Origin of the sequence: Xanthomonas sp. CFBP 7698, assembly GCF_003600855.1 — a bacterium.
Lineage (GTDB): Bacteria > Pseudomonadota > Gammaproteobacteria > Xanthomonadales > Xanthomonadaceae > Xanthomonas > Xanthomonas cannabis.
The window spans coordinates 57,672-167,681 of record NZ_PRDN01000006.1; the positions used below are offsets into that span (position 1 = coordinate 57,672).

Sequence of the window (110,010 nt, forward strand, 5' to 3'; positions counted from 1 at the left end):
CCCAGCCTTCGATCACGGTCTGCCGCGGACGCGACACACTGAGCTGGCCCGGCGGTGCGTCGCGCGTGATCACCGACCCCGCGCCGATGGTCGCATTGGCGCCGATCTCGATCGGTGCCACCAACGCGCTGTTGGAACCGACAAAGGCACCATCGCCGATGGTGGTCTGCGATTTGTTCACGCCATCGTAGTTGCAGGTGATGGTGCCGGCACCGATGTTGACCTTGCTGCCGATGACCGCATCGCCCAGATAGGTGAGGTGATTGGCCTTGCTGCCCACGCCCATTGTGACCTTCTTGGTCTCGACGAAATTGCCGATATGCACGCCATCGGCAAGCACGGTGCCGGGGCGCAGCCGTGCGAACGGGCCCACCAGCACCGCACCTTCGGTGACCACGCCTTCCAGGTCGCAGTGCGCGCGCACCTGCGTACCCGCGCCCAGGTTCACGTCGCGCAACCGGACGAACGGACCGATCACCACACCATCGCCCAGGGTCACATCGCCTTCCAGAATCACATCGATATCCAGCTGCACATCGCGGCCCACCTGCACGCTGCCGCGCTGCTCCACGCGCGCAGGGTCGGCCATGCGCACGCCCTGCAGGCATAGCGCCCGCGTCGCCCGTGTCTGCCACGCACGCTCCAGCTGGGCCAGCTGCCAGGGGTCGTTGGCGCCCTCCACATCCTGCGGGTCGGCCACGTAGACCATGTCGGCCGGCGTGAAATCGCTGGCCGCGCTGGCAAACACATCGGTCAGATAGAACTCGCCCTGCGCGTTGTCGTTGGACAGGCCACCCAGCCAACGGCGCAACGCGGTGGATTCGGCGGTGAGGATGCCGGTATTGATGGTGCGGATACGGCGCTGCTCCTCGCTGGCATCCTTCTGCTCGACGATCGCTGCCACCTTGCCTTCGGCATCGCGCAGGATGCGTCCATAACCGGTGGGGTTGGCGAGTTCGGCGACCAGCACCGCCATGCGCCCCGGCGCGTGCAGCAGCTGCAGCAGGCTCTCGCTGCGGATCAGCGGAACATCGCCGTACAGCACCAGCACCGTGGCCGCATCCGGAATCGCATCCATTGCCTGCTGCACTGCGTGGCCGGTGCCCAGTTGCTCGCGCTGCTCGGCCCATTGCAGATCCTGCTGCGCAGCGAATGCGTCCCGCACCTGGTCGCCGCCGTGCCCGTACACGATATGGATCGCCGCCGGCTGCAGCTGGCGTGCGGTGGCGATCACGTGCGCCAGCATCGGCTGGCCCGCCAGCGGCTGCAGCACCTTGGGCAGCGACGAGCGCATGCGCTTGCCCTCGCCTGCGGCCAGGATCACAACGTGCAAAGGCAGGGTCATCAACAGTTCCCGAGGCAATAGATGCGTAAATTCTAGTCGCAGCGGTGCAACACGGCGTGCCCGTCACAGAGGATCGGCAGGCAATGACACACCGTTAAGCGCGGCGACCGCTAGGATGGGCGCCCTTTCTTCCTCTTCGGTCCGCATGAGCCTGTTCCGCCAAGGCAGCCAGTTCATCCTCATTGGCGCGCTGCAGTTGGCGGTGGATTGCGGCATCTTCATCGCGGCCACCGCCGCCGGCATGCCTGCGGTGCCGGCCAATCTGCTCGGGCGCATCAGCGGTGCGGTGCTCGGCTTCTGGCTCAACGGCCGCTACACCTTTGCCCGGCAAGGCGATGCACGCCTCGGCTGGCAGCGTTTTCGACGCTTTGCGGTGATGTGGCTGGCGCTGACGCTGATCAGCACCTGGCTGCTGTCGGTCACCGTCGATCTGGTCGGCCTGCGTCAGGCCTGGCTGGCCAAACCGCTGGTCGAAGGCGGGCTGGCAATCGTGTCGTTCTTTTTGGGCCGGCACGTGGTGTATCGCTGAGGCCAGGCAAGCGATCACGGCGACCGGGCGCATCAAACGCTCCGCGCCGGCGCGACCTGTCCTGCACACTGCGCCTGCCTTCGCCTGGGGAGCGCTGGCGAACAGCCGCCATGCGACAGGCATGTCGTTCAAACCCCCGCTTTTCCCGTCGCAGACGCCCGCGCAGCGGCGCACCCTCAGGCTGACGACCGCGCACGAACCCGGCTTCGCCGTCGTTGGACGCTATTGGTACACAACCGTGTCACCCACAGGTCGCCGGACTACGCGGCCAATCGCTGACCGCGCGGTTATCCGCCTGACCGCAGATACGGTCACTCGTTCCCGCACACGCTGCAAGCGCATAGACCCACACACGCCCTGAATCGTCTGCTCGCCTGCATCGAGCCCATCGTGCCGAATTGCCGCCCGCTAGGTCTTGTTGCCCACCTGCTGGCAGAAGTCGCCCAGGCTGCGCACCAGTGCCGCGCGATGCAGTGCGTCCAGTTGCCATTGCGCGGCATAGCGCGCGGCCGCGCGCGCGGTGTCGGCCGGGCACTCGCGCGCCGCGCGTGCGGGACCTGCGGCGGCCAGTGCATCGAGCAACTCGCCCTGCAGCTGGTCCAGTCGCGCGCGCAACGCGGCCAGATCCGGCCGGGCGGTATCCGGCGCGCGGCCGCGCTCGTGCCAGCGATTCAGTAGTGCATATTGCACCGCCTTGTTGGCCTCGATCTGCGCGGCAAAAAAACGCACCGCGTCATCGGGCTCCAGCCCATGGTGGGACGCCTGATCGCGCACGCTCAGCAACACTGCGGCTTCGCGCGTCTGGTCCAGTACCGGCTTGCCGCTGTCCCACTTGCTCAACGCCACGGCATCGCCGATGGCATTGCGCGCCACGATGCGGTCCAGCAGCGGGTCCAGCGACGGCTGGCTGCGCGCCGGCCACGCGCACCCCAGCAGTGCGGCCGTCAGCATGCCGGTCATGACGTAACGACGGAAGCCATTCACCCAGTGGGTCATGTAACGATCCTCCACGACAGGTCGGCTGCGGCGATGACGCGCAGACGTCAACCAAGGCACACAAACCGTCGTAACGGCGCATCCCGCATCGCACCACGGCGCAAGCGCGCAGTGTGCCTGTTACCCACAGAACATGGCGTGCTGTCCCGCAACCGCGGCTCCAGAAACGAAAACGCCGACACGGAGGTCGGCGTTTGCAGTCCACACCTGGGTGCGGCAGTACACGGGCATCGCGTTGCCTGACCCTTGACGGGCCAGGCAAGCGCTCAGTGCTTGAGATTACGGCGCAGGCGTTCGAGCGCCTGCAACTGCACCGTCGCCTCGGCCAGCTGACGCTGCGCCTGGGCCACGTCCACCGTGTCGCCACGGTTGGCCAGCAGCCGCTCGGCTTCTTCCTTGACCTTGCGGACGGCGGCCTCGTCGATGTCCTGCGCACGCACCGCGGTGTCGACCAGCACGGTCACCACCTGCGGCTGCACTTCCAGGATGCCGCCGGAAATGGCGAAGTCCAGCTGTTCGCCACTGGCGGTGGTGACCACCACCTTGCCCGGCTTCAGGCGGGTGATCAGCGGTGCGTGCTTGGGCGCAATGCCCAGCTCGCCCAGCTCGCCGGTAGCCACGACCAGCGTCGCCTCACCGTGGAAGATCTCCTTCTCGGCGCTGACGATGTCGCAACGGATAGTGCTCATGGTGCCTCACCTTGTGAGGCGGGGAACCGGGAATTGGGAATCGGGAATTGGAAGAGCGGCTGGCTGCGCGCTTTTTCCATTCCTCTCAATTCCAATCCACCGATGACCCGCCTTTTACGATTCCCGATTCCCGATTCCCGATTCCAGCCGCGTAGCGGCTGGGATCGCATCAGGCCTTGGCGCTCATCTTGTTGGCTTTCTCGACCGCTTCTTCGATGCTGCCGACCATGTAGAACGCCTGCTCCGGCAGGTGGTCGTATTCGCCGTCGCAGATCGCCTTGAAGCCGCGGATGGTGTCCTTCAACGAGACGTACTTGCCCGGCGAGCCGGTGAACACTTCGGCCACGTGGAAGGGCTGGCTGAAGAAGCGCTCGATCTTGCGTGCGCGCGACACCGACTGCTTGTCTTCTTCGCTCAGCTCGTCCATGCCCAGGATCGCGATGATGTCCTTCAGCTCCTTGTACTTCTGCAAGGTCTGCTGGACGCGCTGGGCGGTGTCGTAATGCTCGTGACCGATCACCAGCGGGTCCATCTGGCGGCTGGTGGAATCCAGCGGATCCACCGCCGGGTAGATACCCAGCGAAGCGATGTTACGGCTCAGCGTGACCGTCGAGTCCAAGTGGGCGAAGGTGGTCGCCGGCGACGGGTCGGTCAGGTCGTCTGCGGGCACGTACACGGCCTGGATCGAGGTGATCGAACCGCTCTTGGTCGAGGTGATGCGCTCCTGCAGCACGCCCATTTCTTCGGCCAGGGTCGGCTGGTAGCCCACGGCGGACGGCATGCGGCCGAGCAGCGCGGACACTTCGGTACCGGCCAGCGTGTAGCGGTAGATGTTGTCCACGAACAGCAGCACGTCCTTGCCCTTGCCGTTCTCGTCCTTCTCGTCGCGGAAGTACTCGGCCATGGTCAGGCCGGTCAGCGCAACGCGCAGACGGTTGCCCGGCGGCTCGTTCATCTGGCCGTACACCATCGCGACCTTGTCCAGGACGTTGGAGTCCTTCATCTCGTGGTAGAAGTCGTTGCCCTCGCGGGTACGCTCGCCCACGCCGGCGAACACGGACAGACCGCTGTGCGCCTTGGCGATGTTGTTGATCAGTTCCATCATGTTGACGGTCTTGCCGACGCCGGCGCCGCCGAACAGGCCGACCTTGCCGCCCTTGGCGAACGGGCACATCAGGTCGATGACCTTGATGCCGGTTTCCAGCAATTCGGTGCTGGACGACTGGTCTTCATACGACGGTGCGCCGCGATGGATTTCCCAGTGATCCGAAGCCTGCACGTCACCGGCTTCGTCGATGGGGCGACCCAGCACGTCCATGATGCGGCCCAGCGTACCGGCACCGACCGGCACCGAAATAGCGCGTTCGGTGTTGGTGGCGACCAGGTTGCGCTTCAGGCCGTCGGTGGAGCCCAGCGCAATCGTGCGCACGACGCCGTCGCCCAGCTGCTGCTGCACTTCCAGGGTGATTTCGGTGCCGTCGACCTTGAGCGCGTGATACACCTTCGGCACTTCATTACGCGGGAATTCGACGTCGACGACCGCGCCGATGATCTGAACGATCTTGCCCTGACTCATTTGGATAACTCCACTAATGTCTGTTCGATTCTGGTGTCGGGAATGGGGAATCGAGAATGGGGAATGGGAAGATCAAGAGCACCGGCGGCCTTGCCTATTCCCGTTTCCCGATTCTCCATTCCCGGCTACACAGCGGCCGCGCCGCTGACGATTTCCGAAATTTCCTGGGTGATCGCCGCCTGGCGCGCCTTGTTGTAGACCAGTTGCAAGGTGCCGATCATCTTGTTGGCGTTGTCGCTGGCGGCCTTCATTGCCACCATGCGCGCGGCATGTTCGGAGGCCACGTTTTCCAGCACCGCCTGGTACACCAGCGACTCGATGTAACGCGTCATCACGTGCTCCAGCACGGTGGCGGCATCGGGTTCGTACAGGTAGTCCCAATCGTGCTGCGCCACCTTGTGCTCGGCGGCCGGCAGCGGCAGCAGCTGATCGAAGCTGGCCTTCTGCGTCATGGTGTTCACGAAACGGTTGTAGACCAGGTACACGCGGTCCACACGGCCCTCGATGAAGGCATCGATCATCACCTTGATCACGCCGATCAGCTGTTCCACCTGCGGGCTGTCGCCCAGGTGGGTCACGCTGCCGACCATGTTGACCTTGATGCGACGGAAGAACGCCGAGGCCTTCTGGCCGATGGTCACCACGTCGACCTCGGCGCCCTTGTCCTGCCACGGGCGCACTTCGCCCAGCATCTTGCGGAACAGGTTGTTGTTCAGACCGCCGGCCAGGCCGCGGTCGGAAGAGATCACGATGTAGCCGACCCGCTTGACCTGCTCGCGCTCGACCAGGAACGGATGCTGGAAATCGGTGCTGGCCTGCGCCAGATGCCCGATCACCTGCTTCATCGCCTGCGCATACGGACGCGAGGTCTTCATGCGGTCCTGCGCCTTGCGGATCTTGGAGGCCGAGACCATTTCGAGCGCGCGCGTCACCTTGCGGGTGTTCTGCACGCTCTTGATCTTGGTTTTGATTTCGCGTCCGCCTGCCATTGCTCGCTCGCTTCGCTCGTGGGAATCGGGATTCGGGATTCGGGAATGGCCGAAGCCTCCCACGTCCCGCACCACGACTTCCGAATACCTAATTTGGAGATTCGAAACGATGGTCGAGGATCAACAGACCTCGATCCACCGTTCTTACAAATCCCGAATGCCCAATCCCAAATCCCGGCTACTGACTTACCAGGTGCCCGTGGTCTTGAACTCTGCGATGCCCTTCTTGAACGCCGCTTCGATGTCGTTGTCCCAACCGCCGGTGCTGTTGATCTTGCTGATCAACTCGCCCTGGGTGTTGGCGAAATGCGCGTGCAGGCCTTCTTCGAACGCCAGCAGCTTGTTGACCGGCACGTCATCGAGATAACCCTCGTTGACGGCATAGATCGACAGCGCCTGGTTGGCGATGGACATCGGCGCGTACTGCTTCTGCTTCATCAGCTCGGTGACGCGCTGGCCGCGCTCGAGCTGCTTGCGGGTGGCTTCGTCCAGGTCCGAGGCGAACTGCGCGAACGCAGCCAGCTCGCGGTACTGCGCCAGCGAGATGCGGATGCCGCCGGACAGCTTCTTGATGATCTTGGTCTGGGCCGCACCACCGACGCGCGACACCGAGATACCGGCGTTGACGGCCGGGCGGATACCGGCGTTGAACAGGTCGGTTTCCAGGAAGATCTGGCCGTCGGTGATCGAGATCACGTTGGTCGGCACGAACGCGGAGACGTCGCCAGCCTGCGTTTCAATGATCGGCAGCGCGGTCAGCGAGCCGGTCTTGCCGGTCACAGCACCGTTGGTGAACTTCTCCACGTATTCCTCGGACACGCGTGCAGCGCGCTCGAGCAGGCGGGAGTGCAGATAGAACACGTCGCCCGGATAGGCTTCGCGACCCGGCGGGCGCTTGAGCAGCAGCGAGATCTGGCGGTAGGCCACGGCCTGCTTGGACAGATCGTCGTACACGATCAATGCGTCTTCGCCGCGGTCCATGAAGTACTCGCCCATGGTGCAGCCGGCGTACGGGCTGATGTACTGCATCGCGGCCGATTCGGACGCGGTCGCAGCCACCACCACGGTGTGCGCCAGCGCGCCGTTCTCTTCGAGCTTGCGCACGATGTTGGCGACGGTCGAGGCCTTCTGGCCGATCGCCACGTACACGCACTTGATGCCGGTGCCCTTCTGGTTGATCACCGCATCGATCGCCAGCGCGGTCTTGCCGGTCTGACGGTCGCCGATGACCAGCTCGCGCTGGCCACGGCCGATCGGGATCATCGCATCGACCGACTTGTAACCGGTCTGCACCGGCTGGTCGACCGACTTGCGCCAGATCACGCCGGGCGCCACGCGCTCCACCGGTGCGGTCTGGGTGGCGCCCAGCGGGCCCTTGCCGTCGATCGGCTCGCCCAGTGCGTTGACCACGCGACCCAGCAGTTCCGGACCCACCGGCACTTCCAGGATGCGGCCGGTGGTCTTGGCCACGTCGCCTTCGCGCAGGTTTTCGTAATCGCCCAGCACCACGGCGCCGACCGAATCGCGCTCCAGGTTCAACGCCAGGGCGAAGGTGTTGTTCGGCAGTTCGATCATTTCGCCCTGCATCACATCGGCCAGGCCGAAGATGCGCACGATGCCGTCGGACACGCTGGTCACGGAGCCTTCGTTGCGCGACTCCGCAGACAGCTTGACCGTCTCGATGCGGGTCTTGATCAGGTCGCTGATTTCGGAGGGGTTGAGCGTGGTTGCCATCGTTCAGTCCTAGGTGCCGGCCGCGAGGGCCATGCGTTTATGTGAATTCAGTGGGCGAGCGAGCTTTGCAGACGCGCAAGCTTGCCCTTCAGCGAGCCGTCGATGACCACGTCGCCGGTGTCGATCACCGCGCCGCCGATCAGCGACGCATCCACCGCGGTGGTGATGTCCACCTCGCGGCCGAAACGCTTCTTCAGCGCGACGGCAATCGTGTCCAGTTCGGCCGGGCTCATCTCGGTGGCCGAGGTCACGGTCGCCTTGACGACGTGTTCGGCTTCGGCACGCAGCTGTTCGTACAGCCCCGCTACTTCCGGCAGCAGCGACAGCCGCTGCGCATCGGCCAGCAGGCCGAGGAAGCGCAGATAGTCTTCGCCTGCCTGCGGTGGCGCCAGCAACGTTACCGCCTGTTCCTGGCCCAGGGCCGGGTTGAGCAGCAGCGCAGCCACGCGCGGATCGCCAGCCACCTGCGCCGAAAACGCCAGCGCATCGGACCAGGGCGCGAATGTGCCGCCCTCACGCGCGATCGCAAACGCAGCACGGCCGTAGGGACGGGCAAGTGTGAGGGCCTGACTCATCGCTTAAATCTCCGCCGCCAGCTCGTCGAGCAGCGCCTTGTGGGCGTTGGCGTCGATTTCGCGCTTGAGCAGCTTTTCTGCACCGCTGACGGCCAGCACCGAGACCTGCCTGCGCAGTTCTTCGCGGGCACGGGTGGCGGATGCGTCGATTTCGGTCTGGGCAAGATCCTTCTGACGGTTGGCTTCGGCGATTGCCTCCAGCTTGGCCGCTTCGATGATCTGGTTGGCGCGCGCATGGGCCTGATCGATGATCTCGTTGGCCTTGGTGCGTGCGTCCTTCAATGCTTCGTTGACCTTTTCCTGCGCCTGCGCCAGATCCTTCTGACTGCGATCGGCCGCAGCCAGACCTTCAGCGATCTTTTGCTGACGCTCTTCGATCGCCTGCAACAGCGGCGGCCAGATTTTGGTCGCGACGATCCAGATCAGACCGGCGAAGGCCAACGCCTGGGCAAAGATGGTAAGGGTGATATCCATGGGTCGCTCAATCGCTGTTTAGGGGTGAAAGCGCCGCCGCACGGGCGACGCTTTCCGACCTTCATCCGCGGAGGCAACCGCGCGCGGCTGCCTCCACATCCTGCTACCGCTGGATCAGCCGGCGGCCTGCGACAGACGCTCGATGAACACCTGGGCCAGCGGGTTGGCGAAGGCGAACAGCAGGCCGACAGCGACGCTGATGATGAACGCGGCGTCGATCAGGCCGGCGGTGATGAACATACGCACCTGCAGCACCGGGATCAGTTCCGGCTGGCGCGCAGCCGATTCCAGGAACTTGCCAGCCATGATGGCCAGACCGAGGCCGGCACCCAGCGCGGCCAGGCCGATCATGATGCCGACGGCGAGGACGGTGGAGCTCTGGACTTGAGCGAGGTTGGTCAGGACGGCGAGGTACATGGTGATCTCCGAACGAAAGTTTCTAAGGGTGATGGATGAAGCGGAATGAAGCAGATGAAGGGGTGACGCAAACTCAGTGACTGTCTTCAGCCAGGCTCAGATACACGATCGACAGCATCATGAAAATGAACGCCTGCAGCGGAATCACCAGCAGGTGGAACAGCATCCAGCCAAGGCCGAACGCGCCGCCAGCAACCATGCCGGCGATGCCCGCACCGCCCAGCACCCAGATCAGCAGGAAGACGATCTCGCCGCCGAACATGTTGCCGAACAGTCGCATCGCCAACGAAATCGGCTTGCTCAGCCACTCGACGATGTTCAAGAGCAGGTTGAACGGCATCATCCATTTGCCGAACGGCGCCGTGAGGAATTCCTTGGTCATGCCGCCCACGCCCTTGGAGCGCAGCGAGAACACGATCATCAGGAAGAACACGCTGATCGACATGCCCAAGGTGGCATTGACGTCGGCGGTGGGTACCGGCTTCCAGGCATGGATACCGGCCCAGCCCAGCGGAATGGCGATGAAATCGGCCGGAATCATCTTGATGAGGTTCATCAACAGGATCCAGAAGAAGATGGTGATCGCGATCGGCGTCACCAGCTTGCTGCTGCCGTGATAGGTGTCCTTGGCCTGGCGGTCGACGAACTCCAGGCAGATTTCCACGAATGCCTGCCACTTGCCCGGCACGCCGGCAGTGGCATTGCGGGTCGCCGTCCAGAATGCCAGCACCATCACCAGGCCCATCAACACGGCCATGATCAGGGTGTCGACGTGGATGGTCCAAAACGTGCCGCCACCCTCGCGAACCGGATAGATCAGGTTCTGCAAGTGATGCTGGATATAGGAGGTAGGGGTTGCTGCCTCGCCCGCCATGTGTCTGGAGCCCTTTAAGTTCGAATCAACGTCTGGCCAAGGCCAGAACCTGAAAAATCAACCCGATGGCGATACCCGCCAACAGAGCCAGAGGAGGCAGCCGCCACAGGGCAAAGCCCAGCGACAACGCCGCAAATACCAATACCCACTTCAGCACCATCGCCAGCACCAGCCGCACCATGGCGATACCGGCCGCCTGGATGCCGCCACCGAGCGCGGTACGTGCCGCCACCCAACCACCCAGCACCGTCGCAAACCCGGTCAATGCCAGACCGGCAGAGTAACGGGGACCGACCAACAGCAACCCCAGACTGGTTATAGCTACGGCGGCAAGCGGATATACCGCAGCGCGCAGCATCAACCGCCGACCCGCGTCAACGGAGTTCAGCACTACGGTTACCTTACGTGTGAATGAGTGGGAAGCGCAGTTGCGCCTCGTCGAGCCGCGAAAGTATAGCAATGGGACAAATTGCGAGACAACCGGCAAAGGTCATTCGTTGTTGCGACGCACCATGTGACGGCAGCGGCAACGGGTGGGAACTTTGCCACAAACCGACGGTCATAACCGGCGAGGCCTGCACATCCTCGTCGAAAGGTCGCGCCGCAGGCCGCGTCTGGGGGCCCCGGGAAACCGGGGCTCCTGCTTTTTACGCATTTTGTCGCACCCTGACACTTTCCCATCCGCGGTCCAATCCGCTGCGGTGCACGACCACTCGCTTCGCCAGCGCGCGAACGAGCGATGGCCCGGCGACATCAGGAGTCACTTTGCGCACTCTGCGCAGTCGAACGTACCGCAGGGTATGCACTGCCGCACACTTTGGGCCCATCGCGACCGGCAGCGTTTTCAGGTCCGAATAGCGGCGGCGCCTGTGCTTGTTGGCATTGCGGACCGTTTTGTCCGATTGCTATGCGCACCTTCACGGTCATGCGACGGGTTCTTCACTTTTGGACGACGCCGCCTTATCGAACATGCGCCGCACTGGCTCAACGGCCTGACCATTCCAAGAATTCGGAGCTCCCCATGAAACACCTTCTCGCACTGGCGATCCCGTGCGTTCTGGCCGTCGGCTATGTCGCGCCCGCACACGCCGAAGATACCGACGACCGCTTCCAGCTTCGCCTCGGTGCGATGAACGTCGACAACGACAACACCATCCGTGGCAACACGCTGGTGGCTGGCAATAACGTGTCGGTCAACGAAGACTTCAAGCTCGGCGGCAAGGAATGGGAGCCGCGCGTGGATGGCGTGTTCCGCATCAGCACCCGTCAGCGCCTGATCTTCGATTACTTCAAGTACGACAAGGACCGCCGCGAGACCCTGACCCAGGATCTGAGCGCCGGTGGCGTGACCGTGCCGACCGGCAGCTTCATCAAGGGCGAGCTGAAGTACCAGGTTGCGACCCTGGTGTACGACTACTCGGTGATCGACACCCCTGAATTCAGCCTCGGCCTGCAGATCGGTGCCGAGTACGCCAAGGTCGAAGCCAATGCGTATGCCGATCTGGGCAGCGTGTTCTCCGGCGACGTGCTGGACGAAAGCGAAGACGGCGCCGCGCCGGTGGTGGGTATCCGCTTCACCGCACGCCCAAGCGAGCATTGGCTGTTCAACGTGCAGGGCCAGTACCTCAACACCAGCTGGGGCGACTTCGGCGACTACGACGGTGACCTGAGCCGCGCCAACGCGATGGCCGAATACCGCTTCACCAAGAACTTCGGCATCTTCGCCGGCTACGACTGGTTCAAGCTCGACGTCGACCAGCGCGGCAGCGACGGCCTGATCGGCCTGAAGCAGGAGTTCAAGGGCCCGGTTGCAGGCGTGACGTTCGCGTTCTGATTCTTTCGGGCCCCCGGTACCCGGGACCCGCAAAAGCAGCCTCATACAGAACCCCGCAGCGATGCGGGGTTCTGTCGTTTTACGGATGCATGGCAAGTAACCGACGCGGCTGCAACCCATGGCAGCAGCGGACACACGCTCAGGGCGGCTTGGTCGCACCCGCGACCAACAGATGCCGGTGCGTGGTGCAGTAGCACTCGTCGTGCCAACCGTAGTGGGGATCGGTGCAGATCGCATGCTGCACCGTTGCCGGCAGCGACGCCACGTCGCTGCGCAAGTCGCGCTTCAGCGAGACGAACACCGAGCCCGGATGTGGCCAGTCGGTTCGCTGCGGCGGCTCGGCGATACGGTTACCACTGGCCAGTTCGCGCTGCAGCAGCGCCTGCAGTTCAGGACACAGATTGCCCTGCCCCATGACGACCTCCATGCGTCGACTCACCACCGCAACGACCGCACCACACGTGGCGGCACGGCCGTGCGGAACGGCGCTTACTTCTTCTTGGGGATGTACAGGTCGGTGATGGTGCCGTCGTAGACCTCGGCCGCCATGCCGACCGATTCGCTCAGGGTCGGATGCGCGTGGATGGTGTGGCCGATGTCTTCGGCTTCGGCGCCCATCTCGATGGCCAGGCCGATTTCGGCCAGCAGGTCACCGGCGTGCACGCCGACGATGGCACCACCGATCACGCGATGGGTCTCTTCGTCGAAGATCAGCTTGGTGAAGCCTTCGGTGCGGCCGATGCCGATCGCACGGCCGCTGGCGGCCCACGGGAACTTGGCCACGCCGACCTTCAGGCCCTTAGCCTTGGCTTCGGTTTCGGTGACGCCGACCCAGGCGATTTCCGGGTTGGTGTAGGCCACCGACGGAATCACCCGCGCCACCCATTCCTTCTTCTCGCCGGCAGCCACTTCGGCGGCCAGCTTGCCTTCGTGGGTGGCCTTGTGCGCCAGCATCGGGTTACCGACGATGTCGCCGATGGCGAAGATGTGCGGCACGTTGGTGCGCATCTGCCGGTCGACCGGGATGAAGCCGCGCTCGGTGATGGTGACGCCGGCCTTCTCCGCGCCGATCTTCTTGCCGTTGGGCGTACGGCCCACGGCGACCAGCACGCGATCGTAGGCGGTGGCCTGCAGACCCGGCTTTTCGCCTTCCACCGCCGCTTCGAACGACACGGTGATGCCGCTGGTGTCAGCCTTGACGTCGGTGGCCTTGGTCTTGAGATGGACTTCCACGCCCTGCTTCTTCAGGCGGTCGGCCAGCGGCTTGACCAGGTCCTTGTCGGCGCCCGGCATCAGCTGGTCCATGAACTCGACCACGGTGACCTTGCTGCCGAGCGCGCTGTACACCGTGGCCATTTCCAGGCCGATGATGCCGCCGCCGACCACCAGTAGGGTCTTGGGAATGTCGTGCAGCTCCAGCGCGTCGGTGGAGTCCATCACGCGCTTGTCGTCCCACGGGAAGTTGGGCAGCTTCACCGCCTGCGAGCCTGCCGCGATGATGCAGTGCTCGAAACGCAGCAGCTGGGTCTTGCCGTCGTCGCCGACGATCTCCAGCTCGTTGGGCGAGACGAAGCTGGCCACACCGGTGACGGTGCGTACCTTGCGCTGCTTGGCCATGCTGGCCAGGCCGCCGGTGAGCTTGCCGACCACTTTTTCCTTGTACTCGCGCAGCTTGTCCAGGGTGATCCTGGGCTGGCCGAAGTCCACGCCGAAATCGCCGGCATGGGCGACCTCGTCGATCACCGCTGCCGCATGCAGCAGCGCCTTGGACGGAATGCAGCCCACGTTGAGGCAGACGCCGCCGAGGCTGGCGTAGCGCTCGATCAGCACCGTGTCCAGGCCCAGATCGGCCGCGCGGAACGCGGCGGTATAACCACCGGGGCCGGCGCCGAGCACCACCATCTTGCATTCGATATCGGCGGGCTTGCCGCTGGCCAGTGCCGGCTTGGGCGCTGCCGGCTCGACCGGAGCGCGATGCGATGGTGTCACCGGCGGCTTGCTGCCCGGAGCGGCGGCAGGCGCTGCAGCGGCCGGGGCAGCCTTGGTGTCGGCCTTGGCAGGCGCTGCCGGCGCGGCGGCCTCGCCTTCGGTCTCGAGCAGCAGCACGACCGCACCTTCGGAAAGGTTGTCGCCCACCTTGACCTTGAGTTCCTTGACCACACCGGCGGCCGAGGACGGCACTTCCAGCGTGGCCTTGTCCGATTCCAGCGTCACCAGGCCCTGGTCCTTGGCCACGCTGTCGCCCACGGCGACCAGCACTTCGATGACGGGGACATCGCTGTAATCGCCGATGTCGGGAACCTTGATTTCAATGACCGCCATTTGCTTCTCCTGTGGCTCAACCGGCCGTGCCGGCAAGCGTCTGCTGAAGTTCATCCAGCGACGATTCGATTTGGGTCCAGCGCTTGTCGCGCTTCTTTTCCTTGCCGTCGCTGGCTTCGATCAGCAGCGCGGCCTGTTGCAGCAGCAGCTCGCCGGCACCGCAGCTCGGGCGCGTGCCGCTGTAGCGCACGCCCTCGACCTGGAACGACACCACCTCGCCCTCGGTCACCGGTGCAGTACGGCCGGTCGGCGCCAGCTGGGTGAGTGCAGCGGTCCAGTTGCTGACCAGGCGCCTGGCCAGGGCCGCCGGAATCGGGATCTCGACCGTTTCCGGGGTCTGTTCGGTACGGAACTGCACGCTGCCGCGATCGGCCTGACTGACCCAGCTGTAGACGCGCTCGTCGGCGCGGCTGTGCCGCAGGGTCCAGTCGGTGCCGTCCTTGCCCGGCACCAGCGACACGCCGCTCTCCACCCCACGTGTGGGCAGGGTCAGCAACGACAAGGCCGGCTTGCTGGCGCCATCGAGCAGCGTGGTCACCGCAGTGCCGTAGTTGCCTACTGCCGGCGGCCAGCCGCGCCCGAGCGTGCTGTCGCACTCGCGCGCCACGGCACAGGTCCACGGCACCGCGCCAAGCAGGGCGATCGTCAGCAGCGCAGGCTTCACAGCAGGACGCGACGCATGTCGGCCAGCACCTGGCTGAGGTAGGTGGTGAAGCGGGCCGCCAGCGCGCCGTCGATGACGCGGTGGTCGTAGCTCAGCGACAACGGCAGCATCAGCTTGGGCGAGAAGTCCTTGCCGTTCCAGACCGGCTGCATCGCCGACTTGGACACGCCCAGGATCGCCACTTCCGGCGCATTGATGATGGGCGTGAACGCGGTGCCGCCGATGCCGCCGAGCGAGCTGATCGAGAAGCAGCCGCCGCTCATGTCGGCCGGGCCCAGCTTGCCGTCGCGCGCCTTCTTGGCCAGCTCGCCGCTTTCCTGGGCGATCTGCAGCACGCCCTTCTTGTCGACGTCGCGGATCACCGGCACCACCAGGCCATTCGGCGTATCGGCCGCGAAGCCAATGTTGATGTACTTCTTCAGCGTGAGGTTTTCGCCGGCCGCATCCAGCGAGGCGTTGAACTCGGGGAATTTCTTCAGCGCTGCGGCACTGGCCTTGACCAGGAAGGCGAGCATGGTGAGCTTGATGCCCGCCTTCTCGTTTTCCTTGTTGAGGGCAACGCGCAGGGCTTCCAGGTCGGTGATGTCGGCCGATTCGAACTGGGTGACGTGCGGAATCATGGCCCAGTTGCGCGCCAGGTTGGCACCGGAAATCTTCTTGATGCGCGACAGCGGCTGGGTTTCGGTGTCACCGAACTTACTGAAGTCCACCTTCGGCCAGGCCAGCAGGTTCAGGCCGTTGCCACCACCGGCCGGGGCAGCGCCGGCTGCGGCAGGTGCGCCGCCGCTGAGTGCGGCCTTGACGAAGCGCTGCACGTCCTCACGGGTGATGCGGCCGCCCTTTTCACTGCCCTTGATCTGGCTCAGGTCCACGCCGAGTTCACGTGCAAACACGCGCACCACCGGGCTGGCATACGGCACCTTGGAGGGCAGCACGCTGTCGGCATCGAAGGTCACCGGCGGGCTGCTCGGGTTGCCGGCCGACTGGCCGCCCTGCGCGGCACCGGCCGGCTGCGACGGGCCGCTGGAACGGGCACCCTGCACCTGCGCGATTTCGCGCTGGGCCAGCTTGTCCGGCTCGGCAGAGACGGCGACCGGCTCGACCTTGCCCGCCGTCTCGGCGGTGTCGGTGGTGGGCTTGGCCGGGGACTGGGCCGCACCGGCGCCGCCATCGCTGGCGGCGATGATCGCCACCACATTGCCCTGCGACAGGGTGTCGCCGACCTTGACCTTGAGCTCCTTCACCACGCCCGCAGCCGAGGACGGCACTTCCATCGTGGCCTTGTCCGACTCCAGCGTGACCAGGCTCTGGTCCTTGGCAACGGTGTCGCCCACGGCGACCAGCACTTCGATCACCGGGATGTCGGTGTAGTCGCCGATGTCGGGCACGGTGGCCTCGATCAGGCCGCCTTCCGAACCGGCCGCCGGTGCAGCCGGCTCGGCCTTGGCGGCAGGTGCCGGCGCCGCAGCGGGCGCGGCCTTGGCGGGCGCGGCGGCGGGGGCCGGCTTGGCGGCGGTGCCTGCGCCGGCATCGGCCACTTCGATCAGCGCCACCAGGGCGCCCTGCGACAACGAATCGCCGACCTTGACCTTGATCTCCTTGACCACGCCGGCCACCGACGAGGGCACTTCCATCGTGGCCTTGTCCGATTCCAGCGTGACCAGGCTCTGGTCCTTGCTGACCGTATCGCCGACGGACACCAGCACCTCGATTACCGGGACGTCGCTGTAGTCACCGATATCGGGGACAAGTGCTTCCTTGATTTCGGCCATACGGGGAACTCCGGCAACAGATGGGGAAACCCCTATTGTGGCCGGCTGCGGGCCGCAGCGCCAACCATTGCCGCGGAAAAAATCGCGCGCCCGGCAGGATGCAGCGTCCGCACGCGCACCTGCACGCTTATTTCGACATGCGCCGATCCACCCGCAACAGTTGTAGTGGCTCGCCCGAGGGCAAACGATACGCCAGCGCATTGTCCAGCGCATCGAGGGCGTGGACCCGTGTGCACAGCTGCTGCGCGCGAGGCCGCAATGCACGCGCCCGCGGCTCGACCATGCGCTCGATGCGCGCTTGCAGGCCATCGAGCGAGCGCAGCTGCGCATCGTTTCCGGTCAGTGCCGACTGCACCGCCGCGGCGATCACATCGCCGATCAGCTGCGGCAGCAGCTCGGCAACCAGCGCACCGATCTCCTGGTCGATATCGATGGGCGTGAGCTGGCGCTTGCTGAAGCTTTGCGTCAAACGCAGGTCCAGCTTCTCGCGCACGCCCGCCAGCTGCCTGCGGGTTTCCTCCGGACTGCGACTGAAGCCGGCCGCCACCTCACCCAGCGCCGCGAGCGCGATATCGGCGGCGTCGCGCCCGACGTCCTGCACCAGTGGCACCACCTCGCGCGTCTGGCGCTCGAACTGGATCAGCCGAGTGCGGTCGTCAGCGCTCAGCGCAACCCAGCGGTCGTCCACGAACAATGCGCCCTGGCGCATCACCAGGCGCTGCGGCGCACCGGCGGCACGGATCAGCACGACGCTGCGCGCAGTGAGCGTGAGCTCGTAATCGCTGCTGACATTGCAGTGCAGCTCCGCCGCAGCAGCCACTGGCACTGCACCGAACGACGCCAGGGCCAGCGCGGCCAGTCCCGTCATTGCATGCCTGATCGCCATTGCGTCGCTCCCGTGTGCTGCCTGCACTGTGCCGCCCCTGCCTCCGCTGCACCTGTGCCAGAGGCTGGCGTGACTGATGGCGACCGCCGCCGTACCTGCGCGCTCTGTGTGTTGCACCGGTTGCAGACCAGCGGCGATACGCTGGCGTGTGGCTTACTTCAACGCATCACGCACGGGTTGCCATGCCTGACACAGGCGCGGCAACGACCAGGCAGCATTGGCCGGGCTGGTGGAAGGCAAGGCCAGCATCGGCACCGCGCGCGCCTGCTCCGGGAGCAGGGGGTGCACATGCCGCTGCCAGGCCTTGGCGGCAGCGGCGCCATTGCAGGCCACCAGGCGCAGTTGCGGCAACGTGGACAGCAACGTGGGCAGCGGGTTGATCACGACGCTGTCGGCAACGATGGCGGTGTCCAGGCTGCCGGGACGCACGCACTGGCCGATCACGTCCCACAGACCGAGGCCGCCGTGAAGCAGTGCCTGCATGCGCAAGGCATAGGGAAAGGCCGCATCGATGCCCAACAGGGCATGCATGACAGGCCAGAACCGATTACGCGGATGCGCGTAGTAGCAACCAGCATCCAGCGAGGCGATGCCGGGCATCGAGCCGAGCACCAGCACGCGACAATCGTTACGAACGTGCGCTGGCAAGCCCTCACATGTGCCGTTTTTCGTCACGGCATTCGCATCTGCGTGAATGTCTTTTTCTGCCTGCATCGTGCAACCACGGCCTTCTTGGGAATGTTCCTGAACAAACGAAATTTTAGCGAGCCGCAGGTGGGCGTGGATTCAGATTTTTAGGAATAGTTTTGGCGCGGCCCACTCCACGGGCCTAACAACAAGACGAGGAGATCCTCATGCGTTCCATTTCCATCCTGAGCCTGGCTGCTGTATCTGCACTTGCGATTGCACCGTCCGCGTTCGCGCAGGACACCACCTATTCCAGTGACACCTCCTCGACTTCCTCCACTGCTGAAACTGCCTCCGGCAAGCATTGGGCCGTGGTCGGTGGCGTGGCATTGCTGAACCCGAAGAACGATCCGGCTCCGGGCCTGGACGTCGATGGCGGCCCGGCACCGACGCTGAGCGCCAGCTACTACATCAACGACAACTGGGCCGTTGAACTGTGGGGCGCTGCCGACAAGTTCAACCACCGCGTCAACGCCGATGGCGTGGGCAAGGTCGGTACCGTCGAGCAGCAGCCGATCGCCATCAGCGGCCAGTACCACTTCGGCGAAGCCGACAACGTGTTCCGTCCGTTCGTGGGCGTGGGCTACTACGAGTCGAACTTCAGCAACGAGAAGATCGACGCGGCCTCGCCGAGCGGCCAGCACGTCGGCGTGGATACCGCCAAGGGCGTGATCGGCACCGTCGGTGTGGACATGAACATCAACTCCACCTGGTTCGCACGCGCCGACGCCCGCTACATGCGTTCGCGTCCGGAACTGCGCGTTGGCGGCCAGGGCACCGGCAGCGAGCTGGAACTGGATCCGTGGACCGTCGGCTTCGGCATCGGCGCGCGCTTCTAAGCACGCACCTGCCGTACGCAATGTGTCAGTTGACGAAAGACGGGCCGCAAGGCCCGTTTTTTGTGCGCGTCGCTTGCGCGTTGCGCGGTCGCGGTACCTGCCCCGCGCGTTGGCTTGGCCGGTGGCGACATCGGGGTGCCCAGGCGGCGGGTGACCGGTGCGCAGCTCGCCCATCAGCGCACGGGCGATGGCCACGGCAACGCCGCAGCAGCGTTGATCGTCGCGCAGGCAGTGGAGCGTGGCGCTGCCTTCAACGCCAGTAGACGCTGCCGCGCAGGCGCGCGGTGCGCCACCGCCACCACAACAGGGTGGCGTAGGCCAGCGCGTAGCCGAGCAGCACGCCGGCTGCGCCGAGCAGGCTGGCGTGGCTGAGCCAGCCGTCCACCGGCCACGTGGCGCCCTGCCAGGTACTGCGCCAGCCCTGCACCATCCCGGCGATCACCCGCACCACCACCAGCGCCGTCAAGCCCAGCACCAGCCACAGATTCGGCCGATAGAACAGGCCCTGCGCGGTGCGCTCGAAGCGGGTCAGGCGCAAGGCCAGCACGCCCAGCGCCAGCCCGCAGGCCCATCCGAACGCGGCATGGCTGATCGCGCCGGGCCAGAACGCGGCGGCGATCAGGGTAAATACCACGAACAGCGCGCTGGATAGCCCGGCCGAAACCAGGTTGACCATCAGCAGCCAGCCCCGTGCCTGCCGGCGTGCGGTACCGACCCTGAAGCGCTGCAGCAGCGACAACGGCAACAACACTGCGAATACCGCCAACGCAATGATCACGGCCAGTGGAATGGCAAGCAGCAGGGGCATCGAAGGCACGGCCTGGACAAAGGAGCCGACCACGCTACTACGCCTGCGTCAGGTGCGCGTGTTCGTCTGCCAGCCGATGTGTGGCTGCGCCCGCATGTGGGCAGACGCAGGCATGGTGCGTGTTGCTCAGAACGCAGGCAGTACCGCGCCCTTGTACTTCTGCTCGATGAAGGCCTTCACTTCCGGGCTGGTCAGCGCCTTGGCCAGTTTCTGCACGCGCGGGTCGTCCTTGTTGTCCGCTCGCGCCACCAGGAAGTTGACGTAGGGCGACTCCTTGCTTTCGATCGCCAGGGCATCGCGGGTCGGATTGAGCCCGGCATCCAGCGCATAGTTGGTGTTGATCAGCGCCAGGTCGACCTGATCCAGCACGCGCGGCAGCATTGCCGAATCCAGCTCGCGGAATTTGAACTGCTTGGGGTTGTCGACGATATCCCGCTGGGTCGACAGCGCATTGCTCGGGTCCTTGAGTTTGATCACGCCGGCCTTGTCGAGCAGGATCAGCGCGCGGCTGTTGTTGCTGGGGTCGTTGGGGATCACCACATCGGCACCGGTGGGCAGGTCGGCCAGCGCCTTGAAGCGGCGCGAGTACGCACCGAACGGCTCGATATGCACGCCGACCACAGTCACCAGCTGGCTCTTGCGGTCGCGGTTGTACGCGTCCAGGTAGGGCTCGGTCTGGAAATAATTGACGTCGATCTGCTTCTGCACGACCTGGTCGTTGGGCTGCACGTAATCGTTGAAGACGCGCACGTCCAGTGTCAGGCCCTGCTTGGCCAGCAGCGGTTCGACCACTTCCAGGATCTCGGCATGCGGCACCGCCGTGGCCGCCACGGTGAGGGTGTCGCCGCCACTGCTGCCGCCGGTGCCGCCGCAGGACGCCAACGCCAGCGTGGCCGCAGCCAGGAGGGAACGAAACGCGAATGTGCTCATGTAGGGATCCGTGGGAGGAGGAGTGCGGAAAGGCCGCAGACGTTAAACCTAGCAGACCGTGGCGGCGGCGGCGATGCAGCGCGCCGCGGCAACGCGCGGCGCACGACGCCATGCAGACAGTCCCGCGGATTGCCCCACCGCGGCCAGCGCGGCCATGGCCAGGGCGCACGACCAGCGTCCGCCGCCCCGCCCCTGCCTTGCGCGGCTCAGCGCCGGCTGTAGTGCGCCACCAGGCGGTCGCCCAGCATCTGCAGCAGCTGCACCAGCACCAGCAGGGCGATGACGGTGATCAGCGCCACATCTGCATGCGAGCGCATGTAGCCCTCGCGGTAGGCCACATCGCCCAGCCCGCCGGAACCGATCGCACCGCCCATGGCGGTGAAGCCGATCAGCGCGATGGTGGTGACGGTGGCGCCGGCGATCAGGCCGGGGCGCGCTTCGGGCAGCAGCACCCGCAGCACCAGCTGGCGGGTGGTGGCGCCCATCGCCTGGCTGGCTTCGATGATGCCGCGGTCCACCTCGCGCAGTGCGGTTTCCACCAGGCGCGCATAGAACGGCGCGGCACCGACCACCAGCGGCAGGATCGCGCCGCGCACGCCCAGCGAGGTGCCCATCAGCATCAGCGTGAGCGGAATCATCGCGATCATCAGGATGATGAAAGGCACCGAGCGCAGCAGGTTGATCACCAGCGCCAGCGCGCCGTACAGCACCGGACGGCGGCGCAGCTGCGGCGCGCCGCACAGGAACAGCGCCACGCCCAGCGGCAGGCCGATCAGCAGGGTCAGCGGCAGCGCGCCGGCCAGCATCAACAAGGTGTCCAGGGTCGCCTGCCCGATGTCGCCCCACTTGGCGGCATCGAGATTGCGGAAGAAACCGCCGGCAGCGGCAACGATCGGGTTCATACGCGCAGATCCTCCACATGCACGCCGGCGGCGACGAAGCCGGCGCGTGCAGCGTTCTGGTCGCCGCCGGTCAGCGCGACGACGAGCTGACCGTAGGGGGTGTCCTTGATGCGATCCACGCGCCCGGACAGGATGTTGTAGTCCACCCCGGTCTCGCGGGCGATGCGGCCCAGCACGGGTTCGTAGGTGCCGTTGCCCAGGAAGGTGAGCCGCACGATGCGCCCGCCGACCGCGGCGAAATCGCGGTGCAGTTCGGCTTCGTCCACATGTTCGGCTTCGGACACGAAGCGCCGGGTGGTGGCGTGTTTGGGGTGCAAAAAGACCTCGGTGACCGGACCGGTTTCCACCAGATGGCCCGCATCCAGCACGGCCACGCGGTCGCAGACGCGGCGGATCACGTCCATCTCGTGGGTGATCAGCACGATGGTCAGGCCCAGCTCGCGGTTGATCTGCGCCAGCAGCTGCAGCACCGAGGCGGTGGTCTGCGGGTCCAGTGCGCTGGTGGCCTCGTCGCACAGCAGGATCTGCGGCCGGGTGGCCAGCGCGCGCGCAATGCCGACGCGCTGCTTCTGTCCGCCGGACAGTTGTGCCGGATACTTGTTGGCGTGGTCCTGCAGGCCCACCCGGGCCAGCAGCTCGGCCACCCGCGCATCGATCTCCGCGCGCGGCGTGCCGGCCAGTTCCAGCGGGAAGGCCACGTTGCCGGCCACGGTGCGCGAGGACAGCAGATTGAAGTGCTGGAAGATCATGCCGATGCGCCGGCGCAGGGCGCGCAGGCCCTGGCTGTCCAGCGCGGTGACGTCTTCGTCGCCGATCAGCAGGCGGCCGCCGCTGGGTTCTTCCAGCCGGTTGATCAGCCGGATCAGGGTGGATTTGCCGGCACCGGAATGGCCGATGATGCCGAACACCTCGCCGGGGCCGATCCGCAGATCGAGCGGATGCAGCGCCACGATCTGGCGACCGTCAACGGAATAGGACTTGTGCAGGCGCTGAAACTGGATCACCGCGCGTGGCCGATTGGGGGGTCGTGAAGCCTACCAGTCAATGTTTAGGGCCGTCATTCCATTAGGTTCTAACGGTTGGGATTCGGGAGTCGGGATTTGGGATTCGCAAAGGCGACGCCCCTCGCCTTTGCGAATCCCAAGCGCCCGCTATCTCCGGCTGCCAAGCGCTAGATCTGGGACTCATCGGAGCGCGCGCGCCTTGCTTTGCCGAATCTCCAATCCCCAATCCCGTTCTCACGGCCGCTCAAGCGGCAACGGCCTGTCAGCCTTGCGTATGCGCTCCCGCCGCAACAAATACAGCCCGCTGGCGACGATGATGCCGGCGCCGGTCCAGGTCCAGCCGTCGGGCAGGGTCTGCCACAGCAGCCAGTCCCAGCCGATCACCCAGACCAGGCCGGTGTATTCCAGCGGTGCGATCATCGAGGCTTCGCCGCGCAGGAAGGCCTGGGTCAGCGCGATCTGCCCCAGCGCCCCGGCCAGGCCCATGCCGGCGATCAGCCAGCCGTGGCGCGGCTGCAGCGGTACCCAGTCGGGGATGGCCAGCAGCCCGGCGCCGATGGCCATGAACAGCAGAAACCACACCACCATCGCCTGCGGGGTGTCGGTGCGGGTCAGCAGGCTCACCGTGACCGCGGCGATGGCATAGGCGGTGGCCGCCAGCAGCACCATCAGGCCGGGCAGCGAGATCAGCCCGTCCACGCCCGGGCGCAGCACCACGATCACCCCGACCAGGCCGATGCCGATCGCCGTCCAGCGCCGCGGCCCGACGTGTTCGCCCAGCAGCGGTACCGAAAGCGCCGCCACCAGCAGCGGGGCAACGAAATACAGCGTGTAGGCGGTGGACAGCGGCATGCGCTTCAGGCCATAGACGAAGCAGCCGATCATCACCATGCCCAGCACCCCGCGCAGCAGATGCAGGCCCCAGCGCACCGGCACGATCGAGCGCGGCCCGGCCGTGGCGAACACCCACACCAGCACGAACGGCAACGAGGCCGCGCCCCGCAACAAGGTGACCTGCAATGGCGGGTAATGTGCCGAGAGCAGCTTCATTCCCGCATCCATCAGCGAGAAGCAGGCCACGGCGGCCACCATCCAGGCGATGGCGGGGAGCGGAGAACGGGTGGTGGGCATGGCCGCATTATCGCCGCCGCGCCCCATCGACCGCCACGCGCCGGTGACGGGCAGCCCGGTGCGATGCCCTAGAATGGCCGCTGTTTTCAGACAGCAGGAGCTTTGCATGCCTTCCTTCGACGTGGTGTCCGAAGTCGACAAGCACGAACTGACCAATGCGGTGGACCAGGCCAACCGTGAACTGGACACGCGTTTCGATTTCAAGGGAGTCGAGGCCAGGTTCGAGCTGGAAGACGGCAAGGTGATCAACCAGTCCGCACCCAGCGATTTCCAGGTCAAGCAGATGACCGACATCCTGCGCGCGCGGCTGCTGGCCCGCGGCATCGACGTGCGCTGCCTGGAGTTTGGCGATGTGGAAACCAACCTGGCCGGCGCGCGGCAGAAGGTCACCGTCAAGCAGGGCATCGAGCAGAAGCAGGCAAAGCAGCTGGTGGCCAAGTTGAAGGAGGCCAAGCTGAAGGTCGAAGCGCAGATCAATGGCGACAAGCTGCGCGTGACCGGCAAGAAGCGCGACGACCTGCAGGACGCCATCGCACTGCTGAAAAAGGCCGATTTCGAGCTGCCGCTGCAGTTCGACAACTTCCGCGACTGAGCGCGGCAGGCATGCCGGTGAACGCGTCGAGCCGCCAGGCCATGCCCGTGGTTGACGTCGGTCGCGTGACGGCGCACCGCCCCTGCTCGCCGCAGGCAGCGTGCGGCAACGCACGCTGCATCGGGCCGCTGGTCTAGCAGCCCGATGCGCGCACTGCTCGGCCGTCTGTTGAATCGCCTGCGCGTCGCCAGACAGACGGGCGCGGCTGTCGCGAGTGGGGGGCAGGCCGCCGCCGTCCAGGCACAGCCCCGCATCGAAGCCGGCTCCACGCTGCACGCCATGGCCAGCCTGGACCCGGTGGCGGCAGCCTCCTTTGCCGATGCCTTCGCGGTGGAGATCGAGCATGCCATCGCGCGCTGCTCGCTCGGCCAGGCCGCCACCAGCCGGCAGCAGGCGCTGGAGCAGATCCATGCGTTGAAGAACACGATCTCGCTGACCGGCTCGCAGCAACTGCTCAGGGCCTGCGACCAGCTGCGCCGCGACGTGGAGCGCGACGCCCTGAGCGACACGCTTGCGCACCGCTTCACCGCGGTGGCGACCGCCGCTGGTCTACTGGTCAGGCACTACCGGCGCACCCTTCCCCTCGACGACGCGGAACCTCATGCGTAGTACTTCCCATCGCGCTGCGCCCGGCCTGATTCCGGCGGCCAGGCAGTTGCGCAACGACAGGCTCGTGCAGCTGCTCGAGTCGTTCCTGGAATACCGGGCCTGCGTGGGCCGCGTGATCGTGCAGACCATCGTGATGCTGTGGTGCCTGGGCTGGCTGTACGGGCCGCAACCGGTGCTGGTGAAAGACGCGCACAACGTCTTTCTCACCGCGGTGCTGCTGTGGGTGGTGGCGGTGGCATGGATGGTGGTGGTGCGCAGCAAACGCATTGCGCCGGGCGAATGGATGGATGCCTTCGGCTTTGCGATGAGCCTGCTGTTCATCGGCATCCAGACCTCGCAGGCCTTCATCCTGCTGATGTCGTTGAACGCATTCCTGCCCTTCATCACCATCGCTGCCGTAGCGCGCTACGGGCAGCGCGCGATGGTCCCGGTGCTGCTGAGCACCTTCGTGCTGATGCTGCTGACCGCGCCCACCGGCTACTGGCTGTCGCGGCCGGCGTACTTTGTGTATGCGGTGGCGCTCAGCATGGTGCTGCCGTTCCTGGTGGCCCGCATCGTGATTGCGATGCAGGAAGTGGCGCTGCAGGCGCTGGCCTCGCGCGATGCGCAAAGCCGCTTCATCAGCACCATGAACCACGAACTGCGCACGCCGTTGAATGCGGTCATCAATTGCGCGCAGCTGATCGACACCCAGAGCATGCCGGCCGACCAGCGCGACCTGATGCAGGCGGTGACGGTCAACGCCACGGCGCTGCGCCATCGCGTCAACGAGGTGCTGGACGTGGCCAGCATCGACGGTGGACGGCTGCAGCTGCACAGCAAGCCAGTGAGCCTGCTGGACGTGCTGACCACGGTCAAGGCGGTGTGCGCGACCGCCGCGTCCACCAAGGGCGTGTCGCTGGGCGTGCGCCTGGAGGCTGCGCAGCCGCCGCACGTGCTGGGCGACGAGGGCCGCATCGAGCAGGTGATCAGCAACCTGGTCATCAACGCGATCAAGTTCACTCCGACCGGCGGCGCGGTCGAGCTGCTGGTAGAGGCCACCCTGGCGCACGAGCGCTGGACCATCGAGGTGACCGTCACCGATACCGGCATCGGCGTGCCCGACGACAAGAAGGCCTACATCTTCACGCCGTTCACCCAGCTCAGCACCGGCTTCAATCGCGTCGAGGGCGGTGTGGGGCTGGGCTTGTACATCGCCTTGTCGGTGTCCGATGCGATGGGCGGCAGCCTGACGGTGAGCGACAACCCCGCCGGTGGCAGCATCTTCCGCTGGATCTTCGAATTGCCTGCCACCGCCGCCGAGGGCAGCCGCACGCTGGACCTGCGCGATGCGCTGGCGCAGCACGCGCAGACGGTGCCATCGTTGCACTGCCTGGTGTTCGAGGACCTGGATACCAACCGCCTGGTGATCGGCAACCTGCTGACCCGCGCCGGGCATCGCGTGAGTTTCCATGTCGATGGCACCGATGCGGTGCAACGCATCGCACAGGCCGCACCCGACATCGTGTTTCTGGATCTGCACATGCCCGGCACCTCCGGCTGGGATGCGCTGGGGCAGGCACGCGATGCGATTGCCACGCTGCCGCCGATCATCGTGCTGACTGCCGACACGCGTACCGACTCGATGCGCGAGGCATCCGCTGCCGGCGTCGCCGGATACCTGTCCAAACCGATCAACGCGCACGAACTGCTCGCGCTGCTTGCCCGCCATGCCCACCGACCACCGCACTGAACTGAAACCGGGCAATGCGGCGCGCCGGCACTGGCGCACCGCCGCGCAGGCGCGCACGCCGCTGGCGCTGCTCTACCTGCACGGGTTTTCCGCAAGCCCGGGCGAAGCCGGCACGCTACCCGAGCAGATGGCCGATGCGCTGCAGGCCAACTGCTACGTGCACCGCTGGCCCCGGCACGGGCACAGCGCAGCGGACGCGATGCACGGGCTCACCACAGCGGCGTTGCAGGCTTCGGCGGTGGAGGCGCTTGCGCAGGCGCAACGCATGGGCGAGCGGGTGGCGATCGTGGGCTCGTCGATGGGCGGCACGCTGGGCCTGTGGCTGGCCGCACAGCATCCGGCGCACATCGCGGCCGTGGTCGCCTGGTCGCCCGGCGTGCAGCCTGCCAACCCGGGATTTCTCGACCGGCTATGCGCTGCGGAGGTGCCGGTGACCGACCCGTACCCGCGCACGGCGGCGGCACTGGCGTATTGGTCGGACACCATCCACCCGGACGGTTTTCGTGCATTGCGCGGCCTGTTCCACGCGGTGACCGCTGCGCCGCCGTGGCCGCAGGTGCGCTGCCCGGTGTTGCTTGGCTATTACCGCGCGCCCAACGGCGACGAAGATCAGATCGCCTCGGTGCCGGCAATGCTGGCCATGTTCGAGGCGTTGGGCACGCCGCCTTCGCACAAGCAGGCGATGGCATTCGATGCGGGCGCGCATGCGATCGGGTCGCCGCACAAGACGCCGCTGGCCGACCACGTCGCACAGGTGTCGGTGGAATTTCTGCGTACACAGGTCGGCGCACCTCCCGGCGATGCGAAGCATGGCGAGGCCAGCAGCGCAAGCAAACGTTGATCTTCGCGCATGCGCTGGAGCATTGCCGCCCGCAACGGCGCTTGCGTCTGCCGGGTCGTTCGCCGTGGGTGGATGCGCCGCTGCGTCCACAGCGATCGCATACACTGGCGCGCCATCACGCCGCCGCCACGATGACCACCATGCCTGCCACGACCGATCCGTTGACCGCCACGCGCACGTGGATCGAACGCGCAGTGATCGGCCTGAACCTGTGCCCGTTCGCCAAGGCGGTATACGTCAAGGAGCAGGTGCGGCTGGTGCTCAGCGATGCCAGCACGCCCGAGGCGTTGCTGGAGCAACTGGCCGAGGAGCTGGTGCTGCTGCGCGATACGCCGGCCGAGCAGATCGACACCACGCTGATCGTGCACCCGGACGTGCTCAGCGATTTCCTGGACTACAACGACTTTCTCGACAATGCCGACGCGGCGGTGGAAGCGCTGGACCTGCAAGGTGTCCTGCAGGTTGCCAGCTTCCACCCCGACTACCAGTTTGCAGGCGCTGCGCCGGACGACGTGGCCAATTACACCAACCGCTCGCCCTTCCCCACCCTGCACCTGCTGCGCGAAGACAGCGTGGAGCGTGCGGTGGCCGCGTTCCCGGATCCGGACGTCATCGTCGAGCGCAACATCCAGACGCTGGAACGGCTGGGCCACGCTGGCTGGGAACGCGTCTTGAACGGCGCCGAGCACTGAGCCTGCAACGCGCCGCGCGCGCCGGCTTGCAGCAGAGCCGAGCGCGCGCGGTGCCGTTCGGCAACTGTTGAGCGCAAGGCGGCGCGAGCGCATCGTGCGCGCCGGTGCACGCGGTGTTGCTACGACGCTGACAGCGTGCGCGCTACAGTGACGCCTTCTTTCGCACGGTGCGCATGCCATGGCCCTGACTCCCGGCGTTTCCGCATGGAACCCCTCACCCCTGCAGGACCGCGTGGTCGTGATCACCGGCGGTGCGCAAGGCATTGGGCGCGGCATTGCGCAGGCAGTGCTCGGTGCCGGCGGCACGGTGGTGATCGGCGATCTCGACGCCGAGGCCGGAAAGGCCTGCCTGCAGGAATGGGCGCTGCCGCGACGCAGCGCCTTCGTGCGCTGCGATGCCGCGCGCGAGACGCAGGCGGCGCGCTTGATCGCCACCGCGCTCAGACGCTTCGGCAGGCTCGATGGCCTGGTCAACAACGCCGGCGTCCCCGATCCGCACATCGCGCCCTTGCCGCAATTGGCATGGGACGAGTGGAACCGGCGTCTTGCGAGTCTGCACGGCGCGTTTCTGTGCAGCAAACAGGCACTGCCCGCGTTGGCCCAGGCCGAGGGCGGCGGCGCGATCGTCAACATCGCCTCTACCCGCGCCTGGCAGTCGGAACCGCATAGCGAGGCCTATGCCGCCGCCAAGGGCGGCCTGGTTGCCTTTACCCATGCGCTGGCGCTGAGCGAGGGCCCGCAGGTACGCGTCAACAGCATCAGCCCGGGCTGGATCAGTACCGATGCCTGGCGCGCACCGCAGCGCCGGCGTGCGCCCAAGCTGTCGCGACGCGACCATGCGCAGCATCCGGCCGGACGCGTGGGGACCCCGCAAGATATCGCGCAGCTGGCGGTGTACCTGCTGTCGCCGCCGCTGTCCGGATTTGTCACCGGGCAGGATTTCGTCGTCGACGGCGGCATGTCGCGCAAGATGCAGTACGTGTGAGTGCGTACCGCTGATGCGACCCTGATGCGTGTCCGCGCGCTCCCGCCATCCGGCGATCAGCCCGCCAGCTGCGCTTCCAGCAGGTGCTGCGCATCGCTTAGCGAGGGCAGGATGCGATGACCGAGCGCGCGCACGTCGGCATCGGGTTCGAGCAGGTCCGGGATCTGGATCGGCGTCATGCCGGCCGCCAGGGCGGCGCGCACGCCGGTGGGCGAGTCTTCCAGCACCAGACACCGCGCAGGGTCCACGTCCAGCGTGCGCGCGGCCAGCAGGTAGATGTCCGGCGCCGACTTGGGATGTTGCACGTCGCTGGCGGTGCACACCGCTGCGAAGCGCCACAACAGGTCCGCAGCCTCCAGCTTGCGCAAGGCCAGCGGGCGTTGGGTGGACGTGGCCACCGCACGCGGCAGCCCTTGCGCCGCCAGATACTCCAGCAGCGCGATGATGCCGGGCCGGTGCGGGATACCGCGTTCCACCGCAGCGTCATACAACGGCTGGGCGCGCGCCAGCAGGTGCTCGGCAGCGGCATCGCCGACGCGTTCGCCAAGCAGGCGGCGGCACGTCGCATCGCCCGTGCCCACCATGCGCAGCCAGAAGGCCGGCTCGATCTGCAGCCCCTGCGCATCGGCCGCCTGTGCCAGGCAGGCGGTGATGGCGCGCTCGCTGTCGAGCATCAGGCCATCCATATCGAAGATCACCGCCTGCGGACGGAACGGCGGCGGTGCGACCGCCGTCATGCAGATGCTCCACGGCCGAACAATACCTCCAGATCGCTCGCCTCCAGCGCGCGCCACTGCCCGGACGGCAGCGCGTCCAGCCCCAACCCGCCGATGCGGCTGCGATGCAGCGCCACAACGTGATTGCCGGCGGCGGCAAACATGCGCCGCACTTGGTGATAGCGGCCCTCGTGCAGGGTCAGGCGTGCCTGGCGGGGGCCGAGCACTTCCAGTTCGGCCGGCAGCAATGGCTTGGTTTCGCCTTCCAGCAGCAAGGTGCCACTGGCAAACAGCGCGGCTTCGTCGCCACGTAGGTCCCCGGCCAGCGTGATCTCGTAGACCTTGTCCAGCGCGGACTTGGGCGAAATGATCCGGTGCAGCAGCGCGCCGTCGTCGGTCATCAGCAACAGGCCGCTGGTTTCCCGGTCCAGCCGCCCCACCGGCGCCAGCACCGGCGCGCGCGAGCGGAAGCGTGGCGGCAGCAGTTCGTAGATCAGCCGGCCGGTGTCCTTGGTCGAGCAGGTGTAACCGCTGGGTTTATGCAGCAACAGGCTGAAACCCGGGGGCGGATCGAGCGGCTCGCCATCGATGCGGATGGCGTCGTGTTCCACCTGGTCGTCGGCGTACAGCACCTCGCCCTGCGCGTCGGTGACCGCGCCTTGGCGGAACAGCTGGGTCACCTGCTTGCGGCTGCCGTAGCCGAGATTGGCGATGTGCTTGACCAGCTTCATACGCGCGCTCCGCGTCCACGGGTGGCGGCGATCAGCTTGAAGCCGTCGCGCTCGGCAGCCACGCGCACCTGCCCGAAGCTGTCGTTGAGCACCTGTTCGTAGGGCAGATGGCGGTTGGCCACCAGCAACAGCTGCCCGCCCGGGCGCAGCGCCTGCGCGGCCACGGCAATGAAGCGCTGTCCGATATCCGGGCGATCGGCACGGGACGGCGTGTGGAACGGTGGATTGCTGACGATGAAGTCGTACTGCGCCTCCAGCCCGGCGGTGACATCGCGCCAGTGATAGTGCAACTGCGCCGGATGCGCGAGGTCCTGCAGGTTGCGCTGCGCCAGCTGCAGCGCACGCGCTTCGGCTTCATACACATCCAGCGCAGTGACCTTGGGGCAGCGTGCCAGCACCTCGGCCGAGAGATACCCGAACCCGGCGCCCAGATCGGCGCCATGCCCGGCCAGGGTGGCGGGCAGGTGCTCGACCAGCAACGCCGATGCCGGGTCGATGCGATCCCAGGCAAACACTCCCGGGCGGCTGACAAAACGTCCGCCCAGGATCTTGCGTGGCGCATCCAGCGCCGCCCAACGCGCCTGCAGCGCCGCATCGGTCTCGGCAGGCAGCGGCGCAGTCCAGTAGGTGCGGCAGTGATGCTTGGTCAGGCTGCCGGCCAGGCCGGTGAGCTGGCGCAGATCGGCTTCGCCCGAGCGCGCGCCCTCGTTGTTGGACTGGCAGGCGACCACGCGGCCGCCGGGCGCGGTCAGGGCCACCGCACGCGCGAACAGCGCACGCGCTTCGTCGCGCTGGCGCGGCGGCAGCACCAGCACCAGGGCATAACGGGTGATGTCGGCCTCGATCTGGCTTTCTTCGCGCACGCTCCAGCCGCTGCGCTCCAGCGCCTGGGCAAACGGACGAAAGCTCTGCTCGCAGATCAACGCCTCAGCGGTGGCATGTTCGCGCAGCGGAAAGCCGTCGCGTGCGCGCAGAAACAACACCGGGCCTTGCGGCCATGGCAGCGCGCCCTGGGCAAAAGGCAGGAACAGGGCTTGAAGCGGGGCATCGGGCGGGCCAGCCATCGGATCATCGGGTCGGGAACAGGCCTCCATTGTAAGGGACCGGTGCCGCCCGCCCGCCGCGCTCGACGCGGGGTTGCCTGCGTGTGTGCGTCGCCGCCACGCGCCTTCCAATGTGTATACGGACTATTGATGCGCACGCAACATCCGCCCGCCTAGGCTGGAATCCAAGCCCACACCGGAGAGACGCGATGCGAGCCTTGTTCGTAGGGGGAGTTGTCGACAACAGCGAAATGGATCTGGACGACACACCACCACCGATGCATTACCCCGAAAACACCGGCGCCGGCCGTCCCCGCTACCGGCTGCACCAGGTAGGTGAGCGCGAAGACGGCACCGTGGCGTATGCGGTCTACGGCGCTCCGGAAATGGCCGACGAAGAGATCAATCGCATCACCGAAGAGCGCGACTACGCACGCCGCTTCAGTGCCACGCCCGAAGCGCCACGCTAGCCCACAATGGTGCCGCACGTGCTTTCACGTTGCTCCGTGAAGAGCGCTCGAAGCGTGCAATGCCAATTGATATCGTCAGGCATGCAGGCGACTCGAACACACATTCGATAGCTTGCCGCATTCATGGGCAAGCTCAAGCAATAGACGTCGAGCAACGCATGTAGAGCCAACCAGACCGGGCAGCCGCCCGGTTTTTTTGTCAATCGATGCGTCAGCGCGTCTTCGGTGTCACACGCCAGATCACGTTGCCCACGTCATCGGCCACCAGCAGCGCACCGCTGTTGTCGGGCGCCACGCCGACCGGGCGCCCCTGGGCGTTGCCTTCGGCATCCAGAAAGCCATCCAGCACCGTGATCGGCGTCCCGCTGGGCTTGCCGTTGGCAAACGGCACGAACAGCACCTTGTAGCCACTGGGCGGGTCGCGGTTCCACGAGCCGTGCTGCCCGATGAAGGCGCCCTGGCGGAAGCGTTCCGGCAGCAGCGTGCCGCTGGCAAAGCTCAGGCCGAGCGATGCGGTATGGGGGCCCAGCGCATAGTCCGGCTTGATCGCCTTGGCCACCAGCTCGGCATTCTGCGGTTCGACCCGCTCGTCCACGTGCTGGCCGTAATAGCTGTATGGCCAGCCATAGAAGCCGCCATCGCGCACCGAGGTCAGGTAATCCGGCACCAGGTCGCTGCCGATCTCATCGCGCTCGTTCACCACCACCCACAGCGCCTTACTCTGCGGCTCCCAGGCCGTGCCCACCGGGTTGCGCAGGCCGCTGGCAAAGACGCGGCTGTTGCCTGTGGCCGGGTCGATCTCCAGGATCGCGGCGCGATTGAGCTCGGCCTCCATCCCGTTTTCGGCCACGTTGCTGTTGGAGCCCACGCCCACGTACAGCTTGCTGCCATCCGGGCTGGCCAGCAGCGACTTGGTCCAGTGATGGTTGAGCCCGCCCGGCAGATTGGCCACGAACGTGGGCTTGGCGGTGATATGCGTGTCGCCCGGCGTATACGGAAAGCTCACCAGTGCATCGGCATTGGCCACATAGAAGCGGTCACCGACCAGGGCCATGCCGAATGGCGAGAACAGCCCGCTGATGAATTGGGTGCGCACCTCGGCCACGCCGTCGCCATCGGCGTCGCGCAACAAGGTGATGCGGTTGGCGCTGGACACCACCGCACCGGCCTTCTTCATCACCGCACCCTGCACCTTCTTGCGTAGCCCGCCGCCACTCTCGGCGTTTTCAGGCTTGGGCGGTTGCGCGGTCTCGGCGACCAGCACGTCGCCGTTGGGCAGCACATACACCCAGCGCGGGTGATCGAGATCGCGCGCGAACGCATTGACCTGCAGATCGTCGGCAGCGATCGGCTTGGCCGTGGCGGCCCAGCGCTTGACCGGCGCCACCTTCACCGTGGGGATCAGGCGTTTGACCGGCTCGGGCAATTGCGGGTTCGGGCCGGTGCCCTGTTCGATGGCAAGGGTGGCGGTGTCACCACAGCCGGCCAGGACGGCGACCGCCATCAGCGATAGCGGCCAGCGAATGCGAGAGGGCAGAAAGGCTGTCATTGCAGACGATTCCTGAACGGTTGCGGCAATCGGACATCATGCCGGCAACACGCCAGAGAGAAGTAAACACATCGTCAACACGTTGCCTTCACGGCATGACTTGCGGATCGGCCCCCAGGGGCAGCGGATGCACGGCCACGATGCGATCCATCCAGATCCACTGCGGCTCCTGCGAGGCGTCCAACTGGTCCAGGCGCAGTTGCCCGTTGAGCCCTTCATTGTCGTTGTCGTCGAGATAGGTCTGGATGCTGGGGCGCACCGCAACCGTGCCGCTCAGCATGCTGCCGTCGTCCAGTTCGATCCGCACCCGCTCCTGCCCATCGAGCAAGGACACCCAATGCTCCAGCGTGGCGATCTGCACCTGTTCGGAATACACGTGTGGGGCGTACTTTGGCATTGCGATTTCTCCATCAACGGAGCTCCTCACGCTAGGCCAGGCAGCGTGAAAGACACAGCAAACGCCTCGATGTCACGGTGAGCACGCCTGCACGGCGTTGCCAGCCTGCAGGCATGCAGGTAATGGGCACCACGCGATGAGCGATCGGCGGCAGGGCGCATCGCCGATCGTGCCAGCACTTGCGAGCATGGCACTGCGCGGCGTTGCCGCCGCGCCACGCGTCATTCCACCGCTTCGCGCGCGGCGCGCACTGCGGTGACCAGTTGCGCCACGCTGTACGGCTTGGCCAGATGCTCCTGAAACCCGGATTCCAGCGCGCGCTTGCGGTCGTCATCGCGCGCCAGCGCAGTCACCGCAACCGCCGGCAGGGCATTGGCATCCAAGCCCAGGTTGTCGCGCACGGTGCGGATCAATCCGTAGCCATCCATGCCGGGCATGCCGATGTCGGTCAGCATCACATCGAAGCGCGCATGGCCGCGGTGGTCGATCAATGCCAGCGCATCGGTGGCGCTGCCGGCGGTAACCACTTCGGCGCCCTGCTCTTCGAGCAGACGGCGCAGGTAATCGAGCATGTCGGGCTGGTCTTCGACCGCCAACAGGCGCAGGCCGTTGAGCGCACGCGCCTCGACGATCTGTTCGGACATCAGGCGGCGGCGCAGTTCGCGCCGCGGGCGCTTGGCCTGGTCGGGAACATGCTCGGGCAAGCGCACGGTGAACGTGGCGCCCTTGCCACGGCCGCCGCTGGTGGCGCCGACCTGGCCGCCATGCATTTCCACCAGCTGCTGCACGATCGCCAGGCCCAGCCCCAGGCCACCATGCTGACGGGTGGTGGTGCCATCGGCCTGGCGGAAGCGGCCAAACAGGTGCGGCAGGAATTCGGCGGCGATGCCATCGCCCGAATCGCGCACCGCCACCAGCAGGTGGCCGTCGTCGCGCTCGATGGTGACATCGATCCGGCCATGGGCCGGGGTGAACTTGATGGCATTGGAGAGCAGGTTCCACAGCACCTGCTGCAGCCGTGTGGCATCGCCCAGCACCAGGCACGGCGTTGGCGGCACGTGCAGCTCCAGCACCTGGTCCTTGCCTTCGGCGGCCAGTTCCTGGGTATTCAGGGCCTCGCGCACCTGCTCGGCCAGATCCAGCGATTCGACTTCCAGCTGCACCTTGCCCAGCAGCATGCTGCTGAGGTCGAGCATGTCCGAGATCAGCCGCTTCTGCGCGCGTGCGCTGCTGGCGATCACCGACAGACCCTTGAAGTTGGGGTGGCCTTCTTCGACCCGTTGCAGCAGCAGTTCGCTCCAGCCCAGGATGGTGGTCAGCGGCGTGCGCAGTTCATGCGACAGCGTGGCCAGGAACTCGTCCTTCAGCCGCGCCATGCTCTCGGCTTCGTTGCGCGCGCTGCGCTCTGACTCCAGCAATTGCTCGCGGGCCAGTTCGATTTCGCGCTGCTCGGTCACGTCCGGGCTGCTGCCGGCCAGACCGATGAACCGACCATCGGCCGAATAGCGCGGGGTGGCGGTCATTTCGATCCAGCGCCACTGCCCGTCGTGGCGGCGCGCACGCACCAGGGCGCGCAGGCCGTGTTGTTCTTCCAGTGCGGCCGATAATTCGAACTGGAAAATCGGCAGGTCGTCCGGATGCAGCAACTCGCTCCAGGCCGACACGGTGCCGCTGGAAATGTCCAGGCCGAAGAACTCGCCGTAGGCGCTGTTGACGAAACGCACCACGCCCTGCGCATCCAGCACCCAGACCGGCATCGGCAGGCCGTCGGCCAGCGCACTGAAACGCGCCTCGCTTTCGGCCAGTTCGCGCTCCACGCGCTTGCGTTCGGTGATGTCCATGAACAACACCGCCACCCGCGCCTGCTCCGGTTGCCCCACCCGGAATGCGTCCACCGAATACCAGCGACGCAAGGCCTTGGCCTGCATCTCGAAGTGGATGCGGTTGCCGGTGCGGGCAACCTGCCCATAGCGGTCAAACCATTCCTGCTCATGCTCGGGCAGCATGTTGCGGATGGACACGTTGAGCGCGTTGGAAAGACCGGTGTAGCGCTCGAAGGCGCCATTGGTCATGCGGATCAGGTAATCGACGGCCTGATCGCCCTCGAACACCATGTCGATGACGCAGAAGCCGGCATCGATGTTGTGGAAGATCTCGTGGTACATCGCCGGATCGAGAAACGGCTCGGCAATGGCGGCGGGCAGGCCGGCGCTCGGATCGAGGCTGCTCGGATCGAGACTGGGGGGCGAAGGACGCAAATCGGGGGCCACGGGTGCTGCCAGTGCGGATGACGGACAGATGAAACCATGCCCTATGTCGTCAGCGGGTGCACGGGCGGACCCAGGCGATCACGTCTCCGTCGCATGTCGGTCACCCCCGGCGGGCATTCACCACAGGGTTGCCGCCGCCAAAGCGATGCAGGCGGTGATCAGCACGATGCCGGCAATCACGCCGCGGAACACCCATTCGCCCTCGCGGCGTAGCTGTTCGTCCATCCAGCGCTGCGCTTCCTCGCGCCAGGCCGTGGAGCGCGCATAGTCGGCATCGAGCAGCAACAGGCGCACGCGCGACAACCCAAGCGCGGCACATTCGCTGCGGCAGCGCTGACTGAAGCCGTCCTCACCGCTGGCGACCTGCGCGCCAAGCGGCAGCTCCAGTTCGAGTTCATGCCTGGACATAACGGGGACGCTCCTGGTCAAGCTCGTGTTCCAGCGCCATGCGCGCCAGCTGGGTGTAGTTGGCACGTGGCCCCTGCCCGCGACCGGTGAGCATTCCCTGGTAATCCAGGTCCTGCCAGACCCGCCCGGTCCATTCCACACAGTCTTCGGCGATCACCAGCATCAGCGAATAGCGATACTCCAGCCCGTTGGCAGCGGTGTAGGCGTAGACCGGCGGAAATTGCACCGCCACATCGACCTGGCGTGACAGCCCGGCCAGATGCTCGCGCAGGACATCGCGCGGGTCGGCACCCGGTTCCAGGCGCAGCGTGCGCGTGGCCAGATCCAGATCCACATCGCTTTGCAGCGCGACGAAGGCGGCGGCCCCGGTGGCGGGGTTGTGGCCGTGCTGTTTTGCCCAGTCGATGAACTGCAGGCGCACGTCCGCCGGCATATGCGCCGGCGCCGAAGAAACTGACTTTGTGCGGAAAGAGTGGGTGTCCATGGCGCCGATCTTCCGGGCTGTGCCGTGAAGCGTGGGCGCAGGCGCAGTGAACCCGCCGTCATGGCCGCCACGGCGCGGATTAACCGTGCGGCAATGCCGTGGCGGCCCCGGGCGCAGCGCGCGTTGCGGGCGCTCTTGCGCACCCCCACACTGCCTGCACGCCCGGTACGCGACGTACCTACCGCTTGGAGGCTTTCCATGAAACTTTCCAGTGTTTCCGGCGCCGGCCTGTTGCTGGCAGGACTGCTCGCAGCGACCGGTGTGCAGGCCCGCGTACGCAACGTCACCGACCCGCAGGCGCCGCGCGCGCTGAGCAGCGACGGCAAGGTGGATGTGCGCTGGACCGACCCGGCCGAATTTTCCGAAGTGCGCTTCAGCGGCAATCGCTGGGAGGCGCAGCGCGGTGACTGGGTGACCCAGCTGGCCACCCACTTCCAGCAGAGCGCCGCACGCCAGCTGCCCGACGGCCAGCACCTGAGCGTGACCATCACCGACATCCGCCGCGCCGGCCAGTACGAGCCGTGGCACGGCCCGCGCATGCAGGACGTCCGCGTGGTGAAGGACATCTACCCGCCGCGCTTGAGTTTTAGCTACACGCTGACCGGGGCCGATGGCCGGGTGATCGACCAGGGCGAACGCAAGCTGGTGGATTCGGCCTTCCTGATGAGCGGCCCGCGGCTGACCGACAGCGACCCGCTGCGCTTCGAGAAAGCCATGATCGACGACTGGCTGCGTAAACAGTTTCGTAGCGATCGCAGTACGGCCGGGTTGTGATGGTTTGGCGCGGATATCGCCGCCAAACCAGCTAGGCCTCGAAGGGTAACGGCGCGTGGCAACGCGCCGTTTTTGGTTATGGACGCGCGACAACAGTGACGCATCCCCAACGCGAGATTTGCGTCCTAAAGCCCGCTCTCTGCGGGACGAGAAGGCATGACTTTCGCGCCACAGGCGCGTGTGCCTTGGAGCGCCTGTGGCGCAAGCGCAGGCCGGGGGCGGAGCGAGGGTTGGGGTGAGATACGTTGCGAAGCCATCGTGGCGTTCCAACCGCACGAGGCTGCGCCCGTACCCTCATCCGCCCCTTCGGGGCACCTTCTCCCAGCGGGAGAAGGGAAGAACGCCGCAGCTACCGATCACGCCCCTCTTCCGCCGGGAGAGGGGTTGGGGTGAGGGTACGGCGCGAAGCCCACTTGCCGCTCAAACCGCATGAGGCTGCGCCCGTACCCTCATCCGCCCCTTCGGGGCACCTTCTCCCGATGGGAGAAGGGAAGAACGCCGCAGCTACCGATCACGCCCCTCTCCCGCCGGGAGAGGGGTTGGGGTGAGGGTACGGGGCAAAGCCCACTTGCCACTCCAACCGCACGAGGCTGCGCCCGTACCCTCATCCGCCCCTTCGGGGCACCTTCTCCCGATGGGAGAAGGGAAGAACGCCGCAGCTACCGATCACGCCCCTCTCCCGCCGGAGAGGGGCTGGGGTGAGGGTATGGGGCGTAGCCCACTTGCCGCTCCAACCGCACGAGGCTTCACCCGTACCCTCGTCCGCCCCTTACGGGGCACCTTCTCCCCCATGAAGGGGACACTGTCCCGGCGGAGGAAGGGAATGCATCTATGCTGAAATTTTGCCCACCGCCGCCTCACCCGCATACACCCGCGGCACGCGCTTGAGCCCGCACAGCAGCTGATACGCACTGACGTTGCATTGCGCGGCCAGCGGGCTGACCTGGGGTGCATCGCCCCACAACTGCACCAGCGCGCCGATCCCGGCCTGCGGGTGATCGGTGAGGTCCACCGTCAACATGTCCATCGAAACGCGCCCGATCAATGGGCAGACCTGGCCGTCCACCAGCACCGGGGTGCCGTTGGGCGCGAATTGTGGGTAGCCGTCGGCATAGCCCATTGCGACCACACCCACGCGTGTCGGCCGTTCGGCGACAAAGCGCGCGCCATATCCCACCGGTTCGCCAGCGGGCAGCTCGCGCACCGAGATGATGCGCGAGCGCAGCGTCATCACCGGGCGCAGTTGCGCGGTGCTGTCGGTGTCCTGCGGGAACGGGTTGGCGCCGTACAACATCAGGCCCGGGCGCGACCAGTCGTTGCGCAGCGCCGGCCAGCCGAGCAGGCCGGGCGAATTGCGGATGCTGGTTTCCGCGCGCATGCCGCCGGCGGTCAGTGCGAACGCCACGGCCTGTTCGTCGGTACGGCTGCAGTCCAGTTCGTCCGCGCGCGCCAGATGCGTCATCAACACCAGCGAAGCGATCTGCGGCAACCCGCGCAGGCGTAGCCAGGCGGCGCGGAAATCGTCCGGCGACAGGCCCAGCCGGTGCATGCCGCTGTCCATCTTCAACCAGACACGCAATGGGCGCGGGCTCTGGAACTCGGCCAGTGCGCGTACCTGCTGCGGGGTGGCCGCCACCGTCCACAGGTCGTGCTCGGCGATCAGGCGCAACTCGTCGTGTTCGAAGAAGCCTTCCAGCAGCAGGATCGGTGCGCGGATACCGGCCTGGCGCAGTTCCAGCGCTTCTTCGATGCAGGCCACTGCGAAACCGTCGGCCTCCGGCTCAAGCGCCTGCGCGCAGCGCACTGCGCCATGCCCATAGGCGTCGGCCTTGACCACCGCCAGCGCCTTGCTGCCGCCCAGGCGCTTGGCCAGGCGGTAGTTGTGGCGCAGCGCATCCAGATCGATTGACGCTTGCGCAGGACGCACTACGCGGCCTCCCGCTGCGGGCGCGCGCTGCGCGGCGACAGGTAACGGAACACGTCCAGGCCCTCGGTATCGATCTCCGGCGTGCGGCCCTGCATCAGGTCGGCCAGGTAGCGCCCGGAACCGCAGGCCATGGTCCAGCCCAGGGTGCCGTGGCCGGTGTTGAGGAACAGGTTGACGAACGGCGTGGCGCCCACCACCGGGGTGCCATCCGGGGTGGCCGGGCGCAGGCCGGTCCAGAACTCGGCCTGGGCCAGGTCGCCGCCGCCGGGGAACAGGTCGTTGACAACCATTTCCAGGGTGGCGCGACGGCGCGGATTCAACGACAGATCGAAGCCGGCCACCTCGGCCATGCCGCCGACGCGGATGCGGTCGTCGAAGCGGGTCAGCGCGATCTTGTAGCTCTCGTCCAGCACCGTGGAGGTCGGCGCGCGCTGCGCATCGACGATCGGGATGGTCAGCGAGTAGCCCTTGAGCGGGTACACCGGCAGATGCAGGCCGAGCGAGAGCAGCAGATCGGCCGAATAGCTGCCCAGCGCCAGCACGTAGCGGTCGGCGGTTTCGATGCGGCCGTCGATCTGTACGCCGGTGACCTGGCCGCCGGCGTGCTCCAGGCGCTCGATCTGCTGCCCGTAGCGGAAGGTGACACCCGCCTGCGCAGCCAGTTCGGCCAGCCGCTGGGTGAACAGGCGGCAGTCGCCGGTCTGGTCTTCGGGCAGGCGCAACGCGCCGGCCATCTGCGCGCCGCCGCCGGCCAGGCCGGGTTCGAATTGCGCGATCTGGGCCGGGCTCAGCAGCTCATACGGCACGCCGTACTGGGCCAGCACTTCGATGTCCTGGGCAGCGGCGTCCAGTTGCTGCTGCGTGCGGAACAACTGGGTGGTCCCCAGCTGGCGGCCCTCGAATTCGATACCGGTCTCGGCGCGCAATGCGTTGAGGCAATCGCGGCTGTAGTCGGACATGCGCACCATGCGCGCCTTGTTCACCGCATAGCGCTCGGCGGTGCAGTTGCGCAGCATCTGGCTCAGCCACGCCAGCTGGCGCAGATCGCGGGTGGGGCGGATCGACAGCGGCGCATGCTGCTCGAACAGCCACTTCATCGCCTTGCCGGGCACGCCGGGCGCGGCCCACGGCGAGGTGTAGCCGAACGACAGCTGGCCGGCGTTGGCGTAACTGGTCTCCAGCGCCGCCGCTGGCTGGCGGTCGACCACGGTCACGTCGCAACCGGCCTGCGCCAGGTACCACGCACTGGTCACGCCGATGACGCCGCTACCGAGAATGAGCACCCGCATGTCGTTCTCCTGAAAAGGGTATTCCCCCACAACAAGACACGAGAGGGACAGTTAGCCGCAGTATATTGCGAGGCAGGCAGTGCCATTTCTGGAATCGGCACGCCTTTGTAGTGAAACTTCCTGCCAAACCCTGCCGAGACAGACCCCATGACCACCCGCACCCGCGAGCTGGACAAGATCGACCGCAAGATCCTGCGCATCCTGCAGCAGGAGGGCCGCATTTCCTTCACCGAACTGGGCGAGCGGGTGGGCCTGTCGACCACGCCCTGCACCGAGCGTGTGCGCCGGCTGGAGCGCGACGGCGCCATCACCGGCTACTACGCACGGCTGGACCCGCACTATCTCAAAGCCAGCCTGCTGGTGTTCGTGGAGATCAGCCTGGCCTACAAATCCGGCGACATCTTCGAAGAATTCCGCCGCGCCGCGCTGAAGCTGCCCAATGTGCTGGAGTGCCACCTGGTCTCCGGCGACTTCGACTACCTGCTCAAGGCGCGCATCAGCGAAATGGCCTCCTACCGCAAGCTGCTCGGCAGCACCTTGCTGACCTTGCCGCACGTGCGCGAGTCCAAGAGCTACATCGTGATGGAGGAGGTCAAGGAGACGCTGGCGTTGCCGATTGCCGATTGAATTGGGAATTGGGAATTGGGGGTGTGCGGGCTGCAAAACAACGCCTGCTGCATGGCAGGCAATTTCAAAAGCGCCGGGGCTGGGTGGCAAGTCGGTCGCTATGGGCGGTGTCTGTGCAGTGCGAGCGCTATTGTCAGCGCACAACGCGCATGCCGTCGCCTGCCGGTACTGCGTCGTAGTAGCGGCCGGTCTTGGTATCCAGCACCCGATTTGCACCGGCCGGCTGCATGCCCTGCAGCAAGCGGCCATTGCGGTCGTAGACCATCGGCGTCGTCGGCGACACCTGGCTGCCGGCAGGCGCCACCGGTGTCTGCGCCGGACCACGGGTGGGGATGCTCGGCGCGACCGGGCGCTGCCCCAGCTGCGAGGGCACGGGAGCGGTCGAGTTAGCCGGCTGTAGCGCGCGCGGGGGCGTCACAGTGGGCTGAACCGGTGTCGGCGTGGTGATGGGCTGCAACGTGTTGGACGAACGCGTGGTGGTGGCCGACTGCGCCACCGCCGCGCCGGCCATCACCAGCAGACCGCAGAACAGCAGGCCGCGCGTTGAGGAATGGATCGCCATGACAGGCACCGTGATTGATCGGGAGTGGTTAATCGATGGGGGCGCGGCCAGGCGGCAGCAATGCACGCAACCGGCCGGGGGATGAACGCTTTCGTCAGGTCGTTGCACTGCGAAGACGCCAGTCTCCCCGCCGGGACGTTGTCCTCCTTCATGTGGGAGAAGGTAGCGCGCAGCGCCGGATGAGGTACGGGCGCAGCCTCGGGCTCTCCAGCGCATGCGTGACTTGCTCGAACACGTCAACCGGTTGAACCACCCGCGCAGCGCCCACATCACTGGGGCAGGCGTCGGCACCCCGCCGGCGAGCGCATGCGAGAGCCTCATGAGCCAGTTCGATCTGACCCCTCCCTCCCCCGCCCAGCGCGACGCCCTGATCGCCGGGCTCAGCGATGAGGAACAGCGCGTGCTGCTGCACCATGGTACCGAAGCGCCGTTTTGCGGGGTCTTTCTGGACAACAAGCTGGACGGGGTCTACACCTGCCGCCTGTGCGGGCTGCCGTTGTTCCGCTCCAGCGCCAAGTTCGACTCCGGCACCGGCTGGCCGAGCTTCTTCGCGCCCTACGACACCGCCCATGTGCGCGAGATCCGCGACACCAGCTACGGCATGATCCGCACCGAGATCGTCTGCGCGCGCTGCGACAGCCACCTGGGCCACGTGTTCCCGGACGGCCCGCCGCCGACCGGCGAACGGCACTGTCTCAACTCGGTCTCGCTGGGCTTCACCGAGGACGGCCAGGCACTGCCCAACCCGTTGCACCGCGATGGCGCTGAGGCGCAGCCGGCCTGAGGCCAGACCAAGTGCCGGTCGGCGGCGGCGCCCATGCGTGGCGCTGATCTGGCACCCACTGACGTCGCAGGGCACCATGCGCAGCGCCAGATCCTTTAAGCACTGGCCACACTATGTCCCAACCGTCGCCACGCCGGCGACGGCCCGATCCAGGCAGGAGTACGCAGATGCACACGTCCTCGACCCTGATGCTCGCCGTAGTGCTGGCCGCCGCCCTGGCCAGCTGCACCGCAGGCGATCGCTCTGCTGACACCACACCTGCAACCGCGACGGACTCACCGCCCATCGCAACCGCAGGCCCGAACGACAGCCCGCCGCCGATGGCCACCGACGCCAGCGTGACCGGCCCGCTGCCCCATGCCGGCCATCCGGGGCCGGCCACGCCGCCACCCGCGCCGACCCAGGCGCCGGATACCGTGGCCTGGCGCTGCGGCGAGCGCGCCATCACCACCCGCTTCGAGCCCGCCACCGATGCCCTGCGGCTGACCCTGGACGGCCGTGCGCTGACCCTGCTCAGTGCCCAGGCCGCCTCCGGCGCGCGGTTTGCCGACGCCCACGGCAACCAGTTCTGGGAGCATGCCGGCGAGGCGACGCTGTCGCTGGCAGGCGGCGATGCGGTCAAATGCGTGCATGAGGCCGCAACCACGATCGGCTGACGGTCCAGGCACAGCGCACGCGTTGTCGACGCCCGCGGCAACCGGTTCCGGGAGCATGCCGGCGAGGCGACGCTGCCGCTGGCAGGCGGCGATGCGGTCAAATGCGTGCATGAGGCCGCAACCGCGATCGGCTGACGGTCCAGGCACGGCGCACGGTTTGCCGACGCCCGCGGCAACCGGTTCCGGGAACATGCCGGCGAGGCAACGCTGTCGCTGGCAGGCGGCGATGCGGTCAACTGCGTGCATGAGACCGCAATGACAATCGGCTGATTGTTCAGTCACAGCGCACATCTTCACGCCGTGCGCTTCAAGAATCCGCCGCGCAAGCCGAAACCACTAGCACTCCCAGATTGCTTTCGGCTTCGCCATGCTCATCATCGTTGGCTTCATCGTCGTCATCGTCAGCGTCCTCGGCGGCTATGTGCTGTCGCACGGAAAGCTGGGTGCGTTGTGGCAGCCGTACGAGCTGATGATCATCGGCGGCGCGGCCCTGGGCGCGTTCCTGGTCAGTACGCCGGGCAAGATCGTCAAGGAAACGCTGACCGGCGTGCTGGGCGTGTTCAAGGGCCCGCAGTACAAGTCAGACGACTACAAGGACACCCTGAGCCTGATCTACGAGCTGCTGAACAAGGCCCGTCGCGACGGCTTCATGGCGCTGGAAGACCACGTCGAAAAGCCGCAGGACAGCACCATCTTCGGCAATTACCCCAAGGTGGTGGCCGACCATCACCTGCTGGACTTCATCACCGACTGCCTGCGCCTGATGATCGGCAGCAACATCGAGCCGCACGAACTGGAACCGCTGCTCGAACTGGAACTGGAAAAGCACCACCACGAGGCCCTGGCGCCGGCGCATGCGCTGAGCAAGGTGTCCGACGGCCTGCCCGGCTTCGGCATCGTGGCGGCAGTGCTCGGCATCGTGATCACCATGGGCTCGATCGGCGGGCCGATCGAAGAGATCGGCCACCACGTCGGCGCCGCGCTGGTGGGCACCTTCCTGGGCATCCTGCTGGCGTACGGCTTCGTGTCGCCGTTGTCGGCGGCGATGGAAGCGCGTGCCGAGCAGGACGGGCGCATCTACGAGGCGGTCAAGACCGCGCTGCTGGCCTGCCTGCGCGGCTACAACCCCAAGATTGCGCTGGAATTTGCGCGCAAGACCCTGCCCTCCAACGTGCGTCCGAGCTTCGGCGATTTCGAAACGCACCTGAAGACGATCAAGTAGGACCGCGGTCATGGCCGAGGGCAAATCCACCGTCGTCATCCGACGGGTCAAGAAGGTGCAGGGCGGCGGCCATCACGGCGGCGCCTGGAAAGTGGCGTTCGCCGACTTCGTAACCGCGATGATGGCCTTCTTCCTGGTGCTGTGGCTGATGGCCGCCACCACCAAGGAGCAACGCGCGGCGATCTCCGAATACTTCCGCAACCCCAGCCCGCTGTCCGGCAAGTCGCCGGCGCCCTCGCCGGGCATGAATGGCCCTGGCGGCGCCAGCACCTCGATGATCAAGCTCGGCGGCACCGCCGACATGGCCAAGGGGCAGAAGGACGAAATGGGCCGCAAGCGCGACAACGCGGCCGACACCGACGTGGACAGCCGCGCCAAGGACAAGCGGCGCCTGGAAGCGTTGATGCAGGACCTCAAAGAGGCCATCGACAAGAGCCAGGCGCTGGAGCCGTTCAAGGACCAGTTGTTGCTGGATCTCACGCCCGATGGCCTGCGCATCCAGATCGTGGACAAGCAGAACCGCCCGATGTTCGATATCGGCCGCGACCAGCTCAAGCCGTACACGGTGGACATCCTGCGCGAGCTGTCCAGCTTCATCAATCAGGTGCCCAACCACATCAGCATCACCGGTCACACCGACACCACCGCCTACAGCAGCGATGCCGGCTACACCAACTGGGAACTCAGCGCCGACCGTGCCAATGCCGCACGCCGCGCGCTGGTGGGCGGTGGCATGGCCGATGCCAAGGTGACCCGCGTGGTGGGGTTGTCGTCCTCGGTGCTGTTCGACAAGACCGACCCGCAGAACCCGATCAACCGCCGCATCAGCATCGTGGTGATGACCCAGGACGCCGAAGAAGCGGCGCTGGCCGGCGCCGGCCAGGGCGTGGCGCTGGGCAAGCCCGTCCATGACGCCGACACCCAGGTGCCCGACCTCAGCGGCGCCGCTGCCACCGGTACCGCGACGGTGGGTGCACCGGCCAGTGGCCCCACGCTGGGCGCTACGGTGCCAGCGGCTGCGGCTGCGACAGGCTCCGCGGCTGCGCCAGGCGCCGCCGGCGGCTCGCCCGCGCCCCTGCCGGGCACCGCCTCCGCACGCCCGGCGGCACCGCGCGTGTCCACCAGCGCTCAGGTCGCCTCGGCCGCCGCACTCGCCAAGGCCGCCGAAGCCGCCGTGGCAGCGCCGCGCGTGGCGGTCGAAGCGCATTGATTGCGAGGCCGGGGTTGGAGTTCCAGATGCATGCCCGGTCTGCTTGACTGACCTATCGCTGCCAGCGGTGTCGTCGAGCCGGTGATCTGCGGCTGACGTGCCTGGACGGCGGCATGCTCTGGTTGCCCGTCCACCAGACGTGCCTTGCCGAATCCATCGGCAACGCGGCGAACCCGATCTCCACGCCTGCTGCGGGGCCGGCGATGGGGAGGTCTGGCGCACGCGACGTCTTCCCTGCAGGCCAGGCTGGCGCCCTGCCACCGGCCTGGCAGGTGCGGCGCTTGCCGGACCATGGGCGCTGCTGCCCGCCTCATCCAGGCTCGCGGCGAGCGAGGATTGCCGCGGCATCACGATCGACACTGTGATCGACAGCAGGCGGGGGCCGCCTGCGCCTGGTCACCCAAAGCCGGCTGCTCATCGCATCGTGCGGCGCACGCTCTAGAATGGCCGGCCATTCCCAGCGTCGAGAACACCGTGTCCCGTAATTCCAAGGCCAAGCGCGACAAGCGCAAGAAGCAGCAACCCAAGCGCCCCTTCGCCCGTCTGGGCCAGGCACCCCAGGTCAGCAACCATGCCGTGCTGCAGGATGCCGACGGCCGCGTGGTCGCGGCGATCGGTCTGCAAGGTGGCAGCGAGTGGATGCTGTCGATCGGCGGCCAGACCATGGGCAGCGCCGACAACCCGGTGCCGATGCTGGCCATGCTCAAGCACCTGGCCAACCTGCAGGAAGCCGAAGGCAAGACCATCTCGCTGGAATATTCGACCCAGCTGCAGCAGATGATCGACGACCTGGCCGCCGACGAAGGCCAGACCGCCGAGGAATACCTGACCAAGCTGGTGTCCGAGTTCCAGAACGCCGATGCGGATGAAGACGGCGATGAAGACGCCGACGACGCCGATGCAACACCTGCGGCCGACGGCGATGACGCTGCCGAAGATGCCGCGACGGCCGAAGACGACAGCACTGCAGACGAGGCGACCAGCGACGAGGCCGCCGACGCCGTCGCGGACGATGCCGACAGCGAGAGCGCCGGCAAGAAGCCGAAGAAGTCCAAGAAGCAGGACTGACCCGGCAGATGGCCGTCTACGTCGACGATGCGGTGCACCTGTGGCGCGACCAGCGCTGGGCGCACCTGCTCGGCGATACGCTGGACGAGCTGCATGCCATGGCGGCGCGGCTGGGCATTCCCCGCCGCGCCTTCCAGAACAAACTCAGCGGCGCGCACTACGACGTGCCCGCCCCGCTGCGCGCAGAGGCGATCGCCCTGGGCGCCATTCCCATTTCCCGCCACACCGACCGCGTCCTGCTCAAGGCCTTGATCGCCAATGCGCGTGCGCAGGCGCGGGGCGAGGCGCCTTGAGGCGGGGATTTGGGATTGGTGATTCGGGATTGGCAACGTCGGCGGCCGCGGCCTGACTGGCGGCGTGCCTGCACCATGACGGCACTCCCTTGCAGGAGCGCGCCCGAGCGCGAGGCGCTGTCCCGGTAACGCCCGATCGCGCGCAAGCGCGCTCCTACGTGGTAACCGCGGGACCGCGGACAATGCATGCCCGCCAGACCCTACCTGCCCACGCGCTTGGCGTGCTTCCGCCGGCAACGCGCGCCACCGCGGCCCGACCAGACCTACATACTCAAAGACCGCTGCTGCAAATCCCCAATCCCGATCCCCTACTCCCGGCCCTCAAAATGCCTCGTTGCCCAGCCGGACTTCCACGCCCAGCAACGAGGTCAGCGCCAGCATGGCGTCGTCGTCGCGGCTGAGGGCGATCCAGCCGGCATAGGCGTCGCCGCCGGTGTTCCAGTTCCACAGCGAGTAGCCGTGTTCGCGCAGGCGGTCGAACGCCACGGCCATCAAGTCGGGCACGTCGAGATCGCGGGCGAAGTCTTCGTCGTCCAGGTCGCCGCCCCAGTCGATGCGCAGGTTCCAGCGCGCGCCGAGTTCGTCGATGGCGGCGATGAACGAGTCGGTGTCCTTCCAGTCCACATAGAATCCCGAGCGCCAGTCGATGACGTCTTTCAGCGTCCACAGCCACGCATCGTCGCCGTCGCCGTCGTCTGCATCGGCCTGCGCTTCGCGCCAGGCATCGAACTGGGCCAGCGCGGTGTCTTCGTCGCCGGGGTTGATCAACACCAGCAGATTCCAGACCCGCGCCGGATGGTCGTCGACATCGTCTTCGTCGCTTTCGGGCTGCAGGCCTTCGTCGTCTTCGTAATCGGCACTGTTGTCGGGCATGGCGGTCTCGCTGAAGGATTGCAGGCGCCAAGTGTGAGGCCTGCGGCGGCGCAAGCAAACCGAGGCCGGCCCGCCGCTGCGCCAGCAGGGCTGGTCTTCCCGGCGCAGGTCCGTATCCTGTGCGACCGAAGACGGCCATCCGGCCCGTCATAGCGCCTTCCCCATGAGCGATACCCCTCCCGATCACCTGGCCATCGACGCACGTAGTCCGTTCCACGATGCCGACGCCCTCAACCGCGGCATCGGCGTGCGCTTCAACGGTATCGAACGCGACAACGTGGAGGAATATTCGGTGAGCGAAGGCTGGATCAAGGTGCAGGTCGGCAAGGCCCGCGACCGCCGCGGCAATCCGATGACGATGAAGATCAAGGGCGAGGTGGTGGCGTATTACCTGGACACCAAGAACGACGCCGCGCCTGCTGCCGAGTAAGCGCGGCTGACTAAACGACTTCACGTTGTTCTATTGCGAAGCTGCTGAGCTGCGACTCGGCTGCAGGGCCCTTGCCCGCCCACCATCGCGGGACACGCCGTGAATCCGTCCCTGGAGGCTCTGGCGCGGCATCCATGCCGCTCAAGGTCCCGCGACGGTGAGCGNATGTACTCGCTCTTCAACAAACCACCAGCCAACTGTCTGGTGCGGTGTCCTCACCGATTGCGGGACCGTTGGCGGCATGGATGCCGCCAACGAGCCCCCATGGACGGGTTAACGGCGTGTCCCGCGAGCGGTGAGGGCACCGCGCACTCGACGTCTTTGCGTGTGCTGCAGGGCCCTTGCCCGCCCACCATCGCAGGACACGCCGTGGATCCGTCCCTGGAGGCTCTGGCGCGGCACCCATGCCGCTCACGATCCCGCGACGGTGAGCGGACAAGGACCAGTCACGTTGGTCGGTGCGCATGGCTTTTGATCAAACAGCCAGCAAGCGGTGAGGACACCGCACACGCGACCCGCTCAGGCCTTGAGCCGGTAGCCGCTGCGGAAGATCGCCGCCACCACGCCCAGGCACACCAGCAGGAACAGGAACGTCATGCCGGTGCTCACCGCGATGTGCACGTCGGCCTTGCCGTAGAAGCTCCAGCGGAACCCGCTGATCAGGTAGACCACCGGGTTGAACAGCGTGACCTTCTGCCACACCGGCGGCAGCATGTTGATCGAATAGAAACTGCCGCCCAGAAAGGTCAGTGGCGTCACCACCATCAGCGGGATGACCTGCAGCTTCTCGAAGCCGTCGGCCCAGATGCCGATGATGAAGCCGAACAGGCTGAAGGTCAGCGCGGTGAGCACCAGAAAGCCCAGCATCCACACCGGATGCGCAATCTCGTATGGGACAAACAGCCGTGCGGTGAGCAGGATCAGCAAGCCCAGCATCACCGACTTGGTGGCCGCCGCGCCCACGTAGCCGATCACGATCTCCCACCATGCCACCGGCGCGGACAGCACCTCGTAGATGGTGCCGGCCCAGCGCGGCATGTAGATGCCGAACGAGGCATTGGAGATGCTCTCATTGAGCAACGACAGCATCACCAGGCCGGGAATGATGAAGGCCCCGTAGCTGATGCCGTCGATATCCCCCATGCGCGAGCCGATGGCTGCGCCGAACACCACGAAATACAGCGAGGTCGACAATACCGGCGAGGCGATCGACTGGGTCAGCGTGCGGAATGCGCGCGCCATTTCGAAGCGATAAATCGCGGCAATCGCATGCATGTTCATGCGCGCATCTCCGGCTGACGGGCGCCATGCACGAGGGTGACGAAGATCTCTTCCAGCGAGCTCTCGCTGGAATGCAGGTCCTTGAAGTCGATGCCCTGCTCGTTGAGCCGACGCAACACTGCCCCGATGCCGGTCTGCTCGGCCTGCGTGTCGAACGTGTAGATCAGGCTGCTGCCGTCGGCCGACAACTCCAGCGGCAGATCCGCCAGCCCGGCCGGCACCGCCTGCAGCGGCGATTGCAGGCTCAGGCTGAGCTGCTTCTTGCCGAGCTTGCGCATCAGCGTGTGCTTGTCTTCCACCAGTACCAGCTCGCCGCGGTTGATCACCCCGACCCGGTCGGCCATGTCTTCGGCTTCTTCGATGTAATGGGTGGTCAGGATGACGGTGGTGCCCTGCTCGCGCAGCCGGCGCACCATCTGCCACATCTCGTGGCGCAGCTCTACGTCCACGCCGGCAGTGGGCTCGTCCAGGAACAGAATGCGCGGCTCGTGCGCCAGTGCCTTGGCGATCAGCACGCGTCGCTTCATGCCGCCGGACAATGTGGAAATCTTGCTGTTGCGCTTGTCCCACAGCGACAGCTCGCGCAGCACCGTTTCCAGGTACTGCGGGTTGGCCGGCTTGCCGAACAGCCCGCGGCTGAAACGCACCGTGGCCCACACCGTTTCGAAGGCATCGGTGGCCAGCTCCTGCGGCACCAGACCGATGCTGGCACGTGCCGCGCGGTAGTCGCGCACGATGTCGTGACCATCGGCCAGCACGGTGCCGGTGCTGGGGTTGATCAGCCCGCAGATGATGCTGATCAGCGTGGTCTTGCCGGCACCGTTGGGGCCAAGCAGCGCGAAGATCTCGCCGCGCTGGATCTGCAGATCCACCTGTTTGAGCGCCTGGAAACCGCCGGCGTAGGTCTTGCTCACTCCCTGGATGGAAACGATGGGCGTCATGGGTTGTGCACGGGGACCAGAAGCGCCACAGGGTAGGCGCTGTGCCGTGACGATGGGAGGGGGGCTGATGGGATGGTGTCTCCCGACGCGTGATTTGCCTGGTGCCTGGTGCACGCTACACACGGACAGACCGGCAGGTTGCGCGTTGCGTCGGCTCAAGGGCGGCGATGCTTACATCCTTGGGGCGCGCATGGTGTCGTAGGAGCGCACCTGGGCGCGACGGGGGCTGTCCAGAGAACGCCTCTCGCCCCCTGGTGCGCTCCTACGATGGCCGTGGACATTGCCATGGCCGCTGCGATTTCCGATTCGCGAGCCGGCGCACGCCTGGACGTGTGTCGGGACAGCCCGGTCGCGCCCGGGTGCGCTCCTACGATGGCCGTGGACATTGCCCTGGCTTTTGCGATTCCCTATTCCCGAATCCCCATTCCCGCGCGCTCACGCGCGCTTGCGCGACTCGATCAGGTCCAGGTTGCGCACCAGCCGCCGCGACAGGTCGTCGGAAATCTCGCGACGGCGCGCAAGCTTGAACAGCTCGTTGCGCTCGGCCACCAGGGCGGTGTGACGGAACTGGCGCAAGGCCTGCTCGTAGGCGCCGGCCTCTTCCGGATCGGTTTCGGCCATGTCCACGGCACCCAGCTTGCGCTGGTAACGCTGACTAACCTGGTTGGCGGCGGCGTTGTAGCGCTCGGCATGCGCGCTGTCTTCCACCAGCCGCTGGCGCAGCTTCTCCACCGCCTCCAGGGCCGCTTGCGAGGCGGCCTTGACGGCCAGGTCTTCCTTTTGCTGTTCGTCTTCTTCTTCCGGCAACTCCAGCCCGCGCAACAGTCGCGGCAATGCCACGCTGGCCACCAGCAAGGAGACCAGGATCACCGAGGCCGCCAGGAAGATCGCCAGCTGGCGGGCCGGAAACGGCGAGCCGTCTTCCAGCATCAGCGGCAGCGTCAGCACGCCGGCCAGGGTGATCGCCCCGCGCACGCCCGCCAGCGACACCGCCACCACGATTCGCCAGGGCGGGCTGACATGCGCCTCGCCCCTCCGTTGCGCCTTGAAGATGTTCCAGCGCAGCGACAGGAACACCCACACAAAGCGCAGCGCCATCAGGCTGGTGCTGATGGTGGCCACGTATACCGCCAGCCACCACGGATTGAGGTGCCCGGCCTCCTGCACGCTGCGCACCGCCCCGTCCAGGATGCCCGGCAACTGCTCGCCCAGCAGCACGAAGATGATGCCGTTGAAGGTGAACTGCACCGTGTCCCACACCGCCGAGCGCTGCAGGCGCATGTTGCCCGGCGCGTTGCCGGCCATTTCCACGTAGCTCATGGTGATGCCGGCGGCCACCGCGGCCAGGATTCCGGAGGCGTGGAAGGCTTCGGCCAGCAGGTACGCGGCGAACGGCGTGAGCAGGTTGACCAGGATCGCCGAGCCGGGCTCCTCGCCGAAATGGCGCCAGATCCAGGCCTGGATCCGGCTCAGGCCGAAGGTGGTGGCCACGCCCAGCGCCAACCCGGCCAGCGCCACCCACAGGAAGGTGAGCGAAGCGGTCGCCACCGAGAACGTGCCGGTCAACACCGCGGCCACGGCGAACTGGAAGCACACCAGGCCGGAGGCGTCGTTGAGCAGTGACTCGCCCTCCAGGATGTGCATCAGGCGCTTGGGAATCGGCACCTTGGAGGCGATCGAGGACACTGCCACCGGGTCGGTCGGCGAAATGATGGCTGCCAGCGCGAACGCCACCGCCAGCGGCATGGCCGGGATCAGCCAATGGATCAACAGGCCGGCACCGATCACCGTGAACACCACCAGGCCCAGCGCCAGCTCCAGGATCGCCGCCTTGTCGCGGAACAGGCCTTGTTTGGGAATGCGCCAGCCGTCCAGGAACAGCAGCGGCGGCAGGAACAGCAGGAAGAACAATTCCGGTTCCAGCTCGTGCCCGGCATCGAACACACCGGAGACCACCGCGCCCAGCGCGATCTGGACCAACGGCAACGGCAGCGAGAACGGCAGGATGCGGATCAGATAACCGCTGGCCGCGACCGCCAGCAACATGGCGAGGACGACATCGATCGAATGCATGTAAAACCCGGAAGAAGAAACGGCCACACGTGCGGCATCATCTTGCGACGCACAACAACGCACTGACGGGAACATACCGGTTTGCAACCGGTGATGAAACCATCAGGCGCGATCAATTCGGCCCTGCCAGCCCATCGCGCCGCCTGTCCTCGGCCACGCGATCGCAGGTGACCTGCGCAGCGCCCGGATACGAACAGTCCGCCAATGCTGCGGAGACTGCCGCATCCCGAGACGTGAGACAGGCCACGCAACACCGATACCAATCGGGCAACCGGCGGCAGCGCACCTGATGCTGCACACGCGACCAGCAGCCATCGCGTCGACAGCCAGGCGAAGCGATTCACGTTGTTCCTGACGCCGCACTCACCACGCCAAACCCCGTAATGAACATCAAGACCACGTGATGCATCCGGCCCGCAGCGGCAGGCGTATTGACCCTACGGTTGCCATCCAGGCGATCGCCAACCCAAAGGATCGATGCCTCATGAAGACGTCACTGCAGTCGCTTGCCATTGCTACCGCCATTGCCCTGACCAGCGCGATGGTTCCTGCTTACGCTGCGTCCAACCCGACGGTGGGTGGTGCGCCGATGCTGGTCACCAAGGACATCGTCGACAACGCCGCCAACTCCAAGGATCACACCACGTTGGTTGCCGCAGTGAAGGCCGCCGGCCTGGTCGAGACCTTGAAGGGTCCGGGCCCGTTTACCGTGTTTGCGCCGACCAATGCGGCGTTTTCCGCACTGCCGGCCGGTACGGTGGACACCTTGCTGAAGCCCGAGTCCAAGGCGACCTTGACCAAGGTGCTCACCTATCACGTGGTGCCGGGCAAGGTGGACGCCGCAGCGCTGATTGCCAAGATCAAGGCCGGCGGCGGCAGCGCCCCGCTGACCACGGTGCAGGGCGAGCCGCTCACCGCAAAGCTCAATGGCAAGAAGGTCACCCTCACCGACGCCAAGGGCAATACCGCCACCGTCACCATCGCCGATGTCAACCAGAGCAACGGCGTGATCCACGTGATCGACAAGGTGTTGATGCCGTAACGGCAGTTGCTGCACGCCTGCAAGTGGCTTGCGCGCGACGTCACCGGCGGAACGGAGCCACGTTCCGTCGATGGTCGACGCCGACCGTGCATGCGGCACTTTCAGGGAATTCAATCGTAATGAGCATCCGGCGGTTGTGGGTGTCCCGACAGATGCGCTCCAAACCGGAGCGCACTGGTGGTAAGCGCTGATCCCGACACCATTCGATGACGGCTCAGCAGCCACTGGCTGCACTTGAGTGACCTGTCTGGATGCGATGGCGTTGCACTCCGGCGCCATCGCGTCCGCTTCCCGCTACGACACATAGACACGAGTGAACAGCGAATCCGCACGCGTCCGGGCACCAGACGTCGGGCGGCGCCACCACACCGCGAAGCGGCGGTGCGGGACCACCGGTTCGCCAGTGGCCCCGATTGGTGTCATCGTTCTCCGACACCATGCGCGTGCAGATGCACGCGCATCTTTTATGTCCTCACCGTGCGATCTGCGGCGACCGGTGCATGCAGCAGCTGGCGCAGGTCGTCGACAAAGCCGCGGTAGCCTTCCTCGCGCGCGGCCTCCGAGCCTTGCCGCAGGACCCACGAGGGATGCACGGTGGCCAGCACCGGCGTGCCATCATCCAGCACCTGCCACTGGCCGCGCTGCTGCATCAAGCGAAAGCGGCTTCCCAACACCGCCTGTGCGGCCGTCGCCCCCAGACAGACGATATGCGCCGGCCGCAGTTGCGCGCGTTCGGCGTGCAGCCAGCCGCTGCAGGCCTGCACATGCGAACGCTCCGGGTTGCGATGCAGGCGGCGCTTGCCGCGCTGCTCGAACCGGAAGTGCTTGACCGCATTGGTCACGTAGAAGGTCGTGCGGTCCACACCCAACTCGCCCAATGCCATCGTGAACAGACGCCCGGCCGGGCCGACAAACGGACGCCCACTCAGGTCCTCTTCGTCGCCCGGCTGCTCGCCGATGACCATCACCGCTGCATCGTCCGGCCCTTCGCCGAACACGGTCTGGGTGGCCGGTTGCCACAGCTCGCAGCGCCGGCAATCGCGCGCTGCCACACGCAGCTGCGCAAGGCTTTGGGTTGCCACTTCCACGGCTGGTACGGGTGCCACCGGCACCCGCCGTCGCACCGGCTCGGGCGCGCGCTCGGCCATCTCGCGCACCCGTACGCCGGCTTCGCGGATCAGCTCCGGCAGCAGTGCCGCTTCGGGCAGGTTCTTCCAGTATTTCTGCGGCATCTCCTGCCGCATCATGGTGGGATTGAGCCGCGCCGGATTGAAGATATGCGCGTAATAGGTGCGCCACAGGGCTTCCTGCGCATCGTCGGCGGGCACCTGCGTCCGCACCGCACCCTCGCCGAACGACAATGCCTCGCCATCCCAGCGCACACTGCGATACGGCGTCAGGATCGCCCACTGCATGCCGGCAAACCGCCGCGCAAAAAACGGGGCGACGCGGTCCACGATGCAGTGATCGGGCTCGAACCAGGCAACGAAATCCTCCACCTCGCCCGGCAGGCGGCGAAACCGCACAAACGCCTTCATCTTGTGGGTATCGCGCTGCACCGCTTTCTGCCATTGCCGCAAACGATGCACATCCACGTCGGTGGCGCGCTCCAGCAGCGCCTTCTCGCCGGAGGCGATCCGCCACAGCAACCGATACAACACCGCATGCCGCTGCGGGTCACGATGGCATAGCACCGACGCCGCCAACTGCATGAAGTCCGCCGACACCCGTGGCGGTGCCACCACCACCGGCAGGTCCTGCAGCCGCTGCCCCATCAGCAACCCGCCCTGCGCCCCGCCGTTCCATGCCACGTCATCCGGCTCGACCTGCGCACACCAGCCGGCCCGCGCCAAGGCACGCCACGCCTCGAAACTCCACGGTGGATCCACCTCAGCGCTGAACATCACTCACACCCGATCATCCTGGTTCCCACGCAGCAACGCGCACTGGCCAACCAGCCTCCGACGCGGCTGTACCCGATGCCGCCAGCGCTGCTCCGCGACCGTGACTGCGCCCGCCCCTGAGATTGCTGTCCCAACCCGCCTTGACGCAGCAGCGCCCCACGCCGCCAGGTGCCGCAGCGCCTGGGGCAGAGCGTGGGATGACGGGAGCGGGAATTTGCAAGGCAGCGCCATGTTGCTGCGCCAACACACGGCCGTGCGCCGCACGTCCGGCGAGCGGCCTGCCCCTCATCCGCCCGTCGGGCACCCTCGTCCGGGGAGAAGGCGGCGCCCTGCCGACGATGAGGCATCACTCAAACAGGCTCGCCTGCCGCGGTGCAGGCGCCAGCTGCGCACGCAGGCGCACCGGGTCGTCCAGGCGTTGCCGCGGATGATGATCCAGCACACTCACAAACGGCAGCAGCTTCTTCATCGGTACCCGCAAGCGGGCAAGGTCGCCCACCCGCAACCGCGCGTGCCGCCGTGACAACAGCAGCCGCTCCACGTTGCGGGTGCCCAGCCCCGGCACCCGCAGCAACATCTCGCGCGGCGCCTGATTCAGATCCACCGGAAACCGCTCCGGGTTGCGCAATGCCCATGCCAACTTGGGGTCCACGTCCAGATCGAGCATGCCGCTGGACTGCGCGGGCGCAATTTCTTCCACGCTGAATTCGTAGAAGCGCAGCAACCAGTCGGCCTGGTAGAGCCGGTGCTCGCGCTGCAGCGGCGGTGCCTGCAAGGGCAGCTTCGACGAGGCATCGGGGATCGGGCTGAAGGCCGAGTAATACACCCGCCGCATGCGGTAATTGCCGTACAGGTTGTGGCTGGTGTCCAGGATGCTGCGGTCGTTGGCATCATCGGCACCGACGATCATCTGCGTGCTCTGCCCTGCCGGGGCAAACCGCGGCGGCTTGGCCCGGCGTACCTTTTCGGCCTTGCGTTCGAGCTGGTTTTCTTCGATGCGCCAGCGCAGCTCGCCCATGGCCGAGCGGATGCCGCCGACGCTCTTCTCCGGTGCCAGCTGGGTCAGCCCCTGCTCGGTGGGCAACTCCACGTTGATGCTCAGACGGTCCGCATAGCGGCCGGCCGCCGCCAGCAGTTCGGGCGCTGCATCGGGAATGGTCTTGAGATGGATGTAGCCGGCAAAGTGATGCTCTTCGCGCAGCTGGCGCGCCACTTCCACCAGCTGCTCCATGGTGTAGTCGGAGTTGCGGATGATGCCGCTGGAGAGGAACAGGCCCTCGATGTAATTGCGCTTGTAGAAGTCCAGCGTCAGCGTGACCACTTCTTCGGGCGTGAAACGTGCGCGGCGCACGTTGCTGGAGACGCGGTTGACGCAGTACGCGCAGTCGAACACGCAGAAGTTGGTCAGCAGGATCTTCAGCAGCGACACGCAGCGGCCGTCCGGCGTGTACGAGTGGCAGATGCCCATGCCCTCGGTGCTGCCGATCCCGCCGGTGCCGAGCGAGTTGCGCTTGTTCGCGCCACTGGAGGCGCAGGAGGCGTCGTATTTGGCGGCGTCGGCAAGGACGGCGAGCTTGTCGAGGATTTTCACGCAAGCAGCATGCGGCTGGGGCGTCTCAGCCTATGAGACTGCGCAGCAGCCGATCGTGAACGCTTCAGAGCGCAGCGCTGCCGGCGCACACGCCGGCACCGTCCTGCGGCCCGGTCAGACTGCGGTGGCCGCGGTGGCCGCGGCGCCATCGAAGCGATAGAGATCCATCGCCAGAAAGCCCGCATCGATGCCGGCATCGATGCGCTGCGCGCCGAGCTGGTCGCCCCCGGCCGCACCCATCGCGACGTAGAGCGGCAGCAGATGCTCGTCGCTGGGATGTGCGCGCGCTGCAAACGGTGCCTGGCGGCGGTAGTCCAGCAATGCCGGGATGTCGTTGTCCGCCAGTGCGCGCTCGGTCCATGCGATGAAGGGACGCACGTAGGGCGCTTCGCGCTCGGCGCTGTAGCCCTGGCCGAAGTCGTGCAGGTTATGGGTGATGCTGCCGGAGCCGATGACCAGCACGCCTTCGTCGCGCAACGGCGCCAGCGCGCGGCCCAGCGCGAACTGGTGCGCCGGCCCGAGCTCGGGCTGGATCGACACCGACACCACCGGGATGTCGGCCGCCGGGTACAGCAGGCGCAGCGGCACCCAGACGCCGTGGTCGAAACCGCGTTGCGGGTCCAGGTGCGGATGCAGCCCGGCCTGCTCCAGGCGGCGCACGACCTGTTGCGCCAATGCCGGCTCGCCCGGCGCCGGATAGTCCAGCGCATACAGCGGCGCAGGAAAACCGCCGAAGTCATGGATGGTCTGCGGCCGCGCTGCACCGCTGACCAGCGGGCGACGGCCCAGCCAATGCGCGCTGGCGACGATGATCGCGCGCGGCCGCGGCAGCTGCTGACGCAGTTCCTGCAGCCGCTGCCCCACCTGGCCCGGCTGCAACGCCGTCATGGGCGATCCGTGCGAGATGTACAACGACGGCAGGCGGCTCATGCGCAACTCCATGCGCCCAGGCTGATGCGCAGCAGGGCCGCGCCGTAGACCGCGGTGCGCGGGGGTGCAAGGGTGGTGGACATGCGGGCACTCCGTTGAGGACCGTACTAGCCTATGACCCACGGCATTCGGATAAAGGACGCGAGGTCGGATAATTTATTGCACCACAAGCAATAATCGGAGCCCGGATGGATACCCTGGATGCGATGCGCGTCTTCACCGCCGTGGCCGAACGCAGCGGCTTCAGCGCCGCGGCCGATGCACTGGACCGCTCCACCGCCAGCGTCACCCGGCAGGTGGCTGCGCTGGAACAACGCCTGGGCACCCGCCTGCTCAATCGCACCACGCGCCGGGTCAGCCTGACCAGCGCCGGCACCGCGTATTACCAGCGCTGCCTGCAATTGTTAGCCGACCTGGACGACCTGGAGGCCACCATCGGCGCGCAGGCGCTGGAGCCGGCCGGCGTGCTGCGGGTCAATGCCCCGGTGAGCTACGGGATCGAGCGCCTGGGGGCCTTGCTGCCGGGCTTTCGTGCGCGCTACCCGCAGGTGGAGCTGGACCTGTCGCTGACCGATCGCCTGGTCGATATGGTCGAGGAAGGCTTCGATGTCGCCATCCGCATCACCCGCGAGCCGGCACCGATGCTGATCGCCCGCCAGCTGGGCACGGTGCGGCTGGTGCCGTGCGCGGCGCCGGCCTACCTGGCGCGGGCGGGCACGCCGGCACACCCGGCCGATCTGGCTGGCCACGAGTGCCTGCTCTACCACTACTCGCCCACCGGCGACGCGGTGCGCTTCCACGGGCCCGATGGCGATGTGGATGTGCGCCTGCACGGTGGGCTGCGCGCCAACAATGGCCATGTGCTCAATGCGGCGGCGCTGGCCGGCCAGGGCATCGTGATGCAGCCGGACTTCCTGGCCGACGCGCATCTGGCTGCAGGCCGCCTGGTGCGCATTCTTCCGGCGTACGAACTCGGCCGGATCGGCATCTTTGCCGTCTACACCAGCCGCAGCCACCTGGCGCCGAAGGTGCGCAGCTTCATCGACTACCTGCTCGAGCACCTGGCCGCACCGGCACCCGGCTGAACGGGCCCGGCAACAGTTCGTCCCGCGCGTGGTCATTCTTCTGTCGCGGCCGGTATGCACACAATCCCCCTCCCCTCGTTGAGCAGGAGCATCCATGAGCAAGATTGCCATCGTGTATTTCAGTGGCTATGGCCACACCGTCAAGCAGGCCGAAGCCGTGCATGCGGGGGCCGCCAGTGTGGCCGAGGCCACGCTGTACCGCATCGACCAGGACGGCAACCTGCCTGACGACGCGTGGGATGCGATCAATGCCGCCGATGCCATCATCTACGGCAGCCCCACCTACATGGGCGGGCCGGCGTGGCAGTTCAAGAAATTTGCCGATGCCAGCTCCAAGCCGTGGTTTACGCAGGCGTGGAAGGACAAGATCGCCGCCGGCTTCACCAACTCGGCCTCGGTCAATGGCGACAAGGCCACCACCATCCAGTATTTCTGGACCCTGTCGCAGCAGCACGGCCAGATCTGGGTGGGCACCGGTTTGCCGCCAGCCAACACCAAGGCGCACGGGCCGCAGGACGTGAACTGGACTGGTGGCTGGGGCGGCGCGCTGGCGATCTCGCCATCGGACGCTTCGCCGGACGAAGCCCCGCGCGCAGGCGATCTGGAAACCGCGCGGCTGCTGGGCAAGCGCGTCGCCGAATTCACCAACAAGCTCAAGGGCTGAGCTGGCGTCTCACCGCACCCGCGCGCGTGCCGAACAAGGCGATGCGCGCGGGTGTGGTTGAACAGCATCGCCACGTCGCCATACGCCAACGCTGCCGCACCCACCGTCACCAGCGCCACGCAAGACGTGTGCACGGCCCGGTCGCCAGCGCATCGCATGCGCCTGCCCATCGCTGCCGCTCCGCAATCGGCGCAGGCTGGAACCATGCAGTCCACTTCGATTCGCACTGTACTCCCAGGCGTCGCGCGGCGCGCTCGTTGCCGTGCCGTGTCACACCTGCACCACCGCACACCGACCTCAGGCGTTAGCACGTGGGCCACGCCGCGCTAACGCATACCGCGCCACTCTCCCCGCCTACCCTGCTGCACGGAGCCTCCCCCACCATGCAAACCCGTACCCTCGGCCGTTCCGGCCCCACCGTTTCCGCACTCGGCCTTGGCTGCATGGGCATGAGCGCGTTCTATGGCAACCGCAGCGACGAGGCTGCCTCGATCGCGGTGATCCATCGCGCGCTCGACCGCGGCATCAGCCTGCTCGATACCGCCGACATGTATGGCCCGCATACCAATGAAGTGCTGGTCGGCAAGGCCATCGCCTCGCGCCGGCACGAGGTGTTTCTGGCCACCAAGTTCGGCATCAAGCTCGACCCCGGCGATCCGTCGGTACGTGGCATCGATGGCAGCCCGGCCTATGTGCAATCTGCCTGCGAAGCCAGCCTGCGCCGCCTGGGCGTGGAGCACATCGACCTGTACTACCAGCACCGCGTCGATCCCAACGTGCCGATCGAAGACACCGTCGGTGCCATGTCGCGGCTGGTCGAACAGGGCAAGGTGCGTTTTCTCGGGCTGTCGGAAGCGGCCGCCGCTACCATCCGGCGCGCGCATGCGGTGCATCCGATCACTGCCGTGCAGACCGAGTATTCGCTGTGGTCGCGCGAGCCGGAAGACAACGGCGTGTTCGCCACCGTGCGCGAACTCGGCATCGGGTTCGTGCCGTATTCGCCCCTGGGGCGCGGCTTCCTAACCGGGGCATTCTCCTCGCCGGACGATTTCGACGCAGACGACTACCGCCGTCACTCGCCACGCTTCCAGGGCGAAAACTTCACCCGCAACCTGCAGCTGGTGGAGCAGGTCAAGGCGATCGCGGCGGACAAGGGCGTCACGCCCGGGCAACTGGCATTGGCCTGGGTCCTGGCACAGGGCCAGGACCTGGTTCCGATTCCCGGCACCAAGCGTCTGGCGTATCTGGAGGAAAACATCGCAGCACTCGACGTAGCGCTGATGCCCGACGAACTGGCGCGCATCGATGCGATCTTCCCGCCGCAGGCCGCCGCCGGCACGCGCTACCCGGAAGCGATGATGGGCGCGGTCAACCGCTGAGCCGACGCGGCGTGATTGCGCCTGGACCGCATGGCCGTGGTACCGGGCCGTGACAGAAACCGTCGCAACCGGTTGCCGGTCGCCGCCATCCGGCCGTAACGGCGCGCTGGGCCGGCGCGTCCATCGCAGCGCGCTCGAGCATGCAGGTGTAGGTGCCTGCCATCCGTGGAAGATGGCCGCGTTCCCGGTGCGGGTGCGCGGCCGTTGCGGTCGCTTCGCCGTCGCGCCACCGGATTGACTGCGACTACTCACACCATCGCATCGCCGGCGCCTGCACACTTGGCAGTACCTCACATCACGCACGCCCATGCTGTCCTTCGTGATCCCCGCCCATGACGAGGCCGCGCTGATCGGCGACACGCTGCAGTGCCTGCACGCCTGCGCACGCGCGCTCCAGCTGGACTATGAAGTGATCGTGGTGGCCGACGCCTGCGCCGATGACACTGCCGTCATCGCACGCAGCAACGGCGCGCAGGTGCTGGAGGTCCAGCTGCGGCACATTGCGGCCACGCGCAACGCCGGCGCACAGGCGGCGCAGGGCGAGCGGCTGCTGTTCCTGGATGCCGACACCCTGATCAACCCGCAGGTGGTCGGCGCCGCACTGGCAGCGCTGGACGCCGGTGCGGTGGGCGGCGGCGCGCAAGTCCACCTGCACGGCAACCGTGTGTGGTCCGAACGCACCGCGCAAGCGGTGTTCGGCTGGTTCTTCCGCATTGCCGGCATCGCGCCGGGGTGTTTTCTGTTCTGCACACGCGCGGCCTTCGTCACGGCCGGTGGTTTCGACACGCGCTACTACGCCGGCGAAGATGTCGCGCTCAGCCGCGCGCTGGCACGCTGCGGGCGCTTTGTGATCCTGCGCCAGACCGTGCATACCTCCGACCGCAAGCTGCGCAGTTTTTCCAAACGCGAGCATCTGGGCCTGCTGCTGCGGTTTCTGTGGCGCGGACGGCGCATGTTGCAGACCCGCGATGCGCTGGGTTTCTGGTACCAACGACGGCGCTGAACCGAGCGTGTCCGCACCGGCGCGTGACGCGGCGGTGCCTGCCCTCAAATCGGGACGTGGCACCGCAGGCCACTTACACTGCGACACCTGTCCCGGTTTCGAGTCGCGCCGCATGGCCTCTTTGCATCGCCCTGTCCTGATCGCCGCCATGGCCGCTGCGGCATTGACCGCCGCAGCGTGTCACCGCGAGGGCGCGCAGCCTGCCGCCGACAGTCACGCCGAGCACGCCCCCAGCACACCCAAGCTCGGCGATTTCGGCTTCGACGCGGCCGGCATGGACCGCAGCGTCGCGCCGGGTGATGACTTCTTCGCTTATGCCAGCGGCAACTGGGTCAGGACCACGCAGATTCCCGAGGACCGCTCCAGCTTCAACAGCTTCGTCAGCATCGCCATCGAGACCGAACGCCACAGCCGCGACATCATCGAAGGCGCGGCCGCCAACGACCGCGTCACCGGTGAAGACAAGCAGATCGGCGACTACTACGCCGCCTACATGGACGAGGCCAGCATCGAGACCAAGGGCGTGCGCCCGGTACAACCGGAACTGGAGGCCATCGCGCAACTGGGCGACAAGCAGGCGCTGGCGCGCACGCTGGGCGGGCAGTTGCGCGCAGACGTGGACCTGCTCAACGCGACCAACTTCTACACCGACCGCCTGTTCGGGCTGTGGGTGTCGCAGGATCTGCACCATCCCGGCCGCTACGCGCCGTATCTGGTGCAAGGCGGCCTGGGCATGCCCGAGCGCAGCTTCTACCTGGACGGCGGGCGCATGGCGGATCTGCGCGAGGCCTACCGCGCGCACATCGTCAAGGTGCTGGAGCTGGCCGGCATCGCCGACGCGGCGGCCAGGGCCGAGCGCATCGTCGCGCTCGAAACGGCCATGGCACGCGTGCATGCCACGCCCGAACGGACCAACAACGTGCAGGCCGGCGCAAACGCCTGGAAACAGGCCGATTTTGCGCACAATGCCCCCGGCCTGGAGTGGGCACTGTTCTTCGATGCCGCCGGGCTCAAGGCGCAGCAGGACTTCATCGTCTGGCAACCGGAGGCGGTGCGCGGCTTGTCGGCCCTGGTGCAATCGGAGCCGTTGCAGACCTGGAAGGACTACCTGAGCTTCCGTGCCCTGGATCGGGCTTCGCCGTATCTGTCCAAGGCTTTTGCCGACGAGCGCTTTGCGTTTTATGGCACCACCCTGGAAGGCACGCCGCAGCAGCGCCAGCGTTGGAAGCGCGGGATCGACGCCACCAACGCCGCGTTGGGCGAGGCGGTCGGCAAGCGCTATGTGCAGAAATACGTCAGCGCCCAGACCAAGACCCGCGCCGAAGAGATGGTCAAGAACCTGGTCACCGCATTCGGCCGGCGCATCGATGCGCTGGAATGGATGACCCCGGAGACCAAACAGCACGCCAAGGCCAAGATCGCCGGGCTGACGGTGGCGGTGGGCTACCCGGACAGCTGGCGCGACTACAGCGCGCTCGAGGTGCGTCGCGACGATGCGCTGGGCAACGTGGAACGCGCCCAGCTGTTCGAGTATCGCCGCAACCTCGCCAAGCTGGGCAAGGCGGTCGACCATCGCGAGTGGTACATGCTGCCGCAGGAAGTCAACGCGTTGAACGTGCCGTTGGAGAACCGGCTGATCTTTCCTGCCGCGATCCTGCAGCCGCCGTTCTTCGACCCGGCCGCCGACGATGCGGTGAACTACGGCGCGATCGGCGCGGTGATCGGGCATGAGATCAGCCACAGCTTCGACAACATGGGTGCGCTGTTCGACGAACATGGCGAGCTGCACAACTGGTGGACGCCGCAGGACCTGAAGAAATTCGAGGCCGCCGGCAATGCGCTGGCCGCCCAGTTCAGCGCATACAAGCCGTTTGACGACCTGAGCGTCAACGGCAAGCTGACGTTGGGCGAGAACATCGCCGATGTTGCCGGCCTGGCCACCGCCTACGACGCCTATCAGCTGTCGCTGCAGGGCAAGCAGCCACAGACCATCGATGGCTTCAGCCCGGACCAGCGCTTCTTCCTCGGCTTCGCGCAGGCCTGGCGTGGCAAGTATCGCGATGCAGCGCTGCGCAACGCCGTGCTGACCGATGTACACGCGCCTGGCCGCTTCCGTGCGCAGACGGTGCGCAATGTGGACGCGTGGTATCCGGCGTTCGACGTGAAGCCGGAGGAGCAGCTGTATCTGGCACCGGAGCAGCGGGTCAGGATCTGGTAAAAGGCGGCACGGACGATGCCTGTGCTGGAGTCCTTGCTTGGACACCCGTGATGCATGGACTGCTGCTCGACCTGCGCCCTACCCTCACCCCAACCCCTCTCCCGAGGGGAGAGGGGCTTTAGCCCTCTGCTGCGGCTGCCCCGTACAGCGCCGCGTGCCGCATAGACTCGCCCCTCTCCCGCCGGGAGAGGGGTTGGGGTGAGGGTACGGTGTCGCCACACGCTGCCGCCCACGCATATCACCCAGCTTTTAAGCTAGACAACAACGCGATACATCGGTGCGCCAGTCTTGCACCGCGCGCGGGCGCCGCAACGCAGCTGCCGATGGCGCCCGAAAGCGGCACGCCCGCTCGCACGCTCCGATGAGCATTGCTCCACTCCAAACACTCCGTCCGCACCTGCTCCACCACTCTGCAGCAGGTGTGTCAGTCACTCCTGGAACACGCCACGTCGCTTGCCGCGATAGAACGCTCAGCCAACTCTGACATGCAATATCAGGCCTTGTCAGGCCACTTCAGCAACATCGCCGGGGGCAGTTGCATGCGCCTGCATGCGCGTGCCGAAAGGCCGTCGCGCAACGCAGTGCGGAACAGCGGCGCCAGACCGCGCAGCACGCGCGCGGATGCCCGCGCCTGGACGCGCTGCGTGGCGGTGCGGCCCAGCATGTCGCTGGCCCAGCCCGGCAACAGGGCGGTACCGGCACCGAGGAACACGCCGCGCGACAGGTCTGCCGCCGGCACCGGCAACTGGATGCTGGTGAGGATGTCGAGCACCTCGCGCGAGCGCGCGTCCATGCGCAGCTCGCCACGCACCGACGCAAAATACGCGTCCACCTCGGCCTCGCTGGCGGGTACGTCGCGGGCGCCCAATGCTTCGGCCACGCGGCGCGCCTCGTCGTAGTAGCGGTCGGCAATGGCGGTGGGCACGTCGCGGCAATAACGGCGGCAGCCCTGCAGGAACCCGTAGGCCTCGGTGACGTGCACCCAGGTCAGCAGCGCCGGATCGTTGGCCTCGTACGGCACGCCATCGGCGGTGTGGCCGCGGATATGCGAATGGATGCGCAGCACGCGCGCGATCAATTGCTCGGCTTCGGCCTGCGGCGCGTAGGTGGTGCCGGCAACGAAGTTGGTAGTGCGGCGCAGCCGCCCGACCAGGTCGGCACGAAAGTTGGAGTGGTCATAGACCCCGGCCAGCGCGCGCGGGTGCAGCAGCTGCAGCATCAAGGCGCATAACCCGCCCGACAGCATGCCGGGAAATTCGGAGTGCACGCGCCAGGTCACGCTGTCGGGGCCGAACAGGCCGGGGTCGCCCAGCGGCTGGTCGTATTCGATGGTGCTCTGACCACGCGGAAACGCGCCAAGCACCCAGCGGCGGATCTGTTCGGCGGCGGGGGCGGTGAGGGTACGCAGGACGGCTGACATGCCGCAATGATACGCAGGCAGTCGCAACGCCACGTCAGTGTACCCGGCACGGCATCGCGGCCTTCGACCGGTTCAGTCGCGCGCGAAACAACCCGGTACGGCCCGAAGCAGGCTCGGCGAGTGCGCCACGCAACACAGGCCACTTCGTCGCGACGATACCCGGCAATGCGGCTTGCCCACATCCGCCGCAACGCGTCATTGCCGCATCACCTGGTGTGCAGTGCAACAAGATCGGGCGAGCGAAACATGCGCGATGTAGCACCGCCGCGCCAAATTCGCCTGAATTCAGCGTTTTGTGCGCAGGTGCGCAGGATTTCGCGGCCACCGGTTCGCCTCGGGCATTGCCATGCACGGCGAAAGTGCTAGAACTAGGGCCGTCCGACATCGGCACGCCGCGCGAGTGGCATACCGGTCGCTCCAGGGCACGGCAACCGCCGTTGCAGCAAGCCGTTCGTACCAGCCATCCGTCAGGAGCTTGTCATGATCGCTTTGTTCCAGGGTTTGGGCCTGCTATTGCAGGACAATGCACTCCATCGGCGCTCCTTCGACGAGCAGGTGGCCTACTGGCGCGACAAGACCGACGCGCAGCTCGACGAAGAGCTCGATCTGCTCAAGGTGGCCAAGAAGCAATGGGTGATCGCCTCGATCATCGGCTGGCAGGCGATCTCGCTGGTGCTGCTGGGTGTGATCACGCACCAGCTGTGGCAGAACGACTACCACCTCACCTTCAGCCGCATCGTCATCATCTTTACCTCGTGGGCATCGATCCTGTTCATCATGTGGTACATCGCCGACCTGTTCGACCACAGCGCCGGTTTCGAGCGCTGGTTGCGCGCCTTCAACAGCCGCGCACGGGTGACGCCGGACGCCGACTCGGTGGAGTGCGTTGCCGACGCGCTGGACATGACCCGCCGCTACCCGGAAGTGCTGCGTTACAAGCAGGAAGTGACCTCCAAGCGCGAGCTGCGCCACGAGGACATCGTCAACATGCGCGAAATGGGCCGGCTGCGCCGCTATACGGAGCTGCTGCGCGACCTCGACCGCTTCGACGGCGCACCACGGCTGGTGGTCAATTCCTGACCAGGGCCGGCGTGGCGATGCAGCGACGCGCTGACCGATAAACGCGCTGCCTGCAGCAATGATTTCGCTGCAAACAAGAACGGCCGGTGCGCACTGCACCGGCCGTTCTTGTTGATTCCTGGGGTCACTGCCAGCCGGTTGACGGGCGCCGGCTCCTGGCAGCGCACCCGAACCTGTGACCACTCACGCCTGCGCCACCGCCTTCTCCACCGAGGGAGTGCGCCAACCGCTGCGCACGCCCCAGATGTAGAACACCGCGCCGACCGCGGCGACCACGGCCAGGTCGGTGCCGTAGCTGAGGTAGCCATGGCCACCGAAGTCGGTACTGCCAGCCCAGGACACCAGCGCGATGGTGGGCAGGTAGCAGATCATCCATGCCGCACCCTTGAGGTTGCGGCGCAGGTCCGGCCAGCCCTGCTTGGCCTGGTAATAGCAGTACACCGGCAAGGCCACGACCATCAGCAGGATGATCTCGCCGGTCAGCGGCCAGCGCGCCCAGTACAGCAGCTCGGTCGCCATCACGAACGCGACGCCGGCCAGCACCGGCAAGGCGGCGATGCGCAACGGGCGGTGCAGCTCCGGTGCGTGGCGGCGCAGCGCCATCGCACTGATCGGCCCGGTGAGGTAGGAAATGATGGTCGCCACCGAGATCACCGCGGCCAGCGTGCCCCAACCGCGGAAGAAGAACAGGAACACGAACGACACCGCCAGGTTGAAGAACATCGCCATGCGCGGCACGCCCCACACCGGGTGCAGCTTGCCCAGCACGGCCGGCATGGTGCCGTTCTTTTCCATGCCGTAGACCATGCGCGCGGTGGTGGCGGTGTAGGTGATGCCGGTGCCGCTGGGGCTCACGAAGGCATCGATGTACAGCAGCATCGCCAGCCAATGCAGGTTGACGATGATGGCCAGCTCGGCGAACGGCGAGCGGAAATCGATGCCGTGCCAGCCGGCCTTGGCCAGCAGGTCCGGCGGCACCGCGCCGATGTAGGCCACCTGCAGGATCACGTAGACCACCGTGGCCAGCGCGATCGAACCGAGCACCGCGAACGGAATGCTGCGCCCGGGATTGCGCGCTTCGCCTGCCAGGTTCACCGGGCTCTGGAAGCCGTTGAAGCTGAAGACGATGCCTGCGGTGGCCACCGCGGTGAGCACCGCGGCCAGATCGATCACGTGCGCATCGCCGTGGATGCCCACGCTGAAGTTCTCGCTGTGGAAGCCGCTGGCGATCAGCGCCACGCCGGTCGCCGCGGGCACCACCAGCTTGAACACGGTGATCAGCGTGTTGGAGCGCGCAAACAGCTTGACGCTCCAGAAATTCAGGAAGAAGTACACCAGCACCAGCACCGCCGAGATCAGCAGGCCCGGCACCGACAATTCACCGGCCCCGCCAGGCGCCTGCACGTAGAGCCCTTGCGCCCACGCCCAGGGCCAGGAGGCCATGTACTGCACCGAAGCCTCGGCTTCCACCGGGATCACCGACACGATGGCGATCCAGTTGGCCCAGCCGGCGATGAAGCCCACCAGCGAGCCATGCGAGTAATGGCTGTAGCGCACCATGCCGCCGGATTCGGGGAACATGGCGCCCAGCTCGGCATACGACAGCGCGATGGTGGTGATGATCGCCGCGCCCAGAATCCAGGCCCAGATCGCACCCGGGCCGGCCAGGCCGGCCGCGCGCCAGGCACCGAACAGCCAGCCGGAACCAATGATCGAGCCCAGCCCGGTGAGCATGAGCGCAAAGGGGCCGACGTCGCGGCGCAACGAGTGTTCGGACATGAGTAGCCTGGCAGTGAGGGCGCCGTGAACCGGCAACAAGCCGGCAATGATCGCAGAAGCGGCCGCTGATCGTCAGTGCGTATTCAGGCTTGTCTCGAAACGGCTATGCGGCCGCTTGCCCGGAACGCGGCATCGGCCCCCCGGCGGACAGCAGACGCAGGCTGCGCGCTGCGGCTCAGCCGTGGCAATCGGCGCCGGGCACGCTCGAATCCACGCAGGTGTGTGCCGCTGCCGGGATGCCACGCACTGCGCGGACCTGGCCCGGCGTCAGCGCAAAGCTGTCCAGGGTCCGGCGCACGCAGGCCGGCGCCGGCACGTTGCCGGCAACCGTGGCCGGCGGGCAGTGCTCCTCGTAGATCAGGTAGTGGCAGCGGCCACTGCTGCTGGCCAGGCAATGCACGTTGGTTTCGGTGGCGGTGACCAGGGTCTTGCTGAAGATCACCTCGCGGCCATCGCTGATGGCGCGGGTGATCGAGGTGGTGCCGTTGCGTTCGTGGCAACCGGCCAGGGCGAGCAGGCAATACACCAGGGAGGCGATCAGGCGCATGGAGGCAATCCTTTCGTATCGATGCGGGATGGGGAATGGGCGGGATTACATGCCGCGGAACAGGCTCATGAACGGCTGGCTGACGGTGAGCGTCTCGCTGCGCCCGCGCAGCGCCAGGCGACCCTTGCCGGTATCCTCGCGGATCACCGAGGCCACCGCCTTCATGTTGACGATGGTCGAGCGGTGGATCTGCTTGAACACCTGCGGGTCCAGCACGTCGAGCAACTCGCGCAATGGCGTGCGCAGGAGCGCCTCGCCGGCGGCGGTCATCACCGTGGTGTACTTGTGATCGGCCTGGAAATACGCCACCTCCTCCAGCGCGATCAGACGCGTCTCGCGGCCGCTGCTGGCGGTGAGCCAGGCCAGCGGCGGCGCGGCCGCGGGCGTGGCGGGACGCGCGGACAGGCGTTGCAGCAACGCCTCCAGCAGGCTGCTGTCCGGCTGGCCGGCGGCGGCACGTTGCTGCACGCGTTGCCAGGTCGCCTGCAGCCGCTCGCGGCTGATCGGTTTGAGCAGGTAGTCCACCGCGCCGTGTTCGAACGCATCGATGGCGTACTGGTCGTAGGCGGTGACGAACACCACCTGCGTGCGCGGGCTGACCTCGCGCATGCCACGCGCCACCTCGATGCCGGTGAGGCCGGGCATGCGGATATCCAGAAACACCACATCCGGTTGCTCGGTGGCGATGGTCTCCAGCGCGCCGGCACCGTCCTCGCATTCGCCCACCACCTGCAGCTGCGGGCACACCTCGCCCAGCAACGTCAGCAGCGACTGCCGCAGCAGCGCCTCGTCCTCGGCGATCACCGCACGCAGCGCGCTCATGCCTGCACCTGCGGGGCGGGTGCGGCTGCGGTGCCGGGCAACGGCGGCGGCGACCGCGTCGCGACCAGCTGCGCCGGCAGCGGCAAGGTGAGGGTGGCCGCCACGCCACTGGGAAAATTGGACACGATGGCAAAGCTCGCCTTGCCGGCATAGATCAGCTGCAGGCGCTCGCGCAGGTTCTTCAGGCCGATGCCGGTGCCCTGGCTGTGCGTGTTGAAGCCCTGGCCGTCGTCGGCCACGGTCAGCGTGGCGTGGTCGTCCAGGCGACGCGCCAGGATCCACACCGTGCCACCGCCGGGCTTGGGCTCCAAGCCGTGCTTGATGGCGTTTTCCACCAGCGTCTGCAGCATCATCGACGGCAACTGCAGGCCGCGTAGCTCGTACGGCACTTCCACCTGCAGGGCCAGCCGCGTGCCCATGCGGATGCGCAGGATCTCCAGGTAGGCCTGGGTGCGCTCGAGTTCTTCGCCCAAGGTGGAGATGGCGCCGTCGGCGCTGGGCAGCGAGCTGCGCAGGTACTGGATCAGGTGCCCGAGCATGATGTCGGCGCGTGGCGGGTCGGTACGTGCCAGCACCTGCGCGCTGGCTAGGGTGTTGTACAGAAAGTGCGGTTCGACCTGGGCGTGCAGCAGGTTCAGGCGCGCCACCGCCAGTTCCTTCTCCATCACCGACTGCTCGGCCGCAGCCTGTTCGTCGCGACGTTGCTCGCCGACCCGGCGCACCACCGCGCGATTGATCGCCTCGGCGTTTTCGAAATTGCTGCCCTCGTCCACCGCAAACAGGTCCACCCAGGCACCGGCGTCGGGCTCGCACAGCACGGTGACGCTGCTGGTGCCCTGCCCTGGCGCAATCGTCACCAGCACCGTGTTGTGGGTGATGGCAAAGCGCGCGAACAGATTCCAGCGCGACGGCTGGCGCCCTTCGTACGGGTCGATGCGCCGGATCTTGGCGCGGATCAGCAGGCTGCCCGGCGCGCATTCGATGTCCTGCACGCGCGGCAGGGCGCGCACCGCCTCTTCCACCACCGCAAAGCTGGCCCGCACATCCAGCGGCACTTCGATCTGGCGCCGCTGGCGGGTGGACAAGGTGTCGTGATCCAGCCGGCCGGCGATCAGCCGCACGCGCCGCACATGCGTGATCGAACTCATCAACGCCAGCGTCAGCAGCATGGTGCAGATCAGGCCGAAGAACGCCCCGGTGGAACCGAACAGCTGCGCCCACATGATGGCGGCCACCACCAAGGCGGCAGCCCAGGCAAACACGATGCGCACGATCAGGAAGACGCTGGCAGACACGGACGGGTAACTCGCAGGGCTGGGACGGGAGCGAGCATAGCCGGCACGTGCCGTCGCCAACGCCCGAGGCGACGAATGGCCACCAGCGCCGCCTCAAGTGCCGCGATCGGGCGACGAACCCCGGCGGCGTACCCGCAGGGCAGCCCGGCATGCGCAGCCGACGCGGCCGTGTGGGTCATCCGGTGCGGCCGCGCCAGCGCGCGTATCATGCCGGGCGGAGCGGCGTTGCCGCACGCTGCAGCGTGCCGCCCACACCCGATCAGATCGTAAGGAGTCGCATGGACCGCCGTCACTTCCTGCGCAGCGCCGGCGTGGCGCTTGCGGCTGCATCGACCGGTGGCTGGGCCGCGAGCCGCACGCCGGCGGCCGCAGCACTGCCCTCTGCAGCGCTGCCGATCGGCGCACCGCTGCCCTTCGCTGCCGCACCTGCACTGGTACCGATCCGCGCCTCGGTCGATCGCATCATCGCCATCGATGGCTGCACGCGCCCGTTCCGGGCGCAGGGCCCGCGCATCGAGGCCGAGCGCATCGGGCGCAAGACGGTGGTGCACAACTACGGCCACGGTGGCAGCGGCTGGTCGCTGTCGTGGGGTGCTGCCGAGCACGCAGTCCGATTGGTGCGTGCTGCCGATGCGGATGCGCGCGAGCTGGCGGTGATCGGGTGCGGCGCGATCGGGCTGACCACGGCGTTGGTGGCGCAACGCGCCGGGCTGCGCGTGCGCATCTATGCCCGCGAGCGCCTGCCGGACGTGCGCTCGTTCTATGCCACCGGCGTGTGGTCGCCGGATTCGCGCGTGTGCACCAGTGAGTACGCCACGACGGATTTCAAGACACGCTGGCAGGAGATGGCGCGGATATCCTTTCGCCGATACCAGACCTTGCTGGGCCTGCCAGGCGAGCCGATCGAATGGCGCGATGGCTACGCCTTGTCGGATGTGCCGTTCGACCAACCGATCGCCTCGGCCGAGGCGCACGAGCCGGACTATCCCGCGCTGGAACGCACGCTATTGCACAATCTGGGCGCGCGCTCGCAACCGGTCGCTGCCGGCAGCCATCCGTTTCCGGTGCCGTTCGTGCGCCGCTACAGCCAACTGACCTTCAACATCAGCGCCTATGCACGCCTGTTGCTGCAGGACTTCCTGCAGGCCGGCGGCGAGCTGGTCACGCGCAACTTCGACAGTCCGCGCCAGTTCGCCGACCTGCGCGAAAAGATCCTCATCAACGCTACCGGCTATGGCGCACGCGCCCTGCTGGGCGACGAGAGCGTGATCCCGGTGCGCGGGCAGACCGCGCGCCTGATCCCGCAACCGGAAGTGACCTACGGGTTGGTCTGGCGCGGCCACAATCTCAACATGGTGCCGCGGCGCGACGGGCTGCTGGTGCAGTCGCAAGGTGCCAACGACTTCAACAATGCCGATGCCGCACCGGACCAGGCCGCCTCCGAAGCGGCGGTACGCGAATTGGCGCGCTTGTTCGCACCGGGCTGAGCTGCACTGCGCGGCGGGCTTAGGCTTCGCCGAGCGATGCCTGCAACGCGGTGGCCAGCGCCGCATCGCCACTGACCAGCGCGTCCCAGCGCAAGGTCACGCCCTTGCGCCTGCCTTTCTCCACCAGCTTCAGGCCGTCCGGATCGATGATCAGCGTATAGGCCTGCTCGCCGATCTGCAGCTCGCGGCGTAGCGGTTTATCCAGTGGCGTCATGCGCATCTCCCGGGCATAAGGAAACACGGTTGTAGCGCATCTGCGCGTGGCATGCGCAGACATATCCTCGACAAGACGTTCATTGCCGATGTACGCCGCGCGCATAGCCTGCCCACATCCCCAACGATGAGGTGCACGCGCAATGGTGTTCGATCTCACGCTGCACGCAGGCACGGCCCTGCCGACGCACGCAGCCACGTCCGCACGACACAACGCCAGCGCACCGCGTTACGCCGGAGGTGCCGCATGAGCCTGTCACGCCCGGCCTTGCTGATCATCGACATGTTCAACCGCTTCGACTTCGACGGCGGCGAGCAGCTCGCACACCGTGCACAAGGTGCGGCCCACAGCATCCACGCACTGGCTGCGCGCTTCCGCCAGGCACAGCGGCCGGTGATCTACATCAACGACAACGTTTCAGACTGGCACGCCGACCTGCCGAGCATCATCGCCCTTGCTGCGCAGCCCGACGCGCGCGGTTGCGACATCGCACGGCTGCTGGCGCCGCAACCGCAGGACTACCGGATGCTCAAGCCCACGCATTCGGCGTTCGGGCATACGCCGCTGGCGCCCCTGTTGAAAGACCTGCAGGTCGACCAGGTGGTGATCACCGGCGTGGCACTGGACGTGTGCGTGCTGGCCACCGCCGTCGACGCCGTTGCGCGCGGCCTGTCCATCGCGGTGCCACGCGATTGCACGACGGCCGAGACCGATACGCGCGAGAGCTGCGCACGCACCGTGCTGCAGGAGGGCTTCCACGCCAGCCTCGCGCGCTCCGGCTCGATCACCCTTGGGTGACGCGCATCGCGTCACGGCCCAGGCCGGCATCGCATCGGGATCACCGTTTCCACCAATCGCGCTAACACTCGCAGGACTAGCTTAGCGATCACGCAGCAACGCTTCGAGTTGACGGCAGTCATCGTGCTCGCGCTTCTCGAACGCGCACAACAAGTCAGGCGTCACCGCCCAGCGGTGAAGTGCCGCGTTTCAACCTCTGACCAACCGAAAGGAGCCATCCATGGCGATCAAGACTGTCGAAGAGCTTTTCATCCACGAACTGTCCGATATCTACAGCGCCGAGAAGCAGCTGACCAAGTCGCTGCCGCGGCTCGCACGTGCTGCCACCGAGCCGAAGCTGAAAGAGGCCTTTGAAACCCATCTGGAAGAAACCCAGGGCCAGATCGAACGCATCGACCAGGTGGTCGAGGTGCTGGGCATCAAGCTCAAGCGCATCAAGTGCGCCGCAATGGAAGGCCTGGTGGAAGAGAGCCGCGAAGTCATCGACGAAATCGATGCCGGCCCGGTGCGCGATGCCGCGTTGATCGGCGGCGCGCAGAAGGTGGAGCATTACGAGATCGCCTCGTACGGCACCATCGCCGCGATGGCCAAGCAGCTGGGCTATGCCGATGCGCTGCCGCTGTTGCTGGCCACGCTGGAAGAAGAAAAAGCCACCGACGAGAAGCTGACCCTGCTTGCAGAACAGGGCGGCAATCAGAAGGCATCCAAGGCCAGCAAAGCGGCCTGAGTCACCGCGCAGGGCGGCCCTCCCGCCCTGCGTCTACCGCCCCGTGCGGTCATCCCGAAAGCCAAGCCCCACGTTTCTGCCCGCTCCCTGAGTGGTTGTAGTTGCCGGGCGCCAGCCATGGAGCATCTCTATGTTTATGCACAACAAGCGGTTGATGTACACCGTCCGCGTTGCCCAGCCCAATCCGGATCTGGCCACGCTGATGCTCGAACAGTTCGGCGGACCGCAAGGCGAACTCGCCGCAGCGATGCGCTATTTCACCCAGGCGCTGGGTGAAGACGATCCGGGCCGGAAGGACCTGTTGTTCGATATCGCCACCGAAGAAATCAGCCATCTGGAAATCATTGGCTCGATCATCGCCATGCTCAACAAGGGGCCGAAGGCGGTGCTGTCCGAAGGCATGGAAGAGGCCATGGAGATGCGTTCCATGACCCAGAACAGCACCAGCCACACCCAGCAGATTCTGTATGGTGGCGGCCCGGCGCTGGTCAATTCCAGCGGTGTGCCGTGGACGGCGGCGTACGTGGACAGCATCGGTTGTCCCACCGCCGACATGCGCTCCAACATCGCCGCCGAAGCACGCGCCAAGCTGGTTTACGAGCGCCTGATCAACGTCACCGACGACCCGGGCATCGTGGATGCGTTGCGCTTCCTGATGACGCGCGAAGTGGCCCACCAGAAGTCGTTCGAGAAGGCGCTGTATTCGATCGAACCCAACTTCCCGCCGGGCAAGTTGCCGGGCGACCCGCGCTTCACCGACAAGTACTACAACACTTCGCAGGGCGAAGGCGACATGGTTGGCCCGTGGAATGCGGGCGAGCAGTGGGAAGTGGTGGCCGACCGCGAACAGCAGGCAGCAGTGGACGGTGGCGATGGCTCGGCGACGGTGGCACTGGACAAGACACAGACCGCTGCGCTTGATGCGATGTCGCAGCGTCTGCTGTCGAACCCGGAACTGGATCGGGTGACCGGTGCGGACCTGGGGGCAGGCCCGGGCGCCGGCTCCACCACCGGCGACATTCAGCGCTAGACCCGATGGGTGCCACCGCGCCCATCCCGGCCCGGGCCGTTAGCGACCCGGGCTTTTTATTGGCACTTCTTCAGGAGTTGGCATGAACGACAAGACCACACTCGATACGCACGACGCGCGTCAATCGGCTTACCGCGGCAGCGGCACCGACGCGTCCGAAGATGGCCGCGGCCGCGCCGATCCCTCTGCGTCGCAGACAGGCGACATGCCGCCGCCGCGTGACGGCAAGCCGGAAGAACTCACGCAGCGTGGCCATGGCCGTGGCGGCAGTCTGGGCGAAGGCGAGCCCGACGGGCACGCCGAGCGCGATGGCAGCACGCAGCCCAACTTTGGCCAGAGCGGCACCTATGGCAAGCAGCAGCACATCGACGCACAGCAGCAGGCCCGTGAGCAAACCGACGAAGACGCGTCGCAGACATAGCTTGGCGATGCGCGGGCGCACGGACCGATTGCACGACGTCATCGCCTGAAGGACCGGGCGGATCGCTGTTGGTGATGACCGCTCGCTGTGGCAGACGTCACCGCAAGACGTTACCGCAATGAAGAAGGGGCCCGACGGGCCCCTTGTCATTGCTGCGTACTGGCATGATCACGCGCGTGCCTCCGCTGGCGGATGTGTCTCGTTCGCCCATTCCGGCCGCACGCCCGCCGCTGCCGTGCAACGCTCCAGCCGCCACGGCGCCAGATGCCGCATGGCCTCGGTGCCGCCCATCTGCAACCATGACCGCACGTCGCCAGCGATGCAGAGCGGACGATGCGTGGGCATGCTCGCCGACGAGGCCACCAACAACGAAAATCCCATCTGCAGACGACCGCCGATGTCCATCACGTTGCGCAAGCCTGCCGCATACAGCGCGCCGCCATCCGGGCTCAGCCAGGTCGCTGCGGTGGTGCCATCGGCGGACGCCGTGCAGACAAATCCGCACAACGGAATGGCGCAGCGCTGGGTCTCCCAGATGGCCAGGTCCACACCGCCCAGCCAGGCCGGCTCCTGCATATGGATCGAACGTTGTTGGCCGGGCGGACGCCGTCCGAAGGTGGCGCGCTCTTCGCGTTTGCCGCCACGATCTGCGACCAGGATGTCGGCATCGGCTCCCACACCGACCTCGACCCACGCGTTGCTCGCCACACGGGCGGACAACTGAAAAATGCGGGTAATCATGACTACTCCACTGTGCATCTAGATGACATCAGTGCTTACGCACAATGCGCGCCAAGTTTTTGACTTACGCAGACCTTGACGGTGCAGGCGTTTGCGCTTGCTTCACCCAGCACGCTGTCATCGCGACGCGCGAATGGGTCGCAAGATATGCACCGCAGCGCAGGATTTTCCGCATCGAGCACACCTGCCGCGAGCAGGTGCGCCAGATTCGCGCAGCAGAGCCTGCTCTGGCGGGCGGCAGCTGCAGGATCTGCCGTGGACATCGGCACAACCGTACGCTGCATGCCGCTCCACCGCAGCGCCGAACGCGACGGCAGCGCCTTGCTCAGCACGTGCAGCAATGACGAAGCACCAACGTTGCGCGCACGTTGCCCGCAGCGCTCGCTGGCCTCGGCTGAGCAACACGATGGCCAGGTTGCGGCATGCACGCGCGCTTGTGCGTTCGCATGCAACGACACACAACAAGGCAGGCAGCCGTTGCCCTAACGCGCACTGCATCCTGCAGGTCGCTCAGACAACCTGCGTTGCGGCACCCTCACCCGTCCACACGCAGCGAATGCTCGCCGGCTTACCCATTCACGGGATTGAGCGGCAGCTGGATCTCGCACTCCAGCCGGGTGTCGCTGAGCTCGTAGCGGGTCTGCGCGCCGTGGCTGTAGGGCAGCGCTTTTTCGATCAGGCGGCGTCCGAACCCGCCGGCCTCGTCGCGGTCGTCGTGCAGCTGCTGGTTGGCACCTTCCTCGATCCACCGCAACACCAGGCGCGCCGGGATGTCGTCGGTCGTGACCACGTCCCAGCGGATAATCAAGGTGCCGGTGTCCACTGCCAGCGCCCCGTACTTGAGCGCGTTGGTCGCCAGCTCGTGCAACGCCAACGCAAGCGTCTGCACGGTGGATTTGCGCAAGGCCACATCCGGGCCATCGACGATGATGCGATGCTGATCCGGTGCGGCACCCAGCGCATCCAGCTCCATGCGCAGCAAGGCGCCGATGGTGGTTGGCTCGTTGTCCGATTGCGACAACAGCCCCTGCACGCGCGACAACGCCGATAGCCGGTCCTCGAACTTGGCAGCGAAGTCCTGCATGTCGTGGCTGCTCTGCATGGTCTGCTTGGCCACCGATTGCACCACGGTGATCAGGTTGCGGGTGCGATGCTGCAGCTCGGTCACCAGTACGCGCTGTTGTTCCTGCAGCCGGCGCAGGTTGTCCGATTCGGTGGAGGTACCCAGCCACTCCAGGACCTGGCCGCGCTCGTCACGCACCGCTGCACTGCGCGTATGAAACCAGCGATAGCCACGCTCGGCCGCATTGAACAGGCGGTGCTCCACATCCAGCCCGCCGGTCCGTGCACTGGCGTGCCACGCGTTCATGGTGAGCTCGCGCTCGTCCGGGTGCACCGCCTGCAACCAGCCCAGCTCCAGGCTTTCGGCATCGCTCTGCCCGGTATAGCTGGACCACTGCGGGCTCGACCATGTCCAGTGGCCTCCATCGAGCGAGCGCCAGACCAGTTGCGGGATGCCTTCCATCAGGGTCCGCAGGCGCTGCTCGCTGCCGCGCAGCGCGCGCTCGGCGCGCGTCAGCGGGGTGACGTCCATGAAGGTCAGCACCGCACCGCCGATGAAGTTGTCCACGGTGCGGTACGGCAGCACGCGCACCATGTAGCGCGCGCGCGTGGACGGGTTCTCGACCTCGCGGTCGAGCACGGCCAGGGTGCGGATCACCCGTCGCACGTCGTCCTGCAATTCGTCGTAGGCCACATGCAGCTTGATATGGCTGATCGGCCGGTGGATATCGCTTTCCACCAGCGGCAGGATGTCGGTCACCGCCGGGGTGAAGTTGGTCACGCGCAGGTCGTTGTCCAGGAACACCGTGGCGATCTGGGTGCTTTCCAGCAGGTTCTTCAGGTCGCTGTTGGCATGCGCCAGCTCCTGCACGCGGTGCGCCAGCTCGCCATTGACGGTGGTGACTTCCTCGTTCACCGACTGCAGCTCTTCCTTGGAGGTTTCCAGCTCCTCGTTGGCACTCTGCAGTTCTTCGTTGAGCGATTGATATTCTTCGTTGGAGGATTTGAGCTCTTCGTTGGTGCTCTCCAGCTCCTCGATCATCGACTGCAGCCTTTCACGGGTGATGCGCAGCTCGTTCTCGAGCACCTGCACGTGACCGCTGTCGGCAGCCGCATCGCGCGGGCCGGTCAGTTCCAGCAACTCGCGCGCTTCCACCTCCTGAAACAGCACCACATAGCCGCGCGGAACTTCCGAATCGGAGGTGGGCTCCACGAAAAGATCCACCGCCCATGCCGAGGCATCTTCGTGTATCTGGATGCCCCTGATCTGCACCGGTGCCTTTTCCGCTTCGGCGCGGGTCAAGGCACTGCGCAGGTCCAGTCGCAGGTCGCGATGGATGAGGTTGACCAGGTTGAGGCTGGGCGCGCCGCCGCCGGGACGGATGAAGCGCCCGGCCTGCGAAGAGAAATGCAGCACGTCGAAATGCTCGTCGAGCACTGCATACGCCGGCGCGTAACGGTCGGCGATCCGCTCGCCGGCACGCACCAGCGCATTGCTGGAGCTGCGCTGAGGCTGCGGCGGTGCCAGTACCCGGCTGGCGGGCGCGTGCGGCAACGTCGGGAAGGTGGCATGCACACGGTTGTCGGCATCGATCTTCTGGAACACCCGAAAGCTGCGCTCCACCGGTGCGAACAGCTTGGCGTGCCGCGAGACGTTTTCCGCGTTGCCCAGGAACAGGTAGCCGCCTGGCTTGAGCGCAAAATGAAAGATCGGGATCACCCGGTTCTGCAGCTCTGCATCCAGATAGATCAGCAGGTTGCGGCAGGACACCAGATCCAGCCGCGAAAAGGGCGGGTCCTTGACGATGCTGTGCTGGGAAAACACGCACAGCTCGCGCAGCTCCTTGCGCACCACGTAGGTATCGCCTTCCTTGACGAACCAGCGCCGCAGGCGCTCCGGTGCCACTTCGCCGACGATGCTCGACGAGTAGCGCCCTACCCGCGCGGTGGCCAGTGCCCGCCCGTCGATGTCGCTGGCGAAGATCTGGATGCGCGGTGGTGCGTCCAGCGTTTCGGCATGTTCGCGCAGCAGCATCGCCAGCGAATAGGCCTCCTCGCCGGTGGAGCATCCCAGCACCCATACGCGCAGATGATCGCCCAGGTGCTTGCCCTGGAACAGGCGTGGAATCACCTGCTCTTCGAGAAACTCGAACTCGCGACGATCGCGGAAGAACTGGGTCACCCCGATCAACAGATCGTTGAACAGCAGCAGCGGTTCGTCGAAACGGTTACGCAGCACATCCAGGTAGTGCTCGAGTGCCTCGACCTGCACCACCTGCATGCGGCGCTGCACCCGCCGCAGGAAAGTCGCGCGCTTGTAGCCGTGGAAGTCGTGCCCGGTGGTGTTGCGCAGGATGCTGGCAACCTGACTCAACTGATCGTTCTCGCTGCCGTTGCGCACGCCGACCGGCAGCGCGTGCCCGAAGCTGTGGTGACGCTGCATGTGCGCGGCAATGCGCGCAGCCACCCGTGGCAACGGCAGGATGTCGTCGGTGATTGCGGCCGGGTTGCTGGCGCTGCGCAGATCCAGTTCATGCAGGGAGGGGTCGTCCACCGCCAGCGCCAGCCCGCCGCACTCCTTGATCGCTGCGGTGCCCAGGGTGCCGTCGCCTTCGGTATTGCCCATGATCAGACCGATCACGTTGCCATCCTGGTCGTGCGCCATCGACACGAAGAAGCTGTCGATCAGGCCGTGCTCGCTTTCGCCATTGAGCGGCCGCAACCGCAGGCAACCCTCTTCCAGGGTGACCACGGTGCGGTCGGGCGGCAGGTAGAAACGCCCCGGCTGCAGGCGGTCGCCATCTTCGGGTACCAGCAAGAGACTGGCCTGCACGCCAAGCAGTTCGCGCAGGCGGACCTGGTCGAGCAGTTGCCGATCGCACAGCAGCAGCATGACCGTGAGGTTGGCCGCGCCTGCAACCGCGTCCAGCAGCTCGGCAAGCCGCGCGGCATCCAGGCCGGCCGCACCCACGCCGAGAATGAACACTGGGGCGTGCCTGGAGGACTCGGGCACGGTGTCGTCGGGAAAAGCGTCGTCTTCGATCATGTCCGCGTCGTATCGTCGGCGCCGGTGATCAAGCGCAAGCCGGGATGATCGCGCACACGCGGCACTTGCAGCAAACCTCAGGTGTGCCGACTGCGTTGCACAGACCGGTCTTGGAAGCGCCTGCTTACGCACTGCGTTAACCGCCGCTACGCGCACCATGTGCTGCGCATCGGCTGATTGCGCGTCGCTCAGGAGGTCACATGCTCGACAATCCGCTCAACGGCCGTCGCATCCTGGTGGTGGAAGACGATTACCTGTTGGCCGAATCGCTCAACGACCTGCTGGTGGAAGCCGGTGTCCGCGTGGTGGGACCGGTGGGCAACGTTCCCGAAGCGCTGTCGCTGGTCGCGTCGGGCCAGGCCATCGATGGCGCGCTGCTGGACGTCAACGTGCGGGGGCAGGCGGTATTTCCGGTGGCAGACGCCTTGCTCGAGCGTGGCGTGCCCTTCTCATTCTGCTCCGGCTACGACCGCTACACCTTGCCGCCGCGCTTTGCGCATCTGTCGTACTGCATGAAGCCCTACAACCCGCGCACCATCACCACGCTATTGAGCGACCAGGCGCAAGCGGCCGAGCATCACTGACCGGCGGCATCGTTGCGGGACAGGTCGCCCGGCAGCATCTCCGCCTGGAGGCCATCGGCGCGGTGCTGCGCGCGCTCTTCTTCACCCAGCTGGTTGAGCAGCTCGGTGGCCGATTGATGTGCGTTGCGCAGCGTCTCCAGCGGTTTGGAGGCCTCGCTGCGCAAGGCATACAACGCAAAGCCCATCACATTGAGCCGGTTGCGCAACTGATGCAGCAGCTCGCGCCGCCGTCCCTGCGAAGCGTCGACCACTAGGCGTCCTTGTCGCTGAGGCGATTGTGCAGGGTGCGCACGCTGATCCCCAGCTCGCGTGCGGCCGCCTTCTTGTTGAAGCGCGTGCGTGCCAGCGCCGACTCGATCATGGCGTCCTCGGCCTGGCGCATGGTCCAGCCGGCCGGAATCAGCAACCCGTCTTCGTCGGCCTGCGGCACGGTCTGCTCCACATCCGGTGCACTGAGCAGATCGCCATCCGAGCGCAGATACAGATAGTGGATGAACGAGCGCAGCTCGCGCACGTTGCCCGGCCAGGTGTGGTATGCCAGATAGCGCAGCAGCGACTTGGTCGGCAGCTTGCGCTTGCCGTACTTGACGTTGAGCTCGTCGATCACCCGCAGCCCCAGCACGCGCGCATCGCCGCGCCGTTCGCGCAGCGGCGGCACCTGGATCGGATACTCGTTGAGGCGATAGAACAGGTCCTCTCGCAGTACCGCCTGCTCGCGCTGCACATGCTGATGCGTGGCCGCCACCACGCGCGCGTCCAGCGGGATTTCTTCGTTCCCGCCCACGCGCATGAAGCTGCGCGACTCGATCGCGCGCAGCAGGTAGACCTGCAGCCGCTTGGGCATCTCGCCGATCTCATCCAGAAACAGAGTGCCGCCGGCCGCCTGCTCGAGAAATCCGGCATGGCGGCGATCGGCGCCGGTGAAGCTGCCGCGCTCGTGGCCGAACAACTGGCTGGCCAGCAGCTCTTCCGGGATCGCGCCGCAGTTGACCGGCACGAAGCGGCCGCGGCGGCCGGACACCCGATGGATGGCACGCGCCACCAGATCCTTGCCGGTGCCGGTTTCGCCGGTCACCAGCACATTCAGATCGGTTGGCGCCACACGCACGATGTCCTTGCGCAGCATCACGATGCTGTCGCTGTTGCCGACGATGCCGAGGTTGCCCTGCTGCGCTTCGCGCAGACCGCCGAGCACCCGCTCCAGACGCTCGGGCGCGAACGGCTTGGTCAGGAACTCGCTGACGCCGAACTGGTGGGCGCGGCCCTGGGTTTCGCAGGCGTAATCGCCCGAGACCACCACGATTTGCGGGGTGTGGTCCGGGTCGAGCCGTTCGATGAGATCGAAACCGCTGCCGTCGGGCAGGCCAACGTCCACGACCAGCAGGTCGGGAAAGTTGCTGTCCAGCCAACGGCTGGCTTCGCCAAGGGTGTGGATGCCCTTGGCACGGAAGCCGCTATCGGTGGCTAACTCCACCACCTGATCGCAGAACTCCACGTCGTCGTCGATGATGGCGCAGGAAAGACGGTCCATGAGCGCTTCTGTCCGCAATGACTAATACATGTTCAGTTGAGAATTGTGACGGCGGCGCGAAAAAGCGCCTGCGCGTCACCACGAGATTGCACGTTGCGGTCACGACCATCGTGATCGTACGGCGCTCTTCCCCCAAGTCGAGCTCGCCGGAATGATGTGCCCGAAGTACGCACGGCTGCGCTGGAATTTGCCAGTGCCAAGGGTCATGGTCGGGGCCGGTCGCCGTACCGGGAATGTCGAAACGCCAAACAGTGCAAGGTTTGCAACTGCTGCAGCGCGCCGTCGGCGTCAGGTCATGATCGAGCCAGTGGATCAGCTCGCTGGCGTGTTGCAGGGCGTCGGGATGTGGGCCGTTGCCGACGCGAGTGGCCGCAGCTGCAGCCGGAACAGCCCGTTCGATGACGATGTCGGGCCCGCTGGGTTACCCACAGCCTACGCACACTGTGTGGAGAGCGCGTGCACGGCGTGCTCACGTACCTGTTCCGTGTTGACGCAGACAGTGGCGCCATTGCGTCGCAAGAGGTGTCCCATGCAGGCAGTTTCCGCACATCGCCCGGCCGATGTGCAAGACCAATTGGAGTACTGGCGCGGCGAACATCGCCGCGGACAACTCGGGTATTACCCGTTCGACGGCGTGCCCGATGCCACCGTGCGCGCAGTGTGCGCGGCCTACAACGCCCGCCCGCAGCTCAGCGAACAGGAGGCGGTCAAGGCAGTCCGCGATGCGCTGTGCCTGACCCCGGGCTCGATGAACGCTGCACTGGCAGACTGGCTGGCGCCACGCTGCCTGCGTCATCTGCGCAGCGCCTGAGGTCGCCTGCGCTGAGGTGCGGCCCTTGCACGGTCAACGGCGATTCCCTGCGTTGCAGCTGCGTCCGGTGCAGCAGGTCACGCTTTTTGCGGTCGCATGCGCGCACGCTGGCGATAGATGCCCGACGGCGCGCGCGGCGCCCCATGCAGGGGGCACCGACAAGCCTCGGTGTCATCTCGCGCCCGCCCTGACCACCACGCCGTGACCACCGTGACCACGCTCACGCGCACCCGGCACTAGGGAGACCCCCGTGGAAGCGCTGCTGCTATCCCGTATCCAGTTTGCTTTTGTCATCTCGTTTCACGTGCTGTTCCCCGCGTTCACCATCGGGCTGGCCAATCTGCTCGGGTTTCTGGAGTGGCGCTGGCTGCGCACGCACGATGCGCTCTGGAAGCGGCTGTATTTCTTCTGGCTGCGCATCTTCGCGGTGTCCTTCGGCATGGGTGTGGTCAGCGGCATCGTGATGGCCTTCCAGTTCGGGGCGAACTGGCCCGAACTCAGCCGCATCGCCGGCAGTGTGATCGGGCCGCTGCTGAGCTACGAGGTGCTGACCGCGTTCTTCCTGGAGGCCAGCTTCCTGGGCGTGATGCTGTTCGGCTGGGGACGCGTCTCGGAGAAGCTGCACTTCTTTGCCACCTGCATGGTGGCGATCGGCACGCTGGTGTCCACGTTCTGGATCCTGGCGTCCAACAGCTGGCTGCATACACCGCAAGGCTACGCGATGGTCAACGGCATCGTGCAGCCGGTGCGCTGGATGCAGATCATCTTCAACCCCTCGTTTCCGTATCGCCTGGCGCACATGGCGCTGGGCTCGTTCATCACCACCTGCTTCGTGGTGGGCGGCGTGGGAGCGTATTACCTGCGTCGGGGCCTGCATGTGGACGCCGCGGCGCGCATGTTGCGGCTGGCGGTGGCGTTTGCGGCGATCGTGTTGCCGATCCAGGTGCTGGTCGGCGACCAGCATGGCTTGAACACGCTCGAACATCAGCCGTTGAAGGTGGCGGCGATGGAAGCGCACTGGCATCGGCAGGCCGACGGCGCCGGCGTCCCGCTGGTGGTGTTTGCCGTGCCCGATGCCGAGGCAGAGCGCAACGACTACGAGGTGGCGATTCCGCGGCTGGGCAGCGTGATCCTGACCCACACGACCGATGGCGACATCACACCGTTGACCTCGGTACCGCGCGATCAGCGACCGCCGGTGGCGCCGGTGTTCTTCGCCTTCCGCATCATGGTGGGGTTGGGGATGGCGATGTTGTTGCTGGCCTGGGTGTCTGCGCTTGCCTGGTGGCGCGGGCGCTTGCATGCCAGGGCCCTGGTGCTGGCCTGGAACGTCATGCTGCCGGCTGGTTTCATCGCGCTGGTGGCCGGTTGGTTCGTCACCGAGATCGGGCGGCAACCGTGGGTGATCTATGGGCTGCTACGCACCGCCGACGCGGTGGGTGCGCAGTCCACCGCCACCGTGGCGGTGTCGTTGCTGGTGTATGTGCTGGGCTACGCCTTCGTGTTCGGGTTCGGCATCTTCTATCTGGTCAAGCTGGTGCGTGCGGGCCCGCAAGCCAGCCGCGACGGCCCGGATGTGGCCGGCGGCGAGCACACGCCGGCACGCCCGCTGTCGGCAGCAGATACCGCATTGGAACAGGAGAACACTCCATGGAACTGAGCTACTGGTTGCCGGTGGTGTGGTTTGGCGTGATCGGCTTTGGGGTGCTGATGTACGTGGTGCTGGATGGCTTCGTCCTGGGGCTGGGCATGCTGGCACCGTTCGCACGCGACGAGCAGGAGGTGGATCTGATGATGAACACCGCCGCGCCGATCTGGGATGGCAACGAAACCTGGCTGGTGCTTGGCGGGGCCGGATTGTTCGCCGCCTTTCCGGCGGCCTACGCGGTGATCCTGTCGGGGCTGTACCTGCCGGTGTTGCTGATGGTGATGGCACTGGTGTTTCGTGGCGTGGCGTTCGAGTTCCGCTTCAAGGCGCAGCGCTCGCGTCGGCTGTGGACGCTGTCCTTCATCGGCGGCTCGATCCTCACCGCCCTCGCACAGGGCATCATCCTGGGCGCGCTGGTGGAAGGCATGCCGCTGGACAACGGGCGCTACACGGCCGGGGTATTCGGCTGGTTCAGCCCGTTCACCATCCTCACCGGTGCGGCGCTGGTGTTCGGCTACGCCCTGCTCGGCAGCACCTGGCTGATCCTCAAGACCGACGGCCGCACCCACACCCTGGCACGGCAACTCACCAAGCCGCTGGTCGGGGTGGTGGTGACATTCGTGGTGCTGGTCAGCGCCTGGCTGCCGTTCCTGAGCTCGCACGTGATGGCGCGCTGGTTCGCGCATGGCAACTTCTGGTGGCTGTCACCGATTCCGGTGGTCACCGCAGCGGTGGCGCTGGCGTTGTGGCGCAGCAGCGACCGCTCACGCCATGACGCGGTGCCTTTCCTGCTCACGCTGGCCATTTTCGTGCTGGGCTTCATCGGGCTGGTGCTGGGCATGTGGCCGTATCTGGTACCACCGAGCTACACCATCTGGCAGGCGGCCGCGCCCACGTCGTCGCAGATGTTCCCCATGGTCGGGCTGATCGTGCTGCTGCCGCTGGTGCTGGGCTATACGGTGTGGTCGTACCGCGTGTTCCGCGGCAAGATCGCGGCCGATGTGGGGTATCACCACCATCACTAAATGTGGCCGCTAAGCGTCGCCGCTGAGTGCGGCCGCAGTGCATCGATCCTGGGTGCCGCAGGCATGGCGCCGGGCAATGCGCCCAAAACGCACAGTGCCCGCATCTGCGGGCACCGTGCGTGCTGCGTGCTGCGCGCTGTGCGGTGTCAGCGCTTTTCCGAGCCGTCCGGACGTTCGTAATCGTGCTCGGGGTCGGCCTTGTTCACCTCCGGGTCCTCGTCGGGCATGTCGTGCACCTTCCACTCCACGTTCTCGTTGCGCTTTTCCTGCGGCGTAAACGGCTTGCTCTGATCATCGTCAGGGCCCCACGGCTTTTTCGGTTCGCTACCCATGTTCGTCTCCTGCGCGTTCGTCGTGGCCCCAACCTAGGCAGGCGCGCATTGCATCGCGGTGAACGCCGCCGGGTGACGGCGTGAAGTGGTGCGTATCGACACCAACGGCCGCGCCTGCCTGGCGGCGCCCTGCGAGGGTCTCGTTGCGGTTACCCGCCGGTCTGGGAATGCGGTGCCTGCACCGGTTTGGATTGCGGCGAATCCTTCTGCCGCAGCCAGATGGTCAACACCACCAGCGAGAACACCGCCAGGAACTCGCTCTGCCAGTTCTGCATCGACTCGAACCAGAAGCCGGCGTCGGTGAAATGCGCGAACACGCTGATCGGCGGCAGACCTTTTTGTGCACGCTCCAGCAGCTCCAGCCGCCAGCTGCCGATCAGATGCAGCACAAAACTCATCAGAAACAGCGCGCCGAACGCAATCGCCAGCGAATGCTCGTACAACCGTCGCCACACGCCGCCTGCGCGTACCGGCCATGGCGTGGTGCCGGGTTTGATCTCGGTACGCTCCTCGTCGGGATCGAGCGGACGCGATTCGGCCGACCCCACCTGACGCAGCTTGACGGTCAGCAGCACGTACATCCCCATCTGCAGGAATTCGCTCTCCCAGTTCTCGAACAGCGCGGACATGAAGTGCGGGCTGTGCAGATAGGCCGCCAGCTGCAAGGTGGGCAGTCCCTGTTCGCGTAGTTCCGCGTTATAGGCATGCAGACCGGCGTAGATCTGGCATCCGATAAAGAACAGCGTCAATGCAAGCAGACACAACGACAGCCCGTTACGGCGAAAGAACATGGGTGACCTCCTGCAGATGCGCGCAGTATCGAGTGCTGCCGGCAAAAGCGCATGAAGGTTTGGTCAAGCACCACCAGTGCGTTGAGCGGTACGACCGATGGCGTGAATGCAGCGGCGCGTGTGTGGCTGCCAGCACACGCGCCGCTGACATCGCCTCACCCGGATGTTTACGTCTGCATGTCCACACTGGCCGTCAACCCGAGCTTCCACCGCAACCGCCAGGAGACGACCATGCCCGTACCCAACTATCCGCGCCCGCCCTTCAAGCCGCAGCCGCAGAGCTTCCCCGGCCGCACCGAACAGATGGACCCGCGTCCGGACCATGGCGAAGACAGCTATGTCGGTCACGGGCAACTCAAGGGCAAGCGTGCCCTGATTACCGGTGGCGACAGCGGCATCGGCGCGGCGGTGGCCATTGCCTACGCCCGCGAAGGTGCAGACGTGGCAATCGCGTTTCTGCCCGATGAGCAGGAAGATGCCGCCAAGATCGGCGCGCTGATCGAGAAGGCCGGCGTCAAGGCGCTACTGGTCGGTTGTGACATCAGCGACCCGAGCCAGGCGGCAGCGTTGATCGACAAGGTCAACAGCACCTTCGGCGGGCTGGACATCCTGGTCAACAACGCCGGCTACCAGAAGTATTTCGAAACCTTCGAGGACATCACGCTGGACGAATGGCGCAAGACCTTCGACACCAATGTGCATGCCGTGTTCAACCTGGTGCGCCTGTCTGCGCCGTTGATGACCGACGGTGGCTCCATCATCAACACCGCGTCGGTGCAGTCCAAGAAACCCACGCCGAACATCCTGCCCTACGCCGCCACCAAGGGGGCGCTGGCCAACCTCACCATCGGCCTGGCCGGCGTGCTGGCGGAGAAGAACATCCGCGTCAACGCGGTACTGCCGGGGCCGATCTGGACCCCATTCATTCCCTCTGGCATGGACGATGAGTCGGTGGAGAATTTCGGCTCGCAAACACCGATGGGCCGGCCCGGTCAGCCGGTGGAACTGGCATCGGCCTATGTGATGCTGGCGTCCGACACGGCCAGCTATACCTCCGGCACCTTGCTGACCATCGCCGGTGGCGCCGTCACGCTCTGACGCCTGCGCGTTGCAGAGCCCGCATCACCGATGAGGTGATGCGGGCTTTTTTGTGTCTGCAGAGATTCATTCCACCCGGTCGCGGTTGCTCGCAACGTCGTGCCAAGCACAGGGCGCGCGCGATCACGCCGGCCCTTATCGACCACACAACCGGTGTGCAGCGCCGGCTTGCGCGACCTGCACTGCATCGGCCGGTCGCGTAGCACGGGCGATCGTCAACGCACCGTGCAGATGAGGTTCCGGTCGACATCGCACTCGCGTGGCACACACCCACCGCTGCGACGGTTCTCACGCCCGGCGGCCTACCGTAGGTGGCGTTGGACCGTGATGCACACACCCCTTCCTCTTGCCCAGACCTGCCCGCCGATGTGCGTGGCACAGGTGCTCTGCACGGCTGGCGCGACATCACGCAACACGCATCGAGACATGCGAGGTGGTGCATCCGCGCCATAGGCAGGCCAGCGCATCCGCGCTCCCCACAAGGCAGACAACTATGAGAATTCTGGTCACCGGCGGCACCGGCTATATCGGCTCGCATACCTGCGTCGAACTGGCACGGCGTGGTCATGAGGTGTGCATCGTCGACAACCTCAGCAATTCGTCCGAGCGCGTGCTCGACCATCTGCAGCACCTGATGGGCTATCGGCCGGAATTCCACTGCATGGATGTGCGTGCGCCGGAGCTGGCCGAGCTGATGCGCAGCAAACGCATCGAGGCGGTGCTGCATTTTGCCGCGCTCAAGGCGGTGGGCGAATCGGTCCGCGAACCCTTGCTGTACTTCAACAACAACGTGACCGGCACGCTGGCGCTGCTGCGCGCGATGCGCACCGCCAAGGTGGCCAACCTGGTGTTCAGTTCGTCGGCGACGGTGTACGGCGACGCCAATACCAGCCCGATCGAGGAAAGCGCACCGCTGAAGGCGATCAACCCGTATGGCCGCACCAAGCTGATGATGGAAGAGATGATCGGCGACCTGAGTGCGGCCTGGCCGGAATTCAACGCCGCGCTGCTGCGCTACTTCAACCCGGTCGGCGCGCATCCCAGCGGCTACCTCGGCGAGGATCCGCGCGGGGTGCCGAACAACCTGATGCCCTACATCGCGCAGGTAGCGGTCGGTCGTCGCGACGCCTTGCAGGTCTTCGGCGACGACTACCCCACCAACGACGGCACCGGTGTACGCGACTACCTGCACGTGATGGACCTGGCCCGCGCACATGTGGATGCCATCGACTACCTGCAGCGCGAGCGCACCGGCCTGGTGGTGAACCTGGGCACCGGGCACGGCTATAGCGTGCGCGAGGTGGCGGCCGCATTCGAGCGCGCCAGTGGCCGGCGCATTCCGCTGTGCATCGCGCCGCGCCGCGAGGGCGATGTGGCGGTGTACTTCGCCAGTACCGCACTGGCCAACCGGCTGCTGGGCTGGACCGCCGAGTACGACCTGGACCGCATGTGCCGCGACACCTGGCGTTGGCAGTCGATGCATCCGCAGGGCTACGCCAACTCGCGTCTTGCGCGACAACGCACGCCGTCTGCCATGCCGTCCGCATCGCCCGGGCGCGATGCCGCGCGTGAGCTGGCGGCCCCGGCATGCCGTGCCTTGCCCGCGCCGGACACGCGCCGCCGCAGCGAGCCGTCACGCGCGCTGGTCCTTGCCGACGGCCTGTCGCGCGCATGAGGCGCAGTCACTTCTTTCCTAGCGAGGGCATTTCATGAGTTGGGCAGGTCAGTTTCAATACGCTATCGGCAAGACACGTCGTGCCGTCGCTTCCGACAGCGCACCGCAGTTCGATCCAGGCCGGCCGACGCTGTTATGTCTGTCGCACCTGCGCTGGAGTTTTGTCTACCAGCGCCCCCAGCATCTGATGTCGCGCTTTGCGCACGATGCCAACGTGCTGTTCTGGGAAGAACCCATTGCCTGCGACGAGCCCACCCCATGGCTGCAGGTACGTGGCGAGGACGGCGGCGTGCACGTGCTGGTACCGCGCCTGCCGGCCGGCTGCGAGGGCGAGGCGGCGGTACGTGTGCAACGCCAGTTGCTGGATGGCTACCTGGCCGAACTGGGCGTTGCCGATCTGTTGCTGTGGTACTACACGCCGATGAGCCTGGGCTTCAGCGCGCATCTGCAGCCGCGCATCACCGTGTACGACTGCATGGATGAGCTGTCGGCGTTCCGCGGTGCGCCACCGGAGCTGGTCGAACGCGAACGCACGCTGTTGCAACGTGCGGACGTGGTGTTTACCGGCGGCTACAGCATCTGGGAGGCCAAACGCGCACTGCATGGCAACGCGCATGCCTTTCCCAGCAGCGTGGACGTGGCGCATTTTGCCGCCGCACGCGCGCCGCAAACCGAGCCCGCCGATCAGGCCGGCATCGCACATCCGCGGCTCGGCTTTTACGGGGTGATCGACGAGCGCTTCGATGTCGCGCTGCTGCGCAGCCTGGCTGCGCAGCGCCCGCACTGGCAGCTGGTGATGATCGGCCCGGTGGTCAAGATCGACCCCTCCGAGCTGCCGCGCGCAGACAACATCCATTACCTGGGCGGCAAGACCTATGACGAACTGCCTGCGTATCTGTCCGGCTGGGACGTGGCGCTGATGCCCTTTGCGATGAACGCGTCCACGCGCTTCATCAGCCCGACCAAGACGCCCGAATACCTGGCCGGTGGCTGCCCGGTGGTGTCCACGCCCATCCACGACGTGGTACGCACCTATGGCGATACCGGCGTGGTGCGCATTGCCGACACGGCCGACGCCTTCATTGCCGCCTGCGAGGCCGCATTGCAGGACAGCGCCGACACCGAGCGCCTGTACGAGACCGCCGACCAGGTGCTGGGCGACATGTCCTGGGACCACACCTACGCATTGATGAAGGAGACACTCTCTTGGAACCAGTGATGCCTCACGGCAGCGCCACCCTCCACGGCACGCCACCGCGCACCCGGGCGCGGCGCGGCTTCGATTACCTGATCGTCGGTGCGGGCTTTGCCGGCAGCGTGCTCGCCGAACGCCTGGCCGCCGGGCTGGGCAAGCGCGTGCTGGTGGTCGACAAGCGCCCGCATATCGGCGGCAACGCCTACGATTTTCATGACGATGCCGGCGTGCTGATCCATCGCTATGGCCCGCACATCTTCCACACCAATGCACAGCGCATCGTCGATTACCTGTCCAACTTCACCCAGTGGCGCCCGTACGAACATCGCGTGCTCGCGCAGGTGGGCGAGCAACAGGTGCCGATTCCGATCAACATGACCACGCTCAACCGCCTGTATGGCCTGCAGCTCACCAGCGAGGACGAGGCGGCGGCATTTCTGGCCAGCCGCGCCGAGCCGGTGGCGGACATCCGGACCAGCGAGGATGTGGTGATCAACCAGGTGGGGCGCGAGTTGTACGAGACGTTCTTCCGTGGCTATACGCGCAAGCAGTGGGGCCTGGACCCATCGCAGCTGGACAAGTCGGTGACTGCGCGCGTGCCCACGCGCACCAATGACGACGACCGCTATTTCACCGACACCTTTCAGCAGATGCCGCTGCACGGCTATACGCGCATGTTCGAGCGCATGCTCGATCACCCCAACATCAAGGTGATGCTCAATACCGATTTCCGCGAAATCCGCGACGAGCTGGAGTACGACCAGCTGGTGTACAGCGGGCCGGTGGACGAATACTTCGACTATTGCTACGGAAAGCTGCCGTACCGCTCGCTGCGCTTCGAACACAGCACGGTGGAGCAGGAACGGTTCCAGGCGGTGGCGACAGTCAATTATCCGGCCGAGGATGTGGCCTACACCCGCATCACCGAATACAAGCATCTCACCGGCCAGCAGCATCCCAGCACCAGCCTCACCCACGAATACCCGTCGGCCGAGGGCGACCCGTATTATCCGATCCCGCGTGCCGAGAACGCCGAGCTGTACCGCCGCTACGAGCGGCTGGCAGCGGAAACGCCCGATGTCACCTTCCTGGGGCGCCTGGGCACCTACAAGTACTACAACATGGATCAGGTGGTGGGCCAGGCGCTGGCGGTGTACAAGCGCATCGAAGAACGCGAGCAGCACGCGCCGGCCGTGCTGGCGGTCTGATCGGCTCCCCTGCCCTGCAGCAGTCCCGCTGCAGGGCCGTTATCGACGCGATGCCGCCACCAGCGGTGCGCGTGCAGCAGGATGGTAGATGCACACCCCCACAGTGTTCGACAGTTTCTTCATGGCGGGGTTCGAGTGTTCGAGCCATCGCCGTCGCGACGGCCGCCGGCTGGATCTGCTGGCCGGCACCCGGCACGACCGCTGGGCGGCCAACGACTATGCCGCCGTCGGCGCGCACGGTCTGCGCACCGCACGCGACGGCCTGCGCTGGCATCTGATCGAGCAGCGTCCCGGCCACTACGACTGGTCCAGCTTCCTGCCGATGCTGCATGCCGCGCAGGCCACCGGCACCCAGGTCATCTGGGACCTGTGCCATTACGGCTGGCCGGACGATGTGGACATCTGGACCCCGCAGTTCGTCGAGCGCTTCGCGCGGTTTGCCGCAGCAGCCGCGCAATGCATCAGGAACGAAACCGATGCGGTGCCGTTCTATGCGCCGCTCAACGAGATCTCGTTCTGGGCGTGGAATGGCGGCGATCACGCGCGCATGCATCCGATGGCACGTGGGCGCGGGTTCGAGCTCAAGCACCAGCTGGTGCGCGCCACCATCGCGGCCATCGATGCGGTGCGCCGGGTCGAGCCGCGCGCGCGCTTCGTGCAGGTGGATCCGGCCATCCACGTGGCCGCCCCCAACGACCGCCCCGGCCCGCGCCGCGAAGCCGAACGCCTGCGCCTGGCGCAATTCGAGGCCTGGGACATGGTCTGCGGCCGGCAATGGCCGGGGCTGGGCGGTGCGCCGGAGTATCTGGACATCATCGGCGTCAATTACTACTCCGATAACCAGTGGTACCCCGGTGGCACGCCGATCCTGCGCAGTTCGCCGGATCACCGCGCGTTCTCGGCCATCCTGGGCGAATTCTGGCAGCGCTACCAACGCCCGATGATCGTGGCCGAAACCGGCGCCGAGGCCGACCAACGCGCCCCCTGGCTTGCGCATGTCTGCGACGAAGTGGCGCTGGCCCTGCAGCACGGCGTGGCCATGGAAGGGATCTGCCTGTATCCGGTGCTGGACTACCCGGGCTGGGACAACTACCGGCATTGCCCCACCGGCCTGCTCGGCTACGCCGATGAACACGGCCAGCGCCCCGTCGATGCCCGCCTGGCGGCGCAGCTCAGGCGCGAACACGACCGCTTCGGCCTGCGTGCACCGCAGTTCCCGCTCGCGGACATGGCCACGTGAGCACATCCACGCAGCCGGCCCTGTTGCCGGATACGCCGGCGCGCTTCCTGTGGCACTACATCTGCCAACGTCCCTGGCACTTCGGCGGCCTGCTGGTGCTGATCATCGGTGCGGCCGGTTGCGCGGTGACGGTGCAATACGGCATGAAGATGCTGGTCGATGCGATGGCCACCGAACAGCGCGAGCAAGCCGATGTGTGGCTGCCGCTGGGCTTGTTCATCGGCCTGATCGCAGTGGAAAACCTGTTCTGGCGGCTGGGCGGCTGGCTGGGCTGCCGCACCGTGGTGGCCAGCGTGGTGGATATCCGGGTAGACCTGTTCCGCCACCTCACCGGCCACCCGATGCGCTATTTCACCGAGCACTTTGCCGGCGCGCTGGGCAACCGCATCTCCGCACTTGGCGGCGCGGCCGGGCAGATTTACGGCGGGCTGGCCTGGAAGATCCTGCCGCCCATCGTGGATTTCATCGGTGCCGTCGTGTTGCTGATCACCGTGGACTGGCGCATGGCGGCCACCTTGATCGGCTTTGTTGCGTTGGTGGCGGCCATCATCACCAGCTTCGGCATCCGCGGGCGTGCCAAGCATCAGCGGTTTGCCGCGCAGGCCGCGCGGGTGGGTGGCGAGCTGGTGGATGCGGTGTCCAATGTCTGGACGATCAAGGCATTTGCCGCACGCGACCGCGAAAGCGCGCGGTTGGCCGAACAGATCGGCCACGAAGCGGTCGCGCATCGGCGCAGCTGGATGTACGTGGAAAAAGCCCGGGTGATCCACGACATCTGCCTGTCGCTGATGGCCGGCGGCATGCTGCTGTGGGCGATCAGCATGTGGCGCGGCGGCGCGGTCAGTGCCGGCGACGTGGTGCTGGTCAGCGCATTGACCTTCCGCATCCTGCACGGCTCGCGCGACCTGGCGCTGACCCTGGTGGACACCACCCAGCAGCTGGGCGCGATCGCCGACACCTTGCAGATCATCCTGCAGCCGCATGCCATCGTCGATACGGATGCGCCGCTGGCGCTGGCCGAAGGCGATGTGCGTTTCGAGCAGGTGCGCTTTGCCTATCCCGAGCGCGAGGCAGTGCTGGATGGGCTGGACCTGCATATCCCCGCCGGCCAGAAGGTGGGCATCGTCGGCCCGTCCGGTGCCGGCAAATCCACCCTGATCGCGCTGATCCAGCGTCTGGACGATGTGGAATCCGGCCGCGTGCTGATCGACGGGCAGGATATCCGCGGCGTCAGCCAGGACAGCCTGCGCGAAAAGATCGCGGTGGTGCCGCAGGAAACGGCGCTGTTCAACCGCAGCATCGGCGACAACATCCGCTATGGCCGGCCCGACGCCAGCGACGCCGAGGTCCACCAGGCCGCGCGGCATGCGTTCTGCGATGGCTTCATCCGTCAGCTGCCGGAGGGCTACGACACCCAGGTCGGCGAGCGCGGGGTGATGCTCTCCGGCGGGCAGCGCCAGCGGCTGGGCATTGCGCGCGCATTCCTGAAGGATGCGCCGATCCTGATCCTCGACGAAGCCACCTCGGCGCTGGATACCGAGTCGGAAGCGGAAATCCAGGCGGCATTGGATCACCTGATGCGCGACCGCACCGTGCTGGCAGTGGCGCACCGCCTGTCCACCGTGATCGGCTTCGACCGCATCGTGGTGCTGCAGGATGGCCGCGTGGTGGAAGACGGCGCGCCGGCGGCGCTGCGTGGGCGTGGCGGTGTGTTCGATGGCCTGTGGCAGCGGCAGGCTGCCGGCTTCGAACAACCCTTGTCCGCAGCGACCTAGTGCTCTGCGGCAACGATTGCCGCTGCTTCAGTCTGCTATTTCACTGAACATCGCACACACAACAGGCAGCCGAGGCTGCCTGTTGTGTGTGCATCGCTCCGCTCAGTGCGGTGGTCGGTAGTCGCGCAGCTTGGTGGTGACGTTGCCGATTTCCTGCACCGCTTTCTTGAGGTCGTCTTCGGACATCCCCAATTCGCGCGCCCAGTACTGCAACTCCCATTCCTCACTGATGCTGACCGTGTGCATGTCGGTGGGTTGCCGGTTTGCGTCCTGTGGTTCGCCCATGGCGATCTCCGCTATCGATCCTGCAGAAAGTCCGGGCCCGCCTCAGTGCGGCGGGGTCTGCTTGGTGCTCAGGGTCTTGGCATGTTCCAGATGCTCGGCAATGGTCTCGCGTGCACGCTGCAGTTCCTTGCCCAGGTCGCTGGAACCAGGCTCGCTGCTCAGCTGCGCATCGAGGAGCGCCAACGCCTGCTCGTGGCTGCTGATGGCGGTCTGCAGGTACTGCTTTTCGAACGCCTGGCCATGCAGCGATTCCAGCTGGTCCCGTGCTGCCTTGGAACGCACGGAGGCCGCCTGCCCCAGGCTGCCGCTGCGATCGGGTGCGAACCGGCTGAGATCGGTCAGTGCGGCACTGTGCGCTTCGTCCATCTTGCGCGCAAAGTCCAGCACTTCGCCTTCCACGCCCTTGACCACGGCCAGCTGCGCCAGCGTGCGCTCCTGCTCGTTGAAGATGGCCAGTGCGCCCAGCGCCTGCTTGCGGTCGCGCGCATCGCCCACGCTGTCGCGCAACGGGTCGCCGTGCGGCGGCGTTGCGCCGATGGCGGCCTGCCCACTCTGCCGATCCTGCTGTGCGCCTTCATTCGCCTGGCGCTGGCGGCGTTGCCACGCCTTGTAGGCCACATAGCCCACGGCACCGGCGGTCACCATCTTGAAAAGTCCCATGCATGTCTCCTTGAGTGGTCGCCATCTGGCGATTGTTGATTGTCGGTTTGCCCCACTGCAGACGGCCTCGCATGCAGAACGGCGTGGACATTTAGCGTGCGAGCGCACGGGTTATCCAGCCGTGACTTGCGCATCAACGGCGCGTGGCCGCCGGCCGCCGTGCACGCCATGCCCACGCACCGTGCTGACGCCCTTAACGCGCCTGCCCGAACACTGTTGTGCGTTGCCGCAACCCACGGCCCAACAGGAGATCGATATGCTTGCCCTCAACTATCACGGCTCACGCGATGTGCGGGTCGAAACTGTGCCGGACCCGGTGCTGGTGGAACGCGATGACCTGATCCTGCGCGTCACCGCCACCGCGATCTGCGGATCGGATCTGCATCTGTACCGCGGCAAGATTCCGGATCTGCGGCATGGCGACATCCTCGGCCACGAATTCATGGGCATTGTCGAGGACGTCGGCCCGGATGTGACCGCTGTCAAACGCGGCGACCGGGTGGTGATTCCGTTCGTGGTGGCCTGCGGGCAGTGCTTCCATTGCATGCTGCAGGAATTTTCTGCCTGCGAAACAACCAACACCGGCAAGGGCGCCGCGCTCAACCACAAGGACATGCGCCCGCCTGCGGCCTTGTTCGGTTTCAGCCATCTGTACGGCGGGCTCTCCGGCGGCCAGGCCGAATATGTGCGCGTCCCCAAGGCCAATGTCGGGCCGCTGGTGGTGCCTGATGCACTGCACGACGAGCAGGTGTTGTTCCTGTCCGACATTCTGCCCACCGGTTATCAGGCCGTGGTCGATGCCGGGGTCAAGCAAGGTTCCACGGTGGCGATCTTCGGTGCCGGCCCAGTCGGCCTGATGGCCGCGGCATGCTGCCGCATGCTCGGCGCGGAGCGCATCTTCATGGTCGACCGGCATGCCTACCGCCTGGATTTCGCGTCCAAGGCCTATGGCGTGATTCCGATCAATTTCGATGAGATCGACGACCCGGCCGATGTGATCGTCTCGCAGACCGATGGCCGCGGTGTGGATGCCAGTATCGAAGCGGTCGGCTTCGAGGCCGAGGGCAGTGCGCTGGAAACCACGCTCACCAACTTGAAGCTGGAGGGCAGCAGCGGCGTGGCGATCCGCCAGTGCATCGCCGCCACCCGGCGCTGCGGCGTGGTCAGCGTGCCGGGCGTGTACGCCGGTTTCATCCACGCCTTCATGTTCGGCGACGCATTCGACAAGGGACTGAGCTTCAAGATGGGCCAGACCCATGTGCAGAAGCACATGCCGCATCTGCTCGAACGCATCGGCAATGGCGATCTCAAGCCCAGCGCCATCATCTCCCACCGCATGCCGCTGGCCGATGCAGCGCGCGGCTATGAGGTGTTCGACAAGAAGCAGGACGATTGCCGCAAGGTGGTGTTGACGCCGTAAACCCCGGCCAGGCGGACAAACAAAGGCGCGGTCACCGACCGCGCCTTTGTTGTTTTCTCCCTTCAATTGCTGCCGTGCGATGCGGCGTAAAACTCGCCAAGCAAACATCGGCACACCTGCATGCAGAGCGATGCGCACACGCCGCCTCGCGCAAGAACGCGCAGGCGGCGTCTGTGCGCAGCCGCTCAGTCCAGCGGCTTTGCAGGCACGAACGGCGATACCGGATCGCTGGCCGGGAAGGTTTCTTCCACCGCCTCGTCCTGCAGCGCGTCCTGCTTCTTCTTGTCGCTGTGGTCCTGATCGTGGCCTGTGGCCTGATCGTGTGCGGACGGAATCTGATTGGATGGGCTCATACCTGTCTCCTGTGACGTACATCGGTACTGCCCACGCTACGGCGCCGCAACGATGGCACAGGTGAAAACCGTCTTCGCATGGGCGCGACAAAGGCAACCGTTGGCAACGCCGCCGCAGTGTGCGTTTCGGCTTCCGCGTGAAAGACGGCATGACCAGCGACAAACGGGCGGCAACGATGCATCGCCGATACCCTCGCCGGGATCGCGATGGACGCAGCAATCCCCCATGTGCGGCACGCCGGATGGGGCGATGCGTCCCCTGACGTTGCATTTTTGCCCGGCGTCCCTGCCACCGGACATGCGCGCCACCAGGCGCAGGTTCACATCCTGGCGCGCCCAAGGTGTATGGTGCCAGTGCGCCTGACGCCCGGCGCCGCCCTCATTCTCTCTGGCCTCCCCATCAAGAATCTCTGCGAACGCTGCGACGCCGTCTGTTGCCGGCTCACCGTCATGGTCGATCCATCCGACCGCATCCCCAACCACCTGACCAGCGTGACACCGGAAGGCTGGCACGTGATGGCGCGCGATGAAGAAGGGTGGTGCGTGGCGATCGATGCGGCGCGGATGTGCTGCTCGATCTACGACACGCGACCGGCCATCTGCCGGCGTTTCGTCATGTCCGGCCCGTATTGCCGCGACGTGCGTGCCACCTACGACGATCAACGCCGGCGGGGCATCCCCTTGACGCTCTACAACGCATGAGGATTCGCGATGAATAACTCCCGCCGCCAGTCGATGACCGTCAGCAATCAACCCGGCAAGCCGCGCCTGTCCGAACAGCGCCTGGCCGCCGATCTGGAAGCCTTCCAGCAGTCCGGCGGTGCGATCGAACGCCTGGGCGATACCCCGCTGCGGCGCGAAAAGACGCGCGGTGCGTCGGCGGCGACACCGGCGACACCGGTCAAATCGGCCGCTGACGCGGAATAGAACTGCGTGGAGCACGGGTGTCGTGCATCTCACTGCGCTGCACGGAATAGACCTGTGTTGGAGCACAGGCGGTGGGCATCTCGCCACGCTGCGTTGTGGCTCCAACGCTAGCGCCTGCTTGAGGACCCACTGACTCATCCTGCGAATAGGTACTGCGCCGTAGCCGGCGCACGTGTGCCGGGTCGATCAGCGGGCCTTACGCAAGCGCAGCATCTGCGCAGCCGCTGTTCACATCGCCGCCGCGCGACACAGCTGCCTGCTGCCGCCGCGTCGCCAGGTAGTGCCGCCACCGCGCATTCAATGCATCACACAGCTGTTCGGCTGCCAGCGACTCGTGTGCACTGGCCAGATTGAACTCACGGTGCCAGTGGATGCCCGATTGCCCGCCCGGCCAGGGGGCCATCCGGTAGCCTTGCGGCAGCGCAAGCCCGGGGAGGGTGGCACCGCACAGCATTTGCCCGTCATGCGGCCCGCCAACCAGATGCACGCGCACGCCTTCTCCTGCTTCATTCACAACCAAGCTCCTCAACGAGGTGCCGGACGTCCGCATCCGGCACGGGTGTTGGGGGCGCCATTGCGGGGGAGTGCAACACCTCCGTGTGCAGCCTCACACTCAGCGCATCGCCCGATGGCGCCCCGATCGGCACCACGTGATCGAACCAGACCACGCGATGCCATCGACGGCGCTACGATAAAAACGGGCGCAGCAGGCGTGCGTGAACACGGCAGAAAATTTCAGTGATGGCGTGCCCGGATCATGCGATCAAGGGGCACAACGCAGGCGGCGCGCGGCGCCAGGCGGTTACAGCAACTGCGCGTGATCGATCGCGCCCAGCCCTTGTGCCAGGGAGGCCATTTCGTTGGCCAGGTCGATCAGGTTGCCGCCGGCCTGCGCCGCGATGCCCATGATGCGTTGGTACGCATCCCAGAAGTCCGGGCCGCTGCCGTAGGCAGCATGGAACCCTTGCAGCTCCAAGACCAGCAGATCGGACACCTGCATGTCGGAGTGGTCCATTGCGTCACCTCGCTGGGAATTCCCCGGCCCGCAGCTTATACCCGTTCATTTGACAGAACCGGGTCAGCCAGACGACCGGGCGGGCGGCGCTGAATCGGTCAGGCACCGCGGCCGACGCCATCGTCGTGGCGGAAGCTCCCATGCGCCACTCCATGCGCTGCGGCTCAGGCATGCATGCGTGCCGCCCGGGTGGCACCGCGCAGCCCCTGCTCCAGACATTCCAGCAAGCGGCTCACCTTGGGCAGCAACTGCCGTGCGCGCATCCACACCAGATGCAGCGGCAGGCCATCGGTATCGCACTGCGGCAGCACCGTGACCAGACTGCCGCGCTGTAGATGGTCATCGATCAGCCAGGTCGGCAATTGTGCGATGCCCAGGCCGGCGGCCACCGCATCCACCTGCGCCTCGGCATTGCCCAGCACCACGCGTCCGTGCATCGGCCGTTGCTCCACCGGTCCTTCGCCGTGGCGTAGCAGCCAGGGGCTGCTGCTGCCATCGGCCTTGGCGTAGATCACCGCCGCGTGGTTCACCACCTCGTCGATGCGCTGCGGCGTGCCGCGCTGCGCCAGGTACTGCGGGGCCGCGCAGAACACGTAGGTTTCGTGGCCGAGATAGCGGTGGCCCAGGCTGCCGGGCCACTGCTCCGGCCCGCCGATCCGCACGGCCACGTCGATGCCCTCCTCGGCCATGTCGACGAAGCGGTCGGTAAACGACAGGCTCGGTTGCAGGCCGGGATGCTGCTGAAAGAACGGCAGCAGCACCGGCAGCACCTTGCGCCGGCCAAAGCTCACTGGCACATCCAGCCGCAACCGGCCGGTGGGCGCCTGGCCCTCGGCGCGCAGCACGTGCTCGGCCTCCTCCAGTTCGTCGAGCACCTTGACGCACACCCGATAGAACGCCGCGCCGGCATCGGTCAGTTCCAGCCGCCGGGTGGTCCGTGCGAACAGGCGCACGCCCAGGCGCGCCTCCAGCCGGGCAATCGCCTTGCCGACCGCTGAGCTGGTCAGGCTGAGGCGCTCGGCGGCGGCGGTGAAGCTGCCGGCGTCGGCAGCGCCGACGAAGACATCGATGCCCTTGACGCGTTCGGAGGGATGCATGCTGACCCATTACAGAATTGAGGTCCGTAATCTACGGAAAATACTCCCGATATACGACGTCAGTTCTTTCTTACCATGGCCAGCCCCCATTCCGGCCGATGCCATGCCTGCCCTCCATTCCCTTCCAGAGACCAGCCCCGCTGCCACCGGGCGCAGCGGTCTGGCGATCTTCATCCTGGCGTTTGCCGCATTCGTGATCGTCACCACCGAGTACCTGATCGTCGGTCTGCTGCCCGGCCTGGCGCGCGACATGGGTATCTCGATCTCCGCTGCCGGCCAGCTGGTGACGCTGTTCGCCTTCACGGTGATGCTGTCCGGCCCGCCGCTGACCGCCTGGCTGTCGCACCTGGACCGCAAGCGCCTGTTCGTGGCGATCCTGCTGGTGTTCGCGGTGTCCAACGCCGTGGCTGCGCTGGCGCCCAACATCTGGGTGCTGGCGGTCGCGCGCTTTCTCCCGGCGCTGGCATTGCCGGTGTTCTGGGGCACCGCCAGCGACACCGCCGGGCAACTGGCCGGCCCGCAACAGGCCGGGCGAGCGGTGTCGCGGGTGTATCTGGGCATTTCGGCGGCGCTGCTGTTCGGCATTCCGCTCGGCACGGTGGCGGCCAACAGCATCGGCTGGCGCGGCGCGTTCTGGAGTCTGGCGGCGCTGTCGCTGGCGATGGCCGCCGCGTTGGCGCTGTGGATGCCGACGGTGGCGCGCACTGAGCGGGTCAACCTGCGCCAGCAGGCCGGGATCTTCACCGAGCGCTTCTTCCTGGCCAATGTGGCGTTGTCGGTGGTGGTGTTCACCGCCATGTTCACCGCCTACACCTATCTGGCCGACCTGCTCGAACGCAACGTGGGCGTGCCGGCGGCAAACGTCGGCTGGTGGCTGATGGGGTTCGGTGCGGTCGGCCTGATCGGCAATTGGTTGGGTGGCCGGGTGGTGGACCGCTCACCGCTGCGCGCCACGGCGGTGTTCCTGCTGTTGCTCGCGTTGGGCATGGCGTTGTGCGTGCCGGTGGCCGGCACCGGCGTGCTGCTCTGTCTGACCCTGGCGGTCTGGGGCATTGCGTATACCGCGCTGTTTCCGATCAGCCAGGTGCGGGTGATGCAGTCGGTCGGCCATTCGCAGGCATTGGCCGGCACCACCAACGTGTCGGCTGCCAATGCCGGCATCGGCGTCGGCGCCATCATCGGTGGGCTGGCGATTCCGGCCTGGGGACTGGGCAGCATCGGCTACGTCGCCGCGGCGGTCGCCGCGCTGGGGGTGGTGCTGATTCCGTTGGTGCACCGCGCCCGGCGGTGAGTGGCGCGCCTGTGGCAAGGCTGTGCCCGGGCCATCAGGTGGCACGCGCGCCCCATGGCAGCGGGTGACGCGCTGATCGGCGCAGGTGGCGCATGTGCCCCGCCACCTGCGCGCCCGGCGACCTGGAGCTGCCCCGCAGCGCCCCCTGACAGCACTGCACGCCAGCCCCTGCTGAATGCCGCCAGCCCAGGCAGCGCGGGCCTGGGCGCGGCGGCTGTGGCGCGCGCATTCCCGTGTAAAATGCGCGGTCTTTGACCGGAACAATGGCGAAAGCTGCTCCACGGGCGCCCCTCTCGGGCCCGGCGTTCATTCGCCTGCTCGCACGCCTCAGCGATGTCCGCGTCGCCCAGTCCAACCACGCGCTGGCCGACCGGCTGAGCCAATGGATCGACTGGACGCGTGCAGTGGCCGTGTCCAAGGCGCTGGATGGCAAGCTGCCCGACACCGATGACCTGCCCGAGCCGCGCCCGCTCGATGCCGACGCCTGCGCCCGCGTGCGTGCCGGTCTGGCAACCAGCAGCGTGGCCGATCTGGATGCGCTGGTGGCACGCCTGCGCACCGAAGCACGTCCTGCCACCGAGGCGGGCGCGGCGCCGCCGGTGCCCGACTATGCCCCGTTCCGGCAGCATTACCTGGCCATGCAGCGCGCCATGCGCACCGCCACCGGCGATCTGCGCGGGCGGCTGCGCGACCTGCTGACGCTGGTCTCCAGTGAAATGGCACGGCTGGCCGAAGTGGATGCGGTGATGGAGCTGACCCTGAGCCCGCGCGAGCAGACCCTGTTGAACACCGTGCCCAGCCTGCTCGGCGCGCATTTCGAACGCCTGCGCCATGCCGCGCAGGCGCATCACCCGCCAGGCGATGACCAGGCCGCCGCGCGCGCGGTGTCCGATGGCTGGCTGGATGTTTTTCGCAAGGACATGCAGAGCGTGTTGCTCGCCGAACTGGATGTTCGTTTTCACCCGATCGAAGGCCTGCTTGCAGCGCTTCGTACCCGCTAACTGGGACGTCATGTTCAAAACTCTTGTACACGTGTGTGTGTTTCTCGTCGGCCTGTTGGCGGTTTGCTGGGTCGGGTTCGGCTATCTGGGCTCCAATCCGTTGGGCGCCTGCATCGCCGCGGTGATCGGTGCCTGCTATCTGGCCGGTGCGCTGGAGCTGTATCGCTATCGCCAGGCCAGCGCCACGCTGGACACCGCGGTGTCCGGGCTGAGCGCCGCGCCGTCGGCACTGGATGCATGGCTGGCGCAGCTGCACCCGAGCCTGCGCAATGCGGTGCGTCTGCGCATCCAGGGCGCGCGCGTGGCGTTGCCGGCGCCCGTGCTGACCCCGTACCTGGTGGGCCTGCTGGTGCTGCTGGGCATGCTCGGCACCCTGCTCGGCATGATGGCCACGCTCAAGGGCACCGGCTTTGCATTGCAGAGCGCCACCGACCTGCAGGCCATCCGCGGCTCGCTGGCCGCACCGGTGGAAGGCCTGGCGTTTGCATTCGGCACCTCCATCGCCGGCGTCGCCAGCTCGGCCATGCTGGGCCTGTTGTCGGCGCTGTGCCGGCGCGAGCGCCTGCAGGCGGTGCAGCGGCTGGACCTGAAGATCGCCGCCGAACTGCACCCGCATTCGGAAGCGCACCAGCGTGGTGAAGTGTTCAAGCTGCAGCAGCAGCAGAGCGCGCTGATGCCGGCACTGATCGACCGGATGCAAGCGCTGATGAGCAGCATCGAGCAGCACAGCATCGCGGCCGACCAACGCCTGGCCGCGCACCAGGCCGAGTTCCATGCCAGAACCGAGGCGGCGTACACGCGGCTGGCCACGTCGATGGAACAGTCGCTGCAGGCCGGCGTTGCCGACAGCGCGCGCGCGGTCGGCGCGGCATTGCAGCCGGCGATGGAAGCCACCATGGCCGGCATTGCGCGCGACACCGCCGCACTGCACGAACGCCTGACCCAGGCCGTGCAGCAGCAGCTGGACGGCATCAGCAGCGGCTTCGATCGCAGTGCGAGCAGTGCGGCCAGCCACTGGGCCAGTGCGCTTGCCGCGCAGGAACAGGCGCAGCGCGCGCTCCATACCCAGCTGCAGGACACCCTGGAGCAGGTCGCCCACCACAGCACCGCCGTGCAGGAAGGCGTGAGCACGGCCGTGCAGCAGCAGTTGCACGGGCTCAGTGCCGGCTTCCAGGACAGCGCACGCACCGCCGCCGACCAGTGGCAGGCCGCCCTGGCCGCGCAGGAGCGCGCGCAGCAGGCACTCACGGAACAAATGCAGGCACTGCTGGCGCAGGTCGATGAGCGCAGCAGCGCCGTGCAGGACAGCGTCACCCGCGCGGTGCAGCAGCAACTGAGCGCACTCGACGACGGCCTTGCACGCAGCCATGCCGCCACCGCAGCGCACTGGGCCACGGTGCTTGCCGAACAACAGCGCGCCACCCAATCGCTCAGCACCCAGCTGCAGGCCACGCTGGAACAGCTGGCCCGTCAGACCAGCGCCCTGCAGGACGGCGTGCAGCAGGCTGTGCAGCAGCAGCTGGAGGGCTTGAACAGCGGGTTCGAGACCAGCACGGCCGCGGCCGCGGCCAGCTGGACCGCTGCGGTGGCCGAGCAGCAGCGCAGCAACCACGCGCTCACGCAGGACCTGCAACATGCATTGACCGAGTTCGCCAGTACCTTCCAGGCGCGCACCGGCGCCCTGGTCGATGCGGTGGCCACGCGCATGGACCAGTCCAGCAGCGAGGCCGCCACCGCGTGGACGGACGCACTGGCACAGCAGCAGCAGGCCAGCGCTGCGCTGGCCACCCAGCACCAGGCCGCACTGGCCGCCGCCACCGCCAGCTTCGACGCACAGGCCGCATCGCTGGTGGGCACCTTGCAGCACGCGCATGGCGATCTGCAGGCCGCGCTGGAAGCGCGCGATGCGCAGCGTCTTGCCCTGTGGAGCGAGCGCTTCACCGCGATGAGCGCCACGCTCACCGCGCAATGGGAACAGACCGGCGAGCGCGTCACCCGGCAACAGCAGGCCATCTGCGACACCCTGGCCAGCACCGCCAGCGAGCTGTCCACGCAGGCGCAGGCGCAGGCCAGCGCCACCATCAGCGAGGTCTCGCGCCTGATGCAGATCGCCGCCGAAGCGCCCAAGGCCGCTGCCGACGTGGTGGCCGAGCTGCGCCAGAACCTGTCCGACAGCATGGTGCGCGACACCGCCATGCTGGAAGAACGCACCCGCCTGCTGGCCACGCTGGACACCTTGCTCGACGCGGTCAATCACGCTTCCACCGAACAACGCCAGGCCGTGGACGCGCTGGTCACCACCTCGGCAGACCTGCTGCAACGGGTGGGCACCCAGCTCACCGAGCAGATCGGCAGCGAAACCGGCAAGCTCGGCGCAGTGGCTGCGCACGTCAGCGGCAGCGCAGTGGAAGTGGCCAGCCTGGGCGAAGCCTTCGGCGTGGCAGTGCAGCTGTTCAGCGGCGCCACCGGCGAGCTCAACGAGCGCCTGCAGCACGTGGCCACCGCACTGGATGCCTCGCTCGCGCGCAGCGATGACCAGCTGGCGTACTACGTGGCGCAGGCGCGTGAGGTGGTGGACCTCAGCATGCTGTCGCAGAAGCAGATCATCGAAGAACTGCGTCAGCTCGATGGCCGCCGCAGCGATGCCGGCGCAGCGGAGCCGGCATGAGCGACGAGATCGAAAGCGACGGCGAGTCCGGCACGCCGATCTGGGCCGCCTTCGGCGACCTGATGTCGGTGCTGCTGGGCGCGTTCGTGCTGATCCTGGTCGGCGTGATCGGCGTGCAGCTGCAGCTGTCCAGCCGCCTGGACCAGGAGGTCAGGCAGCGCCAGGCCGAAGCGCAGCGCCGCAAGACGCTGGAACAGGCGCTGGCCGCGCCGCTGGCCGCCGGCCGCGTGACGCTGGTGGATGGCCGCATCGGCATTCGCGGCAACGTGCTGTTTGCGTTCAACTCCGATGAATTGCAGCCGGACGGCCGCGAGGTCCTGAAGTCGCTTGCCGCCCCGTTGGCGCAGTACCTGCGCGCCCGCGAAGAGATCCTGATGGTCAGCGGCTTCACCGACGACCGCCCGGTACTGGGCGGCAACCGCCGCTATGCCGACAACTGGGAACTGTCTGCGCAGCGCGCGCTCACCGTGACCCGGGCGCTGATCGCCGACGGTGTGCCGGCCGCCTCGGTGTTCGCCGCCGCGTTCGGCGCGCAGCAACCGGTGGATTCCAACGCCGACGAAGCGCGCCGCGCCAGGAACCGCCGCGTGGAAATCGCACCGATCGCACGCCCATCGACCGCGCGTGCGCCCTCGTCCGCAGCGCCGGCACCGGCAGCGGCCACGCGATGACCACCTCGGCGACATCCGCCTACGCGCGGCTGGCGCGCTGGCGCAATGAGGGTGCCGACCAGCTCGACCCGGTGCGCTTCCATCTGATGCAGGCATTGGCCGCACGCGCGCAGACGCAGACCGATGCGGTGCGTGTGGTGCTGGAAGACAGGCTGGATGCATTGGTCGATGCATATGCGGCCACGCTGAAGGATGCGGCGCGTCGTCGCGCCACCAGCCCTGCCGATCCAGGTGCCTTGCAACGCACTGCCCTGCGCGCAGTAACCGACCAGCTGGCAGGCCATGCCGCCTTGATGGAAGTGGACAGCAGAAAGACCGCAGCGCCCGATGCGCAGCTGTTCCCGGAACTGCCGGCGCTGGACGATTTCCGCCGTACCTGGACCACCGTGCGCACTGCCAGCCAGGTGCGGCAGTCGCTGCAGGATGCGCCCAAGGACGCCGGCCCGCTCAATTCCAGCGTGCTGGTGCACCGCTGCATCACCCTGATGCGCGAACGCTCGCCCGGCTATCTGCAGCACTTCCTCGGCTATGTGGATGCGCTGTCGTGGCTGGAACAGATGCAAAGCGGCGGCGTGCTGGCCGATGACGCCGCCGCGCCGCTGCCAGCGCCCAGGAAGCGCAGCCGCAGCGGCACCACCAAGCGGCGCAGCCCGGCGTAAGTTTGTGCGCGGTGCGGCAACCCGTGGTGGGCGATCCGCTTGTTCATCGAGCACGGCCGGGTGTTCATCCTGCGCGCACTGCGCGCCATCTTGCGCATGCAGCCTGCGGCAGGCTCCGCCAACACCGCGCTGCACAGCGCGTGCAGCGCGGCATGGCCCTACGACGCCGGCTCGGCGATGGCATCGAAGCGCGGCGCGCGCTCGAAGTCCGCGCGCGTAAACGGGCGGTCGCGGAACAGGTAACCGTAATAGAACGTGCGCAACCGCTGATGGTAGGCGCGGATGCGGTCCTGATAGGCCAGTTGTGCACGCAGGTCGGTCTGCGCCAGCCGCGTCAACGCGGCCTGCAGCGCCACCGGCGGCAGCACCATGGCGGCACGCTGGGCGAGCGCTTCGCGGCGCACCAGCCCCTGGCGGTACGCGGCCACCTGCGTGGCCACCTGCTGGTCGCCGTTTTCGTGGAAGGCGAAATACCACTTGTAGTGGAAGGCGTCGGTCAACGGCGCCGAATCGGCCCACTGCGGGTTGCGCGCGTAGAAGCGCTGCATGGTGGCCTGGCGCGGAATATCCCAGGCGTGGTTGACCGCCTCGCGCTGCAATCGTGCGATCTCTGTGCCCTGGGTGACCGGTACCGCCTCGTTGATCGCCACATGCGCCAGCGCCGGTGCCACCAGGGCCAGCAGCACCCAGCAGGTGGCCAGTGCCGTGGCATGCGCGGCAGGCCGCCAGCGCAGGCGGCCCACCACCACCGCCAGCAGTACCCAGAACAGCAGGTATGCGCAGGTCAGCGCCAGCACGGCCAGTTGCTGCAGCAGCGGGACGCCGTAGACGCCGGCGGCAATGACGAACGGCACGGCCAGGCACAGCAGTACCGCCAATGCACGCACCGTCACCCGTCGCATCCACACCCTGGCGCCGGCACCCGGCAGCGCCGCCAGCATGCGCGCACGCCCGGCCTCGCGCTCGCCGGAGCGCAGATCGAACAGCAGCGCAATCACGAACAGCGGCAGCAGGAACACCAGCACGAACGCGTAGTCGAAGCGGCCGGCCAGCGCCAGCTCCGGGTTGTAACTGTCGCCATCGTAGATCTGCGCCTCCAGCCCCAGCGCGCGCACGCGCAGGATGTACGGCGCCACATCGCGCATGCCCACCGCAGCGAATGCCAGCGGCGCGGGGCTATCCCAGGTCGGGTGAAAACTGTAGTAGGCCGCGCTGCCGGCATCGTTGCTGCGCGCGACATAGGCGGCCACCGCCGCGGT

At 66.6% G+C, this 110,010-nt stretch carries 109 protein-coding genes (2 of these 109 running past the window's edge); 49 read left to right on the plus strand and 60 right to left on the minus strand.

Translation table 11 applies throughout. The annotated features are described in order from the left end of the window. A protein-coding gene (gene glmU / locus XnspCFBP7698_RS18655) for a bifunctional UDP-N-acetylglucosamine diphosphorylase/glucosamine-1-phosphate N-acetyltransferase GlmU (RefSeq protein WP_104579459.1) crosses the window boundary here: on the minus strand, positions 1 to 1,345 show its 5' portion. The gene continues 20 nt to the left of window position 1, outside the view; only the first 1,345 of its 1,365 coding nucleotides appear in the window; the start codon lies at positions 1,343 to 1,345; its stop codon lies beyond the left edge, outside the window. Between the two features lie 145 nt (positions 1,346 to 1,490). On the opposite strand from glmU, the gene XnspCFBP7698_RS18660 reads away from it, so the two are divergent. Next, positions 1,491 to 1,874, plus strand: coding sequence for a GtrA family protein (locus XnspCFBP7698_RS18660; protein ID WP_047692945.1), 384 nt, complete (start codon positions 1,491 to 1,493; stop codon positions 1,872 to 1,874). Between the two features lie 408 nt (positions 1,875 to 2,282). On the opposite strand, the gene XnspCFBP7698_RS18665 is transcribed toward XnspCFBP7698_RS18660, so the two are convergent. The 10 genes from XnspCFBP7698_RS18665 to XnspCFBP7698_RS18710 form a co-directional block, all read right to left on the minus strand. Beyond that, positions 2,283 to 2,870, minus strand: coding sequence for a chorismate mutase (locus tag XnspCFBP7698_RS18665; RefSeq protein ID WP_104579460.1), 588 nt, complete (start codon positions 2,868 to 2,870; stop codon positions 2,283 to 2,285). 266 nt (positions 2,871 to 3,136) lie between these two features. Next, positions 3,137 to 3,559, minus strand: a complete 423-nt coding sequence (locus XnspCFBP7698_RS18670; protein WP_005992065.1) for a F0F1 ATP synthase subunit epsilon — start codon at positions 3,557 to 3,559, stop codon at positions 3,137 to 3,139. A gap of 169 nt (positions 3,560 to 3,728) precedes the next feature. Further along, positions 3,729 to 5,135 carry a F0F1 ATP synthase subunit beta gene (gene atpD, locus XnspCFBP7698_RS18675; protein WP_047693886.1) on the minus strand — a complete coding sequence of 469 codons (1,407 nt, stop codon included), beginning with the start codon at positions 5,133 to 5,135 and terminating at the stop codon, positions 3,729 to 3,731. Positions 5,136 to 5,260: 125 nt separating this feature from the next. Then, positions 5,261 to 6,124 carry a F0F1 ATP synthase subunit gamma gene (gene atpG, locus XnspCFBP7698_RS18680; protein ID WP_047693887.1) on the minus strand — a complete coding sequence of 288 codons (864 nt, stop codon included), beginning with the start codon at positions 6,122 to 6,124 and terminating at the stop codon, positions 5,261 to 5,263. A 186-nt stretch (positions 6,125 to 6,310) separates the two neighbouring features. Then, positions 6,311 to 7,858 (minus strand): F0F1 ATP synthase subunit alpha, encoded by a 1,548-nt coding sequence (gene atpA, locus XnspCFBP7698_RS18685; protein ID WP_104579461.1) that lies wholly within the window; start codon positions 7,856 to 7,858, stop codon positions 6,311 to 6,313. 47 nt (positions 7,859 to 7,905) lie between these two features. Continuing rightward, complete coding sequence (locus tag XnspCFBP7698_RS18690; RefSeq protein ID WP_039409206.1) at positions 7,906 to 8,433, minus strand: F0F1 ATP synthase subunit delta; 528 nt, start codon at positions 8,431 to 8,433, stop codon at positions 7,906 to 7,908. Between the two features lie 3 nt (positions 8,434 to 8,436). Then, positions 8,437 to 8,907: a F0F1 ATP synthase subunit B gene (locus tag XnspCFBP7698_RS18695; protein ID WP_039409208.1), complete on the minus strand. Its 471-nt coding sequence runs from the start codon at positions 8,905 to 8,907 to the stop codon at positions 8,437 to 8,439. A gap of 114 nt (positions 8,908 to 9,021) precedes the next feature. Continuing rightward, positions 9,022 to 9,324, minus strand: a complete 303-nt coding sequence (gene atpE, locus XnspCFBP7698_RS18700) for a F0F1 ATP synthase subunit C (RefSeq protein ID WP_002814105.1) — start codon at positions 9,322 to 9,324, stop codon at positions 9,022 to 9,024. A 73-nt stretch (positions 9,325 to 9,397) separates the two neighbouring features. Beyond that, positions 9,398 to 10,198, minus strand: a complete 801-nt coding sequence (atpB, locus tag XnspCFBP7698_RS18705; RefSeq protein ID WP_104579462.1) for a F0F1 ATP synthase subunit A — start codon at positions 10,196 to 10,198, stop codon at positions 9,398 to 9,400. A gap of 25 nt (positions 10,199 to 10,223) precedes the next feature. Continuing rightward, the gene (locus tag XnspCFBP7698_RS18710) at positions 10,224 to 10,589 is read right to left on the minus strand and encodes a hypothetical protein (RefSeq protein WP_074059361.1); all 366 of its coding nucleotides are present in this window, start codon (positions 10,587 to 10,589) and stop codon (positions 10,224 to 10,226) included. Between the two features lie 630 nt (positions 10,590 to 11,219). Between XnspCFBP7698_RS18710 and XnspCFBP7698_RS18715 the strand changes: the two genes are divergently transcribed. Then, a complete protein-coding gene (locus tag XnspCFBP7698_RS18715) occupies positions 11,220 to 12,032 on the plus strand; it encodes a hypothetical protein (RefSeq protein ID WP_039409218.1) in 813 nt (270 codons plus the stop codon). A gap of 139 nt (positions 12,033 to 12,171) precedes the next feature. Here the strand turns inward: XnspCFBP7698_RS18715 and XnspCFBP7698_RS18720 are convergent, their stop codons facing one another. The 6 genes from XnspCFBP7698_RS18720 to XnspCFBP7698_RS18745 form a co-directional block, all read right to left on the minus strand. Continuing rightward, positions 12,172 to 12,459 (minus strand): hypothetical protein, encoded by a 288-nt coding sequence (locus tag XnspCFBP7698_RS18720; protein ID WP_104579463.1) that lies wholly within the window; start codon positions 12,457 to 12,459, stop codon positions 12,172 to 12,174. A 62-nt stretch (positions 12,460 to 12,521) separates the two neighbouring features. Next, the gene (lpdA, locus tag XnspCFBP7698_RS18725) at positions 12,522 to 14,354 is read right to left on the minus strand and encodes a dihydrolipoyl dehydrogenase (protein WP_104579464.1); all 1,833 of its coding nucleotides are present in this window, start codon (positions 14,352 to 14,354) and stop codon (positions 12,522 to 12,524) included. A 16-nt stretch (positions 14,355 to 14,370) separates the two neighbouring features. Then, on the minus strand, positions 14,371 to 15,018 hold the full coding sequence (locus tag XnspCFBP7698_RS18730) for a hypothetical protein (protein ID WP_104579465.1): 648 nt from the start codon (positions 15,016 to 15,018) through the stop codon (positions 14,371 to 14,373). Further along, positions 15,015 to 16,790 (minus strand): dihydrolipoyllysine-residue acetyltransferase, encoded by a 1,776-nt coding sequence (locus tag XnspCFBP7698_RS18735; RefSeq protein ID WP_104579466.1) that lies wholly within the window; start codon positions 16,788 to 16,790, stop codon positions 15,015 to 15,017. The genes XnspCFBP7698_RS18730 and XnspCFBP7698_RS18735 overlap by 4 nt, the downstream gene beginning before the upstream one ends. 127 nt (positions 16,791 to 16,917) lie before the next feature. After that, positions 16,918 to 17,676, minus strand: a complete 759-nt coding sequence (locus tag XnspCFBP7698_RS18740; protein ID WP_104579467.1) for a DUF2884 family protein — start codon at positions 17,674 to 17,676, stop codon at positions 16,918 to 16,920. A 153-nt stretch (positions 17,677 to 17,829) separates the two neighbouring features. Next, positions 17,830 to 18,390, minus strand: a complete 561-nt coding sequence (locus XnspCFBP7698_RS18745) for a DNA-deoxyinosine glycosylase (protein WP_047693897.1) — start codon at positions 18,388 to 18,390, stop codon at positions 17,830 to 17,832. A 140-nt stretch (positions 18,391 to 18,530) separates the two neighbouring features. Between XnspCFBP7698_RS18745 and XnspCFBP7698_RS18750 the strand changes: the two genes are divergently transcribed. Next, entirely contained in the window at positions 18,531 to 19,202 is a 672-nt protein-coding gene (locus tag XnspCFBP7698_RS18750) for an OmpW family outer membrane protein (RefSeq protein WP_047693898.1), read from the plus strand. 250 nt (positions 19,203 to 19,452) lie between these two features. Here XnspCFBP7698_RS18750 and XnspCFBP7698_RS18755 read toward each other — a convergent pair whose 3' ends face one another. The 5 genes from XnspCFBP7698_RS18755 to XnspCFBP7698_RS18775 form a co-directional block, all read right to left on the minus strand. Further along, positions 19,453 to 20,010 (minus strand): DUF1453 domain-containing protein, encoded by a 558-nt coding sequence (locus XnspCFBP7698_RS18755; protein ID WP_104579468.1) that lies wholly within the window; start codon positions 20,008 to 20,010, stop codon positions 19,453 to 19,455. A 126-nt stretch (positions 20,011 to 20,136) separates the two neighbouring features. Further along, the gene (locus XnspCFBP7698_RS18760; RefSeq protein WP_104579469.1) at positions 20,137 to 20,940 is read right to left on the minus strand and encodes a MetQ/NlpA family ABC transporter substrate-binding protein; all 804 of its coding nucleotides are present in this window, start codon (positions 20,938 to 20,940) and stop codon (positions 20,137 to 20,139) included. A gap of 206 nt (positions 20,941 to 21,146) precedes the next feature. Then, complete coding sequence (locus XnspCFBP7698_RS18765) at positions 21,147 to 21,842, minus strand: methionine ABC transporter permease (protein ID WP_039564295.1); 696 nt, start codon at positions 21,840 to 21,842, stop codon at positions 21,147 to 21,149. After that, the gene (locus XnspCFBP7698_RS18770; RefSeq protein WP_047693900.1) at positions 21,839 to 22,846 is read right to left on the minus strand and encodes a methionine ABC transporter ATP-binding protein; all 1,008 of its coding nucleotides are present in this window, start codon (positions 22,844 to 22,846) and stop codon (positions 21,839 to 21,841) included. Before XnspCFBP7698_RS18770 ends, XnspCFBP7698_RS18765 begins: the two co-directional genes overlap by 4 nt. 234 nt (positions 22,847 to 23,080) lie before the next feature. Continuing rightward, on the minus strand, positions 23,081 to 23,977 hold the full coding sequence (locus XnspCFBP7698_RS18775; protein WP_047693918.1) for a DMT family transporter: 897 nt from the start codon (positions 23,975 to 23,977) through the stop codon (positions 23,081 to 23,083). Positions 23,978 to 24,083: 106 nt separating this feature from the next. Here XnspCFBP7698_RS18775 and XnspCFBP7698_RS18780 point away from each other — a divergent pair, with 106 nt between their 5' ends. The 6 genes from XnspCFBP7698_RS18780 to XnspCFBP7698_RS18805 all read left to right on the plus strand — a co-directional run bounded on the left by XnspCFBP7698_RS18780 (position 24,084) and on the right by XnspCFBP7698_RS18805 (position 29,428). Then, positions 24,084 to 24,569 (plus strand): YajQ family cyclic di-GMP-binding protein, encoded by a 486-nt coding sequence (locus XnspCFBP7698_RS18780; RefSeq protein WP_047693901.1) that lies wholly within the window; start codon positions 24,084 to 24,086, stop codon positions 24,567 to 24,569. 144 nt (positions 24,570 to 24,713) lie between these two features. Next, a complete protein-coding gene (locus tag XnspCFBP7698_RS18785; RefSeq protein ID WP_104579470.1) occupies positions 24,714 to 25,178 on the plus strand; it encodes a hypothetical protein in 465 nt (154 codons plus the stop codon). After that, positions 25,171 to 26,910, plus strand: a complete 1,740-nt coding sequence (locus XnspCFBP7698_RS18790) for an ATP-binding protein (protein WP_047693903.1) — start codon at positions 25,171 to 25,173, stop codon at positions 26,908 to 26,910. Before XnspCFBP7698_RS18785 ends, XnspCFBP7698_RS18790 begins: the two co-directional genes overlap by 8 nt. Next, a complete protein-coding gene (locus XnspCFBP7698_RS18795) occupies positions 26,888 to 27,751 on the plus strand; it encodes an alpha/beta fold hydrolase (protein WP_104579471.1) in 864 nt (287 codons plus the stop codon). The genes XnspCFBP7698_RS18790 and XnspCFBP7698_RS18795 overlap by 23 nt, the downstream gene beginning before the upstream one ends. Before the next feature lie 131 nt (positions 27,752 to 27,882). Next, a complete protein-coding gene (locus XnspCFBP7698_RS18800; RefSeq protein ID WP_104579723.1) occupies positions 27,883 to 28,443 on the plus strand; it encodes a DUF1415 domain-containing protein in 561 nt (186 codons plus the stop codon). Positions 28,444 to 28,621: 178 nt separating this feature from the next. Then, positions 28,622 to 29,428, plus strand: coding sequence for an SDR family oxidoreductase (locus tag XnspCFBP7698_RS18805; protein WP_104579472.1), 807 nt, complete (start codon positions 28,622 to 28,624; stop codon positions 29,426 to 29,428). Positions 29,429 to 29,484: 56 nt separating this feature from the next. Here XnspCFBP7698_RS18805 and XnspCFBP7698_RS18810 read toward each other — a convergent pair whose 3' ends face one another. From XnspCFBP7698_RS18810 to XnspCFBP7698_RS18820, 3 genes are read right to left on the minus strand one after another with little or no spacing between them, the layout of a single operon-like run. Beyond that, the gene (locus XnspCFBP7698_RS18810; protein WP_104579473.1) at positions 29,485 to 30,165 is read right to left on the minus strand and encodes an HAD family phosphatase; all 681 of its coding nucleotides are present in this window, start codon (positions 30,163 to 30,165) and stop codon (positions 29,485 to 29,487) included. Beyond that, positions 30,162 to 30,875, minus strand: coding sequence for a pseudouridine synthase (locus XnspCFBP7698_RS18815; protein ID WP_104579474.1), 714 nt, complete (start codon positions 30,873 to 30,875; stop codon positions 30,162 to 30,164). Before XnspCFBP7698_RS18815 ends, XnspCFBP7698_RS18810 begins: the two co-directional genes overlap by 4 nt. Then, positions 30,872 to 31,939 carry a class I SAM-dependent methyltransferase gene (locus XnspCFBP7698_RS18820; protein WP_047693908.1) on the minus strand — a complete coding sequence of 356 codons (1,068 nt, stop codon included), beginning with the start codon at positions 31,937 to 31,939 and terminating at the stop codon, positions 30,872 to 30,874. The genes XnspCFBP7698_RS18815 and XnspCFBP7698_RS18820 overlap by 4 nt, the downstream gene beginning before the upstream one ends. A gap of 188 nt (positions 31,940 to 32,127) precedes the next feature. Between XnspCFBP7698_RS18820 and XnspCFBP7698_RS18825 the strand changes: the two genes are divergently transcribed. Continuing rightward, on the plus strand, positions 32,128 to 32,388 hold the full coding sequence (locus tag XnspCFBP7698_RS18825; RefSeq protein ID WP_081422346.1) for a hypothetical protein: 261 nt from the start codon (positions 32,128 to 32,130) through the stop codon (positions 32,386 to 32,388). A 211-nt stretch (positions 32,389 to 32,599) separates the two neighbouring features. Here the strand turns inward: XnspCFBP7698_RS18825 and XnspCFBP7698_RS18830 are convergent, their stop codons facing one another. From XnspCFBP7698_RS18830 to XnspCFBP7698_RS18850, 5 genes are all read right to left on the minus strand, one after another. Beyond that, entirely contained in the window at positions 32,600 to 33,937 is a 1,338-nt protein-coding gene (locus XnspCFBP7698_RS18830; RefSeq protein WP_047693910.1) for a sorbosone dehydrogenase family protein, read from the minus strand. 88 nt (positions 33,938 to 34,025) lie between these two features. Beyond that, a complete protein-coding gene (locus XnspCFBP7698_RS18835; protein ID WP_039414184.1) occupies positions 34,026 to 34,334 on the minus strand; it encodes a DUF3247 family protein in 309 nt (102 codons plus the stop codon). A 221-nt stretch (positions 34,335 to 34,555) separates the two neighbouring features. Further along, the gene (locus XnspCFBP7698_RS18840; RefSeq protein WP_123137680.1) at positions 34,556 to 36,499 is read right to left on the minus strand and encodes a PAS domain-containing sensor histidine kinase; all 1,944 of its coding nucleotides are present in this window, start codon (positions 36,497 to 36,499) and stop codon (positions 34,556 to 34,558) included. Between the two features lie 222 nt (positions 36,500 to 36,721). Further along, positions 36,722 to 37,012 carry a hypothetical protein gene (locus XnspCFBP7698_RS18845; RefSeq protein WP_047693911.1) on the minus strand — a complete coding sequence of 97 codons (291 nt, stop codon included), beginning with the start codon at positions 37,010 to 37,012 and terminating at the stop codon, positions 36,722 to 36,724. Next, on the minus strand, positions 36,999 to 37,445 hold the full coding sequence (locus XnspCFBP7698_RS18850) for a hypothetical protein (protein ID WP_047693912.1): 447 nt from the start codon (positions 37,443 to 37,445) through the stop codon (positions 36,999 to 37,001). The genes XnspCFBP7698_RS18845 and XnspCFBP7698_RS18850 overlap by 14 nt, the downstream gene beginning before the upstream one ends. Before the next feature lie 249 nt (positions 37,446 to 37,694). On the opposite strand from XnspCFBP7698_RS18850, the gene XnspCFBP7698_RS18855 reads away from it, so the two are divergent. Next, entirely contained in the window at positions 37,695 to 38,270 is a 576-nt protein-coding gene (locus tag XnspCFBP7698_RS18855; protein ID WP_104579475.1) for a DUF3016 domain-containing protein, read from the plus strand. Between the two features lie 829 nt (positions 38,271 to 39,099). Here the strand turns inward: XnspCFBP7698_RS18855 and alr are convergent. Both alr and XnspCFBP7698_RS18865 read right to left on the minus strand, forming a co-directional pair. Next, on the minus strand, positions 39,100 to 40,197 hold the full coding sequence (gene alr / locus XnspCFBP7698_RS18860) for an alanine racemase (protein WP_104579476.1): 1,098 nt from the start codon (positions 40,195 to 40,197) through the stop codon (positions 39,100 to 39,102). Next, a complete protein-coding gene (locus tag XnspCFBP7698_RS18865) occupies positions 40,197 to 41,486 on the minus strand; it encodes a D-amino acid dehydrogenase (RefSeq protein ID WP_104579477.1) in 1,290 nt (429 codons plus the stop codon). Before XnspCFBP7698_RS18865 ends, alr begins: the two co-directional genes overlap by 1 nt. 147 nt (positions 41,487 to 41,633) lie before the next feature. Here XnspCFBP7698_RS18865 and XnspCFBP7698_RS18870 point away from each other — a divergent pair, with 147 nt between their 5' ends. Continuing rightward, complete coding sequence (locus XnspCFBP7698_RS18870) at positions 41,634 to 42,113, plus strand: Lrp/AsnC ligand binding domain-containing protein (RefSeq protein WP_047693916.1); 480 nt, start codon at positions 41,634 to 41,636, stop codon at positions 42,111 to 42,113. Positions 42,114 to 42,246: 133 nt separating this feature from the next. Here the strand turns inward: XnspCFBP7698_RS18870 and XnspCFBP7698_RS18875 are convergent, their stop codons facing one another. Beyond that, the gene (locus XnspCFBP7698_RS18875) at positions 42,247 to 42,675 is read right to left on the minus strand and encodes a hypothetical protein (RefSeq protein WP_104579478.1); all 429 of its coding nucleotides are present in this window, start codon (positions 42,673 to 42,675) and stop codon (positions 42,247 to 42,249) included. Positions 42,676 to 42,994: 319 nt separating this feature from the next. Here XnspCFBP7698_RS18875 and msrB point away from each other — a divergent pair, with 319 nt between their 5' ends. The 6 genes from msrB (at position 42,995) to XnspCFBP7698_RS18905 (ending at position 47,908) form a co-directional block, all read left to right on the plus strand. Further along, on the plus strand, positions 42,995 to 43,459 hold the full coding sequence (gene msrB / locus XnspCFBP7698_RS18880) for a peptide-methionine (R)-S-oxide reductase MsrB (RefSeq protein ID WP_104579479.1): 465 nt from the start codon (positions 42,995 to 42,997) through the stop codon (positions 43,457 to 43,459). Between the two features lie 167 nt (positions 43,460 to 43,626). After that, positions 43,627 to 44,115 (plus strand): MliC family protein, encoded by a 489-nt coding sequence (locus XnspCFBP7698_RS18885; RefSeq protein WP_104579480.1) that lies wholly within the window; start codon positions 43,627 to 43,629, stop codon positions 44,113 to 44,115. Positions 44,116 to 44,482: 367 nt separating this feature from the next. Next, the gene (gene motA, locus XnspCFBP7698_RS18890) at positions 44,483 to 45,337 is read left to right on the plus strand and encodes a flagellar motor stator protein MotA (protein WP_039405757.1); all 855 of its coding nucleotides are present in this window, start codon (positions 44,483 to 44,485) and stop codon (positions 45,335 to 45,337) included. Positions 45,338 to 45,347: 10 nt separating this feature from the next. After that, positions 45,348 to 46,547: a flagellar motor protein MotB gene (gene motB, locus XnspCFBP7698_RS18895; RefSeq protein ID WP_104579481.1), complete on the plus strand. Its 1,200-nt coding sequence runs from the start codon at positions 45,348 to 45,350 to the stop codon at positions 46,545 to 46,547. A gap of 474 nt (positions 46,548 to 47,021) precedes the next feature. Beyond that, complete coding sequence (locus XnspCFBP7698_RS18900) at positions 47,022 to 47,615, plus strand: hypothetical protein (protein WP_104579482.1); 594 nt, start codon at positions 47,022 to 47,024, stop codon at positions 47,613 to 47,615. 8 nt (positions 47,616 to 47,623) lie between these two features. Continuing rightward, positions 47,624 to 47,908: a DUF4031 domain-containing protein gene (locus XnspCFBP7698_RS18905; protein WP_104579483.1), complete on the plus strand. Its 285-nt coding sequence runs from the start codon at positions 47,624 to 47,626 to the stop codon at positions 47,906 to 47,908. A 321-nt stretch (positions 47,909 to 48,229) separates the two neighbouring features. On the opposite strand, the gene XnspCFBP7698_RS18910 is transcribed toward XnspCFBP7698_RS18905, so the two are convergent. Continuing rightward, positions 48,230 to 48,781 carry a hypothetical protein gene (locus XnspCFBP7698_RS18910; RefSeq protein ID WP_047696425.1) on the minus strand — a complete coding sequence of 184 codons (552 nt, stop codon included), beginning with the start codon at positions 48,779 to 48,781 and terminating at the stop codon, positions 48,230 to 48,232. Between the two features lie 163 nt (positions 48,782 to 48,944). Between XnspCFBP7698_RS18910 and XnspCFBP7698_RS18915 the strand changes: the two genes are divergently transcribed. Further along, a complete protein-coding gene (locus XnspCFBP7698_RS18915) occupies positions 48,945 to 49,211 on the plus strand; it encodes a DUF3297 family protein (protein WP_047696423.1) in 267 nt (88 codons plus the stop codon). A 519-nt stretch (positions 49,212 to 49,730) separates the two neighbouring features. Here the strand turns inward: XnspCFBP7698_RS18915 and XnspCFBP7698_RS18925 are convergent. The 3 genes from XnspCFBP7698_RS18925 to XnspCFBP7698_RS18935 all read right to left on the minus strand — a co-directional run bounded on the left by XnspCFBP7698_RS18925 (position 49,731) and on the right by XnspCFBP7698_RS18935 (position 53,506). Further along, entirely contained in the window at positions 49,731 to 50,492 is a 762-nt protein-coding gene (locus XnspCFBP7698_RS18925; protein WP_047696421.1) for an ABC transporter permease, read from the minus strand. Continuing rightward, a complete protein-coding gene (locus XnspCFBP7698_RS18930; protein WP_104579484.1) occupies positions 50,489 to 51,433 on the minus strand; it encodes an ABC transporter ATP-binding protein in 945 nt (314 codons plus the stop codon). The genes XnspCFBP7698_RS18925 and XnspCFBP7698_RS18930 overlap by 4 nt, the downstream gene beginning before the upstream one ends. Before the next feature lie 435 nt (positions 51,434 to 51,868). Further along, the gene (locus XnspCFBP7698_RS18935; RefSeq protein WP_039405778.1) at positions 51,869 to 53,506 is read right to left on the minus strand and encodes a Na+/H+ antiporter; all 1,638 of its coding nucleotides are present in this window, start codon (positions 53,504 to 53,506) and stop codon (positions 51,869 to 51,871) included. Between the two features lie 484 nt (positions 53,507 to 53,990). On the opposite strand from XnspCFBP7698_RS18935, the gene XnspCFBP7698_RS18940 reads away from it, so the two are divergent. Then, on the plus strand, positions 53,991 to 54,548 hold the full coding sequence (locus tag XnspCFBP7698_RS18940; protein ID WP_199680233.1) for a fasciclin domain-containing protein: 558 nt from the start codon (positions 53,991 to 53,993) through the stop codon (positions 54,546 to 54,548). 464 nt (positions 54,549 to 55,012) lie between these two features. On the opposite strand, the gene XnspCFBP7698_RS18945 is transcribed toward XnspCFBP7698_RS18940, so the two are convergent. From XnspCFBP7698_RS18945 to XnspCFBP7698_RS18955, 3 genes are all read right to left on the minus strand, one after another. Further along, on the minus strand, positions 55,013 to 56,452 hold the full coding sequence (locus XnspCFBP7698_RS18945) for a UdgX family uracil-DNA binding protein (RefSeq protein WP_123137653.1): 1,440 nt from the start codon (positions 56,450 to 56,452) through the stop codon (positions 55,013 to 55,015). A gap of 346 nt (positions 56,453 to 56,798) precedes the next feature. Beyond that, entirely contained in the window at positions 56,799 to 58,043 is a 1,245-nt protein-coding gene (locus tag XnspCFBP7698_RS18950; protein ID WP_039405785.1) for a putative DNA modification/repair radical SAM protein, read from the minus strand. A gap of 114 nt (positions 58,044 to 58,157) precedes the next feature. Further along, positions 58,158 to 58,973: a class III extradiol ring-cleavage dioxygenase gene (locus tag XnspCFBP7698_RS18955; RefSeq protein ID WP_047696437.1), complete on the minus strand. Its 816-nt coding sequence runs from the start codon at positions 58,971 to 58,973 to the stop codon at positions 58,158 to 58,160. 188 nt (positions 58,974 to 59,161) lie between these two features. Here XnspCFBP7698_RS18955 and XnspCFBP7698_RS18965 point away from each other — a divergent pair, with 188 nt between their 5' ends. The 5 genes from XnspCFBP7698_RS18965 to XnspCFBP7698_RS18985 all read left to right on the plus strand — a co-directional run bounded on the left by XnspCFBP7698_RS18965 (position 59,162) and on the right by XnspCFBP7698_RS18985 (position 65,322). Continuing rightward, on the plus strand, positions 59,162 to 60,058 hold the full coding sequence (locus tag XnspCFBP7698_RS18965; RefSeq protein ID WP_123137654.1) for a LysR family transcriptional regulator: 897 nt from the start codon (positions 59,162 to 59,164) through the stop codon (positions 60,056 to 60,058). Positions 60,059 to 60,152: 94 nt separating this feature from the next. Then, positions 60,153 to 60,722, plus strand: coding sequence for a flavodoxin family protein (locus XnspCFBP7698_RS18970; RefSeq protein ID WP_123137655.1), 570 nt, complete (start codon positions 60,153 to 60,155; stop codon positions 60,720 to 60,722). 383 nt (positions 60,723 to 61,105) lie between these two features. Further along, positions 61,106 to 62,101, plus strand: a complete 996-nt coding sequence (locus XnspCFBP7698_RS18975) for an aldo/keto reductase (protein WP_123137656.1) — start codon at positions 61,106 to 61,108, stop codon at positions 62,099 to 62,101. A gap of 307 nt (positions 62,102 to 62,408) precedes the next feature. Continuing rightward, positions 62,409 to 63,104 (plus strand): glycosyltransferase, encoded by a 696-nt coding sequence (locus XnspCFBP7698_RS18980; RefSeq protein WP_123137657.1) that lies wholly within the window; start codon positions 62,409 to 62,411, stop codon positions 63,102 to 63,104. Positions 63,105 to 63,252: 148 nt separating this feature from the next. After that, positions 63,253 to 65,322, plus strand: coding sequence for a M13 family metallopeptidase (locus XnspCFBP7698_RS18985; RefSeq protein ID WP_123137682.1), 2,070 nt, complete (start codon positions 63,253 to 63,255; stop codon positions 65,320 to 65,322). 493 nt (positions 65,323 to 65,815) lie between these two features. Here the strand turns inward: XnspCFBP7698_RS18985 and XnspCFBP7698_RS18990 are convergent, their stop codons facing one another. Further along, complete coding sequence (locus XnspCFBP7698_RS18990; protein WP_123137658.1) at positions 65,816 to 66,742, minus strand: oxygenase MpaB family protein; 927 nt, start codon at positions 66,740 to 66,742, stop codon at positions 65,816 to 65,818. Between the two features lie 480 nt (positions 66,743 to 67,222). Between XnspCFBP7698_RS18990 and XnspCFBP7698_RS18995 the strand changes: the two genes are divergently transcribed. Further along, on the plus strand, positions 67,223 to 67,822 hold the full coding sequence (locus XnspCFBP7698_RS18995) for a hypothetical protein (protein ID WP_047694784.1): 600 nt from the start codon (positions 67,223 to 67,225) through the stop codon (positions 67,820 to 67,822). Between the two features lie 183 nt (positions 67,823 to 68,005). On the opposite strand, the gene XnspCFBP7698_RS19000 is transcribed toward XnspCFBP7698_RS18995, so the two are convergent. From XnspCFBP7698_RS19000 to XnspCFBP7698_RS19015, 4 genes are all read right to left on the minus strand, one after another. Next, positions 68,006 to 69,601 carry an APC family permease gene (locus XnspCFBP7698_RS19000; RefSeq protein WP_047694783.1) on the minus strand — a complete coding sequence of 532 codons (1,596 nt, stop codon included), beginning with the start codon at positions 69,599 to 69,601 and terminating at the stop codon, positions 68,006 to 68,008. A 175-nt stretch (positions 69,602 to 69,776) separates the two neighbouring features. Further along, entirely contained in the window at positions 69,777 to 70,148 is a 372-nt protein-coding gene (locus XnspCFBP7698_RS19005; protein WP_039405806.1) for a hypothetical protein, read from the minus strand. A gap of 45 nt (positions 70,149 to 70,193) precedes the next feature. Then, complete coding sequence (locus XnspCFBP7698_RS19010; protein WP_123137659.1) at positions 70,194 to 70,970, minus strand: LytTR family DNA-binding domain-containing protein; 777 nt, start codon at positions 70,968 to 70,970, stop codon at positions 70,194 to 70,196. Further along, positions 70,967 to 72,265, minus strand: coding sequence for a histidine kinase (locus XnspCFBP7698_RS19015; protein ID WP_123137660.1), 1,299 nt, complete (start codon positions 72,263 to 72,265; stop codon positions 70,967 to 70,969). Before XnspCFBP7698_RS19015 ends, XnspCFBP7698_RS19010 begins: the two co-directional genes overlap by 4 nt. Positions 72,266 to 72,543: 278 nt before the next feature. Between XnspCFBP7698_RS19015 and XnspCFBP7698_RS19020 the strand changes: the two genes are divergently transcribed. Continuing rightward, on the plus strand, positions 72,544 to 73,752 hold the full coding sequence (locus XnspCFBP7698_RS19020) for an FAD-dependent oxidoreductase (RefSeq protein ID WP_123137661.1): 1,209 nt from the start codon (positions 72,544 to 72,546) through the stop codon (positions 73,750 to 73,752). A 19-nt stretch (positions 73,753 to 73,771) separates the two neighbouring features. Here XnspCFBP7698_RS19020 and XnspCFBP7698_RS19025 read toward each other — a convergent pair whose 3' ends face one another. After that, entirely contained in the window at positions 73,772 to 73,966 is a 195-nt protein-coding gene (locus XnspCFBP7698_RS19025; RefSeq protein ID WP_123137683.1) for a hypothetical protein, read from the minus strand. A 246-nt stretch (positions 73,967 to 74,212) separates the two neighbouring features. Here XnspCFBP7698_RS19025 and XnspCFBP7698_RS19030 point away from each other — a divergent pair, with 246 nt between their 5' ends. The 4 genes from XnspCFBP7698_RS19030 (at position 74,213) to XnspCFBP7698_RS19045 (ending at position 76,942) form a co-directional block, all read left to right on the plus strand. Continuing rightward, a complete protein-coding gene (locus tag XnspCFBP7698_RS19030) occupies positions 74,213 to 74,764 on the plus strand; it encodes an isochorismatase family cysteine hydrolase (protein ID WP_047694775.1) in 552 nt (183 codons plus the stop codon). A gap of 220 nt (positions 74,765 to 74,984) precedes the next feature. Continuing rightward, entirely contained in the window at positions 74,985 to 75,491 is a 507-nt protein-coding gene (locus tag XnspCFBP7698_RS19035; protein WP_123137662.1) for a ferritin-like domain-containing protein, read from the plus strand. 130 nt (positions 75,492 to 75,621) lie between these two features. Beyond that, complete coding sequence (locus XnspCFBP7698_RS19040; RefSeq protein ID WP_039405823.1) at positions 75,622 to 76,521, plus strand: manganese catalase family protein; 900 nt, start codon at positions 75,622 to 75,624, stop codon at positions 76,519 to 76,521. Between the two features lie 82 nt (positions 76,522 to 76,603). Next, a complete protein-coding gene (locus tag XnspCFBP7698_RS19045) occupies positions 76,604 to 76,942 on the plus strand; it encodes a hypothetical protein (RefSeq protein WP_123137663.1) in 339 nt (112 codons plus the stop codon). Positions 76,943 to 77,110: 168 nt separating this feature from the next. Here XnspCFBP7698_RS19045 and XnspCFBP7698_RS19050 read toward each other — a convergent pair whose 3' ends face one another. The 3 genes from XnspCFBP7698_RS19050 to XnspCFBP7698_RS19060 all read right to left on the minus strand — a co-directional run bounded on the left by XnspCFBP7698_RS19050 (position 77,111) and on the right by XnspCFBP7698_RS19060 (position 81,791). Continuing rightward, complete coding sequence (locus XnspCFBP7698_RS19050; protein WP_047694771.1) at positions 77,111 to 77,683, minus strand: hypothetical protein; 573 nt, start codon at positions 77,681 to 77,683, stop codon at positions 77,111 to 77,113. A gap of 35 nt (positions 77,684 to 77,718) precedes the next feature. Continuing rightward, a complete protein-coding gene (locus tag XnspCFBP7698_RS21450) occupies positions 77,719 to 78,024 on the minus strand; it encodes a hypothetical protein (RefSeq protein WP_147423612.1) in 306 nt (101 codons plus the stop codon). A 227-nt stretch (positions 78,025 to 78,251) separates the two neighbouring features. After that, positions 78,252 to 81,791, minus strand: coding sequence for a CheR family methyltransferase (locus XnspCFBP7698_RS19060; RefSeq protein ID WP_123137665.1), 3,540 nt, complete (start codon positions 81,789 to 81,791; stop codon positions 78,252 to 78,254). 200 nt (positions 81,792 to 81,991) lie between these two features. Here XnspCFBP7698_RS19060 and XnspCFBP7698_RS19065 point away from each other — a divergent pair, with 200 nt between their 5' ends. Further along, positions 81,992 to 82,375 carry a response regulator gene (locus XnspCFBP7698_RS19065; protein WP_047694768.1) on the plus strand — a complete coding sequence of 128 codons (384 nt, stop codon included), beginning with the start codon at positions 81,992 to 81,994 and terminating at the stop codon, positions 82,373 to 82,375. Here XnspCFBP7698_RS19065 and XnspCFBP7698_RS19070 read toward each other — a convergent pair. After that, complete coding sequence (locus tag XnspCFBP7698_RS19070; RefSeq protein ID WP_052077036.1) at positions 82,369 to 82,626, minus strand: hypothetical protein; 258 nt, start codon at positions 82,624 to 82,626, stop codon at positions 82,369 to 82,371. The two genes, XnspCFBP7698_RS19065 and XnspCFBP7698_RS19070, sit on opposite strands and share 7 nt — an antisense overlap. Next, positions 82,626 to 83,906, minus strand: coding sequence for a sigma-54 dependent transcriptional regulator (locus XnspCFBP7698_RS19075; RefSeq protein WP_147423613.1), 1,281 nt, complete (start codon positions 83,904 to 83,906; stop codon positions 82,626 to 82,628). Before XnspCFBP7698_RS19075 ends, XnspCFBP7698_RS19070 begins: the two co-directional genes overlap by 1 nt. Positions 83,907 to 84,435: 529 nt before the next feature. Between XnspCFBP7698_RS19075 and XnspCFBP7698_RS19085 the strand changes: the two genes are divergently transcribed. From XnspCFBP7698_RS19085 to cydB, 3 genes are all read left to right on the plus strand, one after another. After that, positions 84,436 to 84,717, plus strand: a complete 282-nt coding sequence (locus XnspCFBP7698_RS19085) for a hypothetical protein (RefSeq protein ID WP_104579498.1) — start codon at positions 84,436 to 84,438, stop codon at positions 84,715 to 84,717. Positions 84,718 to 84,967: 250 nt separating this feature from the next. Beyond that, positions 84,968 to 86,377, plus strand: a complete 1,410-nt coding sequence (locus XnspCFBP7698_RS19090) for a cytochrome ubiquinol oxidase subunit I (protein ID WP_123137668.1) — start codon at positions 84,968 to 84,970, stop codon at positions 86,375 to 86,377. Further along, positions 86,368 to 87,390 (plus strand): cytochrome d ubiquinol oxidase subunit II, encoded by a 1,023-nt coding sequence (gene cydB / locus XnspCFBP7698_RS19095; RefSeq protein WP_104579499.1) that lies wholly within the window; start codon positions 86,368 to 86,370, stop codon positions 87,388 to 87,390. Before XnspCFBP7698_RS19090 ends, cydB begins: the two co-directional genes overlap by 10 nt. Before the next feature lie 146 nt (positions 87,391 to 87,536). On the opposite strand, the gene XnspCFBP7698_RS19100 is transcribed toward cydB, so the two are convergent. Continuing rightward, a complete protein-coding gene (locus tag XnspCFBP7698_RS19100; protein WP_104579500.1) occupies positions 87,537 to 87,722 on the minus strand; it encodes a hypothetical protein in 186 nt (61 codons plus the stop codon). 149 nt (positions 87,723 to 87,871) lie between these two features. After that, complete coding sequence (locus XnspCFBP7698_RS19105) at positions 87,872 to 88,513, minus strand: DUF6766 family protein (RefSeq protein WP_123137669.1); 642 nt, start codon at positions 88,511 to 88,513, stop codon at positions 87,872 to 87,874. A gap of 231 nt (positions 88,514 to 88,744) precedes the next feature. On the opposite strand from XnspCFBP7698_RS19105, the gene XnspCFBP7698_RS19110 reads away from it, so the two are divergent. The 6 genes from XnspCFBP7698_RS19110 (at position 88,745) to XnspCFBP7698_RS19135 (ending at position 96,704) form a co-directional block, all read left to right on the plus strand. Beyond that, positions 88,745 to 89,611 (plus strand): SDR family oxidoreductase, encoded by an 867-nt coding sequence (locus XnspCFBP7698_RS19110; protein WP_039405849.1) that lies wholly within the window; start codon positions 88,745 to 88,747, stop codon positions 89,609 to 89,611. 493 nt (positions 89,612 to 90,104) lie between these two features. After that, on the plus strand, positions 90,105 to 91,286 hold the full coding sequence (gene galE, locus XnspCFBP7698_RS19115) for a UDP-glucose 4-epimerase GalE (protein ID WP_123137670.1): 1,182 nt from the start codon (positions 90,105 to 90,107) through the stop codon (positions 91,284 to 91,286). Between the two features lie 34 nt (positions 91,287 to 91,320). Further along, positions 91,321 to 92,505, plus strand: a complete 1,185-nt coding sequence (locus XnspCFBP7698_RS19120; RefSeq protein ID WP_123137671.1) for a glycosyltransferase family 1 protein — start codon at positions 91,321 to 91,323, stop codon at positions 92,503 to 92,505. After that, positions 92,505 to 93,689 (plus strand): UDP-galactopyranose mutase, encoded by a 1,185-nt coding sequence (gene glf, locus XnspCFBP7698_RS19125; RefSeq protein WP_123137672.1) that lies wholly within the window; start codon positions 92,505 to 92,507, stop codon positions 93,687 to 93,689. Before XnspCFBP7698_RS19120 ends, glf begins: the two co-directional genes overlap by 1 nt. 88 nt (positions 93,690 to 93,777) lie before the next feature. After that, positions 93,778 to 94,929, plus strand: coding sequence for a beta-glucosidase (locus XnspCFBP7698_RS19130; protein WP_123137673.1), 1,152 nt, complete (start codon positions 93,778 to 93,780; stop codon positions 94,927 to 94,929). Further along, complete coding sequence (locus XnspCFBP7698_RS19135; RefSeq protein WP_123137674.1) at positions 94,926 to 96,704, plus strand: ABC transporter ATP-binding protein; 1,779 nt, start codon at positions 94,926 to 94,928, stop codon at positions 96,702 to 96,704. The genes XnspCFBP7698_RS19130 and XnspCFBP7698_RS19135 overlap by 4 nt, the downstream gene beginning before the upstream one ends. 102 nt (positions 96,705 to 96,806) lie before the next feature. On the opposite strand, the gene XnspCFBP7698_RS19140 is transcribed toward XnspCFBP7698_RS19135, so the two are convergent. Both XnspCFBP7698_RS19140 and XnspCFBP7698_RS19145 read right to left on the minus strand, forming a co-directional pair. Beyond that, positions 96,807 to 96,989: a DUF3606 domain-containing protein gene (locus XnspCFBP7698_RS19140; RefSeq protein ID WP_047694746.1), complete on the minus strand. Its 183-nt coding sequence runs from the start codon at positions 96,987 to 96,989 to the stop codon at positions 96,807 to 96,809. Positions 96,990 to 97,031: 42 nt separating this feature from the next. Beyond that, positions 97,032 to 97,649: a DUF4142 domain-containing protein gene (locus XnspCFBP7698_RS19145; RefSeq protein WP_104579507.1), complete on the minus strand. Its 618-nt coding sequence runs from the start codon at positions 97,647 to 97,649 to the stop codon at positions 97,032 to 97,034. A 256-nt stretch (positions 97,650 to 97,905) separates the two neighbouring features. Between XnspCFBP7698_RS19145 and XnspCFBP7698_RS19150 the strand changes: the two genes are divergently transcribed. Next, positions 97,906 to 99,069 carry a zinc-dependent alcohol dehydrogenase gene (locus tag XnspCFBP7698_RS19150; RefSeq protein WP_039564011.1) on the plus strand — a complete coding sequence of 388 codons (1,164 nt, stop codon included), beginning with the start codon at positions 97,906 to 97,908 and terminating at the stop codon, positions 99,067 to 99,069. Positions 99,070 to 99,254: 185 nt separating this feature from the next. On the opposite strand, the gene XnspCFBP7698_RS21655 is transcribed toward XnspCFBP7698_RS19150, so the two are convergent. Further along, positions 99,255 to 99,422: a hypothetical protein gene (locus tag XnspCFBP7698_RS21655; RefSeq protein WP_068835607.1), complete on the minus strand. Its 168-nt coding sequence runs from the start codon at positions 99,420 to 99,422 to the stop codon at positions 99,255 to 99,257. Between the two features lie 354 nt (positions 99,423 to 99,776). Here XnspCFBP7698_RS21655 and XnspCFBP7698_RS19160 point away from each other — a divergent pair, with 354 nt between their 5' ends. Then, a complete protein-coding gene (locus tag XnspCFBP7698_RS19160; RefSeq protein WP_228314837.1) occupies positions 99,777 to 100,124 on the plus strand; it encodes a YkgJ family cysteine cluster protein in 348 nt (115 codons plus the stop codon). Positions 100,125 to 100,133: 9 nt separating this feature from the next. Further along, positions 100,134 to 100,349: a hypothetical protein gene (locus XnspCFBP7698_RS19165; RefSeq protein ID WP_047694741.1), complete on the plus strand. Its 216-nt coding sequence runs from the start codon at positions 100,134 to 100,136 to the stop codon at positions 100,347 to 100,349. Positions 100,350 to 100,545: 196 nt separating this feature from the next. Here the strand turns inward: XnspCFBP7698_RS19165 and XnspCFBP7698_RS19170 are convergent, their stop codons facing one another. The 3 genes from XnspCFBP7698_RS19170 to XnspCFBP7698_RS19180 form a co-directional block, all read right to left on the minus strand. Then, positions 100,546 to 100,863 carry a hypothetical protein gene (locus XnspCFBP7698_RS19170; RefSeq protein ID WP_052077035.1) on the minus strand — a complete coding sequence of 106 codons (318 nt, stop codon included), beginning with the start codon at positions 100,861 to 100,863 and terminating at the stop codon, positions 100,546 to 100,548. Positions 100,864 to 101,151: 288 nt separating this feature from the next. Continuing rightward, positions 101,152 to 101,364, minus strand: a complete 213-nt coding sequence (locus tag XnspCFBP7698_RS19175) for a hypothetical protein (RefSeq protein ID WP_039405875.1) — start codon at positions 101,362 to 101,364, stop codon at positions 101,152 to 101,154. 164 nt (positions 101,365 to 101,528) lie between these two features. Then, positions 101,529 to 102,461, minus strand: a complete 933-nt coding sequence (locus XnspCFBP7698_RS19180) for a LysR family transcriptional regulator (protein WP_039405879.1) — start codon at positions 102,459 to 102,461, stop codon at positions 101,529 to 101,531. A gap of 103 nt (positions 102,462 to 102,564) precedes the next feature. Here XnspCFBP7698_RS19180 and XnspCFBP7698_RS19185 point away from each other — a divergent pair, with 103 nt between their 5' ends. The 5 genes from XnspCFBP7698_RS19185 (at position 102,565) to XnspCFBP7698_RS19205 (ending at position 108,751) form a co-directional block, all read left to right on the plus strand. Continuing rightward, a complete protein-coding gene (locus XnspCFBP7698_RS19185; RefSeq protein WP_104579510.1) occupies positions 102,565 to 103,752 on the plus strand; it encodes an MFS transporter in 1,188 nt (395 codons plus the stop codon). 263 nt (positions 103,753 to 104,015) lie between these two features. Then, entirely contained in the window at positions 104,016 to 104,753 is a 738-nt protein-coding gene (locus XnspCFBP7698_RS19190) for a DUF3348 domain-containing protein (RefSeq protein ID WP_179456417.1), read from the plus strand. A gap of 10 nt (positions 104,754 to 104,763) precedes the next feature. Beyond that, positions 104,764 to 107,421, plus strand: a complete 2,658-nt coding sequence (locus tag XnspCFBP7698_RS19195; RefSeq protein WP_047694734.1) for a DUF802 domain-containing protein — start codon at positions 104,764 to 104,766, stop codon at positions 107,419 to 107,421. Continuing rightward, positions 107,418 to 108,092: an OmpA family protein gene (locus XnspCFBP7698_RS19200; protein ID WP_104579512.1), complete on the plus strand. Its 675-nt coding sequence runs from the start codon at positions 107,418 to 107,420 to the stop codon at positions 108,090 to 108,092. The genes XnspCFBP7698_RS19195 and XnspCFBP7698_RS19200 overlap by 4 nt, the downstream gene beginning before the upstream one ends. After that, positions 108,089 to 108,751, plus strand: a complete 663-nt coding sequence (locus XnspCFBP7698_RS19205) for a DUF2894 domain-containing protein (RefSeq protein WP_104579513.1) — start codon at positions 108,089 to 108,091, stop codon at positions 108,749 to 108,751. The genes XnspCFBP7698_RS19200 and XnspCFBP7698_RS19205 overlap by 4 nt, the downstream gene beginning before the upstream one ends. A gap of 158 nt (positions 108,752 to 108,909) precedes the next feature. Here the strand turns inward: XnspCFBP7698_RS19205 and XnspCFBP7698_RS19210 are convergent, their stop codons facing one another. Further along, positions 108,910 to 110,010 carry the 3' portion of a DUF3526 domain-containing protein gene (locus XnspCFBP7698_RS19210; RefSeq protein WP_047694728.1) on the minus strand. It continues 168 nt past the right edge of the window, so only the last 1,101 of its 1,269 coding nucleotides appear in the window; its start codon lies off the right edge, out of view — the gene reads right to left on this strand; its stop codon occupies positions 108,910 to 108,912.

What these genes read in the sequence shown, in the direction of transcription:
- XnspCFBP7698_RS19205 (WP_104579513.1), top strand. Translation starts at nt 108,089, where the DNA reads ATGACCACCTCGGCGACATCCGCCTACGCGCGGCTGGCGCGCTGGCGC.
- XnspCFBP7698_RS18780 (WP_047693901.1), top strand. Translation starts at nt 24,084, where the DNA reads ATGCCTTCCTTCGACGTGGTGTCCGAAGTCGACAAGCACGAACTGACC.
- XnspCFBP7698_RS19190 (WP_179456417.1), top strand. Translation starts at nt 104,016, where the DNA reads ATGGCGAAAGCTGCTCCACGGGCGCCCCTCTCGGGCCCGGCGTTCATT.
- XnspCFBP7698_RS18910 (WP_047696425.1), bottom strand. Translation starts at nt 48,781, where the DNA reads ATGCCCGACAACAGTGCCGATTACGAAGACGACGAAGGCCTGCAGCCC.
- XnspCFBP7698_RS19145 (WP_104579507.1), bottom strand. Translation starts at nt 97,649, where the DNA reads ATGGGACTTTTCAAGATGGTGACCGCCGGTGCCGTGGGCTATGTGGCC.
- atpA (WP_104579461.1), bottom strand. Translation starts at nt 7,858, where the DNA reads ATGGCAACCACGCTCAACCCCTCCGAAATCAGCGACCTGATCAAGACC.
- galE (WP_123137670.1), top strand. Translation starts at nt 90,105, where the DNA reads ATGAGAATTCTGGTCACCGGCGGCACCGGCTATATCGGCTCGCATACC.
- XnspCFBP7698_RS19165 (WP_047694741.1), top strand. Translation starts at nt 100,134, where the DNA reads ATGAATAACTCCCGCCGCCAGTCGATGACCGTCAGCAATCAACCCGGC.
- XnspCFBP7698_RS18670 (WP_005992065.1), bottom strand. Translation starts at nt 3,559, where the DNA reads ATGAGCACTATCCGTTGCGACATCGTCAGCGCCGAGAAGGAGATCTTC.
- XnspCFBP7698_RS18930 (WP_104579484.1), bottom strand. Translation starts at nt 51,433, where the DNA reads ATGACGCCCATCGTTTCCATCCAGGGAGTGAGCAAGACCTACGCCGGC.
- XnspCFBP7698_RS18755 (WP_104579468.1), bottom strand. Translation starts at nt 20,010, where the DNA reads ATGCCCCTGCTGCTTGCCATTCCACTGGCCGTGATCATTGCGTTGGCG.
- XnspCFBP7698_RS18935 (WP_039405778.1), bottom strand. Translation starts at nt 53,506, where the DNA reads ATGCATTCGATCGATGTCGTCCTCGCCATGTTGCTGGCGGTCGCGGCC.
- XnspCFBP7698_RS19105 (WP_123137669.1), bottom strand. Translation starts at nt 88,513, where the DNA reads ATGTTCTTTCGCCGTAACGGGCTGTCGTTGTGTCTGCTTGCATTGACG.
- atpG (WP_047693887.1), bottom strand. Translation starts at nt 6,124, where the DNA reads ATGGCAGGCGGACGCGAAATCAAAACCAAGATCAAGAGCGTGCAGAAC.
- XnspCFBP7698_RS18820 (WP_047693908.1), bottom strand. Translation starts at nt 31,939, where the DNA reads ATGGCTGGCCCGCCCGATGCCCCGCTTCAAGCCCTGTTCCTGCCTTTT.
- XnspCFBP7698_RS19050 (WP_047694771.1), bottom strand. Translation starts at nt 77,683, where the DNA reads ATGATTACCCGCATTTTTCAGTTGTCCGCCCGTGTGGCGAGCAACGCG.
- XnspCFBP7698_RS18865 (WP_104579477.1), bottom strand. Translation starts at nt 41,486, where the DNA reads ATGCGGGTGCTCATTCTCGGTAGCGGCGTCATCGGCGTGACCAGTGCG.
- XnspCFBP7698_RS19005 (WP_039405806.1), bottom strand. Translation starts at nt 70,148, where the DNA reads ATGCGCCTGATCGCCTCCCTGGTGTATTGCCTGCTCGCCCTGGCCGGT.
- XnspCFBP7698_RS19180 (WP_039405879.1), bottom strand. Translation starts at nt 102,461, where the DNA reads ATGCATCCCTCCGAACGCGTCAAGGGCATCGATGTCTTCGTCGGCGCT.
- XnspCFBP7698_RS18720 (WP_104579463.1), bottom strand. Translation starts at nt 12,459, where the DNA reads ATGGAGGTCGTCATGGGGCAGGGCAATCTGTGTCCTGAACTGCAGGCG.
- XnspCFBP7698_RS18825 (WP_081422346.1), top strand. Translation starts at nt 32,128, where the DNA reads ATGCGAGCCTTGTTCGTAGGGGGAGTTGTCGACAACAGCGAAATGGAT.
- XnspCFBP7698_RS18985 (WP_123137682.1), top strand. Translation starts at nt 63,253, where the DNA reads ATGGCCGCTGCGGCATTGACCGCCGCAGCGTGTCACCGCGAGGGCGCG.
- cydB (WP_104579499.1), top strand. Translation starts at nt 86,368, where the DNA reads ATGGAACTGAGCTACTGGTTGCCGGTGGTGTGGTTTGGCGTGATCGGC.
- XnspCFBP7698_RS19035 (WP_123137662.1), top strand. Translation starts at nt 74,985, where the DNA reads ATGGCGATCAAGACTGTCGAAGAGCTTTTCATCCACGAACTGTCCGAT.
- XnspCFBP7698_RS18905 (WP_104579483.1), top strand. Translation starts at nt 47,624, where the DNA reads ATGGCCGTCTACGTCGACGATGCGGTGCACCTGTGGCGCGACCAGCGC.
- XnspCFBP7698_RS19140 (WP_047694746.1), bottom strand. Translation starts at nt 96,989, where the DNA reads ATGGGCGAACCACAGGACGCAAACCGGCAACCCACCGACATGCACACG.
- atpE (WP_002814105.1), bottom strand. Translation starts at nt 9,324, where the DNA reads ATGTACCTCGCCGTCCTGACCAACCTCGCTCAAGTCCAGAGCTCCACC.
- XnspCFBP7698_RS19075 (WP_147423613.1), bottom strand. Translation starts at nt 83,906, where the DNA reads ATGGACCGTCTTTCCTGCGCCATCATCGACGACGACGTGGAGTTCTGC.
- XnspCFBP7698_RS18870 (WP_047693916.1), top strand. Translation starts at nt 41,634, where the DNA reads ATGACCACCCGCACCCGCGAGCTGGACAAGATCGACCGCAAGATCCTG.
- XnspCFBP7698_RS19065 (WP_047694768.1), top strand. Translation starts at nt 81,992, where the DNA reads ATGCTCGACAATCCGCTCAACGGCCGTCGCATCCTGGTGGTGGAAGAC.
- XnspCFBP7698_RS19045 (WP_123137663.1), top strand. Translation starts at nt 76,604, where the DNA reads ATGAACGACAAGACCACACTCGATACGCACGACGCGCGTCAATCGGCT.
- XnspCFBP7698_RS18875 (WP_104579478.1), bottom strand. Translation starts at nt 42,675, where the DNA reads ATGGCGATCCATTCCTCAACGCGCGGCCTGCTGTTCTGCGGTCTGCTG.
- XnspCFBP7698_RS18995 (WP_047694784.1), top strand. Translation starts at nt 67,223, where the DNA reads ATGATCGCTTTGTTCCAGGGTTTGGGCCTGCTATTGCAGGACAATGCA.
- lpdA (WP_104579464.1), bottom strand. Translation starts at nt 14,354, where the DNA reads ATGGCGGTCATTGAAATCAAGGTTCCCGACATCGGCGATTACAGCGAT.
- atpB (WP_104579462.1), bottom strand. Translation starts at nt 10,198, where the DNA reads ATGGCGGGCGAGGCAGCAACCCCTACCTCCTATATCCAGCATCACTTG.
- XnspCFBP7698_RS18735 (WP_104579466.1), bottom strand. Translation starts at nt 16,790, where the DNA reads ATGGCCGAAATCAAGGAAGCACTTGTCCCCGATATCGGTGACTACAGC.
- XnspCFBP7698_RS19185 (WP_104579510.1), top strand. Translation starts at nt 102,565, where the DNA reads ATGCCTGCCCTCCATTCCCTTCCAGAGACCAGCCCCGCTGCCACCGGG.
- XnspCFBP7698_RS18990 (WP_123137658.1), bottom strand. Translation starts at nt 66,742, where the DNA reads ATGTCAGCCGTCCTGCGTACCCTCACCGCCCCCGCCGCCGAACAGATC.
- motA (WP_039405757.1), top strand. Translation starts at nt 44,483, where the DNA reads ATGCTCATCATCGTTGGCTTCATCGTCGTCATCGTCAGCGTCCTCGGC.
- XnspCFBP7698_RS19060 (WP_123137665.1), bottom strand. Translation starts at nt 81,791, where the DNA reads ATGATCGAAGACGACGCTTTTCCCGACGACACCGTGCCCGAGTCCTCC.
- XnspCFBP7698_RS18965 (WP_123137654.1), top strand. Translation starts at nt 59,162, where the DNA reads ATGGATACCCTGGATGCGATGCGCGTCTTCACCGCCGTGGCCGAACGC.
- motB (WP_104579481.1), top strand. Translation starts at nt 45,348, where the DNA reads ATGGCCGAGGGCAAATCCACCGTCGTCATCCGACGGGTCAAGAAGGTG.
- XnspCFBP7698_RS18810 (WP_104579473.1), bottom strand. Translation starts at nt 30,165, where the DNA reads ATGACGGCGGTCGCACCGCCGCCGTTCCGTCCGCAGGCGGTGATCTTC.
- XnspCFBP7698_RS18790 (WP_047693903.1), top strand. Translation starts at nt 25,171, where the DNA reads ATGCGTAGTACTTCCCATCGCGCTGCGCCCGGCCTGATTCCGGCGGCC.
- XnspCFBP7698_RS18835 (WP_039414184.1), bottom strand. Translation starts at nt 34,334, where the DNA reads ATGCCAAAGTACGCCCCACACGTGTATTCCGAACAGGTGCAGATCGCC.
- XnspCFBP7698_RS18765 (WP_039564295.1), bottom strand. Translation starts at nt 21,842, where the DNA reads ATGAACCCGATCGTTGCCGCTGCCGGCGGTTTCTTCCGCAATCTCGAT.
- XnspCFBP7698_RS18795 (WP_104579471.1), top strand. Translation starts at nt 26,888, where the DNA reads ATGCCCACCGACCACCGCACTGAACTGAAACCGGGCAATGCGGCGCGC.
- XnspCFBP7698_RS18885 (WP_104579480.1), top strand. Translation starts at nt 43,627, where the DNA reads ATGCACACGTCCTCGACCCTGATGCTCGCCGTAGTGCTGGCCGCCGCC.
- XnspCFBP7698_RS18975 (WP_123137656.1), top strand. Translation starts at nt 61,106, where the DNA reads ATGCAAACCCGTACCCTCGGCCGTTCCGGCCCCACCGTTTCCGCACTC.
- XnspCFBP7698_RS18775 (WP_047693918.1), bottom strand. Translation starts at nt 23,977, where the DNA reads ATGCCCACCACCCGTTCTCCGCTCCCCGCCATCGCCTGGATGGTGGCC.
- XnspCFBP7698_RS19100 (WP_104579500.1), bottom strand. Translation starts at nt 87,722, where the DNA reads ATGGGTAGCGAACCGAAAAAGCCGTGGGGCCCTGACGATGATCAGAGC.
- XnspCFBP7698_RS18980 (WP_123137657.1), top strand. Translation starts at nt 62,409, where the DNA reads ATGCTGTCCTTCGTGATCCCCGCCCATGACGAGGCCGCGCTGATCGGC.
- XnspCFBP7698_RS19025 (WP_123137683.1), bottom strand. Translation starts at nt 73,966, where the DNA reads ATGACGCCACTGGATAAACCGCTACGCCGCGAGCTGCAGATCGGCGAG.
- XnspCFBP7698_RS19020 (WP_123137661.1), top strand. Translation starts at nt 72,544, where the DNA reads ATGGACCGCCGTCACTTCCTGCGCAGCGCCGGCGTGGCGCTTGCGGCT.
- XnspCFBP7698_RS19120 (WP_123137671.1), top strand. Translation starts at nt 91,321, where the DNA reads ATGAGTTGGGCAGGTCAGTTTCAATACGCTATCGGCAAGACACGTCGT.
- XnspCFBP7698_RS18715 (WP_039409218.1), top strand. Translation starts at nt 11,220, where the DNA reads ATGAAACACCTTCTCGCACTGGCGATCCCGTGCGTTCTGGCCGTCGGC.
- XnspCFBP7698_RS19010 (WP_123137659.1), bottom strand. Translation starts at nt 70,970, where the DNA reads ATGAGCGCGCTGCGTGCGGTGATCGCCGAGGACGAGGCGCTGCTGCGG.
- XnspCFBP7698_RS18745 (WP_047693897.1), bottom strand. Translation starts at nt 18,390, where the DNA reads ATGCAGGCAGAAAAAGACATTCACGCAGATGCGAATGCCGTGACGAAA.
- XnspCFBP7698_RS19085 (WP_104579498.1), top strand. Translation starts at nt 84,436, where the DNA reads ATGCAGGCAGTTTCCGCACATCGCCCGGCCGATGTGCAAGACCAATTG.
- XnspCFBP7698_RS18805 (WP_104579472.1), top strand. Translation starts at nt 28,622, where the DNA reads ATGGCCCTGACTCCCGGCGTTTCCGCATGGAACCCCTCACCCCTGCAG.
- atpD (WP_047693886.1), bottom strand. Translation starts at nt 5,135, where the DNA reads ATGAGTCAGGGCAAGATCGTTCAGATCATCGGCGCGGTCGTCGACGTC.
- XnspCFBP7698_RS19200 (WP_104579512.1), top strand. Translation starts at nt 107,418, where the DNA reads ATGAGCGACGAGATCGAAAGCGACGGCGAGTCCGGCACGCCGATCTGG.
- XnspCFBP7698_RS18740 (WP_104579467.1), bottom strand. Translation starts at nt 17,676, where the DNA reads ATGGCGATCAGGCATGCAATGACGGGACTGGCCGCGCTGGCCCTGGCG.
- XnspCFBP7698_RS19175 (WP_039405875.1), bottom strand. Translation starts at nt 101,364, where the DNA reads ATGGACCACTCCGACATGCAGGTGTCCGATCTGCTGGTCTTGGAGCTG.
- XnspCFBP7698_RS18830 (WP_047693910.1), bottom strand. Translation starts at nt 33,937, where the DNA reads ATGACAGCCTTTCTGCCCTCTCGCATTCGCTGGCCGCTATCGCTGATG.
- XnspCFBP7698_RS18690 (WP_039409206.1), bottom strand. Translation starts at nt 8,433, where the DNA reads ATGAGTCAGGCCCTCACACTTGCCCGTCCCTACGGCCGTGCTGCGTTT.
- XnspCFBP7698_RS18750 (WP_047693898.1), top strand. Translation starts at nt 18,531, where the DNA reads ATGCGTTCCATTTCCATCCTGAGCCTGGCTGCTGTATCTGCACTTGCG.
- XnspCFBP7698_RS19195 (WP_047694734.1), top strand. Translation starts at nt 104,764, where the DNA reads ATGTTCAAAACTCTTGTACACGTGTGTGTGTTTCTCGTCGGCCTGTTG.
- XnspCFBP7698_RS18800 (WP_104579723.1), top strand. Translation starts at nt 27,883, where the DNA reads ATGACCACCATGCCTGCCACGACCGATCCGTTGACCGCCACGCGCACG.
- msrB (WP_104579479.1), top strand. Translation starts at nt 42,995, where the DNA reads ATGAGCCAGTTCGATCTGACCCCTCCCTCCCCCGCCCAGCGCGACGCC.
- XnspCFBP7698_RS19150 (WP_039564011.1), top strand. Translation starts at nt 97,906, where the DNA reads ATGCTTGCCCTCAACTATCACGGCTCACGCGATGTGCGGGTCGAAACT.
- XnspCFBP7698_RS18815 (WP_104579474.1), bottom strand. Translation starts at nt 30,875, where the DNA reads ATGAAGCTGGTCAAGCACATCGCCAATCTCGGCTACGGCAGCCGCAAG.
- XnspCFBP7698_RS18915 (WP_047696423.1), top strand. Translation starts at nt 48,945, where the DNA reads ATGAGCGATACCCCTCCCGATCACCTGGCCATCGACGCACGTAGTCCG.
- XnspCFBP7698_RS18845 (WP_047693911.1), bottom strand. Translation starts at nt 37,012, where the DNA reads ATGTCCAGGCATGAACTCGAACTGGAGCTGCCGCTTGGCGCGCAGGTC.
- XnspCFBP7698_RS18760 (WP_104579469.1), bottom strand. Translation starts at nt 20,940, where the DNA reads ATGAGCACATTCGCGTTTCGTTCCCTCCTGGCTGCGGCCACGCTGGCG.
- XnspCFBP7698_RS18970 (WP_123137655.1), top strand. Translation starts at nt 60,153, where the DNA reads ATGAGCAAGATTGCCATCGTGTATTTCAGTGGCTATGGCCACACCGTC.
- XnspCFBP7698_RS18945 (WP_123137653.1), bottom strand. Translation starts at nt 56,452, where the DNA reads ATGTTCAGCGCTGAGGTGGATCCACCGTGGAGTTTCGAGGCGTGGCGT.
- XnspCFBP7698_RS18660 (WP_047692945.1), top strand. Translation starts at nt 1,491, where the DNA reads ATGAGCCTGTTCCGCCAAGGCAGCCAGTTCATCCTCATTGGCGCGCTG.
- XnspCFBP7698_RS18665 (WP_104579460.1), bottom strand. Translation starts at nt 2,870, where the DNA reads ATGACCCACTGGGTGAATGGCTTCCGTCGTTACGTCATGACCGGCATG.
- XnspCFBP7698_RS18850 (WP_047693912.1), bottom strand. Translation starts at nt 37,445, where the DNA reads ATGCCGGCGGACGTGCGCCTGCAGTTCATCGACTGGGCAAAACAGCAC.
- XnspCFBP7698_RS19110 (WP_039405849.1), top strand. Translation starts at nt 88,745, where the DNA reads ATGCCCGTACCCAACTATCCGCGCCCGCCCTTCAAGCCGCAGCCGCAG.
- XnspCFBP7698_RS18940 (WP_199680233.1), top strand. Translation starts at nt 53,991, where the DNA reads ATGAAGACGTCACTGCAGTCGCTTGCCATTGCTACCGCCATTGCCCTG.
- XnspCFBP7698_RS18840 (WP_123137680.1), bottom strand. Translation starts at nt 36,499, where the DNA reads ATGTACCACGAGATCTTCCACAACATCGATGCCGGCTTCTGCGTCATC.
- XnspCFBP7698_RS18955 (WP_047696437.1), bottom strand. Translation starts at nt 58,973, where the DNA reads ATGAGCCGCCTGCCGTCGTTGTACATCTCGCACGGATCGCCCATGACG.
- XnspCFBP7698_RS18695 (WP_039409208.1), bottom strand. Translation starts at nt 8,907, where the DNA reads ATGGATATCACCCTTACCATCTTTGCCCAGGCGTTGGCCTTCGCCGGT.
- XnspCFBP7698_RS19130 (WP_123137673.1), top strand. Translation starts at nt 93,778, where the DNA reads ATGCACACCCCCACAGTGTTCGACAGTTTCTTCATGGCGGGGTTCGAG.
- XnspCFBP7698_RS19030 (WP_047694775.1), top strand. Translation starts at nt 74,213, where the DNA reads ATGAGCCTGTCACGCCCGGCCTTGCTGATCATCGACATGTTCAACCGC.
- XnspCFBP7698_RS18925 (WP_047696421.1), bottom strand. Translation starts at nt 50,492, where the DNA reads ATGAACATGCATGCGATTGCCGCGATTTATCGCTTCGAAATGGCGCGC.
- XnspCFBP7698_RS18785 (WP_104579470.1), top strand. Translation starts at nt 24,714, where the DNA reads ATGCGCGCACTGCTCGGCCGTCTGTTGAATCGCCTGCGCGTCGCCAGA.
- XnspCFBP7698_RS21655 (WP_068835607.1), bottom strand. Translation starts at nt 99,422, where the DNA reads ATGAGCCCATCCAATCAGATTCCGTCCGCACACGATCAGGCCACAGGC.
- XnspCFBP7698_RS18855 (WP_104579475.1), top strand. Translation starts at nt 37,695, where the DNA reads ATGAAACTTTCCAGTGTTTCCGGCGCCGGCCTGTTGCTGGCAGGACTG.
- XnspCFBP7698_RS19040 (WP_039405823.1), top strand. Translation starts at nt 75,622, where the DNA reads ATGTTTATGCACAACAAGCGGTTGATGTACACCGTCCGCGTTGCCCAG.
- glf (WP_123137672.1), top strand. Translation starts at nt 92,505, where the DNA reads ATGCCTCACGGCAGCGCCACCCTCCACGGCACGCCACCGCGCACCCGG.
- XnspCFBP7698_RS19000 (WP_047694783.1), bottom strand. Translation starts at nt 69,601, where the DNA reads ATGTCCGAACACTCGTTGCGCCGCGACGTCGGCCCCTTTGCGCTCATG.